Raw genomic sequence first — 115,343 nt, 5'->3', positions numbered from 1 at the left:
TAGTAACCTAAACTCACCAACATTAATGGTTGTTAAGAAAAATAAAACCGTACTAGAGTCGCTTCGAGACCAGTTAATTTATCATCGGAATATATATAATTTGGATATTCCCGTCTTAATTGTTGATGACGAAGCAGATCAGGCATCCGTTGACACTTCCAATCCCGATAAAAATGAAGATCCGAAAACGATCAATCGCTTGATCAGGCAAATTCTTGAAATTTTTAATCGGAAAGCTTTTGTCGGATATACTGCAACACCTTTTGCAAATCTTCTAATCAGCAATGAAGGAAGTACAAATGAAGAAGGCGATGACTTGTATCCAAAAGATTTTCTTGTCGGCCTACCAAAGCCGAAGGAATATTGCGGACCTGAGGAATATTTTAATGTGGAAGAGGACGCTGAAGATACTCGCCCAAGTCTGATCCGCCATTTGCGTCAAGAAGACCTCGATGTATTTACAAAAATTAAAAAGAAATCTGACGCAAATAAATTCGAAGAAGTTCCTCCTCAAATGCGTGAAGCAATACTTGAATTCCTGCTTGTGATTGCTATTCGCAATCTGAGAGGACAAAGAAATAAACATAATTCAATGCTCATACATACTTCTCGTTTTAAAGATGTCCAGTCAAGTGTAAAAGACGCAGTGGAACGGGCGTTTGATGCTATATCAAAGCAACTACAGTATAATCCAGAAAGCACTGTGATTGCAGAGCTGCAAGACCTTTATGAAAATGATATTCTCCCAACAAGTAAAGATTGGCCGAATGAAAAGCATCCAGAATTTAGCTGGAATGAAGTATATAAAGAATTGATGAATTGCTGTGAAAGTATCCAAGTTTTCGAGATAAATGGTAACAGCCGGGATGCATTAGATTACCATCAATATAAAGAACAAGGATTAAATGTCATTGCTGTAGGTGGAGACAAATTGTCCAGAGGATTAACACTAGAAGGCTTAAGTATCACCTATTATTTCCGTAATACGCTTATGTACGACACTCTCATGCAGATGGGGCGCTGGTTTGGCTATAGAAAGGGTTATATGGATATCTGCCGCATTTATACTTCTAATGAGATTGCTTCAAATTTTGAACATCTGTCTATTGCGATGATTCAACTTCGGCAGGAATTCGACCGTCTGGCTGCATTGAAGAAGACACCTTCTGAATATGCAATCAAAATGCTCAGCCATCCAACAATGATGCTTACAAGTCCTTTGAAAATGAGAAATGCAGTTTCTTCAAATGTCATTTATGCTGGTACCCTACAACAGACAAGACTATTTGATCCAAGTGAAGATGTAATGAAAGGAAACATGGATGCGGCTGTTAAGCTCGTTAATATACTTCCTTTAACAAGGACAACATACAAAAAGACCAACTTCTACTCGGCATCTGGTGTGAATGCAGAACACATCAAGGGATTTCTGTCAGAATATCGAACGGCTGACAGTAATATTGTAAATTCTGCACTAATTGCTGACTATATTGATAGAGTGAACAAAGAGGGCGAATTATTAAATTGGACAGTTTCAATTGTAGAAGGTCAGCCTAAATCTGCTATTGGCCTATCAGAATACCCGGTTGAATTAGGGAAAATCAGTTTGAAATCTGCTTCTGCACTTGGAAATAAGGTCAAAGCGCCTGATAGCATGTATCAAATTAGAGACATTGGGGCTATTGTGTCTCCAAACCATGAGGACATGGATTTGGACTTCGATAAAATTAAAGAACTTAAAGAGCGTAAAGATAAACGAGGAGTGCGTTCAAAGGAAAATGGCCTAATGTTAATATATCCTTTGCATCCAGAAATTCCCATCTTTAAGAGTTTAGATGTGAAATTCTCCTCGAAACTAGTGCCAATTGGAATTGCGTTTTCTTTCCCGGGGACGGAAATCGAAGAGAAAGGCGTCTACCAGACAAATAAAACGATATAATTTTTAAGGAGAGTATTTGTGTTGAACCTAAAACTAGAATTTGAGGAATTGATACAAGAACTTAGGGACCAGGATGATAGCGAAGTTTACAAATTGAATGTCTTGACTTATGAGAAACCAATTATGTTTGCAGGAATTGATCCTGCTAATCATCATAGGCAACTGTACATTGATTTGGGGTCAGGAGGATGGGACGAAGATCAGGAAAAAGCATTGCCTAAATGGAGGGGAATGTCTGTTAAGGTGGAATACTATGAAAAACTATCCCTCTTAAAGGAACATTATTTTCTTGTTATCCGACAAGAGGATGAACAAAGCCCAGAAATCTTTGAACTTGTTCTGCAGAATCTCGCTGATCATCTGGCAGTAGCTGAAGAAGAAGGATCCTTCTTTTCAACAGTCTATAAAGTACTTGATCGATGGAGGACTTTTTTTCAGCGCGGAGGATTTAAACGGCTTTCAGAAGAGCAGCAGCGTGGATTGTTTGGGGAATTATGGTTTATTAATGAATGGTTGGAAAAGCATCCTGGTCAGCCCCCTCTTATAATCGATTATTGGGAAGGACCGACTAAAGGTCGTATTGATTTTAAAGGCACCAAATGCGGAATTGAAATCAAAACAATTATTGAAAAATTATCAAAAACGATTAAAATATCAAATGAAAACCAGCTAAAGCTGAATGAAGTCGTATCTTCAATTTATCTCTATGTATGTTTTCTAGAGCAAAGCCGTACACATGGGCTTTCTCTACAAGAGCTGGCAGGACAGGTTCGTGTCAAACTTGCAGAAAGATCTGAAAGAATTGCACTCATTTATAGCGATTTATTGACTGATCTGGGATTTAGAGAAGATGAATATGAAGATGTTCTATATTTTATGGAAAAGACAGAAGTATATGAGGCTGGTGAAAATTTTCCCCGCTTAATAAAGGAACATTTGCCAAAAGGAATTTCACATGTAAGCTATAATATTGATCTGACTCATTGTTCAGAATATGAGAAGCAACTGGAAACCATATATCAAATGTTTAGAGTGGAAGGATAAAAGATGATAGAAACAAGACAAAGAAAAGAATTCCTGCTCGATTTTATAGAAGAGTTAGAGGAAAAAGCGATAAAATCTGGTAGTTACCAGGTTCCTTTCCTGGAAAAAATGATTTCCTTTATGGATAGACCAGATGAACCTGAAATTCTGTTGCCTCCTTTTAAGGATTCTGGAAAAAACATTGCCATAAATGCCTATTCTTATGATGATGAGAATCAAGTATTAGATGTTTACGTTGTTGATTATAACTTTGAACAGAATGAAGAAAATATGCTTTCCATCAACATGACTGCTGTTACTGAAATAGCCAATAGGGCAAAACGCTTTATTACAAACTCAAAGAATCTCCTTCAGACGATTGATCATTCATTGGAAGCCTATGATCTTGCTAAAATCATTGATGAAGTAATGAATAGTTTAAATGAGATTAATATTTTTGTTATCACGAACATGTATTATACTTCCAATAAGCCTGTAGAAATAACCATCCCTGGAATTGAAACGGTTAATGTCCAAGTATGGGATATCGATAGAGTTCAACAACTCATCACTTCTGAGCAAGCTATTGAGACAGATTACATCGATTTTGAACAGGACTACGGTGAAACATTTGAAATGATGTTTGTCCCTGACCCTTCAAGTGGTATGAAGGATTTTGAATGTTATATAGGTTATATTTCTGCTGAGTTACTAGCTAAAGCTTATGATGAATGGGGGCAAAAGCTTGTTGAGCGAAATGTCCGTTCATTTCTTCAAGCAAGGGGTGGAACCAACAAAGGCATTCGCGATACATTAAAGGACCCTTTTCAGCGTAAAATGTTTGTTGCTTATAACAATGGTATATCAACAGTAGCTCGTACTGGTGACTTTGAACCAGTAAAAGACGGGGTAAACCAATTTAAGATTAAAGGATTAAGTGGCTGGCAGATTGTCAATGGAGGTCAAACGACAGCTTCCATTCATAAAGCTTACAAGGATGGGATTAGCCTGAAGGATGTCTATGTTCAGGCAAAACTTACAATCCTACAGGTTAATGAATTTGTTGAAAAAGATCAGCACCAGATTGAAGATGAGATGATTTCACGCATTTCACAGTATGCCAATACACAAAACAAGATTAATAAATCAGATTTATTAGCCAATACACGTTTCATGTCTGACCTTGAAAAATTTTCAAGGAATATCTGGATTCCTGAAAAAGATGGCAGAAGATCCGAAAGCAAATGGTACTTTGAACGTGCCAGAGGGCAGTATATGGTTGATATAAACAGGCGCAATAGAGGCAAAGAACAGACCGACTTTAAGAAGCAATATCCGAAGAATAAAGTCCTCACAAAAGTTGATATGGCTAAATATTTCATGTCATGGGAAGGCTATCCTCACGTTTCTAGTAAAGGCGGGGAGGAAGCTTTTAAAAAATTCATGGAGCTGAATAAGAGCTTCTGGAGCGGAAATACCCTAGATAAGATAACATTATCTGTCTATCAAAAACTAATTGCCCGAGCTATAATTAATCTTAGGGTAAAGGAAATTGTTGATGAAATGAAGCTAAGAGGTTACAAAGCAAATGTCCTTTATTATACAACTGCAATGATCCATCAAATATACAATGAACAGATAGAGTTAGTTGAAGTATGGGAAGAACAATCCCTTTCCGAAAAATGGGATGCTATCATTCGAATAATCGCAGAAAAGACATTGTCCTATCTTAGGGAATCTGCGGGAGAGCGAAACGTTACACAATGGGCGAAGCAAGAAGCATGTTGGATTCAGTACAAAGAAACCTGCTCACAAGAATTAAAAAACTTAATTTAGTCTTATCACCCTAATCCTTTGACAGAGATTCAGGGTGTTTTTTCATTTAAGGATAGTGTTTTATAAATATGTGAATATGATTAACTGAGTGTCAAAAGCCATGCATAAATTCATGTTCCTAAATGAAAATTAACTTCATTACATACTAGTCTTTTATATTCACTCGCTGATCTTTGCAGACATTTTAGAGAGGCTTAGTGAGACAGTATTAGACATGGATTGGAACACTGTGGGTTTGTTATTCTTTATGGCATAAACAAATTATCTTTTGCAAACTCTGAAATCTCCCTTGAGAACGCAACATTAAACCATTTGTTATAAATATAATTATGATATAATTGAAAAGTTAATTAAAAAACAAATATTCGAACTTATGTTCTCGTATTAAAATATAATATGAAAGATTACTTCTTAATGAAGTGAGGTTTTATAATGAAAAAATTTAAAGTAATGGATCTTTTTGCAGGGGCAGGAGGTCTCAGCAACGGATTTGAGCAGACAGGTAGGTTCGAAGTGAAAGTTGCTGTCGAAATTAATGATAATGCACGTAAAACCTTTAAAATAAACCACCAAAATGACGTCATTTTACATGAGGATATTACAAAGCTTCAATATACAGACGAAAATGGAGAAAAGATTGGTGAATTCTGTGATATAGATGTTGTAATCGGGGGACCGCCATGTCAAGGATTTTCCAATGCGAATCGGCAGCAGAATACCTTGATTTCTTCGAATAATAATCTTGTTAAGGAGTATTTGCGGGCGATTGAAGAAATTCGTCCTTTAGCTTTTGTGATGGAAAACGTGAAAAGCATGGAGTCAGAAAAGCATAAGTTTTTTTTGAGTGAAGGGGACGAAGTTGAACTTGTTAAGCTGGAAATCGAGCCTGTAGAAGAACATATTAAGATCGGCAGAAGTACACTTTATTCTGTTAACTTAAGAAATTTTCTTATGGATGCCTACAAACAGCGGAAAGATCTAACACCTTTTATGATAAGTAACGAACTCTTTTCTAAATTAAATACACTTTTAAAACATGCTAAAAAGAAATCGCCTATGGATTTATTGAATTTTATAGAAAAAGAGGCAAACTATAAATTTTTTATGAAGGTAATAAACAAGCAATGGCATAGTCAGCATTGTGAATATTGGAATAGCCTATACCAATTAGATTGGACTGACTTGGGAGAAAAGCTGAAGAACCTTTTAGACAAAACAACTGGAGATCTAACTTCATATACAGATAGCCTTGAAAATATCCTTGAGGCGCAGAAGGTAATACGCAAGATTTCAGAAGTAATTAAAAATAAAGTTTTGTTATTCGATATAGAAGAAAATCATGATGATATTGAGATTATCATTAAATCATTTAATGTGTTTAATTATATTAAAAGAAAGTTTATAAAGTTAGGCTATGCATTAAATGAGGATAAGTATATTTTTAATGCTGCTCATTATGGAGTGGCGCAGGAAAGAAGCAGATTAGTTTTAATGGGTATCAAAGGAACTTCTTTAAAAACGGAAGCAGTTAAAACGCCTGAGCCATTATTTCATAAGAGGAAAGAGTATAATAAAATACATGATGCAATAGGTGATTTAGAAAACATATCACCTGGTGTAAATGTAAAAGATGATGAACTTGATAAGACTTCCCATCAACCGCTACTCAATAGTCCTCTTAATGATTATCTTAATAATATAGATAAGGTATATAACCATGTTAGAACTGAATCTGGTGAAGTAGCTCTAAAAAGATTTAAGGCTCTAAAAGAAGGCCAGAACTTTCATAATTTGGATGAATCTTTGAAAACAACCTACACAGATCATAGCAGAACACAAAATACGATTTATAGAAGACTTGCATATAATGAGCCTTCAGATACTGTGCTTAATGCTAGAAAATCAATGTGGGTTCATCCAGTTATAGACAGAGCTATCAGTATTAGAGAAGCAGCTAGGCTACAATCATTCCAGGATTCATATAAATTCTGTGGGTCAAAAGACTCGCAGTATCAACAAATTGGGAATGCGGTTCCCCCATTGCTTGCTAGGGCTGTTGCAGAGGGAATTTTGCAATCTTTAGGTGAAGAGGTTAAGGAGAATATTAGAGCAATACTTTTGCCTAAACATGTTGTTGAAAATAGTGTATCTTCTGAAATGAAAGCTCGCGGGTAAAGGTCTGATATAGACTTTTGCCTTTAAACTTTTTATATACTCCCATTACATAACTTGTAAAATTTAAGGTAAAAGCATAATTAGAATTAAAAATAACTCTCTTGATTTAAGTTCAGATAAAAATCCCAAAGAGAAATCATAAGGTAGGAGGCGTCACCATGCACACAATCAAAAAAATAGGCGACACCTTCTCCTACATCACACCAGTACCACGAACCGACCGCCCTATCCTAGGCATGGTCGTAGGCAAAAGCAAAACATTAATGATCGATGCCGGCAATTCAGAAGATCATGCGAACTATTTCATCCAAAAAACTTTAAAGCACGAGAACGCCTCGCCCGATATGGTCGTCCTCACGCATTGGCATTGGGATCATATTTTTGGTCTGCCAGCGCTGCCTGATACGGTTTCAATTGCTTCTGCAAAGACCAGAAAGGAAATGGAGAAGCTTCTTCCGTTTTCTTGGTCAGATGAAGCGATTGATGAGCGGGTGAGGGAAGGAACGGAGATTGAGTTCTGTGCGAAGGCCATTAAGGAAGAATATCAGGGTCATCGAGATATTCAGGTGGTTTTACCGGATGTCACGTTTGACCGTCGGATGGAGATTGATCTTGGCGGGGTCACTTGTGTCGTGCAGCATGTTGGAGGCGATCACGCTGCTGATTCAGTGATCGTGTATGTGAAAGAAGAGAAAATCCTTTTTCTTGGTGATTGTATTTATCCGAAAATGTATGCTGAAAAAGTACATTATACAGTGAAAGAAATATTACGTCTTTTAGATGAGTTAGATGCTATTGAAGCTGATACGTATATTCCTTCACACCAAAGACCGTGGACAAAAGAGGAGTTTCGTCAGGAAAGAGACAAGCTTCGGATGATTGCGAAATACACTGATCTTTATGGTGGAGATTGGCAGAGAATCGTGAGTGAATATCAAGCACATTTGAACAGAGAACTGAAAGAAGATGAAGTAGAAACCATTGCTTACTTTGTAAATGGTTATTAAATACTAACTAAATAAAAAAGTCTCATTTGAGTGATTTCCCTCAAACGAGACTTTTTTTAATTTCTACGGCAAACCTACAACATCTTCTGCATCACAAACTGTGACAGACATGTTTTTTGCATTAATAATAATGACACAATCCCAAGTCGGCTTCATTTGCAGTTCATTATTCTCATCAATACGGATAATTCCTTTAAATTCAACGGTCTGTTCTAGAAAAACCATTTTCTTTTCTGTATCATCTTTGACTGCTGTTAAATGTTCAGGATAGTGAACCGTCCAATCATAAAAAGTGGTTTTCTTCATAGTTCCTCCTGTTGTTTTCATTCGTACACTTCTCCGAATACTTCTTCTGTTTGCCGGATTGTCAGTGATTTGTTGGTTGGATCAATTGCAATGACACAATCCCAAGTAGGTTTGATTTGAAGCTCGTTGTTTTCATCTATCCAGATCACAGCGTTTAATTCAATGGATGGTTCTAAAATGACCATCTTTTTTTCATGATGATCTGTTATTGCCGTTAAGTTTGCTTGTAATTGAATGGTCCAATCAAAAAACGTGATTTTTTTCATGAGTTCCCCTCACAATTTTGTTTATATTTCCATTATAACTTGCATGAGTTCTGACATGTTATTTGATCATTCTATTTTTTGGTATAATTAGATGTAAATAAAGAATGGATAAATGACTGATAAAAGTTTGAATTTAATCGGAGGTACGTATGAAGCAACTATACATGAAGCAGAAAGTATTTAGTCTGAGCGGCAGGTTTACGGTAAAGGATCAGCAGGAGAACGATGTGTATGTAGTCGAGGGCAGCTTTATGAAGGTGCCGAAGACGTTCACCATTCTGAATACAGAACGAGATGAAATCGCTGTGATTACGAAGAAAATGTTTACCTTTTTACCGAAGTTTTTAGTAGAAGTTAATGGTCAAGAAGTATTGACGATCAAAAAAGAGTTTACGTTCTTTAAAGCAAAATATTCAATTGAGGCTGCGGGCGTAGAAGTGCAAGGTAACTGGTGGGATATGAATTTCCAAGTGCTGCAAAGTGGCGAAGTGATCGGCAAGGTGAAGAAGGAATGGTTTACTTGGGGAGATAGCTATAAGGTCGATATTTTGAAAGAAGAGATGGAGCCTGTGATGATTGCACTCGTTGTTGCGATTGATTGTGTGAAGGCTGATGAAGCAGCGTCTAGGTCTTCCTCATCGACAACGACAAATTAGATAAATATGTTCTTAAAGCATAATGAAATGAAGAAGAGTGGTAGGACATTACTCTTCTTCATTAATCAGTAGAACAAATCATGTTTCTTTACTTTTCAATGGGGTACTTCTCTGCATTTTTTATTAATTTTTCTTCAATTATTTCTTTCACATTTAGATGAAGATCTGAACAAAGCATAAGAGAATATATTAAGATATCTGCTATTTCCTCTTTGATATTTTCTTCGTTCGCCTCAAGAGCTTCTTCATTACTTTTCCATTGGAAGTCTTCGAGCAGTTCAGCTGCTTCTATCGAAATTGAGATGGCCAAGTCTTTTGGATTATGATATTGTCTCCAGTTTCGATCATCTCTAAATTGGTTAATCGAATGTATTAAATCTTTGATTTCAGTCATATTTGCCTCCCTCATTTATTTCTTGTAATTTCCTTCTCAATTTTTCCTCTGTTGCATAAATATAAAGACCGTGGATGCCTCTTTTCATCAGAACGTTAATTGAGTTTAGTATAATCTTTTCTTTTGCCTGTTTGATTTCCTCTGCTGACATGTCACTTCTAGATGTGAATGCACCTGTATCTTTATAATTTGACGTGTCAATGAGAAGTTCATCCTTTTCTTCATCATAGCTGATAGAAGGGCCAAGTATGACGCCGACATAATTTAAATCAAATCCTTGAACCGTATAGATTGAGCCCACCTCTCTAACTGAATCTGCATGTTCAGCCCATGTCCATTTATCATTTGTAAAATTCCAGGGCATATTGATACCGTCTTCATCTACGATATAGGCAGCTCCATCTTTTTTATGTAAAAAGTCAAAGGTAGATACAATGCGGGATAGGCCTACTTCATTATCTTTTTCTTGAATGGCAGTTTTAAATTGATGAGGATTCTCAAAAATTTTGAGTTCGAAAGATTCCTGTTTTTTAGGCAGAGTTAATAATCGTTTTGAGACAAACTGGTCAATCCATTTCAACGTATCAGTATCAGCATGCATACGCATCTGTTCTGTAAGTTTCACAGTCGTGGCATGGTATCTGTTTGTTATTTCCTCGAGTAATTTTTCATTCCAGTAGCTTTTAATTTTGAGTACCTGCTTTGGATCAAAAATGACAATGGTGATTTTACTTCGTTTAATAATCTCCTCTAGTTGGTTTTGGTAATGGAAGTTATTGTACTTATCATCTTTTGTTAATAAAAGGTGGGCTTCATCAATTAACACGATATCAGCCATATCACCTGACTTTGTCATCTGATTGATAAACGAGGTTGGTCTCATGATTTGTTTCTTCTTCAGATTTGGCAGACTCTTGGCGATGTTTTGATATGTTTTAAGCATCTCTGCATGATTTACAAGTAAATAATTGTTCTTTTTGTTTAAGACAGATTCCATATCATTTGATAAATCTTGAATTGTATTAAAGAGGGAACTCAGTAAAACACTTTTCCCAGTTCCTGCATCACCCTCTATCGAAATAACATGATGCCCTGACTGTTTGATATGCTCTTTACAAAAAGACAAAATTTCATTCTTAATTTCTACTTGTTGGGATGACAATTCCTTATAAGGAGAAAGCTTATAAATGTCTCTATTTCTTAATGTTTCAATTGAGTTAGTGACGATTTTTTCTTGTTGAAGCTGCTTCCACACCTCTTCAAAGACATCTTCATTGTAAAAGTCTTTCTGATAATAATGGTGCATCTCCCTCGATCGTGTTTGGCTAACATTTTTTAATTGAAAACGATTTTCTGCAATAAAGTAGTTTATGAGATTTGTCTCAATATTATAAGAGGCAGATTGATGAAAGCGTTCATGTCCGATCAGAATGGTTTTGGTTAGTTTATTCTTGTTCTGGTCTTTCAAATGATCTTTCAAACGTCTGCTAGCTTGAACTGACTGACCAATATAAGCAGATGGTTTCTTCTTTTCATCATAAAGAATATAGACAATAGGTTGATTATGAAATACGGTTGTTCGTAAAGAAAGAATTTGATCTGTCATAAAATCGCGTTTTTCAATAATAAGTTCACTCATTTAGCAAGCCCCTGTAGTCTTTTTGCCTATTATCGTATCATAAATTTAGCAAAATATCTCAGTGGTTATAGGTAAATATTGAATCTTGAGATAAATTAGACATGTTGAGTTATTTTTCGATTTACAATATGAAGATACGAGGTGACCAAACTGATCACATTCCAATACAAAGTATTTCTAACAGTCGTTGAATGCGGTAGTTTTACAAAAGCCGGGGATAAACTTGGGCTGACGCAGTCTGGAGTCAGTCATAATATTGCGAAGCTTGAGTCAGAGTTAGGGGTTGTGCTGCTTCGGCGGAATCGAAACGGGCTGGCGTTAACGGACGCAGGTGAGCGGGTGATGCCGCATATTCGGCAAATCATTCATCATGCGTCATTGCTTGAACAGGAGGCGGCGTTGATTCAAGGGATGGAAGTGGGGAATATCAAGATCGGAACGTTCTCTAGTTTTTCTTCAAAAATGCTTCCGCAGCTGATTCACCGTTTTACCAAAGGGTATCCCAATATCCAGGTAGAGTTATATGAAGGTGGTTATGAGGAGATTGAGGATTGGATTGCGTCTGGCACGATTGATGTTGGTTTTTTAACGCAGGCATCAAGAGAATTTGAAACTGTTCCACTTTTCCAAGATGAATTGGTGGTGCTCATGCAAGAGGATCATCGCTTCCATACGAAGAAAGTGATAGAAGTTGACTCGTTACATGATGAATCATTCATTATGCCAAAAGCGGGCTGTGATCTGCTCATTAAGAAATTATTAAAAGAAAGAGGCGTGAAGCCTCAAGTTTTGTTTGAAATTGGAGACAACAATACGCTCATTTCTATGGTTCAAGAAGGGCTCGGAGTGACCATCATTCCGACATTAATTTTGCCGCCGCAAATGTCTCATACGAAAGTCATTCCACTTGAGACAAGCGTCTATCGTGAGATCAACTTGGCGTTCAAATCATTCAAAGCAGCATCCCCATCGGCTAAAAGATGGATCGAAGTGGTCAAAGATCATTTCAAGTAAAATCAGCTTGAACGAGATGCCTCCCATTCAAGCTGATGGTTTATAAGGTCAACACACCGCGAATAGTGATAACCGCCGCGCCTGCCACTTTGATCTCAGGCTTTGATTCATTCGGAATGACCGTGATACGAAGGATGCCAGGTCTGCCGATGGCATCCCCTTGGGCAATGTGCAGGAGAGTGGTTTCTTGCTGAGAAATGATACCTTCCAAATAAAGATAGCCAGCCAATGCTCCGTTTGCTGCCCCCGTCACCGGATCTTCGGGTATACCGATCCCAGGTGCAAAATCCCTCGTGTAAAGATCAACCTCTTTTGTGGTGTGAAATGAATAAAGGTGAGTCGTCGTGATATTTTGTTCTTTATTCATTTTCCCTAAAGCGGCTAAGTTCGGTGCCGTTTGGTCAATGTCCTGTTGGTGCTTCATCGGAACGAGAAGATGCCAGTTTCCGGTGTTTGCTAATTTGATAGGATAAGATGGATCAATGCGGTCACTGCTGACACCAAGCATGTCACTCAGCTCTTCTAAATCGATGACAAAATCTCGCGTCTTCGGTGTCACCTGCGTCATTTCTACATCAACGACCTTGTCATTTTCTTCGTGCCATACAACAGGAACATTGCCAATCTTCGTTTCTAACACGACCCCTGTTTTCTCTTTTGCCAGCCCAAGCTCCGTCGCCAAAAGCCAAGTCAATCCAACAGTCGCATGCCCGCAGAAATTAACCTCTTCCGTCGGTGTGAAGTATTTGACCCGATAATCAGCTTCTTTATCATGTGCAGGCAGCAAGAAGACAGATTCCGGTAAATTCAACTCCTTGGCGATATTCTGCATCTCATCCTCCGTTAAAAGATCACCATCCAACACGACCCCAGCAGCATTTCCTCCAAATTTCTCAGTTGTAAACGCATCGACATGGTACACCCTAATATCTCTCATATAATGAATCCTCCTGTACATTCTTGTTACGTTTATCATAAGTTTGTTCAATGCATTCGTAAAATGAATCTTTTTGATACTTTAAATCGGAAGTTTTCATGTAAGAGTTTGAAATTCACAGTATCTATTAAAACAGTAATTAGATAAGTCTTTAGTCACGATATTAACTCTTGTGCCTACTTTGGATAAAATGTATAATATTTGTATATTAAAACATTAATAGGAAAAGAGGATAACTTTATGAAAATAGTCCTGAAAATAGTAGCTTCTATTCTCTGTATGATGATGTTAACTTTCAATATACAGGAAAATGTGAGTGCCGCAGAGGGTGGAACGAAAACAACGATTGATCGTTATCAATATGGTGATAATTATCTAACAGGTAAAACAGCGCCAAACGCAATCGTTGCATTCGTAGATTGGGGTGTTCCGAGTAACTGGAAATCTAAATATATGCACTACGCAAAAGCAGATAGTAACGGAAACTTTAAGTTGTTTTCTTGGAACATTAGTTCAGGCCAAACGGTGGAGTTAGATACGTATGACCAAAATGGGACAAAGCTTTCTTCAAACAAAGTGTATGTTTTCAAGGAATCTTTTACCTCATTAGATCCGATATATGATACTTCTCACGAGCTAACTGGAAAAACAGTGAAGAACACAAAAATAGAGGTCATGAAAGATGACAAAGTGATTGCATCAGGCACATTCAATGATGACATTCATTTAAAGCTGCCTGCCCTAAATGCAGGCACATTTCTAACAGTGAAAATGACGACTGGCAGCAATATCGACGTTTACAAAAAAATTGTTAATCCTAAGAAAATCTCGCTTATTCCTACGACGAAATGGTCTAAATCAGTGAAAGGCCAAACGGGAATTCCTTATGCAAAGATCGTCTTTAAAAATCAAAAATCAAGTGACATCATTCAATCGATAACTGCAGATGGTGATGGCAACTTTGAATTGAGTGTGGACAAAAACACAATAAAAGCATTGGATCAAAGTAAATTTCAAGTGATGGAACCCTCTTTTGATAATGCTTTATATGAGACCACTTTCCGACTCAGATCAACAGCTCCGACTATTGATCCATTTACTCAGCTTTCCACTTCAGTAGCTGGGACCGCAACTCCTAAAAGTATGATCAATATTTTAGATGGAGAGGGAAGAGTCATTGGGGAAGGCCAGACAGACCCTAATGGATACTATGATGTTCCTGTTTCAAAGTTAATCGGTGGTGACTTAATCACAGTCAAGTCGTTCATGGCAGATAACCCAGATGAAACGAATCAATCTCAGGAAGATGTACAGAAAGTTTTTGTGGAAGAAATTGATGATTCAAGTGATACGATTAATGGCATCAGTACGTTTGGTGATCAAGCTGTTGTAGAGGTGCAAACTGATTCAGTAAATAACACAATAAGAGCTATGTCGAAACTCAGCTCAAGCATAACGAAAAAGAAATATGGACCGTTTGCCATTACACCGGGGAAAAACTTCAAATTAAAAACAGGGAAATTAACAAAAGGATCTAAAGTGACCATCACGTTGCAAAGCGGGAAGAGAAAGGTTGCCCTGCCAGCTGTTACCGTTAAAAAAGTCATCACATCGCCACTTCTATCATCTCAAGTGAAGGTAACAAACAACAAAGGAAAAAACGATACGGTGACGATAAAAGGAATCAAAAAACAATCCGTCATTAAAATCTTTAAACAAGCTTCTGGTGGAAAAGCAATTGCTCAACAAACTGCATCTAGCTCGAACATGACGATTTCCTTGAAACAATTAGGACAAACAAATGGAACACTTTATATCAGTATGAAAGAGCCTGGTTTAAAAGAGAGCAATCGAGTATCCATTCGTTATCAGGGTGAAAAATCGAATGTTTTAAAAGCCAATCAAGTCAAAATCAATAATCTTAAAAATAAAAAAGATGTCATTACAGTGAGTAAGATCAAGAAAAAAGATGTCATCAAAGTTTACTCAACAAATGGAAAACTACTTGCCACATCAAAACCAGCGAACAGTTCATCTATCAAATTGTACGTTAAACAAGTAGGGACCAAGAGCGGCAAAGTGTTTGTGACGCGTAGTGAAGATAAGATGCTGGAAAGCGGAAAGCAAGCCATTTCTTTTAAAGGCGAACCATCTACTTCGTTAAAAAGCAATCAAATCACAATCGTGAACAACAAGAAGAAAAAAGACGTTGTCACGATCAGTCAATTAGCGAAACAAGATGTTGTCAAAATCTATCATTCATCAGGGAAGCTGATTGGAAAATCAACGGCTTCTAAAGGCAAGGTTGTGAAAGTCACTTTTAAACAACTAGGTGCCAAGGGTGGAAAGCTTTACTTCACCGTCACTGGGAAAGGCATGTCGGAAAGTAATAAGACAATAAAGAAGTTTCAGGCTGAAAAGTAGAGTGTTCAATCGCCATTCATTTAGGGTGGCGATTTTTTAAATAGCTAAATGATACAAATTTCATTGATAGGAGCGTGATTTTTTGAAAAAAATAAAGATTATCATTTCAATGGCTGTCATCTTTTTGTGCAGTATGTGGTCTACTACTGTTCAGGCTCAATCAGGATACTTCAACACGTATACAACGTATTCTGCAATGTCTGGTTCTGGATTTTACACTTCTATGCAAGGGATGGCTGTAGATCGTAATAATAATACGATTTATTCTGCAAAAATAAATACGTCAAACCATCTGACGCAATTGTACGCGATAAAAATGAACACCTCGTCTAGCAAAAGAACTGTTAAGCTCCTTAAAAACTCTGACACCAATAGTACTAGCAATGATTTAGGACATGCGAATGACCTAGCTGTGAAAGCTCAAAAAGGTGATGAACAAGTTAGCTTGTATGTAGCGCCGATGACCGATGGTGTAAAGTATGTAAAAAAGATAGTGAAGTTAAGTGTGAACACGAAGAAAAATACGTACAAAGTGGCTAAATCCTATGTTCTGCAGTACCAAGGGACGAATTTATCAATTAGCGGCATCACATATTCTGTTGGAACCGATAAGTTTATTGTAAGGTCTGGCAATCGCTTTTTTATTGGGAATTTCAATGACAAGAAAGGGCAGTTTGAATATGAGGCAACATTTGCATTAAATTATACAAAAGCTGTCGTAAACCAATCAGTGGTCGATGTGTCCAAATACATTCTTCAAGGAATCTCATTCTACCAAGGAACATTATATGTACCTTTATCTAAACCGGCTACTAATGGAGGAGCTTCTAATGTGAGTGTTATTCTCACATATCCGCTAAATATTAATCAAATGATCAAAGAGCAAAAGGAGACACCTACAAAGGATTTTTCAAAAGAATTGTTTACGAGAAAAGACCTTTCATTCCGAATTACGAGCAGTGCATTTACTCTTTTTGAAATAGAAGCTGTTGATTTTGATGACGGAACGTTATATTTTAATACGAATCGTGGGAAAAAAGGAACGCAAGAAGATATGATAGCAACGTTTAATGACTATAACTATTACAAATAATATGTCCACTTTAAAAGACCCCTCAGCTATGAGGGGTCTTTTCCATCACCCATAATAATTATTCGCCTGAATAAAAAATTGGGATTGCATGTAGTTATATGTGATTTTCGAGAAATCGAAAGGCTGGCCGTTTGTGAGATGAAAGACGGTTTCGACGCGGAGAGCGGGATCGTCTTGTTTGAGGCCGAGGTGTTTTGCTTCGGTTTCATTCAGTTTGCCCACTTGTAAGTACATATCGGAAAAGCCGACTTTGAGCCCAAGGCCTTCACTGATGAATTTAAAAACAGAATCGGCGGCAATTTCTGTGTTGAGATAGGGAATGATGGTTTTTCTGTAATAGGATTCTTCTAGACATAAGGTTTGTCCATTGATGTAACGGATGCGTTTGAGGTAAAAAACATCCTCATCTTGTTCAATATTCAAATTAAGCGCTGCTTCTTCAGGCGGTTTGATGGTGTCTAGCATTAAAACCTCTGAAGTCAGTTGAAATTCCTCTAAATCTTTTTTAAACCCTTGATTGGATAAAAGGCTGATGTAGCCCTTGCGTCTGTGTCTTCGAACAAAGATGCCGCTGCCCCTCACTTGATAGATAATTCCTTTTCTTTCGAGTAGGTCTAATGATTTGATAATGGTGCTTTTGCTCACAGCAAATTGGCTCATGAGGGTTTCAAGTACAGGAAGCTTGTCCCCTTGCTGCAGCTCATGGGTGACAATATATTTTTCAATATCGCTCGCAATTTGTTGATACTTTAACATAGCCATTCCTCTTTGTTTTCACGATTTATTGTCTTTGATTATAGCACATACCGATTTTTCTTTGATATGTTAATTGAAATGATATATGTATTGATAAATTGTACCGGTATAATTATAATGTACATATACTAGTGGTGATACAGCCAACGGACGACATGATCACAATTGTGAAATAGGAGGAATATATAATGACATTACCAAAAGACTTTCTATGGGGCGGAGCATTAGCTGCACATCAATTCGAAGGTGGATGGAATGAAGCAGGAAAAGGCCCAAGTGTTGTGGATGTAATGACAGCTGGTGCTCACGGAGTACCGAGACAAATTACGGAGACGATAGAAGACAGCAAATTTTATCCGAATCATGAAGCAATCGATTTCTACCATCGTTACAAGGAAGATATCGCGATGTTTGCCGAAATGGGGTTAAAATGCTTGCGTACATCGATCGGCTGGAGCCGAATTTTCCCAAAGGGAGATGAAGCGGAACCGAATGAAGCAGGTTTACAATTCTATGATGATGTATTTGATGAACTGCTCAAGCATGGCATCGAGCCTGTGATTACACTGTCTCACTTTGAGATGCCGCTTCATTTGGCAAGAGAATACGGCGGATTCAGAAGCCGAAAAGTCGCTGAATACTTCGCGAAATTCGCTGAAGTGTGCTTCAATCGTTACAAGGACAAAGTCACATACTGGATGACATTTAATGAAATCAATAACAAAATGGATGTCAACAACCCACTGTTCCTATGGACAAACTCAGGGGTATCAGTCAAAGAAGGCGAAAATGCCAAAGAAATCATGTATCAAGCAGGACATCATGAATTACTAGCAAGTGCATGGGCAGTAGCAAAAGGCAAAGAAATCAATCCTGCTTTTCAAATTGGTGCAATGGTATCTCACGTACCAATCTATCCGTATTCCTCAAATCCAGAGGATGTCATGCTTGCTGAAGAATATATGAGACAACGCTATTTCTTCCCAGATGTACAAGTTCGGGGCTACTATCCGAGCTATGCACTTAAAGAATTCGAACGCGAAGGCTATCATATTCCGTTTGAAGAAGGCGATGAAGAAAGCTTAAGAAAAGGCAAAGTAGATTATCTTGGCTTTAGCTACTACATGTCGACAACAGTTAAAAGTGATGCAGTGTCTGATAACGACGGAGACATTGTCAACGGAGCCCTTCCGCATGGTGTAGACAATCCGTATATCAAATCAAGTGACTGGGGCTGGTCCATTGACCCGACTGGCTTAAGATATACGTTGAATCGTTTTTACGATCGTTATCAAATCCCGCTCTTCATCGTTGAAAATGGGTTTGGTGCCATTGATCAGGTGGAGGAAGACGGTTCCATTCATGACCCAGAACGAATTCAATATCTCGCTTCTCATATCGAAGCACTGAAAAAAGCCATCGAATACGACGGTGTTGACCTGATTGGCTACACACCGTGGGGTATCATTGACATCGTGTCATTCACAACAGGTGAAATGAAAAAACGCTACGGCATGATCTACGTTGACCGCGACAACGAAGGCAACGGCTCAATGAAGCGCCTTAAAAAAGATTCGTTTACTTGGTACCAAAACGTCATTGCCACGAATGGTGAAGAAGTGTAATAAAGGAAAAAATAGAAGCCCGGATGAGCGTGGTATATGCTTGTTCGGGTTTTTCATCGTTTAAGTTTTATTAGTGCCTGAATACAAAGAAAAAAGAGAGTAATGGCCACAAAATAGTTCGTTGGATTGTGAAAGACCTTGATGTTCAAGGATATTTGAAGAAGGATCCAAAGGCCGAATATCACCATAATAGCAGGAATGATTCTTTTATACACATTGTTTCGAGAGTGGTTTGTTTTTAGGTATCGCAGCAGAGGTTGAAAAGAGATAAAGATATGAATAGGTTTCATTACATGATTTGGTATAATTGATCTATAAAAACGTTAAATGGTAGATGAAGAATAGGAGTTGTTGTAATGAATCATACTTTGCAAATGGGAGCCAATACCGTACTAAACTCTCCAAAGGGACAGGTATCCATCAGCTATGAAGTGTCATCTGAAATTGATATTTCTTTAACGGCGTTTCTTTTAACAGATTCGGATCAGGTTGAAGGAGATCATGGCATTATTTTCTACAATCAACCAGAGAGTGCTTCGGGTGCAGCGGCACTTTTACCAGCAGAGGTATCAGGTCAATTGAAAAGGCATCAATTGAATTTTGATATGAGCAAAGTGCCTGCTGGAATCACAAAGATGGCTATTACATTAACAGAAGATCAAGGAACGGGCTTTTCTCAAGTGAAGCATTTGCAAGCAGAAATTCGAACAGGTGACGAGGTGTTTTATCTAACACCAGTAAACTTTACAAATGAAAAGGGCATTGTCGTGGTAGAGCTGTATATAAGAAATGGTGATACGAAAGCACGATCAATCTGGCGAGGTTTCGATTCTGGACTGGAAGGGCTATGCAAGCTTTATGGTGTGGAGGTTGAACCTGATGAACAGGATATTTCTACACCTCAATTGGCTCCTGAAAAACAATCAATTGATGGCCCTGCTCAAACGAAGACAATGACTAAAGAGAAAGTTGTTGCACCTATCAGTTTAGAAAAAGTTCAAGGTAAAATTAGTCTAGACAAAGGTCATAAACCGATCATAATAGAGAAAACGCCTGAGATCACAGCGACAGTATCTTGGGAGTCCGGCACCGATTATGATATTTATGCATTGGTCTACACAAAGTCAGGAAAGCAAGTAGATGTGGCTATGTTTGGTGCGAAAGGAATTTCTGCTCTCAAAAGTTACGGCAACGGAGCTGTTGAGCATATGGGAGATGTCGGTAGAGACCATGAATCAATGAAAACAGAAGTTATTAAACTACGGTTAAATGATGATATCCTTGCTGTCGTTCCGGTTGTTTATTCTGCTCAATCAAACGGGACAGGTTCCTTTTATAGATATAGAGTATCTATGAGTATCGATAATCATCAAGGAACGTCTGTGACGATTCATTCCAAACATGCCAATGACAATGATCGTATTTATTCTTGTGTGCCAGGTATGCTTCAAAATACAAATGATGGTGTGATCATCCGCCCACTTGAGCTTTATAGCAAACCAAACTCTGAGCGGAGACCTAAATTAAAAATGAAGTCTTCTAATGAAATTGAGGTATTGATGGATAAAGGACCTGTCAATGATTATAAATAAAACGGATGTATGGCTAGACAGAGCAAAGTGCTTTGTTTAGCTTATTTTATTTAGCCCGTTAAATAGAGAGTCTATTCCGTTTTTTATGTCAATTAACCTATTTTTCCGTTTTGGTGGACACGGTAAAATAGACTTTATGATCAATAATGGAGGGAGTGACTTCTTCTGGGCAAGATACTTGATGCAAAAGCACTAACAAGTGCCATGGATGCAAGGGCAAAACACTACCAGGAACTCCGTGAACAAATGGTAGATTTAAAAAAGGCACTTCAAGGCGTGGCTAACCTCGGTGATGATTTCACTGGAAAAGGTGCCGATAACATTAAAAGCTTTTATAAAGAACTGGCTGGAAATGTAGATATGTTTATCAGCTTCATTGATAAGCAAAAAGCCTTTCATGAAGGTGTTTCTGGGACACTTGATGATACGAGTTTTGGCGGCGAAACCTTCGTAGAAGAACACTTTTTAGACAACGCTGTACATATGGGCATCAAAAATGCCAAAAGCATTGTGAAGGATCAAAAAAAGGCGCTTAAAACGATTTTTCAAGACATCGACGACCTCATTTCTCTAGAAGTATTTGATAGTCAAACCTTTGATGAAAAAATTGCAGATGCGGAAGACGAGCGAAAAAAGACGATCAAAGACCTAAGAGAGCTTGATCAAAATTTAAAAGATGAATATGCTTTGTCAGAAACGGAGCAGCAAGCTACAATGGCATTGTATACGGAAATGATGAATGCCACAAATGACGGAAAAGCCATTTCGCCTATGAATTTTGACAAGAAAGCGTATCAAAATAGTGAAATCTACAAGGCAAAAAGCGATATTGAGAAGCAAACTTCTGAATATCTGAAAATCAAAAAAGAACAAGAAGAGGCCCGTGAGAATGCAAAGGAACAGGAAGCACTCGCCAACCGTCCTTGGTATGAAAAAGCACTTGATTATGGCGGAAATATCGTCAATGAATTGACAGGTGTGAACGATGCAAAACGTGCCGCAACAGGTGTTGACCCGATCACAGGTGAAGAGCTCACCGCAGGACAGCGCGTCGCCGCAGGCGGCATGGCAGCAGCAGGTTATATCCCAATCGTCGGATGGGCAGGTCGTATTTTCAAAGGTGGAAAAGCCGTCTATAAAACAACTCAAGCCACATCAGCCGCAGTCAGAGCAGTCGACATTTACAAGACATCGCAAAAATCCTTTGACGCCTTAAAAACATCTCAAAAAGGCTTATTTGGTCTTACCGCCACAAATGGCTTCAGCGAAGCGATTACAGGGCGTGATATGTTTGGGAATAAGATCTCGAAAGAACAGCAGGAAGCAAGTATGAACGCGGCTCTTGGAATCCTTTTGCCGTTTAGTAAAAAGAGCATCAATGGTAGTCTGAGGATCGGAGAACAAAAAGTTGCTGAGAAAATAATAGCAGAAAGAACCAAAGGATTAGATTTAAGGAAGCACCCTATACAAAGAAAGCAGTTAAGCACTAAGAAGATGAAAGAGCTGAAAGACAAATTTGAGAATAGGACGATTACGAAATTAGAATATGAAAATTATAAATGGAATAAAAAGTTTGCCAAACATAGAAACACTGGTGTGAATGAGTTTTGGTATCAGGAACGTCAAAGAATTTTGAATAAAGAGGATCCAACCAGAAACTGGGATAAGCAGCAATTAAATGATATTCTAAATGGTAAGAAGCCTAAAGTAGATGGAAAAACTGTGCAAGGTCACCATTCTTACAGTGCATCACAATATCCACATTTAGCGAACAAAGGCGAAATTATATATCCAGCTACACCAAATGAACATTTTAATGGTTGGCATGGAGGTAATTGGAAGAATAGTCTACCTGGAGAAAGAATTAAACCTATTGACGATTTCTAATCTATGGAGGAGAAACTAAATGCCTAAAATGAAAATGCGAATAGAGAAAGATGATGATCAAATCAAATATATCTCGATTCTAAGAAAACATACAGATAAAAGTATTTCTGAAATAAAAGAAGCAATAAATAAAAATGATTTTATTTTATCTTATAATTTATTAGATATTGATGAATTGAAAGAGATGAAAAACATTATAAGTTTACTAGAAAAAGCTGGAGCTAAAATGCATATTTATGAAGATAGTCGAGAGGTTAGTGTTGAATTTTTAGATAATCTTATTGAATCTTATTTAGATACAGAAAGGTATCTAGAAGAAGTGGATGAGCAAATAAATGAAGATTAATTTTTGTGGCTTTGAAACAGATGACAAGTTGGACTGTATAAATTAGTCACTATAAACCCTTCATATGAATTTAAGGAAGATCAATTTGGTGACTGACTTAGCAATAATACTCCCAGAAGAAATAAGTATTTTCTCAGATTTTATCCAAGATATTTCAACAGAAGAAGTGGATGAGTATATAGAATATATTCAAAATGTTATAGATGGAGTTTATGAAAACTTTGAAATTACATTGAATGCTACCAGTGCAAGTATCAAAAGAGAAGAGACAATCGTTGAACATCATTATAGAATTGAAGAACCTCATGAAAATAAAATTGAAACAAAAGAATTCATAAGGCTGTTGTTAATTTGGAAAGAGAAAATACCAGAAATATCCTAAGATTAAATATCATATTGCCGATTAGAATAATGATTCAGGCACTTGATTAGTCCTTTAGGCTACAAGTGCTTTTGTTTAATTCGAGATCTTAAGATATTTGAATACAAAAAGTAAGGTAACCCTAAAATGGTGATATCTATGAATAACAACAGAAACTCAAAAATCGAAACCTTAAAAAGAAAAAGCAGAAGAAAGCACTTAATGAACGAATTAAGCTATATGACACTTCCAGAAAACGCATTTTTAGATATCGAAGAAAATCAATTGTTTTGTCAAAAGGTTTTTACTTTCCTTCAATCAAGAGAAGAGAAAGTTCAAATACATGGAAACCACTACCGAGAGCATATTGAGAATTCTGAACAAATGTTAAAGGAAATGGTTAAAAAGGTAAAAATAACACCTACACAAGGCAGAATACTATTTTTTCGAGATCATGAAATTGAAGCCCTTTTAGTGAATGTGGGTGAAGTGTTTAGTCATTTAAACCAGCTTCTTGAGCAGACCAAATTTTCAACTGGATATGGTGATTTTCTTTTAGTCGCAGAGGATTTTCGTTTTGGTTTATGCATAGAGCGAACGGAATATTATTATGAGCTAAGTATTTGGGGGTTATAATAATTAACGATGAATAGAGTTGACACATCTTTTAGGGAGTGAAATGAACCACTCTTTTTTTCTAACGATGGAGTCATACGCTTGATCGATGATTTTCTCTCAAATTTAAGCAATTCACTATCATTACCTTTCACATTCATATAAAATAAGAGCAGTGAAAAATTGAAGAAATGCTTGATACATGAAGGGCATGTAAGCGGTGAGCTGCATGACATGATGAGATGTATGAACGTGAAGGCTGCAAAGCTGTTCTTCCTCACATATGAGTTCTTATAAGCGTAACCATTATTTATCACTTCATTGCGATGGTGTTGAGGGGTGTGTCAGGATGAGGAATCCGTATGTGAGAACGGCTTCTAGTCTTTATATCAATTATTTTTTATTAGGGATGGTCAATATTATATTGGCTTCCAATATGCCATTTTTAATCAAACAGTTAAATACCAATAGTGCAGGAATTAGTTATATGATTTCGGCGCTTGGCATTGGCAGGGTACTCACGTATGGTTTATCGGGCGTGCTGTCAGATCGTTTTGGGCGAAAGCCGGTCATTTTGGTTTCGGGTGTGCTGATGGCGGTGTTCCTCATCGGAATTCCGTTGTCTCCAAATTACCAAATCGCGTTTGCGTTTGCGATTTTGGCAGGGGTCGCGAATTCAGCGATGGATGCAGGGACGTATCCTGCATTAATGGAGGCTTTTCCGCAAAACTCGGGATCTGCGAATGTGATGGTGAAGGCCTTTATATCAATTGGGGCAACCATCTTGCCATTGGCGATTTTCTTTTTAGCAGAGCATGATTTGTTTTATGGAATAGCATTTTTTGTTCCTGCTCTGATCTATCTTGTGAATGTCTTGATGCTGTGGACCTTGCCATTTCCGAATCATCGCAAGGTGGAGCAAGTCCAGGTAACGGAGCATGACGGACTTCCGCGCTTCTCGACAGAGCCTACATTTTGGAGAGAAGGGATCGCACTCATTGTGATCAGCTTTACGTCAAATGGGCTATATGCGTTGCCGCAAATTTGGCTTCCTACTTACGGTGAGGCCATATTGGGGATGACATCGGGCAGTGCTGTGAAACTGCTTAGTTACTATAGCATGGGCGGGCTGCTGTCTGTCGTGATGCTCGCATTTCTGTTGCGCCGTTTTGTCCGTCCGGTTACTGTGCTGCTGATCTATCCAATCATTACACTTGTTTCTATTTGTGTGCTCTTGGTCGTGAAATCCCCAGTCATCGGAACCGTCAATGCTTTTGTATTGGGATTTTCAACAGCAGGAGTTTTTCAGCTGACGTTAACTGTGATGGCTGAATTCTTCTGGAAAAACAAAGGGACGATGACAGGAATTATCTCCACAGCGGGCGGTGTGTCGGCTATCGTCATTCCGGTCGTAACAGGTTTAATTCAGAGTCACTTGTCCATTTTACAAATCTTTATGTTCGATGCAGTGGTGGCTGTTGCGGCCATTATCGGCGCACTGTATATCCTGTATCGATACCGTCAAATCATGGTACATGATTAAAAAAAAGACGACCTCCGCCGGAAGTCGTCTCAGCGTGTAGACAAACCCTCGCATTCTTTGTCAGGGCTGTGCTCCGGTGCTCACGAATGTCAAATTCGCTCCGCTCCTGTGCTCGCCCTTCCTAGACTGCAAAGGTTTTCTATCACGCTGAAAAGAAGACAAAGGGCTAAAATGAAGATCATTTTAGCCCTTTGTCAATAATTTAAGACGACCTCCGCTTAGGAAGTCGTCTTTCTTTTGTATTAGAAACGGTCGTTTTCAAAAAGAATCTGTTTCACTTGATCAACTGGCATATCTTCACCAGTAAAGAGTTTGTAAGCAAGTGCACCTTGCCATAGCATCATGCCAAGACCGTTAATGGTTTTGGCGCCAGCTTCCTGTGCTTGAGCAAGGAGCTTTGTTTTTTGCGGATTGTATACGACATCTGTCACGATTAAATCTTCACGCAGAACATCAAGCGTATCATCGATGATGCTGAGCTGATCTAGTGGTTTCATGCCAAGGCTTGTCCCATTTGCTAGGATCGCACTTTCTGCTACTTCACGGCGGAACGCGTCTTTGTCTTCAAGTGGGAAAATGTTCGCTTTGACACCAAATGATTTCATTTCTTCGTTGATGTACGTCACATTTTCTTCAGCTTGAACAAAATATTGATCATTACGAGCAAAAATACTAATTTCACGAATACCAGATTGTGCAAGCTGAATCGCAATCGGAGTAGCGGCACCGCCTGAGCCAACGAGTGTGACCTTTTGTCCAGCTAATTCAACGCCATGCTCAATCAAGTTTCTCACGTAGCCAAGACCATCTGTGTTGTAGCCAATCAGCTTGCCATCCTTGTTTACAACGGTGTTGCTTGCACGTGTGTATCTTGCAGAATCGTCTAGTTCATCTAAGTAATCCAATACTTTCATTTTGTTCGGCATAGAAACGTTAAATCCAGCAGCACCCATTGCTTTCATACCGTATACGGCTGCTTCTAGTTCATCATTCCCTACTTCAAATGCGAGGTAAGCATAGTTGATCCCTGTTAGTGTATAGCCAAGGTTATGCATCCGTGGTGAAAGGCTGTGCCCGATTGGTGTAGCAAGAAGACCGACTAATTTTGTTTTCCCATCAATATTTCGTTCATGTATGTTTGTCATGATTGACATCTCCTTTAATTATCTAAATAATTTTTTCATGCGTCCAAGAACAAAGACCGCTAGCAATACGCTCATAACCGCAATGATCATATCGAAAAATAACGTCATTTTAATATCGTACGTGCTGACCAACCCACTTGTAATGAGCGGCACGAGAATAAACGCGGAGCTTGCCGCAATGTTGACGTAGGATGAAGCCGTTGCTTTGTTTGTCGGGAATAGTTTCATCATGATACTCATCGCCAGCTGGAAGATTCCCGCTGTAAATAGCCCTAAGAAAAAGGTGCTGACAATCACAATGCTGTATGTTTCAATTTGGAATAATGAAAGCATCGCAAGGAATGCTCCAATTGGATAAATAATTGCCACCATAATAGGTGAAATGAATTTATCTAAGACGATCGACAGCAAGAGAACAGACACCAGTGCACCGATACTAAAATAAGATAGAAGCTGTGTGGCTTGTTCTGTGCCAAGTCCGATTAATTTTAACCCGAGCTGCGGAAGCCATGTCTGCCATACGACAAACAATGCAGTCGACGTGAACCCCATGAGCACAACAGCTAAGCCTTCACCAAGCATTTTAGGTTCTTCCTTCATTTGTTCCTGTACTGGAAGGTCATCCTGTGAAGAGACTTGCTTATGGTTCGGGAACGGCATAAAGATTAAGTAAATCCCAACAAGTAAATAAAGAAGCCCTAGTCCAAAGAACGCCCAGCCCCAGAAGATGTCATGTGCAATAAGGAATGCCAGGATAAATGGAAGAACAGTCGCTCCAATTGAAACGGACGCCTTCACTAAAACAGAAGCTGAACTTGCCTTTTTAGGAAACGATTCTGTCAAAGCAGGATATGTTCCCGAATCAAGTAACGAGTTTGCAATCCCAGCAGAAATCGCAAAGATAAATGCTAGTGTATAACTCGTTGTCGTTGGAATACCGATTAAGAATAATAAGTAAAGAAAGTTTCCTGTAATAATGACAGGCTTACGTCCCCAGCGGTCGGCTAACCGGCCTGAGAAAAAGAGAGCAACCAGTTTACCAATTCCGATCGCCGATACAAGCAAGCTGATTTTCGGAATATCCACATGGTAGCGTTCAGATAAGCTGTCCATGTTGGAAGCTACAATAATATTGATCATGCCGAGCATGAAGTAGTTTAAATACATGCCAACAGACGATTTAATATAAGGATTTTTCATGTTCCCACTCCTATATTTGAAACCCTTTAGGGTCAAATTCTTTGTACACCCTTTGTTATTTCCTTAAAAGTAAATAATATGATGCCCATCACAACACCCCTTGTGTAATTGATGAAAAAAATAATGAATATTCATCTGTTTTTCAATTAAGTACATCGTTCTACTAAAAACTAAAAATAGAATTGATAAGAAAGTGAATCTTCATAATTTGATCAGAATCAGAAAATTCCACTTTTAACTGATGTTGATTAAAAAAACGATACTCTGAAATAGGTATAACGATATACTAAAAGAAGCAACGAGATAAATATACTCCTGTGTTTTAAATGTGTCAAGTTTATGACTTTGTGATTTAAAAAAATAAAAATGAAATAAAGAAATGGTTGACTTGATCAATAAAAAAGAGAATTGCTGCATGCAATTCTCTTTTTCATCAAGAGGGAGCGGTTTCTCTAATATGAAGTTGAGGCTTTAAGATCAATCTCTGCAGCTCTTCATCCTGCTCGTTCATTTTATGATATAAAAGGTTCGCTGCTTTTACCCCGATGGATCGGGGGAAAGAGGAAACAGTGGTGAGCGGCGGGTGGTACATCTCCGCTTCAGGAACATTATCGAATCCAACCACATCGATATCTTCACCAGGCTTGATGTCCCGTGCTGACAGTTCTTGAATGACTCCAAATGCGACTAGATCACTAAAACAAAAAATAGCAGTAGGAGGCTCAGGCTGATCAATCACTTGGGCAAGCGCTTCTTTCCCGCCTTCACGAGTAGGTTCTATGTCAATAATAAGAGAATCATCAATCGTCAGATTTTTTTCGTCATGAGCTTTTTTGAAACCTTTCATCCGCTCAATCCAAGTCGATGAGGTCTTAATGCCGCCTAAGAAGGCGATACGCCGATGCCCCTTTTGAAGAAGATGATGAAGCGCCATCCAAGCACCTTGTTCATAATCAACGCCGACATAGTCACATTGCACATCTGATAATTCACGATTTGCCAGTACTTTTGGGGTGCGAATTTGATTTAATTGTTTGACCGTTCGTGCAGAGCTTTTTGAAGCTGGGTTTAAAATAATCCCGCCCACTCGGTGCTCTACCATTGTGGAAATGAGCCGCTCCTGTTTATCGACACTGTCAAAGGTCGTACCAAGTAAAACAGTATAGCCCAGTGATTCAAGCGTGGTTTGCACGCCAATTAAAAACTCAGAAATAAAGGTGTTAGAAATATCCGTGACAATCACACCAACGATATTTGAGCTTTTTGACCGCATGTTGGCAGCAACGCGGTCGTATACGTATCCTAAGTCCTCCATGGATTGCAGTACTTTTTTTCGAGTGGCTTCAGAGATTCTAGGATTATTTCGAACAACAAGTGATGCCGTTGAAGTCGAAACACCGGCATGCTTGGCGACTTCCTGTAATGTGACACGCTGTTTGTTCATTTTTTTCATTTGTTTTCACCAACTTCCATGGATTTCCTAACTTTGTTCTTGATCAAGAGGGATTTCTCCAGCAAACGAGCCGAACATCTTTTGATTTATTATACATGAATCAAGAGGGATTGATGAAGTGAAGTTATATGGCTACCACCGTCAATCATAAAAGATTTCCATTGACAGCTTTCTTTTAGAGGCGTAAAATATGAAATTATTCAGAAATAGCAACATTTTAATTAAATAACGAAGGCTATGAATGCTGTGGGTCACACTATGGCAGGAGCAGCTTCTGGAGAGACCGCATGAATGTGCGGCGCCGAAGGGTTCACAATCTCAGGCAAAAGGACAGAAGAGTACGAAATATTGTATTTGTAATGCATGGATGACGCCGTGTATTGCTTTTCGCTATTTTGCTATTCTTTTATGACCGAGAGATTGGAGCGCATCCAATCTCTTTTTTTATGGACTTTTTGAGAGTTCATTATTTCAGTATAAGATCGTGTCGTAGGAGGGCGTTAGCATTGGAACAACAAGAATTGAAACGAGATTTATCAAACCGCCATGTTCAGTTGATTGCAATTGGCGGAACCATTGGAACTGGGCTATTTTTAGGCTCTGGAAAGGCCATTCAATTGGCAGGTCCATCGATCATTTTTGCTTATTTAATTGTGGGGATGGCGATCTTTTTTGTCATGAGGGCACTTGGTGAACTGCTCTTATCGAAGACAGGCTATCAGTCATTAACCGATATTGCAGAGGACTACCTTGGTCCGTGGGCATCCTTTGTGACAGGATGGACGTATTGGTTTTGCTGGATTATGACCGCGATGGCGGATGTTATTGCTGTCGGAGTGTATGTGCAGTATTGGTTTGATATCCCGCAATGGATTCCTGCCATCATTTGTTTGTTGATTTTACTAGGATTTAATTTATTAACGGTGAAGCTTTTCGGAGAAATGGAATTTTGGTTCGCACTCATTAAAGTGATTACGATTCTATTATTGATCGGCGTTGGAATTGTCCTTTTAATCATTGGTTTTCAAACAGATACAGGGCCTGTGACGGTAACAAATCTTTGGTCACACGGCGGATTATTCCCTCATGGTGTCACAGGCTTCTTACTGTCATTCCAAATGGTCATCTTTGCGTATGTGGGAGTGGAACTGGTCGGTGTGTCCGCAGCAGAAACAGCCAATCCGCAAAAAAACATCCCGTCTGCGATTAATAAAATTCCATTAAGAATTCTATTTTTCTATGTGGGCGCCATTTTTGTCTTACTATGTATCAACCCATGGACTGAGCTCAGTGCATCAGAAAGTCCTTTTGTAAAAACCTTTGGGCTGATTGGAATTCCAGTAGCAGCGGGACTCATTAATTTTGTTGTCTTGACGTCTGCGGCTTCGGCTTGTAATAGCGGTATGTTCTCGACGAGCCGAATTTTGTATAATCTCAGTCATCAAAAACAGGGCCCATCTTCCTTTGGACGTCTGAATAAGCACGCTGTTCCAAGTAATGCACTATTCGTTTCAACAATTGTGGTATCGGTCGGTGCTCTCTTAAGCAAGTTAATTCCGGAACAAGCCTTTGGTATTGTCACAACCATCAGTGCCATTTGTTTCATTTGGGTATGGAGTATTATTTTAATTTGCCATTTGAAATATAAAAAAACAAAGCCTGAACTGCATGCAGCATCTACTTTTAAAGCACCGTTCACACCTTTTGTAAACATTTGTGTTCTTGTCCTTTTTGCTGCCATTCTTGTGATCATGCTGTTTGCGGATGCAACACGCCCGGCGCTCTTGTTAACACCGGTTTGGTTTGGTTTCTTATTATTGATTTATGCACGAAAGAAACGCCGTGCTGTTTAATGAAAAAAGCCGTAATAGGCTTTTTTTTTGAATCTTTTTTTCTTATGGATCGTAATAAATTTAGATAAATTTATGAATAAGGAGGATAATTATGGGTATTATACTTGCCATTGTTATTATAATTCTCTTAGTGCCGGTAATAGTGACGATTATATTTTATATTGAAAGATATTATAAAAAAATTTTGAAGTATTTCAATCAAATAAAAAAAGTAAATAATCAATCTGCACCCCCTTTAAAGTGGAGAGAATTAAAAAGACTATTAAAGAGTGCCATGTTGAAGTGTCTCTTTATAAGCAGTCCGAAAAGTTGGGTTGTTTGGCTGGGGGTTTTCTTATTTTTTGCTGTTTTATTTGTAGATCATTTTGCTTTAAAAGATTTTTATTTTTATATGGGAATAGTGTTCCTTCTATATTTAGCTATATTGCTTACATATAAACACAATAACTCAGATGTTAATGTTTTATTTTATCTGACTAAATTGCTTATTGTTCTGATTTATCCACTTAGTCTTACACTAGTGTTTTTAGAGAATATATCTAATATTATGTTAATACCATTAATAACTTGTTTCACTATTTTATACTTATTTTTATTTCTAAAAAGTACAATGGATATCTTTAGATCTGCATTTTTCAATTTAGCAAATCTCATTAGTGTTTATTTGCTTTTTCATATTATAATAGGTATTGTTTTTGGTTCCTTCTATTATTATAATAATGATATTTTTGGGTATTTTAATAATATTGAGTCTACTAAAGATGAACTTCTTTTAATAATATATAAAGGGTTAGAACCACTATATAATTATCCTACTGTTAATATTGAAAAAGGAATAATGGGTTATATTCCTATTTTTGAATATATCACAGGTGATATATTTACTGTGATTTTTGTAGGTATATTTATCTCATACTTTTCAAATAAATATTCAGCCAATTATTAAAGTAAAAAACACAGTTCAATTGACTGTGCTTTTGTTCATTTAACGATTTCTAATCCTGAACATATAATTTGCATTCAAAATGATTAAAACAAGTCCAATCATCATGATTGAGAACAGCTGAGAGTGATTGGAGCCAAGGGAATACACAATCAAAATAAACATGGCACCGACCAATAAGATATTCATCAATTGATACGTATGAAACAGTCCGCCAAGCATCACATGCTTTTCACCTTCGTCAGAAATAGCGAGCAGCTTTTTACTATAATCTTTGTCAGAAGGGCTTGGTAGGTTGCGATTAGGGTAGACAAGCTTTAGAACGGATATCGCTACGTAAGAACTGATAATGGTGACGATAAATAAACCAGCATTGACCAGAATCAGCCAAATAGGCTGCTCAGTGACGATGGCTATACCGATGGCAATAATGGACAAAATGGTACTTACCGTATTGGATAAAGACAAATCATTAAAGGTACGAGACTGTTTTGCTTCGAGTTCATCCTCTTCATCTCCAGATACCGAAAGAGATACTCTTTTCTTTATACGTGAAATCCCTGAAAAACAATAAACAATCAATACAATCGTCAATCCACTGATGACAAGTGTCGCTTCGAATGCAATATCAAGAAGTGTCATTTCAAATTCGGCAGCCAGCAGACAGTAAGCGCCGAGAAAGCCAAGGAGAGCACCTGAGAGCAGTTTGTATACAGTTTTCATGATAGTTCATCCTCCTCGAATAGAAAAATACGTTCAATGGGTTCCTGAAAAATTCGTGAAAGCTTAACAGCGAGCAAGAGAGACGGCATTAATTCATCGCGTTCCATTAAGCTGATGGTCTGACGAGAAACCTTTGCACACTTGGCAAGCTCAGTTTGGTTCAAACCATCACGTGCACGAAGCTCTTTTAGCCGATTTTTCATTCTGTCACCTCAATTTTGATCTGAATCTTTCTTTGATTGTAAAACATGTTATTCAAATTGACAAGTAAAGTTGTCAATTTGATAAAAATAATTGTCAGATAAGATCATCTTTCTTCAAAAGGTGAACCATGATACGCTAAAAGAAAGAGAAACAGAAAATAGGTGATGCCCGTGTTCATTGACCAATTAAAAAATGACTTACATCAATCTCAACCGTTATTTATTGGAGAAGAAACAGCGTTCAAAGCTGCAGTCCTTGTCCCTTTGGTGCAAGTAAACGGAGAATGGCATATTTTATTTGAGGTGCGATCGCTCATCATGAGAAAACAGCCGGGAGATATTAGCTTCCCTGGTGGCAAACTCGACGGCAGCGAAACAGCACAGGAAGCTGCATTGCGAGAAACACATGAAGAGCTGGGCATTCCGCCAGAATCGGTGGAGATTCTTGGACAGCTTAGTCCTTACATTGCGTCTCCATCCTTCGTGGTCTACCCATATGTCGGGATCATTGATGAACAAAAAGTGAAACACTCCTTCAATCAAGAAGAAGTAGAAGAGACCTTTACCGTGCCTCTATCATGGCTAATTCAATATGAGCCGTACCTACATCATGTATCCGTTCAGCCAACACCTGCTGAGGATTTCCCTTATGAAAAAATCATGAATGGTGAGAAGTACCGCTGGGGAAGCCGTTCGATAGAGGAATGGTTTTATGATTATGAAAACTACACCATTTGGGGATTAACAGCCCGCATATTAAAGCATTTTGTGACCGTTGCAAAAAGAAATTCCTAGAGATTCGCTCTCTAGGAATTTGTTGTTTTCAGCCGTTCTTTCGCTGTTTGTTTTCCTTTACCAATTGGAATAGGCGCTCTCGCTTGGCTCAGTCCATAAGAAGGCATATTCACATAGACAGATTCATACGAGCCGGCTTGAATTTGATAGGTTTCATGATAAATACCCACTGCGTCATTGTTCTGAGCCCTCTGATGGAAGTTCTTCCAAGCCGCCAAATGTTTTTCCATCTTCGCATAAGCCAGAAGGTCATCTGTTGATTTCCAATATTGGATCATCGCTGTCGTACGTAAGCCAAAGTAATTCTCTGTTCCGAGGAAACCAAGCTCATCTTGATGGGTATACAGCTCTTTGATCATGCCAGGCATCGCCATGAACACAGGCATCCATTGATGGACCGCCCAGCGTTTGTTGATCCGCATGCCGATAATAAACACAACAATCGAGTCAGAATTCTCTGTTGTAAATCTGCCAGCACGTATGTCTTTTTTCATTCATTTACCCTTCCTTCTTCATCAAGTGGGATGTTTCCACGCACCAATCAATTCCTGCTTGAGCCACTCTTTTTCCGTAATCTAAAGTAAACAGCCAATACTTCGCATCTGCTTCATCTGGATAAAGCTCTTGAATGTTTTCTTCAATCGAAACATAGGTCTCATAACGGATACGAAGCTGCCTTTCATAATCCTGTAGCAGTACCAGCTTTTTCTCAATCGAAAGATATTGACCGAAGAATAACTTTAATAACACTTCATTTCGTTCCGTTGGTAACTGATCGAGAGGCTTTGCCAGCCACTCTCTTAACGTCTCCAGCCCTTTTTCAGTCAAATGATATTCCCGCTTGTCGGAGCGACCTGACGTAGAAGCAGGTGAAACCTCAGCAAGACCTTCCTCGACTATTAACTTTAAAGCTGGATAAATTTGTCCATAACTAATTTTCCAAAAATGATGCAAGCTCTTATCAATTAATTGCTTCACTTCGTAACCAGACTTACAATCTGTCGTTAAAATACCTAAAATCGCATACGTCGTATCATTGTATTTTTTCATATCAGCACACCTATCTAAAAGATATATCATTTAGATATATAATAATTGATATTCAGTGGAAAATACAAGCAGGTTTTAAAATTTTATAAAGGAGGTGATGAGATAACAGATTTTGTTCATTGTGTTTTGACATGATAATGGAGAAAAAATACACATGTTAACAGAGGAGGTACGTATGAGCAAATTGAAAATGTGGATCGTGTCTATCCTAACAGTGCTAGTCATTGGTGGAGGTAGCTGGACAGCATATCAAGCAATTGCACAAAAAAATTCATTGAACCATTCCTATGCATTTGCGTATAAAACGAAAGATAGAATGAGCTGGTTTAAGGTATCTGAGAGTAAAGGGAAAGTAACGGGGCATTTGAATGAAAAGTATGTAGAAGAAGTGAGATGGGACCCGCATATCTATAAAAAACAATTTGTCTTATCCGGCAGTTCAAAAGAAAACGGGTATGAATTCAAAGTCACACAAGGTAAAGAAACGATCGTATACGAAGTTCATTTTTCAGGAAAAGACCTTTCAGTGAAAAAACAAGGCGAAAAGAAAAGCACGATTTATAAGGCAATCAATCAAAAAAAGCTAGATAAATATCATAAAGATATTCAAAAACGATATGATTATCTATTCGATACCGCGGAAAATAGGTTTTATGATAGTATGAGAAACTTCAAGGAGAAAGTGGCGAAGATCTATGGTTTTCTCTATACGGCAAAGGACAAACAACTATTTTTACAGGTGAAAACGATGCATATTGAGCTTGGATGGACCGGCTCCCTTCTAATAACAACTGTTCCTGAAAAAGAGTGTAAGCCTTATAAAGAAATGAGATTAGAAGTTTCGGGTGAAACGGATGGAAGAAATTTTTTTATGGGCTATGAGCCCTCAATTGAAGATGGAATCATTCAAGGTTCCACTGATCGAGATGTAAAATCAATCAAACTTCCATTTAAAATGACAGGCGGTACCGTAGAGTTAAAAGCGGTCACGAAAAAGGAATATCAAAAACAAGCGAATGCTTTCAAAAAGCAGGCGGAAGAAAGAAAAAAATAGATGGTGGAAACCAGATGAGTAAACTTATCTGGTTTTTTATCATGGAGATAGTTCTTATTGATGATAAAAGGATATCGATGTATAAACAAGCGAGAAAGGTTGTTTCAATTAAATTAAAGAAAATCAATTTAGGTATATAGACCTTAATAAATTTCAAAAAAATAAATGTTGACGCTTTCATATAATCGATATATACTAAAAACAAATCCAATATAAATAAATTAGACATGTGACTGGTCATGCAGGCAGGATCTAAAAACGATGAGTTTCTTTAATTTGTCGTTTTAGGTCCTTTTTTTATTGCCGAAATATAGGTCTCATGTATGAGAAAAGGGGGAGAAACAATGGATTACACACAGGTTGCCAAAGACGTTTTAAAGCATGTTGGTGGTAAAGAAAACATTGCGCATCTTGAGCACTGTTCCACAAGACTTCGCTTCACACTAATTGATCAGAAAAAAGCAGATGTACCAGCACTAGAAAAAACACCAGGTGTCATAGCTGTCAGAATGTCAGGACAATGCCAAGTGGTGATTGGGAATGACGTGATTGAAGTGTATCAAGAGGTAACAAGACTAATGGGCAGCAGCTCATCGGGGCAAGTCGTGCCATCTAATCAGCCAAAAGAAAAAAGAAAAATAGGCACAGTTCTGTTAGATTTCATTGTCGGTGTCTTCCAGCCGCTTGTTCCAGCTATCGCAGGCGGAGGGATTTTAAAATCATTTCTTCTCCTTTTCTCTCTATTAGGCTGGATGGATGCAAAGGGTCAAACCTATCAAATATTGAACATGGTAGGGGACGCACCGCTTTACTTCCTGCCTTTACTAGTCGCTGTAACGACGGCGAATAAACTAAAGGTAAACCCATTGGTCGCATTATCAGCAGTCGGTGCGCTTCTTCTTCCGAACATGACGGCTATGCTTACTGAAGGTGCGCAATTGCTGTCATTCGACGTGAAAAATATAGCTTATGCGTATCAAGTGTTCCCAGCAATCCTTTCTGTATTGCTGTACGCTCAAATGGAAAAATTCTTTACACGATTTTCACCAAAACCAATTCGGATTTTCTTTGTTCCAATGATGTCATTAGTCATTACTGTACCAGTTACATTACTTCTATTAGGACCGATTGGTTTTACAGCAGGACAAGGTTTTTCATCCATCATTCTTGCAATGTTTAATACAGTAGGATGGGTAGCTGTCGCGATTTTAGCAGCAGTCCTTCCATTCATGGTCGCATCAGGTATGCACAAAGCGATGGTCCCTTATGCAGTCACAACGATGGGTACCCTTGGGAAAGAAGCACTTTATTTGCCAGCATCACTTGCACATAATATTGCGGAAAGTGGAGCGTGTTTCGCAGTAGCACTACGCACAAAAGACAAGGTACTCAGATCAACAGCCATTTCGGCAGGGATTTCAGCATTTTTTGGTATCACAGAGCCTGCTTTGTATGGTGTGACACTTCAAAATAAGCGAGTCCTTGGAAGTGTCATGATTGGTTCGTTTGTTGGCGGGATCTTCATTGGATTAGTTGGTATACAAGCCTTTGTACTTGTTGGCCCTGGATTAGCAAGTATGTCGATGTTTATATCAGATGAGCTCCCACGAAATCTAATGTTTGCTGTCATTGGAGCAGTCATTTCCTTTATTGTCGCCTTTATCGCTGCTTTTGTATTAGGTAAGGATAAAACAGTAGAAGAAAAGACAAATGATCAAGCGGCATTTGCTGAACAAATTGGAGCAGGTGAAACATTCAAAAGTCCTGTGATTGGTCAAATGATCTCTCTATCTGAAGTAAAAGATGATATTTTCTCTTCAAAGGTCATGGGAGACGGAATTGCCATTGTCCCTTCAGAAGGAGCGCTTTACGCACCAGTAGATGGTGAGGTGACCATGCTGTTCGAAACAAATCATGCACTTGGTATGAAAACGGACCAAGGGGTTGAAGTACTATTCCACATTGGCATTGATACCGTTCAACTGCAAGGACAGTATTTTCATCCAAAAGTGCAGGCAGGAGAACGTGTTCAAGCAGGAGATTTACTGATTGAATTTGATGTAGAAAAAATCATAGCTGCAGGTTATGATCCAGTTACACTTGCTGTCATCACAAATACAGATCAATATGATATAAAGGTACAGCCATTACAAGAGGTCAATCGTCAAGATACATTGATGGTTGTCACACAATTAGGAGGCTAAACATATGACAACAATTAAAGGTTTTCCAAAAGGGTTTTTATGGGGCGGCGCAATTGCCGCCAACCAGGCAGAAGGCGCTTGGAATATAGATGGAAAGGGACCATCAGTTGCAGATATTGCAATGTATCGTTCCAATTTAAGTGTAGAAGATTATGAAGGACATCTTGCTGTGACTTCTGAAAATATAGAACGTGCAATAAAAGACCCAGATGATAAAAAGTACCCTAAACGCAGAGGTGTTGATTTCTATCACCACTATAAAGAAGATTTGGCTCTATTTGCTGAAATGGGCTTTAAAACACTTCGCATTTCTATTGCGTGGAGTCGTATCTTCCCTACTGGAGAAGAAGCTGAACCAAATGAAAAAGGGCTGCAATTCTATGATCGTGTATTTGCCGAAATGAAAAAACTCAATATAGAACCGATTGTGACACTCTCTCATTATGAAATGCCTTTAGCCCTTAGTGTGAAATATAACGGCTGGGTGGAAAGAAAAGTGGTCGATCTCTTTGTGAAGTTCGCCAATGTTTGTTTCGAACGTTATCAACATGATGTGAAATATTGGCTCACCTTTAATGAAATTGATAGTATTCACCGCCACTCATTTATTACAGCAGGAATTATTCCTGATCGTTGCCCAGAAGGTAAAGTAGAAGAGACCGTGTATCAAGCGCTCCATCATCAATTTGTTGCATCTGCTCTTGTAACAGCTGATTGCCATCGTATTATCCCAGGCAGCCAGGTTGGATGTATGCTGACAAAATTGACAACGTATCCGCATACGTGTCACCCGAATGATGTGGAACAAGCCTTAAAACAAAACTTAGAAAACTATTTCTATGCAGATGTTCAGGTGTTTGGCGAATATCCGGCACTGATTACACGGATGCTTGAGAGAAAAAATATTCATATTCAAATGGAAGCAGATGATCTCAACATTCTAAAAGAAAACACAGTCGATTTCATCTCATTTAGCTACTATATGTCTTTAACTGAATCAGCTCAAGAAGGGTTAGAACAGACAGAAGGAAATACGATTCGAGGAGTCAAAAACCCTTATCTGCCTTCAACTGACTGGGGCTGGCAAATTGATCCGGTTGGTCTGAAAATTTCTTTAATCGAACTGTATGATCGCTATCAAAAACCTCTTATCATTGTCGAAAATGGAATGGGTGCAAAGGATAAAGTTGAAAGTGATGGCTCTATCCATGACGACTATCGGATTAACTATTTTAAAGAGCATTTCCGTCAGATGAGAGAAGCGATTGAAGAGGGCGTCGATCTCTTTGGATATACGAGTTGGGGCTCCATTGATATTATTAGTGCAGGTACATCACAAATGTCAAAACGCTATGGCTTTATTCACGTAGATCAAGATGATGATGGGAACGGAACATTAAAACGATCTCGAAAAGACTCATTTTATTGGTACCAAAAAGTCATTGAGACAAATGGTGAAGCGCTTGATTGAACACCACAATCATGAAAACAGGTGATGACGATGTTTAAAATCAAAAAAGTTTTAAACTCGAGTGTGGTCCTGGCTGAAGATCAGAACCAACAGGAGATGGTTTTGTTTGGCCGTGGGATTGGCTATGGACAGAAACCGGGTCAAATGATAGAAGAGAAAAAAGCGGACCAAGTCTTTATGTCAGTCGATAACATGAGAGCAAAAGAATTTCTTCAATTGCTAGATTCTATGCCTCAAGAGTTTATCGATTTAACTCAGCGCATCGTCCAATATGCAGAAAAACGGTTAAATTCAAATCTAAATTCAGGCGTTTATTTTACCTTAATGGATCATTTGAATTTTGCTGTTGAACGACATAAAAAGAATATTAATATTACGAATCGCGTGTACTGGGAAATCAAAAATTACTATACTGAAGAATTTGAAGTAGGGAAGTACGCTCTTGAGTTAGTCAATGATACATTGGGCATGCAATTACCAAAAGAAGAAGCTGCCAATATCGCCTTTCACCTAATCAATGCATTAGGTGAAGAATCCGATTCAAAAGATAGCATGAAATATGCCAAAATGATCGGGAGCATTGTCAATCTTGTGCGCTATACATTGAATATGAAAATGGACCAAGAGAATATTCATTATAGTCGGTTCATTACACATGTGAAGTTCTTTGTAGAGAGGTTGTATGCAAATAAATTACTGTCGGATCAAGAAAATGAGTTGTTTGAACAAATTGCACACTTGTATCCTCAGGCGATGGATGTTGCTTTTAAAATCAAAGATTATATTAAACAGGTGCATAGTATCGTCATTCCTAATGATGAGCTTACTTATCTTGCGGTACATATACACCGCCTCATATCTTATCAGCAATTAAAATAATGGTGGAACCACTTGCCTTGTGATCAGGCAAGTGGTTCTTTGCTGTGATCCATTTTTATATTAAGTTCCGATAGGTCGTTCTGTTGTGCCAGGATTCGTCTCATTTAACGAATTGAAAGACACTGTTTGTCCGAAAACAACGATGGTTAAAGCAAGGATCAATAAACTCATTTTTTTCATTAGAATTCCTCCATTCAAATATAGGATGGTTCATGTGATAGGCTTCCTTCAAAAAGAGATAGGCTTGATGAATGGCACCTAAATCTTCAAAGTGTTTTGCAGCTAGTGCACTTAATTCACAGGCACCTTCAGCATCCTTTAACTCTTTTAGAATGCTGATTTCCTCGAAACAGGCTTGAGCTTTTTGAGACATATCCTCAGTAAAATATAGATGGTAAAGCAAATTCATTTTTGCTGTATAGATGGGGCATTTCTCTGATTCGTGTTTTTGGTTGACCAATTCGAAGTAATAGAGAGCTTGTGTTCTTTCATCAATAGAGAGCAGCTCTTTGACTAACATAAACATGGTGTGATGGAAATAGCACGATGAGAGGTAGTTTTCATCACTTAGAGCCTTTTCTAGGGCATCGATACATTTTTTCGATTCTCCAGCTTCGGCATACAGAATACTGATATTATGAAAAAGCTGTGAAGTTAGAAAATGATCATTTAGATTGTCAGCGATGTGTAATGCTTTTTTGTAGTAGTTTTCTGCTCTTGTGAAGTCGCCAATATCCATATAATTAGCAGCGGCGATGACAATGGCTGTCGCTAATCTTCTTTCATATCCTTCATGACTTTTGAAAATATCTATAGCATTCTGAATATAGTGAAGAGAAATTAGGCTTTGACGAAGTAGCATATATAAGTTTGCGATTTTCGTATGGAATTCAGCTACTTCTATTTCATCCGGAATGTTTTGCAGTTTTTTCTCGGCAATTTTAAACAGTCCAATGGCTGATGCATAGTCTCTGTTATATGAAGCGTAAAGGGCTTTGTATAGGTAAAAATAGTATTCAATTAAGTCGTTTGTTTTAGAGGGACAATCTAGCTCTGTCTGTTCATTCAGTTTTTTACCTCTTCGTTCATATATCATGAGTTTATACTTGCCTTCTAGCAATGAATAATAAGTCAATACCTCCTGATTCTCTTCCATTTCTTGAAGCAATTGCTTTAATTCTGTGTACATTGCGTTAGCACTTTGTACATCATGTTTGCGAATCGCAATTCGCCAATCATTTAAACGGTTCCCCACCTGTTCAGCAGAAATGATAGCCATGAAATTTCACCTCTTTAAGATCCTTTCACCTGTTTCACTAAAAAACGATATCACAATTTTTGGAAGAATATAATCATTTCTGTGAGGTGATTGCCAAGAGGTAATAAAAAGGACCTATGGTCATGTGATGTACGAAATTGTAATGGTGATTGAATGTTTATACAAATGATTAAAATCTTTTTTTAATCGTCTAAAAAAGAAATATATACAATGGATTTTATGATTATGATCAAAAATATAACTGGTATATTACAAATAAAGAGATTTTAGTTAATCGGTGGGTAAGTTGGAAGGTCGATCTATTAAAGAAAATCAGTTATGATGATGCTAGATCAAATTTGGAATAGAAACGGATAGAAGCAGACAAAAATTAGTCTGTTGGAAAGGATGTTGATATGAAAAAAAGATTTAAAAACTTAAATTGGCAAATCACAGTGATTATGGCGACGCTGTTACTTGTTTTAGTGACTCTGTATATGTCAAAGAGATACTTTTATAGCAAAGAAATCGAATTGCTGACAGAATCTTGTCAACAAGTAGGCGGCAAAATCATACTAGAGACTAATAGTTTGTCTATGGATTATTCATTTGAGTGCCAGGAAAAGTAAAACAGGCAGAAAGGCTGCCTGTTTTATTCCAACTTAAAACCCTAAATCTTGAAGCCATTGATTTAATCTGGTCTCCCGTTTCTCGGCAGTTGACTCATCATCATATCTCCCTAAATGTAAGCTAGCCGTTATTTCTCCGTCATTCATAAACATGATTCTTTCAGAACGAAGAGCAACCTTTGGGTCATGTGTGACAAGCAGTAGTGTCGCTCCTTCAGAATGGATTTTCGAAAATATATTCATCACTTCCTTCGTTGCATGGGAGTTAAGAGCACCTGTTGGTTCATCAGCGAAAAGAATGTCTGGTTCATTCATAAGTGCTCGACAGATAGAGGCTCTTTGAAGCTGACCTCCTGATACTTCTGACAAATATCTATCTGCTAAATGATCAATATCAAGTTTCTCCATTAAATATCTAGCTCGCTCATTCACTTCTTTTCTTGGCTTTTTCTTTGTTAAGTAAGCTGCAGCAATGATGTTATCAAATAGATTTAGATTTTTTAGTAAGTGGCTGTGTTGAAAGACAAATCCCATATCTGTTAAACGCAGAGCAGTTAACTGTTTATCTGTCATTTCTGATAATAAACTGCCTTTATATTTGATCTCTCCTGTTGAGGCTGATTCTATCCCGCTAAGCTGATAAAGCAAGGAGGTTTTCCCGCATCCGGAAGGTCCCATAATGGTCACAAATTCCCCAGGATTTATCGATAAATAGATATCTTTAAGAATGATTTGTTTCTGTCCTTTTAAAGAATCAATTTGCAAAGACAATCGCTTTGTTTCAATCAAGTGTTCCATGTGAAACATCTCCTTATGAAAGTGTATGACGTGTAGTTTGACTAGTAAAAAACGTCTTCAATAACGAAGCAGTTAAAGCTAAGCTGACAATCAATAGTGTGATTGGGTACACAACTGACACCCATTGTGGTGCTAGCCACTGTAGGCTTGATGCCCCTAAGGATGCGCCACCTACACTCATTAAAGCTGGTCCAATCGTGTGGACAGCGATCGTGCCAATAAATGTGCCCAAAAAGATAACGACGATAAAACTTGTGATATATTGTACTGTTACATCTTTTTTAGAAAATCCAATCGTTCGTAATAAATGGTTTCGGCTTGAATCTTTTGCTTTTAACATGTGCAGAAACATGAATAACATCAAACTGGCGGTTCCAAAAGCAGCTAATGTAGAAAAAAATGCAACGACTTTTACTAAAGATGCTGTGCTGCCGATTGTTTGATGAACGTATTCTTTCATATCTGTCACTTTTGCAGGAGATATCTCTTTTTCAAATACTGTCTTTTTCTTCGCAATTTCTACTCCTTGGTTTAGTTGGATTTGAATAGTTTTCCAAAGAGTTGTTTGAGGAAATGGTTGTGATATTGCTTTTGCTGTTTTCCCGCCGTTGGTGACATCCTGATAAATGCCAGTCACAGTTTTTTGAATTTCCTGCCCGTTTGTTACGAGAGTAATTTTTTCTCCAACCTTTTTCTGAAGTGAATCTGAGCTGAGCACTGATAAGGCAATTTCTTTATTCTTTAAAGGCTGTCGCCCTTGTAAATAGGTGAGAGGAAATGCTGAGAGATTACCTGTTTCTAAATAGAGTGTTTCTAATGAATTCTCCTTTGATTTTGCCTGAAGAGAAGTTGTTTCATATATGGCTAATGCATGAATATCTCGATCTTCACGGATCATTGATTCTATTTTATTAGTATTTTCCTCTAGATGATTTCCTTGTCGTATATCAATTCGAAGGTCACTTTGACCAGAGCCAAGATATGTGATGAAATCCGGCGATTGTAAGGTGTACCATAGCTGAATAGGCAGCAGCATCAAAAATGTACAAAGGGCCATAATACAAGTAATCGTTGTGTACAACTTCTTTCGTGATAACAGATCTTTTAAACCAAGCCAAATATTGACTGATATGAACCTGTTTTTCTTGAGATGCAAGGGTATTTGTTTTTTATCATTCGTTGAAATGACGCTACCTTGAAGTGCTTGAGCGGCTGATACTCGACCAAACTTTCTTAGGACAGTATAGCTGCAAGAAATGATGATCATTGCCATCACAATAGAAACACAAAGCGGGATGAACCAATAAGTAAAAGAAGGCTGATTCCCCATGTATCGCTGAATATTGGCTGTAAACATATCACCAAATATAAGAGTTAACCCATATCCTGCTATACACCCTATACCAGCAAGGAAGGCATACTTTCCAACGTATAATTGCTTGATTTTTGTTAAAGGAATCCCAAGCACCTTCAATATTCCAATTTCACGTTCGTCCTCTTCTATAGAAGCCGTCATAGCAAGATGAAGAGAGAGAAGAGCTATACCGATGAGCAGCATGCAAACAAGTAGGAGAATGGCAATCACCATTCCATCTGTCAATGCGTTCAGCATACGCAGCAAAGGTAATGTGACAGCTGGACCTTGTTGTGGAAGCTGTGATGACTGGTAGATTGCTTGAAAGGCATCTGCCTGCGCGGCATCATGCAGTAAAAATTCAATTAAATATTCCTTTTTATGAAACACTTGATTCATTGCGTCCCAATCCTTGTGATGAAGAAGGAATCTTTTCGAACTAACAAGACTGGGGTTCATTTGTGCATCTCGCAAGAATGCTTTAATACGGAAAGAGAATTGATTAGACCCTTTCCCAATCAGTAACGTTTCTCCTATTTTGAGATGATATCTTTGCTGAAAATAGATAGGGACAGCCACTTCACCTTTACTGACAGTGAGCTTTTCATTTTGTTCATTTAAAAGAAAATCAAAATAACGATTTTGTTTCACAAATAAATGATCCATCACACCTGCTTTGGCGGGTTCGTTTCCGAATTTGATATTTGCATGTTCAATTGGAATCATTGGGACGATTTGATGTGCTTTTACCATGGACTGCTTGCTTGAAAATGCCTCAATATCTTTTTCCTTTAGGCTGCCGTCATGCATTTGGACAAAGTCTGGTGCCTTGGCTGAATGGAGCAGATTAGAAATGGAACCATTCAGTTGTACTGTCATTTGAGCGGCACTTGTTGCTAGAAATGATGTCATCATAATGCATATGGTTAAACCGATGGAAATGAGACGGTGGCGGGTTAAGTCCTTCTTTATAAACGTCAGTCTCATGAGGCTGATTCTCCTTCATGTTGCAGCATATTTTTTGTTAAATAGGCAAGGGCAAACATGAAAGTACTGACTATTAGTACTGTCACATACATGTTTGCTGAAAACGTATTGAACAAGAATCCATACATCAATTGACCAAGCGGGGCAGCACATTGAGAAACCATTGTCAGATTGGCCATCACTTTTCCTAATTGACTATTTGGCGTTTTCTTTTGAACATGTGAAATCACAACGATTGAAATCATTGTAAGCAGCATAGCAATCGGAAGACATCCTGCTAGAAAGAGAAAATAAGCTGGATAAGTGCCAAATTGAAGAGCTGTGTTGGATGTAGAGAATGCCACAGGTAGCAAGATGATCGCGATGACGATCAGCCAGCGATATAAAGTAGGGATGCGCCAATGCTTTGCTACAAGTCCAACTAGCAGAGCTCCTGCGATGACAGCGAACTCAATCAAGCCCATGCCTACACCATACATGATGTCACTGCTTTTCATTGTGACCCTTAAAATGATTGGACCACCTACGATAAAAAAGGGCGTGAGGATGAAATTTAACATTGCAGCAAGCAACATGGCTCTTTTTAAAAATGGCTGACTGCCAATATAGGAAAATCCCTGTTTCATATCTTTTACAAGCACTTTGCCCATAGTTTCCGTTAGGGGGCTAGGTGAGAAGGATATGTTTAACCGTAAAAGCATGCATGCTGATAGAAAAAACACGATGGCACTGGCACCTATAATGGATTGACTTCCAATCAGTCCGTACAGAACCCCGCCGATAATAGGAGCGAGAACACCTGAAAGTGCCTGCACGCCATTGACGATCCCGTTTGCTTGTTCTAATTGTTCCTGTTTTACTAACTGTGGAATGCTCGACATCACAGCGGGAGCATAGAACGTACTCATCACACCAAGAAGCACCATGACCGCTCCGATCATAAAGAGTGAATCATTGCCTGAGAATAACCAAAAATAAAAAGCCAGAATCATGATGCCGGTGAGAACATCAAATAAAATCATCAAGTTCCTTCTGTTAAACCGGTCAGCGATTGCGCCTGCTAAGGGGGAAAGAAGGAGCGGGACATTGGATAAAGCGAACAGTAAGGCATATAAGTCAACACGCTGAGTCATATCCAGCACGTGTAATGATAGAACAAACCGAATTAAGGAAGACCCAAAAACGGAAATAATCTGTCCAAGCACGAGGTAAATAAAGTGGGATGAACCTCTTTTAGATAATAAAGCCATGGGTATCACTCTCCTTCTAGACCGACCGTCAGTCTATAGTGTATGCAGGATTGGTATTGAAGTGACCAATCACTGATTATGTTCATCAAGTTCTCCAGATAAACGTTTCAGAAGAAAGGAGAAGCTCCCCTTTTCTGCATGTAATGAGGATTCGAGGATATCGATAAAAGCTAGCGCGCGCTGCATACTCTCTTCGGCTGTCCATTGAAAAAGGCCCTCATCAAATATGACCTGTGCAGAAGCAAGAAGGAATTCCACCGTTTCTTGCGGGTACTTTGTTTTGAATGTCCCTTCTTCCACCCCTTGCTGAATGACATCAGCTAAAACGGGTGATAGTTCTTTAATCGCTTTGATTAAGCTTTTTTGGTGCATCTCTGCATTAGAAGGCTGATGGAATTGTTCAATCATGCCCTGTTTATTGCTTCCTTGCTGAGGCGATTGCGCCATGATAATGCGAAATAGTTTGTCGACGACTGGAAGGTCTGGCTCAGCCGCAATACGCTTCGCCACGATGATATCTGCTTTGATAATCCTGTCAATAATGGCATCCATCACTTCTTCTTTGGATGAAAAGTAATAATAAAAAGTGCCTTTTGCAATGCCAACAGCTTTCAGAATGTCGATAATCGTTGTTTGCTGATAGCCTTTGGTAGAAAAAAGCTCTTCGGCTGCGTTTAAGATGTCATTTTTACGTTCTTCAGGATGTTTAACTGTTCTCATAAAGCCATCCTTTCTTTTGACTAGACTGTCGGTCGGTCTCTTGATTTGATTAAACCCTTTTCAATGTATCTTTGTCAATGCCTCATTTTTAAACACTTTGCATTTATTGTGCAATGACACTATGATACATTGAATGAAAATACCTTCAGGAGAGATGCCTCATGCAATTTTTAACCACTGAATTGGCACAAGAAATGGTTGAACGTACGATGCGTATTTTAGATAAAAATATCAATGTGATGAATGCGGATGGTGTCATCATTGGTTCTGGTGAACGAAACAGGATTGGTCAGAAACATGATGGTGCACGACTTGTTCTGACAAGCGGGGACAGTGTGGAAATTGACCACGAGGCGTCCTTACACTTAGAAGGAGTGAGACCAGGAATCAATTTGCCTATTTGCTTTCGTGAACAAGTAGTTGGTGTGATTGGCATTACTGGTGAGCCAGAGGACATTCGGCATCATGCCGAGCTGGTGAAAATGGCGGCTGAGCTGGTGTTAGAGCAGTCTTTTCTGCTTGAACGAGTTCAGTGGCGGCAGCGAATAGAGAGTGAAATTGTCAATCAGTTAATTTCTGATTCGGACGTTGGTGATCATCAGCTAAAGAACCGAGCTGCATGGCTGGGAATGGATTTAGATAAACGCCGAATGGCCATCATATTTCAGCCAGTTCCATCCTCAGAAGACGCTGTGCATAAAATGATTCATGCGATTCAATACAATAAGAATGTGGATGATTTGCTTGGCATGACCTTTCGTCATGAATTGGTTCTTTTAAGGCAGCCGATTTCTGATCATTTTTTAAAGCATGTGGTTGGGCAGCTGCAAAGAACAATGGAAAAAGCAGTAGGAGGCCAGGTGCTGGTGGGGATAGGGACTGTCGCCGCCGACATAAGCCAGCTGTCATTGTCCTTTGGGCACGCAAGAGATTCCTTGAGGTTGGGGAAGGCTCTTGATCCGAAGGAAAGTATTTATTTTTTTGAATCTTATCAGCTGGAAAGGCTATTGATTACTGCAGGAGCTGTTGAAGAAAACAGTAGTTGGATTGACTTTTACAAGCCAATAATACAAGAAGTGGAGCTTGCCCACACATTAAGAATTTACATTAAAGAAGGCGGTGATTTACAAAGAATTGTTGATCGTTTATTTATTCACAGGAATACATTGCGATATCGTTTAGATAAAATACAAGCTTTGACTGGAAAAGATCCCCGTCATGTGAAACAGTTGATGGAGCTTTATATGGCGCAGTTGATGAGTCAACTATCTTAATTGTGCATATGCACAATTGAATAAAGGAATAAATGAAAAAAGTTCATCTAGATTCACAACCCGATCCCAGTTAGTAAACGCTTACAATTAAAGAAAGACATTTTGGGGGGGATCGAAAATGAGTGGAGATGTGACAGTAAGTACACTAGGAGCCATGACGGCACTTGTGGTTGCGATTGTTCTTATTCTAAAAAAAGTATCACCTGCATATGGCATGCTGGCAGGTGCTTTCATAGGCGGCTTGGTAGGCGGTGTAGATATTGTTCAGACCGTCAACGTCATGATGGAAGGCGCTAAGGATATGATTCCAGCTGTCCTCAGAATTATGGCGGCAGGTGTACTGGCTGGCGTTTTAATTGAGTCGGGTGCAGCTTTATCTATCGCCGAGGCGATCGTGAAGAAGCTTGGAGAGGCGAGGGCGTTATTAGCACTTGCACTGGCAACCATGATTTTAACAACAGTGGGTGTTTTTGTAGATGTAGCTGTTATCACGGTAGCGCCTATCGCACTTGCCATTGCGAAACGGGCAAAGCTGTCAAAAACGGGGATTTTACTCGCCATGATTGGAGGCGGGAAGGCAGGGAATATCATGTCACCGAATCCAAATGCCATTGCCGCTTCTGATGCTTTTGGTGTACCGCTTACTTCAATGATGGCTGCGGGTGTCATTCCGGCTGTGTTTGGATTGGCTGTTACATATGTGTTAGCTAAAAAGCTTGCAAAAAAAGGGACACCTGTTCTTGAAGAGGAAACCGCGTTAAGCAAAGTTGAAGTGCCAGCTTTTTTTCAAGCACTTGCGGGTCCGCTTGTCACCATTTTATTGTTGGCTTTAAGACCGCTTTTTCAAATCAATATAGACCCAATGATCGCCTTACCGATCGGAGGCATTATAGGCGCTCTTTTCATGAAAAAAGGGAAGTTTCTCAATGATTATGCGATGTCGGGGCTTCATAAAATGTCGGGTGTAGCGATTATGTTATTAGGGACAGGCACACTAGCAGGAATTGTATCAAATTCTTCCTTAAAAGATGTGTTTATTCAAGCACTCGATGCTTCGGGATTACCACCGTATTTACTTGCACCAGCTTCAGGGATATTTATGTCAGCCGCCACTGCTTCGACAACAGCAGGAACGGCGGTAGCGAGTGGCGTATTTAGCGGTACACTCATTGGGCTTGGTGTATCGGCTCTTTCAGGAGCAGCCATGATTCATGCTGGTGCAACTGTGCTTGATCATATGCCGCACGGGAGCTTTTTCCATGCAACAGCAGGAAGTGTTCAAATGGACATCAAAGAGCGGTTGAAACTCATGCCTTTTGAATCGTTAATTGGTTTGACATTAACTGTCGTATCGACCATTATTTTCGGCGTTTTTCAGTTGTTTGGCTGATGACATTTGATAAGAAACGAGGGGCTTTAGGATGAAAATTGTGATTGCACCAGATTCATTTAAAGAAAGTTTATCTGCATATGAGGTAGCATGTGCCATCGAACGAGGATTTCATGCGATTTTGCCAGACGCTGAATATATTAAACTTCCCATGGCAGATGGAGGAGAGGGAACTGTTCAATCACTAGTTGATGCGACCGGCGGGTACATGATCAATCAAGTAGTCACAGGCCCGCTTGGTGACCCTGTCGATGCCTTTTTTGGCATGTTAGGAGACGGTGAGACGGCCGTTATAGAGATGGCCGCAGCCTCTGGGTTACACCTTGTTCCGCAAGAAAAACGCAATCCGTTACTTACGACATCGAAAGGAACTGGGGAATTAATGCTTGCGGCACTAGATCAAGGAGCAAAGCATGTCATCATTGGGCTTGGCGGGAGTGCAACAAATGATGGCGGCGTTGGAATGATGCAAGGATTAGGTGCGGCTTTTCTTGATCAAGCAGGACAGGAGCTATCGCCAGGCGGTGGAGCCCTTCATCAACTAGCTTCTATTGATCTATCTGGACTTGACCCAAGACTGCAATCCGTTCGGCTGGAGGCAGCCTGTGATGTGGATAATCCTTTAACAGGTAAGAGAGGAGCGTCTGTCGTATTTGGTCCTCAAAAAGGTGCAGATGAAGAAATGGTTCAAGTGTTAGACAAGAATTTAGCTCATTTTGCTCACATAGCAGAAAAGCAGTTTACTGTATCCTTTGAAGATGCAGCAGGGGCAGGAGCGGCAGGAGGACTTGGTGCGAGTTTATTAGGCTTTTTACACGCCGATTTGCAAAGAGGAATTGACATTGTGCTGAAGGCTGTTCGGTTTGATGATGTCATCAAGGAGGCAGACCTAGTCATTACTGGGGAAGGCCGAATTGACCAGCAGACCATTTATGGAAAAACCCCAATCGGTGTAGCCAAAGCAGCAAAGCAGTATCACCTGCCTGTGATTGGTATCGCGGGCTCCCTCTCAAAAGACAGTGCTGTCGTACATGAGCATGGCATTGATGCACTTTTTAGTATCGTTCCAGGTGTAACTTCTCTTTCTGAGGCAATGAGAGATGGGGCTATTCATGTAGAAAGAACCGCTCGAAATATTGCGGCTGCTATATCAATTGGAAGAAATAAGTAAACGATGAAAAATGTTTCCTTTTCTATCACATTCTTTCTATAGAAATGTGGTAAAATTGTATGAAATGCTATAGAAAGTTGGAGGAAACACAAATGTCTAATCTACCAAATTGTCCTTCATGCAGTTCAACGTATACTTATGAGGATGGCAGTCTGCTGGTTTGTCCTGAATGTGCGCATGAATGGTCACTTGAACAAGAACAAGCGGCAGAGGAGCAGCTTGTGGTCAAAGATGCGAATGGGAATCTATTAAGTGATGGGGATACGGTCACTGTCATTAAAGATTTAAAAGTAAAAGGCTCTTCTTCCGTTTTAAAAATAGGAACGAAGGTCAAAGGCATTCGTTTAGTGGAAGGCGATCATAACATTGATTGTAAAATTCCTAGCTTTGGCGCAATGAAGTTAAAATCAGAGTTTGTGAAAAAGGTATAATAACGAAAGGAGGCTGTCAGTAGAGGCCTCTTTTTCATTTCTTTATTTATAGGTGAAAGGAATAATCTTAAAAAAAATTCCATACATATATACCTGTTGAAAAAGGTTCATTTTTAAAAAATCAAGCCTCTTTTCACATAAAAAATTGTTGTTTTCTTAACCCTACCTTAAAAAAGGCAGAGGATTCTCTAAATTTTCCCTAATCCCCTTCACAACTTTTGGGCATTGCTGTACCATATGGAAGTGTTCTTCTATTTTTAACGGATCATGGTGTTTATCAGGGAATAAGATGATAGATGATACTTAGACAAAGAAGGAGAGGTAACGTGACGAACGTTTTAGAACTGCATAATGTATCTAGGCATATTCACGGGAAAAAGATCGTTCAAGACTTGAGCTTTTCTGTCCAAGCAGGCGAAGTCTTTGGCTTCTTAGGACCAAACGGCGCAGGGAAAACAACAACCATTCGTATGATGGTCGGTCTTTCTCCAATTACATCTGGTGACATTCTGATTAATGGCCATAGTATTCAATCCTCATATCAGCATGCCATCCAAGATGTTGGTGCCATTATTGAAAACCCAGAAATGTATAATCATTTAACGGCAAGACAAAATCTTGTTCACTTTGCTAGAATGAATGGGAAAGTGGATGAAGGACGAATTGATGAGCTGCTAGAGCTGGTCAGCTTACAGCACGTGAAACATAAGCGTGTCCGAACGTTTTCATTAGGCATGAAGCAGCGTTTAGGCATTGCGCAAGCACTTATACATAGACCAAAACTACTGATATTAGATGAGCCGACCAATGGACTTGATCCAGAGGGAATTCGCATGATACGAGATTACTTGAGAAGGCTTGCAAAGGAAGAAGGGCTAGCTGTCATTGTTTCAAGTCACCTCATGTCAGAAATGGAACTGATGTGTGATCGTTTTGCGATTATCCAAAAAGGAAAGCTGATTGCGATTGAGGATCAGCGTGCAGAGACGAATCAAGACGATTTGGTCAATTACCGAATGAAGGTCGCATCTGGTGAGCTGGCAGAAGCCCAGAAACTCATTGGTATATTTGAGGAAGGCACGACTGTAAGAGAAGAGGAGCAGTATTTATTCTTCTCCTTGTCAGAAGAGAAAATGCCGGAATTGATTCGTCATTTGAGCGGCGCGTCCATTCATTTGTACGAAATCAAAATAGAAAAGCAAACCTTAGAAGATAAGTTCTTAAGCTTAACAGGTAAAAAGGAGGCAGACGTATGATACGCCTCATTCAAAACGAGTGGATGAAGATCAGTTATCGTGTTGGAACTTGGATTATGGTTGGACTTCTTGTTTTAGGTATGATTGCTACACTGATCTTTGTAGTGAAAACAAATGACAAAGATCAAGCTTCAGGTGAATGGAAAACTCAGCTAGAAATGATGAATACGGAGAACAAGAAAGAGCTCAAAGAGACAGAGAATGGTTTCTTTAAAAGAAGCCTTGAAAAAGAGATCGCTATTAATGATTATCGAATCAAGCATAACTTGCCGCCAGCTGATCAGTTTAGCCACAGTGTATGGGATTATGTGAAAACAAACGCCAATTTACTTCAGCTAGTAGGTGTGTTTGTGATCATTATTGCTTCCACTATTGTGTCGGCTGAATACAAGCATGGTACAATCAAATTATTATTGATTCGTCCACCATCAAGGCTAAAGATCCTAATATCTAAATATATTACAGTACAGCTGTATGCTCTTTTACTTGTTGTGGTGCTATTTATCTTGTCCTTCATATTGGGTGCTATTTTCTTTGGACTTAGCACTGATTATGTGAATTTGGTGTATCACAATGGTGAAGTGATTGAACGTTCGCAGTTTGCAAATATGATCTATTATTATCTTGCTCATTGTGCAATGTTTGTCGTTTTGGGAACCCTTTCGTTCGCCATTTCTACAGTATTTAGAAGTGAAGCCATCTCCATTGCCATTAGTGTGTTAGCTTATATTGTGGGTGGATCAGTTACAGGTATTTTAATGCTCTTCTTTGATTGGTCAAAATATTTGTTATTTGCAAACGATCCATCCCAATACTTTATGGAACAGGTTACTCTTATCGAAGGTATGTCTCTAGGATTCTCATTAATCGTCCTAGTCATCTATTGGGCTATTTTCTTGGCCATTGCCTTAATTGTCTTCCAAAAACGAGAAGTGAAAACAGGCAGTTAAATTTTAAAAATTTTTAGGAGGTTTACACATGATTAGTCGTAAAGGTGAAAAAATTATGGGGATTATTAGTATTGTCCTCAATGCCATTGGTGTTGGATTTGGAGCATTAATCCTCTCGGTAGGTCCATCATTTTATAATGAAATTAATGAAGTGCTACAAGAGGAAGGCGAAACATTACCGATTGAAACGCTTCAAGCTTCAGTTAATGCATTTGGTACGCAGTTTATGGTCGTTTCTGGAATTGCAGCAGTGCTATCGATTGTCGGTGTTATTCTCTTGAAAACAGACCGCCGTGCCGTGATTTCAGGTGTTCTTTTCTTGGTGTCTGCTGTGACTCTTTTAATTGGAACAATCGGTCTTGCATTCGCTCCAATGGTTCTATTGTTTATCATTGGATTAATGTCTCTTATTAGAAAGCCGAATACAGACATTCACACAAGTGAATATCCTTCATAATACAAAGAAAAAGACATGCGTCGTTGTACGCATGTCTTTCTTTTTTTAAATGATACCGATTAGCATCGCCACGAACAGAAGGATAATACTGAATCCCCACATCCAAAAGAAGGAGTAGCGGATATGTTTCCCCATATCCACCCCTGCCAGGCCTACAGCGAGCCAAACAGCAGGTGCAAGCGGACTGACAAAGGTTCCGATAATATTCCCAATCATCATGGCATATGCCGCTGAAGTACCAGATACGCCAACCTCAGATGTAATGGATTCAACAATTGGCAGAAGGGCGTAATAATAGGCGTCTGTACTAGTCAGCATATCGAGCGGCACTCCAAGCATCCCGACAATAATATGTAAAAATGGCAGTAAGAAAGCTGGTAAAATATGAATACTGTCGACCGCAATGGCTTTCAGCATCCCTGTACCTTCAAGAATTCCTAAAAATGAACCTGCGGAGAAAATAACAGCCGCCATCATCAGTGCACTAGGTGCGTGCGCCTTGATTCTTTCCATCTGTAAATTTACATTCGGAAAGTTAATCAACAGTGCTAGTGACAGGCCAATCATAAACATATAACTAGCAGGAATTACGTTTAACACGAGAAGTACCACAACACAGACAAATAGAATAAGGTTCACCCAGATGAGATGATAACGCTTTAAAGAAGCGTCACCTGTTTCGCTAATAGACTGAATGGCACGATCCCAATCGGCGCCTTCTAGTTGAACAGCAGCTACTTCGTTTGCAGCAATTTTCACCCGAATTCGTTTTTCTTCCCTCTTTCCTAAAAAGAACGCCATTCCTAACACGAGCACCACCCCAATGAGCTGGATCGGAATAAGCGGCACCCAGAGTTCAGATGGATCCATATTCAAGACGCTTGCTGCCCGTCCAGTCGGACCAGCCCAAGGAATCATATTGGTTAATCCAGCACTCGTCCCAATTAATAACAGCAGCAAGTAAGGACTCATATGTAATTTTTTATAAAGTGGCAGCAGTGCAGGTACAGTTAATAAAAAGGTTGTAGCCCCTGCTCCATCTAAGTGAGCAATGATCCCAATTAAAGCAGTTCCCATTGCAACTGTGACAACATTTCCTTTTGTCAGCTTAATTAATGCTTTAATTACAGGTTCAAAGAACCCTGTATCTTGTAAAATGCCGAAAAATAAAATGGCGAAGATAAACATGGTCGCCACCGGCAATACTTTGATAATTCCTTCTTCAAAAAAGGTTTGAATGTCATTTATCCCAAATCCCGCAATCAGTGCTCCTATTAAAGGCACCATGACCATGGCGACAATTGGACTTGCTTTCCCCCAAATCAGCAATACAACAATCGTTAAAATAATCAACAATCCAACAAGCGTTAACATAAGACCCTCCCCCTACAATAAACCGTTTACATTTGTTTGCTCTTTTTATCACAATGCAGTCCCACAGCTGCATTGAAAAAAAGGGTATCAAAAATATGAGCATTAGGCAACCGCTTTCATACCTATACAATGGTAAAAAAGGATGGTGAATCCATTCGTGGTGCGGTATCAAACATGTCAAAAAATTTAGATAAAATATAAAGGTTCATATACATTTCTACTAATAAATATATTTATATAGGTATTTAGATTTATCTAAATAAAAAGAAGCGTCCAATGAATGAACACTTCTTTTAAATTATTTTTTCAAGATGATGTACTCGTAAGGATCAAGCTGAAGCTTCTCTGGCACCTGCTCATCAGTCAGGATATTTTCATAGCTTTCCGCTGAATCTAGTGATATGTTCTGCTGCTCTTCTGTAAAATTCATCATAAACACATATTCCTGAGTGCCATCTGTTCGTTTTTGTACACTGACTCCCTCTGGAATCACCGCTGATAGGACGGGCTGTATCTCCATTTCTGCGATGAGTTCCTCGTAAAACTCATCATAAAAAATCTGCTCATTTTCGGAAGCCATATAGTATGCTTTTCCATCTCCAAAAGGATGGACAGTCAGGGCTGGCTGTCCTTCGTAGCAGCCGTTCTCAAAATGTCCTAACACAGAGGCCGTTTCAGGATGAATGGATTCGCAATATTGCCCGACATGGTAGGTGCGTCCATTTCCTGTGGTCATTAATACATGTTCATCTGGCATCAATGTGTTGATTTCCTCAGCCCAAATGCCAAGTACATGGCGGAGAGGACCGGGGAAACCGCCGAGGAAACAGAGGTCGTTTTCATCGACCATGCCGCTCCAGTACGTTGCCACAAAAATGCCGCCCTCTTTGACAAATGCTTCGATCTTTTCTGCCACGCCTGGTTTGATCATGTAGAGCATTGGACCAACGAGCACACGATAGGATGAGAAATCCTTTTCCATGCCGACAATGTCAACAGGAATGCCTTTTTTCCAAAAGCTTCGATAGTGAGTTTGACAAGCCTCTACATAGCGTTTGTTTGTATTATTTAAGCCTTGTGCATCATCAATGGCCCAGTGGTTTTCCCAATCGTATATGATGGCGACTTCTGGTTGAACGGATGTCCCCGCGATGGGTTGCAGCTGCTCCAGCTGTTTCCCTAGATCAGCGACCTCTTGAAACACTCGCGTATGTTCATGTCCGGAATGATCGACTACCGCGCCATGGAATTTCTCAGAGGCACCTCGACCCTGTCTCCACTGGAAATAAAGCACTGAGTCTGATCCGTGGGCAATCGCCTGCATAGCAGACAGATGAGCCATTCCTTGATGTTTGACTTTATTCACATCATGCCAATTCACGAGGCTAGGCGTGCTTTCCATCACGAGAAATGGCTGACCGTCCTTTAATGAACGATATAAGTCGTGAACGAAGGCAACGTTTGACGCTAATTCAGCGGTTGTTTCCCTGCCGCTATGCCATGCTGGATAGCTATCCCATGAAATTACGTCGACCTCTTTTGCAAATTGATGATAATCCAGTCCAAGAAATGGGCGCATATGCGGGTAGTCGCCCATAAAGTTGGTGGTCACTGGAATATGGGGCGTCAATTCCCGAAGCGGTTCAATTTCATTTTGATAAAAATTGATCGTTTGCGCTGTGACAAAGCGTTTCCAATCTAGGTTCATCCCGTGAATCATGTGCTCCCCGTGCGGTGCAGGTGACTCGATTTGTGACCAATCACTATACGTGTGGCTCCAAAATCCTGTCCACCATGCTTGATTCAAAGCTTCAAGGTCATGATTGTACTTGTCTTTCAAAAAGTCTCGAAATGCTTCCTGGCAGAGATCACAATGACATTCGCCGCCGTACTCATTCGAAATGTGCCACATGATCAGTGCTGGGTGATCCTTGTAGCGTTCAGCGAGCAAACGATTGAGTGTATTCGTTTTTTCTCGATAAACCGGTGAGGTGAAGCAATGATTATGGCGAAGTCCATGTAAGTTACGCTGACGGTTCGCTTCGACGCGCAATACCTCTGGATATGCTTGTGACAGCCAAGCAGGTCGTGCCCCGCTTGGCGTTGCAAGAATGGCGTGTGCCCCCTGAGCTGCCAAGCGGTCCATAATGTCATCCAGCCATGCAAAATCATACTGACCTTCTTTTGGCTCTAGCTTACTCCATGCGAAAATGTTGATGGAGAATGTTTGACAATGTGCAAGCTTCATTAATCGAAAATCTTCGTCAATGATTTCTGGCATATGAAGCCATTGATCTGGATTATAATCGCCACCATGCAAAAAGCCTTTCACATTTGGGTGAACGAGTGGGTAACGCTTTCCCATTTTGTCACGTCCTATCCTTTTAATTACGGTGTCATTTGTTTAAATACGTCTAGAGAAGGCAGTGCTTTTCCGTTGAAATCAAACATCGCTTGATTTTCCCAAGCATTTCCGGCCGTACCGGTTGTTTGGATATAAGCCAGCCCATATTGACTTGACCACGGGGCGCCTTTCGCTGGGATCCAAAGCGGCTCCCAATAAAAGAAACCTTTCCCGCGATTGTTTTTCACTTGTGAAATTTTTTCTGATAGATCTCGTATAAAAGATGCCTGGCCTTGAGGTGAAGCTGGGTAGCCGGCAGTATTGACTGAATCTTGGTTAAATGAGTTTTCTAGGTTGTCGCCATTTGCTGTTGTAAAACCGTAGGCGGTTTCTACCACGATGACGTCTTTGTTATAGCGGACGCTAATATCATTCATATTGTTAGTAAGACCGCTAAATCCGCCGTCCCAATACGGGTAATAAGATAGACCGATCGTATCGAATGAGACGCCTCGTTTGTTGATTTCATCAAACCACCAGCGGGAGGCGCCATTGTCCCCACCATGGGCAAGGTGAAGCATAATTTTGATATTTGAATCGACAGAGCGGACTGCATTTGTGCCAGCCTTTAGCAAAGCGGCGAGCCGGTCAAATTCACCGCCGCCTTCACCCCAGCTTTTGCCGTTCGGCCACAGCATGCCTGAGTTCAATTCGTTTCCGACCTGTACCATGTTCGGCAGTGCATTTTGGGCTCTCATCGCTTTGAGTACATCCCCTGTGTAAGTGCCAACCGCTTTTACTAAATCGTTTTGTGAAAGAGATGCCCATGCTTTCGGTTTGAACTGTTTACCAGGATCAGTCCAGAAATCACTGTAGTGAAAATCAAGCAGCACTTTCATATTTTGTGCTTTTGCGCGTTTCGATAAAGCGATGGCTGTATTGAGATCATTTGTCCCGCCATTATAGGCACGGCCTTGATTGTCGTATGGGTGGTTCCACAGTCTAATACGCACATAGTTGACGCCTTTTTCCTTTAATAGCTTGAGCGGGTCCACCTGTTTTCCATTTTGGTCGAAGTATCTGCCGCCGCTTCTCTCCACTTCCGCAAGCATGGAGATATCGGCTCCTTTAATGAAATCACCTTGCAGTCCATTGATCGGCTGAACGGAAATTGCATCCGCTTTTGCTTCAGGTAAAATCCCTAATCCCATCAAAAAGAAAACGACAACCGTGACGAGCATCCATTTCTTCATCAAATCTCCCCTTATCCTTTTGTCCCGCCTTGTGTGAGGCCGGACACAAATTGTTTTTGTAACACAAGAAACAATAAAGCGACTGGAATCGCAATGAGTAAAGCCCCGGCTGCAAAGGTCGTGTAGCTGGCCCCCATTTTGTCTGACACAAGATTGTACAGACCGATCGGGAGTGTATACATTTCGGGTGAGCGGACAATGACACTGGAGATGATGAAATCACCCAGTGGTCCTGTAAATGAGTTGATGGCGACAACCGCCAAAATAGGTTTAGCAAGCGGCATAATAATTTGGATGAAAATTCGGAAATGCCCTGCGCCGTCCATTCTGGCTGATTCATCAAGATCCTTCGGAATCGCATCAAGATAGCCTTTCATTAAATACGTATTCATCGGAATTTGTCCGCCTGCATAAATCAAAATCAATGCAAGATGGCTGTTAATCAGCCCAAGCATTTGAGCCAAAACGAAAATCGCAATCAGCGCTGAAAATTGAGGAATCATTTGCAGCAGTAAAAAGAGCATCAGCCCATTTTTCCGTCCTTTGAAACGGAATCTAGAGAAGGCATAGCCTGTAAAGCTAACAAGAATCAGCGTTAACAGCATTGTGGCAATACTGATCTTCATGGAGTTCCAATACCATTTTGCATAAAGTGCTCCCGGGCCAAAGAAGAGCTCGGTAAAGTGACTGAACGTTGGATTCTTCGGAAACATACTTGTGCTCATAAGGCTGTTTCCAGGATTAAAGGAAGCACCGATCGTCCAAAGCAGTGGATATAGAATACAAATGGAGGCAATGAAAAGGATAAAATAAGTAATGCTCAGGCGAATGAGCTTGTTTTGTTTTGATCCCATATCACATCATGTCCTCCTCTTTGAATGAATTCGTTCTCTTAAACTGCCAGAGTGCAATGGCGATGACAAAGATTGAAAGTAAAATCGTGACAGCCGCAGCGAGTGCATATTGAGAGGACTGCATCGTGAGTTTATAAATCCAAGACACCAAGATGTCCGTTCCCCCAGCGGTTGACCCCGCAACAGGCGGTCCCCCGCCATTAAATAAGTAGATGATATTAAAGTTGTTAAAATTAAACGTATATTGTGTGATGAGGATGGGTGCAATGGAATAGAGAACAAGCGGTAACGTGATGGACCGGAATTTCTGAAAAAAATTGGCTCCATCAATGGTCGCAGCCTCATATAAATCCTCGGGAATCGCCTGCAAAACGCCTGTTGTCATAATGAAAACGAAAGGAAATCCAAGCCAAGTCTGCATCGCAATGAGGGCAATTTTGCTCCAAAATGGATCTGTTAGCCATGGTTTTGGATCAATCCCTATCGATGCAAAAAGTGTATTGTTAATGGCCCCAAATGTATCATTGAACAGTCCAGCAAACACCAAAATGGTCACAAAGCCCGGAACAGCCCAAGGGAGAATCAAAATGGTTCTAAAAAACCGTTTTCCCTTTAAATCCTTCTGATTGAGCAGAACCGCTAAAAATATGCCGAGGGCACATTGAAGGGTCGACGCGGCCAAAGTCCATACGACGGTCCAGCCAAGTACATCAATGAAGGTGTCTCTCCAAATATCAATGGAAAAGATATTTTGAAAGTTCTTGATTCCTACCCAGTCGATCAGATTGGCAGGAGGCGAGTGATATAAATCATAGTTCGTAAAGGCAAGCGCAAAGCTGAACATAATAGGAAAGACAACAGAAAATAGAAGTAAAAAGAAAGCAGGAGTGCTCATTAAGTAAGGGAAGCCTTGATCGATGAGCTGATGATATTGAGCACGGATGGAATGAAGTGGTACCCCTTGATCCCGTTTCTTTCCATTCATAAAAGCATCACGCATCATGAGTACATAAAAGCCGATACCAAAACCAGCTGTTAACAGCGCAATAATCCCCTTTGCTAAAAGAAAAACAGAGTTGTCACGAGGTAGCATTGTCCCAAGTGTGAACAGTCCCCAGAAGCCAATATTGAATAAATCATAAAATACAATCAAAAAAGCGGCGCCGAACAGGAAAAAGAGTGCCCCTTTGCCGTACTGTTTGTTGTATATCTGCCCCATCCCGGGTATAAAGGAGAACATTAGCGCCCGTCTCCGGTGTGTCTTTGATTCCACTATGTGTGTGCGGTCTAGTTCAAGGTTACCCGTCACGTCTAACACCTACTTCATATAAAATTAGATCAACTACGGGCAGTTTGATAGACTACCCGCATTTGATGGTTATTTGGAGTGATTTGCTTTAATTTGAGAGTCGATTTGATTGACCGCATCATCAAGTGCCTTTTTCACATCTGTACGACCAGTTGCAATGAGACCTAATGCACTATCAATCGGCTTCCACACCTCTTCCATTTCAGGATTGTTCGGTGTCAGTGTGGCGTATTTCGTTTGTTTAGAAACAGCATCCGCATTTGCGTTTTCCGTAATGATTGGATCTTTCATCAGTTTTTTCACTGGTGGAATTTCCTCTGTTAATTCAAAGCGCTTCTTTGAATTTTTTTCGTTCGTGATAAATTCAACAAATTTCTCAGCAAGTTCTTTATTTTTAGAATAAGAGGAGACGTTGTAGCTTTTTACACCTAAAAATGAGCTCATATGTTTTCCGTTAGGGAGTGTTGGCAGCTCGGCCACACCATAGTCAATACCCGCCTCTTTATATGGACCAAATGACCAAGGACCAGAAATGACGGCTGCTGCTTTTTTCTCTGTAAATAAGGAGTTGAGGACATTGATTCCTTGTTCACCAATGATGCCTTTCGGGAAAAGTCCTTCGCTAAAGAATTTTTGAATGTATTCTCCGCCTTGGATGGCGCCATCATTGTTCAGACCAATGTCATTGACATCATAAGAGCCATCATTTTTCTGCTTGAAAATATAGCCTCCAGATCCGCCTAAAACACTTTGTGCGTAGTAAATTTCATCCCATTTCGCAACAAAACCGTACTTTCCGTCTTTTGTCAGCTTTTTCGAAAGATCATACCAGCCATCAAGTGTCGTTGGTGCCTTTTTGACAAGATCTTTGTTATAAAAAAGGACAGTGGTTTCAACGGATTTTGGCAGACCATACAGTTTTCCATCTACCGTTTGTGATTGAATCGATTCGTCTGTGAAGGAGTTGATCACTTTTTGATCTGGCTTGATTTCCTGTAATAGCCCCTCAGTGACAGCTGATCCAATTTGATTGTGAGGCATCGTGATGACGTCTGGACCTGTCCCAGCTGCTCCATCTAGACGGAGAGCTTCGATTTGGTCGGCATAAGCTTTTTCGACCACTTTGATTTTCACATCATGTTGTTTTTCGAATTCTTTTACAGCGTCTTGAATCCCCTCAGTTTTTTTGACATCCTCCCACACTAGTAAGGTCTTTGTACCTGTAGATGCTGGCTGTGTTCCGCTTGAATTGTCATCTCCCGGTCCGCAAGCTGAAAGCAGAAGCACAGCAGTCCCAACGACTGCTGATAATGTCGCCCATTTTCCCTTTTTCATTAGTAATCCCCTCTCGTTCTTTTTTCACAGATGATAAGAAAACGCTTTCTTAATGTGAGAATATCAACTTGAGTAAAAAAAGTAAACATATTTTATTAAATTTATTAAGTAAAATTTTTTACTGATGTAGAGAGAAAAGAAGCCCTCCACATTGGATGGGGCTTCCAGTTGTTTAGATTGTACTTTTTCGAAAGACAGGTTCTGAGGCAATCAGCACAGTTTTCGGTAATGTTCTGCCGTCTACAAGTCTTTCTAACAGTAAATCAACTGCTGTTTCACAAAGTAAAGACGTGTGGATATGATACGTGGTGAGCGGTGGTGACACATATTGAGACACATGAATATCGTTGATACTAAAGACGCTCACGCGGTTCGGCAGAGAAAATCCTCGCTCATTTAATGCTTGTAAGCAGCCGATGGCAAGAGGATCACTAGCGACACAAAAAGCGGAAGGCAGGTCATCACCAAGCTCATCAATCGCCTTCATCATCAGCGCATAACCTTCATCTACTGAGAAATGGTGACCGACATAGACAAATCGTTCATCAAGGACATTGTGAGCCATCATATATTCACGGAAAGTCGTTTCTCGAATATCTGGAATATGTACATTCGTATTCAGATCTAGGTCTGTGCCGCCAATGAATCCAATGGATGTGTGCTCTTTTTCAATAAAAGAATCGATGATCTTTTCAACAATTCGTTTCAGGTTTGGCTTTACAGAATCAATACGGTCTTCATCTGGTGACGTATCAATAAAAACGATATGCTGGGTGATCTCATATAATTGGTCAAGCTCTGACGTTTTAAATCGGCCGATGGCAATGATCCCTTCTGTAGAAGGATCAATGGAGTGAAGCCCATCAGATGGATTGTAAGCGGTGACATTTAAACTCCGAGTATTGGTAAGTTCCTCAATGCCTAGACGAATGGATTTAAAATAAATATCTTCAAGCTCTTCCTTTTCGGTCATCCAATAGAGAAAGGCGATTTTTTTTAATGAATGTTTGAATGTTTTCTTTTGATAGGACAAAGCTTCAGCGGCGGCGTATACTTTCTCACGTGTTTGATCCGTGACAGATAGGTTGGGATCTTGGTTCAGTACGCGAGATACAGTCGCAATGGATAATCCAGCTTTTTCAGCAATGTCCTTTATTTTAGCTGCCAAATCAGCACCTCCTATAGAAAATATCTCCTTCTAGTATAGAGTCTTTAAAAAAATTAGTAAATATTTTTATTAAATTGTTTTCAGTTAAGCGCATCTTTACGCACTGGGAAGGAATTAGTAAGATATATATATGAAAGGTTTTGGATTAAGATTTCTGATAGGAGAGGGACCGATGTATTACGATGCACTGAAGACATTTGTGACAGTTGTGGAAGAGAAAAACTTTACAAAGGCAGCCCAAAAGCTGCGGATTTCTCAGCCAAGTGTCAGTCTTCATATTAAGAACTTGGAGCAGGAATTCCAGACCGTTCTGCTGAATCGTTCGCCAAAGCAATTAACTGTTACACCAACTGGGGATATGCTGTACCATCGATCAAAACAAATCATTCGTTTATATGAACAGGCGAAGCAGGATATTTATGAGCATCATCACCTGGCAAGAGGGAAGCTGACAATCGGGGCGAGTTTTACCATTGGAGAGTACGTGCTGCCACAAATATTGGCAGAGTTTCATCAGCTCTATCCGCATGTGGACATTGAGGTAGTCATTGATAACACAGAGGCGATCGCCAGTCATGTCCGCTTATTCCATGTCGACATCGGTTTGATCGAAGGACAGACGAATGACAAAGAACTGACAGTAGAAACTTTTCTAGAAGACGAGCTCTATATCGTCGCGCCATTAGATCACCCCTTTGCTAAGAAAAAGGATGTCACGATTGATCAATTGCAAAACGAAACATGGATCACGAGAGAAGAGGGATCAGGTACCGGAGAATACTTACAGCACGTCCTGAAATCAAATGGACTGAAAGCACGGACATTTGTGACGTTTAGCAGCAATCAAGCGATTAAAGAGGCTGTGATTCATGGAATGGGGCTTTCTGTTTTATCTAAATATGTCCTCCAACGAGGCAGCATTGGCGGTGAATTGGCTGTCATTTCTGTGAGGGGAATGGATTTCAAACGTAAATTCTCCTATGTCGAGTCACCCATGACAGGGGGAAATAAAAATAAGGAATTGCTTGTTGAATTGTTAAGGAAAGAGAGAAAAGACGCTTCTCCTCAATAGGAGAAGCATCTCAGCGTGTAGACAAACCCTCGCATTCGGTGTCAGGTCTTCGCTCCGGTGCTCACGAATGTCCAATTCGCTCCGCTCCGGTACTCGCCCTTCCTAGACTGCAAAGGTTTTCTATCACGCTGAAAAGAAGACAAAGGGCTAAAATCAAGATCATTTTAGCCCTTTGTCAATAATCTGAAAAGATGCTTCTCCTACTGAGGAGAAGCATCTTTTTTATAACCCTTTAATGTTGATCTCATCAACTGGAAGGAAGATTTCACCCGTATCTGTGTATTTCATGGTGACCTGATCGCCTTCTTTTAAATAAATGACGAGAGGTTCTTTTTCAGATGACATGGTGTAGCTTTTCCCATCGTCTAGCAGGAAGGTGACGGTTGTATAATCACCGGTCTTTTCTTTGTAGACTCGTTTGACTTTCCCTGTAGTTTCTTTCTTTTCCTGCTTAGAGGAACTGTTAACGGTACCGCCGCCTTTTTGCAGAGCTGTCTTATAGGCTCTCAGTGCTTCGTTTGGTGTTGAAGCGTACGCAGCGATTTCAGGATTGGCTGCCGAAACGATAAAGTAGTTTTGCAGGAAGCCATTTGAATCGAGAACTGGTGTGAGCCAGCTGGCTTCTCCATAGAAATTATAGAGAATCGGCATGCGGCCTTTCCATTTCTTCTCGATGAAACGTTTCTCGATAATTTGCAGAGCGCCTTGAGAATCCATGTAGGACGCTTCAAGATTTCCGGTATAATAAGTCGCTTTTCCTGTTCGGGCATTTGTCAGGGCATATCCAAGCATCGAATCAACGCCCTCTTTCGGACTTGTGAAATCTGTGAAGTAGTACATATCTCCTTTTGCATCAAACACTGGACTCACATTGGCTTCTGTTCCTTCATCTGAAGGCAGCTTCACATCTGATTTTCCAAACATACTGTTCCAGAACCCGTGAATATAGTTTCCGAAATAACTGTTTTGCAGACTGACCGCTTCTGGTGAAACAGCACCATCAATAAAAGCAGGTACTTGATCTAGAGCATATTTCTTCGTTGCACCTGTTTTGGCATCAACAACGACCACACCGGAAGCTTTAAAGCCGTTACGGGCAGAGATAAAATCGCCATACGTGCGAATGTAATAAGGCTTTCCGTCATCATTGATTTCCAGCTGTGTGTCGCCGTAGAAAATCAAATCAGGGTATTGAAGGCGAATATGACGTTCAATTTCTTTGTTGAAATAAGAGGAAGGTGTGTAAACCATCTCTGTTTTCACAAACTTTGGATTGGCAGATGAGTCGGTCGCACTTAATGTAAAGTAACCCGGCGTACTCCCTGAACGAATCCATTTAAAGAAATCCGAGAATTCCACTGGGGCGATGTACACATACTCACCGTTGACCTTCTGGATTTGCAGGCTGCCAAGCTCATAGTAGCTTGTGTTCGGAACCTGTCCGAACGATTTCTTCATTTTGTTCCGAGCAAATTGAGGCGGGACACTTGCAGGTGTTTCCGTCTCATCAAACGCTTTGATTTCGACTTTTTGATCCATTTTGGAGACATCAAATTTCTCATTCGCATTGAATAGAAAAGCTGTCGCCATATAAACACCGAGCAGTAATAAAATAAGAAACAGCACGCCTTTGATCTTACGCTCCAATCCAACTGACAAAAAGGCGCCTGCTGCTGTCACAACAAGTCCAATCAACCAGAGGGATGAAGGGTTACGATCCAAATTGGTCATATAATAGAAAACAAAAATACCGACCATGAACAGCAAAGCAAGGCCTGCAATCCACATTAGCGGAACCTGCTGTTCTGTCCCTTTCTTTCTAACGATCAACTTGAGTGGTGTGAGCAAGAGGGTCAAGACAAGACCGATCACAACCGAAAACAACAAAATATATCCCACAAACAGATCTCCTTTCAAATCAATCACTCTTTTAGTATATACGAGTGAGACGAGGAAAAGATTCATCGGACGGAAGGTTCATCTAAATGCCAATCGAGTCGATGGCGGATTGAACATCTTCTTTCAGTTCGTAAAACTTGAGTCTTTGCTCGATTTTCTCTGTTAAGGCGTCAATGGCTTGTCCTGACATATGCGTATGGATGCGCTTTTGATGTTTATACACTTTGTTCTGAAGTTCAACAATTAGATCTAAAATTTTTCCCGCTTCTTGGCGGTCTTCTGCAAATTCATGTTGAAGCTGATGCCGGATGGCTCTGATTAGCGCTGTTTTCTGCTCTTCTTTGATCTTTGCTTTCAAAGCAGCCAGCTCTGCTGGTGTCATGTCTTCAGTGTGAAAGTTTGTTTGAGAAAAGACGGAGCTTGATGTATGCGTATCTGTCATTCGTTGCAAAAAACGGTCTGCATCTGTTGGTTGTTTCTTTGAAAATTCCATTCCTCGTTCTCCTTAAGAAATGCCCATATTCTTTGCCAGGGCTGTATCTGCATCATGGTATTCTTTTCCTAGCTGGCTCATATCATCTGATATTGAGTCCAGCCACCTTTTTATATTCATCGCGCTATCAATCGCTGTATCATACTCTTTGACGGAATAGAACTCATTCTCAAGTCCCTCTGTTTTTAAGTGGCGAATTACAGCATCCACATCTGATGCCGTCAGCTGGTCATACGAACCAAAACCGACAATTTGTTTGTATCTCGAACGAACTCGTTCTACCGATTGATCCACTTTGTCATCGAGTTTCTCGATTTTGCGAATGATTTGCTGTATATGGTGCTCGGCATATGTCGAGAATTTACGACCTGTGTTCATGAGAACATGCGACTTGATTAAAATCGCCACCACACTTTGCGGGTGAACATTCGACTGACTCAATTGATGTAACATGGCGGCAGTGAGAGAAGGGTTTTTTTTCAACATATCATCAATGGTTTCAACGGAGCCATCTGATGAAAAGGCATACCGATCTAAGCCATGGCTGCCGGCGAGGGCTTCAAGGAATAAATTCGCATCCAGTGAAGGATTCACACTCATTGCCCGATTGAGGAGATCTTTCATGAATTGGACGGCTTTGGAGGAATCCTCGGAGTAATCGACGCCTTCAGGTAAAGCGGCATCATACATCACTTTCACACGACCGATTTCTGTCGTATGTCGATTTAAAAGAGAAAGCCCGTCATTGAGATTGATATATTCTGTTAATCTACTGCGGTAATCACCTTTTAATGCTTTGGCTTGGAGGCCATCCGATAGATTGGGGTAAATATTCGGATTCTCAAAGGTGACCCCGCCTTTAATAAAATCATTTTTAACAAGAACATAGGACGCATTCGACCCGCCAAGTGAATGCCCTGTCACATACATCTTGGCATTTGGCATTTTCTTATGTATTTCTTTCGCATAACGATCCGCTTGAACCATTTGATTCTCTGCACCATGTTCAAAGGGAATATTCTTAATCAAATACTTTGTATCTGATATCAGCCAATCTTGCACAATCTCATTTGTATAGGTCGTTGTCCCTGTCGCCACCTTCGTCGTGACTTCCTTTGACGTCTGTGACTGACGAAAAGGAGGCAGCTTCGTCAAAATGGTAGAAAGAAGATCATCTGACTCTTTTTTTCCATGTTTTTTAATGGTATCTTTATATTGGCCAGCGCCAATCGGTTCTGACCCGCGGTAGGCGATGACTGCGTTTTTGATTTTGGTGAGGTCTTTGCCTTTACCGGATCGAATAAAGTCATCTTTTGATACCAGAGTTAGTGAGTTAAGCCCTTTTCCTGTTTCTTTATAGTCAACGACATACATTTTTCTACCATTGCTAATTTCTATCTCTTTATAGTTCTTATAATTTTTAATAGCATAAGATTTTGATGATATTTCTTTATAGTCTTCGTCAGTAAGCTTAAATCCAGTTGACTTTGTGGTCAATATTAACACTACTGTAATATTTATCTTTGGTAATTATATTATAGAGTGGTATAAATAGCTATTATAAATCCATAGCTTATTATACAAAAAACAGCTGTATTATATCAATAAAAGGTGGATATTGTATAAATGAAAAATGTAATTAGAATTATATGTATTCTAGTTCTCATCATAGTTATCTCTGTGATTTTAATTATTCTACAATTTGATAAAAGAAAAGGATCAAACGAAGTGGGGGGTGAAAATAGCGTGGAAGAAAGAGTAAAGAGTGATCAAGAATTAGCAGAAGAGTTTGCAGAGAAGATGAAACCCAAGATTGAAGAACACTTACAGAAAAGAGATATTCATCATTTTATCAAAACCATAACATTTGAAAAAGATGTGACCATCAACCCTATGGGAGATATTACGATTGATGGATATGTAAATGATGAACCGGAGAAGTACGGATTCTCAGCTTCTTTACAATATAGAGCTAAAAAAATAGGCTCAATGAGTTTTGACTCTGATTTATCCGACCGCTTCATAGATTGGGAAGAATATAAAGATGAGCCGGAAATAAAAGAAAATTACCTTAAAAGTTTCACCAAGAAGGAACGTGAACAGTATCTGAAAGACATTGGAGAAAAAGAGTAAAACAGGTATTTACGTGCCTTTTTTATGTTTCATTCATAAAAAGGTGGAAGTGCTAGATATGAAAAATACAATAAAACTTGTATCTGTATTGATTGTGATCATCTTTTTCTCAGTAACTTCATTAATCGTTGAGCATAATAAGCTAAGTCAATCGAATGATGCGGTGCAAGAGAAAAGCGATCAAGAAAAAGCAGAAGAGTATGCAGAGAAGATGAAATCCAAAATAGAAGAACGATTACAAAATAAAGATATCCATCATTTTATAGAGAAAATAACATTCAAAAAAAAGGTAGTCATAAGTCCAATGGGATATGTAACAGTTGATGGTTATATAAATGATGAGCCTGAAAAATTTTATTTCTCAGCATCATTAATGCATAAATCTAAGGAAATTGGTTCAATGAGCTATTCTCCAGAGTTGTCTTATCGATTTAAAGACTGGGATAAATATAAAGATGAGCCTGAAATAAAGGAAAACTATCTTAAGAGACTCTCTGAAAAAGAACGCGAACAGTATCTCAAAGACATCGGAGAAAAGGAGTAATTACAAGTGTTCAACTTCTGATTATCTCCAAATCGTTAAAAAGGTATATGCTATCATTCCCCTAACAACACTTTCAAATAAGGGAGAGATTTCAATCATGGCAAATAAAAAGAAATTGATCTTGGACGTAGATACTGGAATTGATGATGCGATTGGGATTTTGCTGGCAGTGAAAAGTCAGCAGTTTGATATCTTGGGGATTACGACGGTGTGTGGGAATGTGTCTGTCGATGCGGCTACATTGAATACGTGTAAAGTGCTTGAGCTGGTTGAGGCAGATGATATTCCTGTCATCAAAGGTGCAGCAACCCCTCTTTTAAGAGCGCCCCATTATGAACATCGGGTTCACGGAGAGGATGGGATTGGCGGTGCTTTAAAGGATGCTCAGCCTAAGAAGAAAGCAGATGCTGGTTTTGCGCCTGATTTTATCATCGACCGGGTGATGCAGTATTCGAAGCAGGTTACGCTTGTGTTGACAGGACCTTTAACGAATTTAGCTCTTGCAGTGAAAAAGTGCCCTGAGCTGATTCATCACGTGAAAGAAGTCATTTTTATGGGTGGTGTCGTGCAGGGACAGGGGAACGTCACGCCGGTAGCGGAATTTAATACATATGCAGACCCAGAAGCGGCAAAGTTAGTGCTGGATGCAGGGTTCCCTTCATTGACTCAAGTGGGATTAGATGTCACGAGACAGGTCTTGCTTACGGATGAAAGAATCGAAGCGATTCAGAATGAAACGTTGGCCCATTATATTAGAGAGAGTACAAGCATTTACCGTCAGCGCTATTTTGAGCGCAATGGTGTGTGGGCGTGTGCCATGCATGATCCGCTTGCTGTCAGTCTTGCCATTGACAAGCAGCTCGTGAGCACACAGGCTTTTCATGTGGACGTCGAGACGAAGAGTGAGTTTTGTGATGGACAGATGATCTGTGATTTTCAGCATCAATGGGAGAAAGAGCGCAACGTTCAAGTGTGTACGGATGTAAATGCTGACGCTTTCTTTGATTTATTGATCAAAACAATGAACGCTTAAAAAAGAAGTCTGTGCAAACAGGCTTCTTTTTTATAAGATGGGAACATGAGGAAATGTATGCGTTCACATGAATAAGGGTGAGGAGTGAAGTCAATTGGCTTCTGTTAGTTTAAGTAGTATTGAAAAAATACGAGCAGCAAGCAGGGGATTGCCGCCAAAGCTGAAAGCAATTGCAGAGCATATTACGAGTGAGCCCCGCGACATCATCCATTTATCTATTGTCGAGCTTGCGAAAAAAACTGCAAGCTCAGAGGCAACGATTTTTCGTCTTTGTAAAAGGCTTGGATTTGAGGGCTTTCAAGATTTGAAGATTGCTATTGCCCAGGAAATAGACCAAACAAAGCCTAATTATGTAGATGAAGAAATGAGTCTTGATGATGATATGGCTATTTTTATGCAAAAGGTTTTTCAGACGAATATATCCGCTTTAAAGGATAGCTTTCAATTGTTGAATCCAGAGGATGTAGAAAAAGCCATACAAATCATTCATGAAGCAAAACGCTTAGAGTTTTATGGAAGTGGTGGATCTGGGCTCATTGCGACAGACGCTTTTCATAAATTTATGAGGACAGGCATCAACTGTATTGTTCACACAGATTCTCACTTTCAAGCGATGTCTGCTGGTCTTCTTGATCAGCACAGTACAGTGATCGGTATATCTCATTCTGGACGAAATAAAGATTTGCTCGATGCGATGAAAACAGCAAAGAGTAAAGGAGCTAAAACCATCGGTATTACAAGCTATCAGCGCTCACCATTGAGTCAGCTTGCAGATGTCACGTTGTATACTGCAACACAAGAAACGGCTTTTCGAACAGAAGCGATGTCCGCAAGACTTGCGCAGCTGACGGTCATTGACGTTCTATATTTTGCACTTGCTCACTTAAGGCAGCAGGAAACAATAACAAATTTAAAGCAAATGCGAGAAACCATTTCACAAAAAAGAGTGTAATGATTCCAAAAATAAATTTTTCTGATAATGAAAAATGCTGATGTGGTAACGATTGTGAGCTTTTTAGTGAAAATAATTTTCTTTTCGGTCGTTGAATGTCGAAAAAATTATTTTTATAATGGGATCTAACAGGCAATTCAAAAACTACATATGTGACTTCAAATCAATGATTGGGCGTGATACAGATGAAGGGGAACCAGGCGGTAATTGGTTTGGATATTGGAACAACAAGTACAAAGGCGGTTCTGTTTGGACCTCAGGGGAAGGTATTAGCGAAGCATTCAGTTCCTTATGAGCTCATTCAGCCCCAGCCAGCATGGGTTGAGCAGGACCCTGAGAAGATATTAGAAGCCGTCATTGCGAGTGTAAGAGGTGCATTGACGGAAGCAGCATTTGATGAAGAAAATCTTATAGGCATCGGGATCAGTACAGCGATGCATTCCTTAATTGTGATGGATCAGGATGGAAAGACGCTAACGAACAGTATCATTTGGGCAGATAACAGAAGTGCAGAACAAGCGAAACGAATTAAATCAGATATGGATGGATTCCACATTTATAAAAGGACAGGTACTCCGATCCATCCAATGTCACCGCTTTCAAAAATACGTTGGATCAAGGAAATGGCACCTGAAGTCTTCAAGAAGGCAGCAAAATTTATTTCGATCAAAGAATATATTCTTTATCATTTTTTCGGTCAGTATGTCGTCGATTATTCAATCGCTTCAGCAACGGGACTGTTCCAATTGGAAACGCTTCGATGGGATGAGAAGGCGCTTCGTATTGCTGGAATTGAAGCCTGTCAACTATCTGAACTTGTCCCAACGACATATCAACTGAAAGGACTTCAGCCAGAGATTGCACTGCGCATGGGCATTAAAGAAGATACACCATTTGTCATTGGTGCGAATGATGGCGTTCTAGCGAATTTAGGTGTGGGTGCGATTGGCAAAGGAGAGGTGGCTGTTACGATTGGGACAAGCGGTGCTGTCCGTACGGTTGTAGACAAACCAATTACAGATGAGCAATCAAGAACGTTCTGCTATGCCCTGACAGATAAGCATTGGGTTGTAGGAGGACCGACCAATAATGGCGGGATCATGCTGAGATGGCTGAAGGATGAATTCGGGTCATCAGAGGTGGAGGTAGCAAAGCGTCTAGGTGTGGACCCTTACGATCTGATGATGGATATCGCGGAAAAGGTTCCAGCTGGTTCTGAGGGTCTGCTGTTTCTGCCATTTTTATCAGGTGAGCGGGCACCTTATTGGAATCCAAATGCGAGAGGCACCTTCTTTGGAATCGGTCTTCAGCATAAGCGGGAGCATTTTATTAGAGCTGTGTTAGAAGGCGTCATTATGAGTGTTTTCTCGATCGGTGTTGCCTTAAGAGATTTAACCGGTTCAGCAAAGGATGTCAGAGCTTCGGGCGGATTTGCACGATCTCCGCTGTGGCGGCAAATTTTAGCGGATACGATGGGTAGAGAAGTGCTTGTTCCAGAAAGCTACGAGGCGTCAGCACTGGGGGCGGCTGTCCTTGCACTTTATAGTTTAGGTCATATGGAAGAGATAGAAGAGGTTCAAGAGTGGATTCGAATCTCTGCTCGTCATGAACCTAATATGAAGAACAATGAAACTTACATAGAGCTGTTTTATTTATATGAGCGCCTCTACGACAAACTGAAGGATGAATTTGATGTCATTAGTGCGCTGCAATTAAAACAAAATCGTTAAACATCAGGGAAAAGGTGGGAGAACATGCTTTTATTCATCGTGATTGCGGCGATTGTCCTTTTACTCATTCTCATTACAGTCGTTAAGTTGAATCCATTTGTGAGCTTAATTATTACTTCGATGCTAGTGGGCTTTGCGACGGGGATGGATTTGCAGGAAATCATTCAATCGATTAAAACGGGATTAGGCAATACGTTATCATTGCTGGCCATTGTTCTAGCGCTTGGTACCATGCTTGGGAAAATGATGGCTGAATCAGGGGGAGCAGAGCGAATAGCTCAAACTTTAATCGGCCGGTTTGGGACGAAGAATGTGCATTGGGCAATGATGTTTGTTGCTTTTATCGTGGGGATACCTGTCTTTTTCCAGGTCGGTTTCGTTCTTCTCATTCCTTTACTTTTTACAATTGCCATTGAAACAGGCATCTCGCTCGTGACCATTGGGATCTCGTTAATCGCTGGCTTGTCTGTTGTGCATGGGCTAGTCCCGCCTCATCCAGCGGCAATGGCAGCCGTTGGCATCTATCATGCCAACGTGGGGAAAACCATTTTCTTCTCTATTATTGTGGGATTGCCGACAGCGATTATTGCTGGCCCGCTGTACGGTAAGTGGATTGGAAAACGGATACATAAACCCGTTCCGGAGATGCTGAGAAAGCAATTCACTGAACGAAATGAAGATCGAAGGCTCCCCGGCTTTGCGAATACGATGTTTACCATATTGGTGCCAGTGATTCTGATGCTTCTTGCCACATTGGCGGACATTATCTTACCAGAGGACAATATGTGGTTCCAGATATTCAAGTACATCGGAGATCCAATAACAGCACTGCTGATTGCAACAGTTTATTCATTTTTCAGTCTTGGCTTTATGCAAGGAATGAGCCGTGACCGGGTGCTTTCCTTTAGTAATGAGTGCTTAGGTCCGATCGCTTCCATCTTGCTTGTCATTGGAGCAGGAGGAGCTTTCAATAATGTGCTCATTGATTCAGGTGTCGGTGATTATATTGCAGATGTAGCCAAACACTCGCCGATTTCACCGATTTTGCTTAGCTGGCTGATTGCTGCAGTGATTCGTGTGGCAACAGGATCTGCGACGGTATCCATGATGACGGCAGCAGGTATTGTAGCACCAATTGCTGCAACTATGCCTGATGTGAGCAGGGAGCTGCTTGTGTTAGCAACAGGAGCAGGTTCATTAATTTTATCTCACGTCAATGACTCTGGTTTTTGGCTGATCAAGGAGTATTTTGGTATGACCATTAAAGAGACGTTTTTGACATGGACGGCTATGGAGACGATCATTTCCGTTAGTGCCATTGCATTTATTATGATCATTAATATGTTTATATAGCGAACAACAGCCTAGTTCTTTGGAATTGGGCTCTTTTTAATACCACTTTCTTCAGATTGGGGTAAAATAATGATATTGAAATGTGGGAGGTGGACACGATCGAACCATTAAAACATGTGTACAATGAATTATTTATACAAGAATTAGCGGAGAAACTTACGCAGGCTTCAACTGTATTTGATGCTGAGCCATTCCAGCGGCTCGTATTTCAAGAGGATTGGCAGCAGCTTGAGTTAAAAGGACGGATGAGACGAGTCACTGAATCGATGCATGCCTGTCTACCAGAGGATTATGAGCAGGCAATTGAGGTACTGCGTCAGGCAGCCCCGCATTTTTCAGGACTTAGTGCGCTTGTATTTCCAGACTACGTCGAGACGTACGGCCTTGCACACTGGGACCTCTCGATCAAGGCGCTCGAATTCTTCACACCCTTTTCCACTTCTGAATTTGCCGTTCGGCCATTTCTGATTCAAGATCAGGACAAAATGCTGGCGCAAATGCTCGTATGGTCTCAGGATCAAGATGAGCATTTGCGGAGGCTGGCTAGTGAAGGCTGCAGACCGCGTCTGCCATGGGGCTTATCTGTCCCTTCGCTTAAAAAGAATCCTTCGGTCACGCTGCCCATTTTGGAAAACTTGAAGGCAGACCCGTCGCGGTATGTGCAAAAAAGTGTAGCGAATCATTTAAATGATATTTCTGCAATTCAGCCAGATATGATGAAACAGACGGTTCAAAGCTGGTATGGAACCAACAAACATACGAACTGGATTGTCAAACATGCATCTCGTACCTTACTCAAAAAAGGAGATCCAGATATTATGGCGTTATTTGGCTATGGGGACGATCCATCCGTTCAGGTAACTGATTTGAAGATCATACAAAACCCTATTCGGATCGGTGAGAAAATGACATTTCATTTTACCCTACAAGCCGATAAGCCGCTAAAGCTGCGTGTAGAGTATGCCATAGACTACGTCAAAGCTCGGGGGACCCGCAATCAAAAGGTATTTAAAATCACAGAGTTTGAAACAGACGCAACGTTACATAGAGAATTCGTCAGGTCACAGTCTTTTCAAAATATGACGACGAGAAAACATTATGAGGGGACTCATACTTTATCGATTATCATTAACGGTATCCCAAAAGCGTCGGTTGATTTTGAAGTGAAAGAAGACAGTAGTTCATGAAAAAACCCGCCTCAATGGCGGGTTTTAGCGTTTAAGCCTTCTTTTTCATTAAGAATGAAGCGATGATGGCTGCGACTAAGAAACCGATGCTGATAATCGAGCTAGGCAAGTTTTCTTGTCTGAATAGAAACATCACAAAACTCACACTTAGTACAAGACCTGCAAATAAAGTCAAATACGGAAACAGCCACACCTTAAAATAAGGCTCCTGTGGATATTTCGGGCGAAGTTTCAGATGTGCCATGCAAATGCTAATCCAAATGAGTGAAACAGCAAAACCAGGAATAGCCAGCATATAACTGAAAATTTGCTCTGGGTATAAGTAAGCAAAGAATGTTCCGATGAGAAGAAACAGAACGGTCACCCATAAACTCAAAATGGGTACGCCTCTTTTGTTGACCTGTGCCAGTTTTTTCGGACCGCCATCTGATTTAGAGAGAGAATGCATCATTCTCGTCGTGCCATAAATGCCAGAATTGGCCGCCGATAGAACGGCTGTAATCAATACGAAATTAATGAAGTGAGAGGCGCCTTGCATACCGGCTGCTGAAAAGACTTGAACAAATGGGCTGTTATTTGGATCAATTTGATTCCAAGGAATGAGTCCACAGATGATCAAAATCGGCAAAGTGTAAAATAAGATAATACGCCACATCATACTTTTAACAACACCAGGTAAGACCTTTTCGGCATCCTTTGTTTCTGTAATGGTCAGCCCGATCAATTCAGAGCCCCCATAAGAGAAAATAACAACTAATAAAGAGGCAAAGATCGCACCCCATCCGTTCGGGACGAAGTTTTGATAGTTGGTGAGTGCAGATGTGCTTTGTTCGTTCGGAATGATCCCAAATAATAGAGCTGCACCAAGAATAATAAACACAATAATAACGAAAATCTTCATTCCAGCGAACCAAAACTCAATTTCACCAAAGTATTTTACATTATTTAAGTTAATTCCAATGACTAAGAGAGAGCAGAGTAAACATAGTGACCATAGCGGCACGTTCGGTAACCAGTATTGAAGCAGGCTGCCTGCCGCAATAATCTCGATGACACACACAGTGAGCCACATGAAACAGTAAACCCAGCCGACAACAAATGAAAAACGTTGACCAAGCGCAATCTGTATCAGGTCGCGAAGGTTATTTCCAGGATAGACAATCGCCATTTCAGCTAAGGCTGCCATTACGATGAGCAATAATAATCCAGCAAATACATAGGAAAAGATGACCCCAGGACCTGCTAAACCGATTGTATCGGCACTTCCTTTAAAGATTCCTGTACCAATGACCCCGCCCAATGCAATCATGCGAATGTGACGCGGTGATAAAAGCTTTTTTAATTCTTGTTGTTCCTGATTCGCGCTCATGACGTTCTCCTTTTTTAAAAATGCTTATGTTCCATTTTCTTTTTTCGGGACGTCAGTGTCAATATAAAAAAAGAGATTTTTCAGACAAAAAAGTCGGTTGATTCTATCAAATGAGCCGTTTTCTTCCATAAGTCCTTTCTATGACCCATCCCCAAAATCTGAAACTTCGTGAAAAAATGAACATTTGCCTTCATTCTGACATAAACAATTTTCAGTTTTTGTCGATATATCAACTGTATTACTAAAGTCCTAATAAAGAATTGTTTATAACTGTAAAATATTTCAAAAAAGCATGAAGAAATGAAAGGAGTTATGAAAGATGTTTATGAGAAAAGCAAATGATTCATCGTCGGGAACCCTTTTAAATGAGAGCAGTCGATTAGTAGAACGAATTGAGAAGGGAGACCTTTCAGCAAGAATAGATACTGCTGCATTCTCTTCAAGTCAAACGATTGAAGCAGTAGCCCAAATAAATGAAGCTTTGCAAAAGATGCAGGAAGTTAATGAAGATATTCAAATGCGTATGAATTTAGTGACAAAAGCCATTCAAGTTGGTTTATGGGATATGGTCGTGATCGCTGGAGATCCGGTCAATCCAAAAAATGAGTTCACATGGACGGATGATTTCCGCAAAATGCTCGGCTTTCAAAATGAGCACGATTTTCCAAATGTTTTAGACAGCTGGGCATCTCGAATCCATCCGGATGAACAAGAATATACCTTAAATGCATTCTCTTCGCATTTATTGGATCATTCGGGACGTACACCATATGATATCGAATATCGCTTGAAGTTGAAAAACGGAGATTATCGCTGGTTCAAAGCAACTGGCACGACTATTCGTGATCGAAATGGTGTCCCTCTTCGTGTGGCGGGAGCTCTTTTTGATATTCATGATCAGAAATTAAAAGAAGAAGAACTGCAAGCATTCGTGACGAGATATGATTTGATCAACCGTGCGCTTGTGGAAGCTCCTTGGGACATGGTCGTAGAGGCCGGCGATCCAGTCAATCCATACAATGAGTTCTGGTGGTCCCCGCAGTTCAGAAAAACGCTTGGTTTTACAGACGAAAAGGATTTCCCGAACGTATTAAGCAGCTGGAGCGACCGCCTGCATCCTGAGGATCAAGAAAAAGCTCTCCAAGCCTTTGCAGATCATTTAAATGATCACTCTGGACGCACACCATTTGATATTGATTACAGATTGCAGAGTAAAAATGGCGAGTATCGCTGGTATCATGCCGGTGGTGAAACCATTCGTGATGAAAAAGGTGTTCCTCTTCGTGTGGCTGGAACTATTCGTGACATCACGTTAGAAAAAAACAAAGAGAAAACAGCCGATGAAATGGCTTCACAAGTAGAACAGCTTTCAAGTTCAATCAGCGAAATGGTATCAGGCATTAGCTCTGTGACAAATCAAGCGCAGGAGCTGGCTGTCGCTCAAGAGCAGTCAACGTCTGCCGCACACTTAGCAAAAAATAGTGCAGATGAGACGAAAAATATTTCTGACTTGATTAAAGAAGTAGCGAACCAAACGAACCTGCTTGGTCTAAATGCTGCGATTGAAGCGGCCAGAGCTGGTGAGCAGGGACGAGGATTCTCGGTCGTTGCAGATGAAGTGCGTAAGCTGGCGCTTCATAGTGCCAATGCAACGGAGAATATCGAATCTAGCTTGACGGAAATGAAAACGCAAATTGATGAAATTCTTGAAAATATCTCGAATATGACAGCTCTTACGCAAACACAGGCTGCTTTAACAGAGCAAGTAAATGCTGCAGTCGATGAAGTGAATCACATGTCTCAGCGTCTTGTGGCGTATTCAAAGAGTATTTAATTGTCAGAAACCGCCCTCTCGTGTAGAAGGCGGTTTTTATCATTAAAATTGATCTGCTGGGAAAACAATACCTGCATCATTTCTTGCAGCATCAAGGACTTTCATCACAGAAAGACTCTCATCAAGCCATGCATAGCACTGTTCATGATTATTTGTTTCAATGATGTGCTGAAAAGCCTCTGCTTCATAAAACAGGCGGTTTGAATTTGTTTGTGCATTAAGTGAGATCACCTGGTCATTCACATGGAGCAGCACTTCCTCACAGCCATTCGCCCCATTTTTCACATGAATGAAGCCCTTTTCTCCTTGAATCAATGCAAAATTCATGCTGCTTGTATCCTTACTGCCGACACTTGTCGCAATGAAATCATTGTAGGTGAAAGTCAAAACACCAGATGTATCGATGCCATTGGGATGACGGTTTGCCTGGTAGCGGATCTGTTCCGGTGATCCGAAGAGATTCATGATGAAATGTACATTATAGATATTAATATCCATCAACGCTCCTCCTGAGAATTCAGGGTTAAAGACATTTGGCGTTTCGCCGGCTAGCAGCTGATTGTATTTGCTTGAATATTGACTATAGTTGCATTGAACCAGTTTGATTTTACCTAATTGATGAAGGTGTTTTTTGATTAAATGATAGTTTGGCATATGAACGGTCGTAATGGCTTCAAAGAGGAGAAGCTGCTTTTCCTTTGCGAGTGCGATTAAGGCTTCCAGCTCTTTGACATTAGAGGTGAAAGGCTTTTCGCAAATCACATGTTTTCCGTTTCTTAATGCAGCCGTGGCATGCTCGCTATGTAATCGATTCGGTGATGCAATATAAACAGCGTCAATGTTTGGATCTTCTAGCATAGCCGTTAAATCCGTATAAGTCGTTTTTACACCAAATTGGTCTGCGAGCTTCTTTGCCGTTGCTTCCTTTCTTGAATAGACGGCATGACAAGAAGCGCCATCAAGCTGTTCAATCGCTTGCAAGAAGCTTTCCACAATCACACCTGTTCCAATGGTTGCAATGTTCATTCTATTCAAAACCCCTTCCACTCGTTTGATATCAAGTAAAGCTGTCTCTAGTATAACTGATGTTTGAATCGTACGCGCACTTGAGACCTGGGCGTAGAGGGGCGCCAGTGGCAAACACTGGCACATCTTTGGCAACCCTTACAATTAGCTGATGTTCGCTAATGTTTGTTTTGTTAATAATTGAATGGCAGCTTTCCTCTTCTTTAACTCTTGAATGGAGTGTTGAATATCCTCAACTTTTTGTTCGAGCAGCTGTTCAGCTTCTGTCTTTGATTGTTTTTCAAATAGCGATTTAATAATTTCACGAATTTCTTTGAGTGAGAAATCTAGCTTTCTTGCTTCTGTGATAAAGGATAGCATGAGTACATATTTTTTATCATATAAACGATAGCCGTTATGTGCTCTCTTTGGTTCGGGGAGCACACCCTCATTTTCATAAAAACGAATGGTTTCAATATGCACACCAGACATTTTTGACAATTTACCTCTAGTAAACGTAAGCATTCCCTGCACCTCCTTTCTTTGCTATCCATCATACAATTAGATTTGCTAGTTTCAAAATATTCAGTGGTGAACATTTGTCTTCATTTCCCTGTTGGAAAAGGGTAGAAACTCTATTTAAAGCAGGATGAATAGAATACGATATAATAGAGAAGGCATATGACAATTTTGTTACAGTGAGAACAAGTAGACAGCGTGATGAAAAAACGATAGGCTAAAATAGGTAAATAGTAATGATATAACCTGTCATCATATAGATGATGGCTCAAAATAGTGCAGCACGTTTTTTGCTGAGAAAAGGGGACCAGTGAATGTATAAATTAGTTGCAATTGATATGGATGGTACGTTATTAAATGATCAACATATGGTGCCGGATGAGGTGTTTGAAGCCATTCAACAGGCGAAAGCAGAGGGCGTTAAAATTGTGTTATGTACAGGACGGCCTATTGGCGGAGTGAATCGCTATTTAGATGATCTCCAGCTCAATCAAGAGGGAGATTATGTGATTGCCTATAATGGGGCGCTCGTCCAAAACAGTCACACAAATGAAGTGGTGTCAGAACTGACGTTATCCTATGAGGATTTAACTTCTTTATATAAGCTGAGCCGTGAGCTCGATACACCGATGCATTATTTCGATTCCGCTCATTTGTACACACCGAATCGTGATATTAGTGAGTACACAGTACTTGAATCTTATTTAACAAAGCTGCCGCTTAAATATTTACCTGTTGAAGAGGCAGACCCTTCAATGAGACTGCCGAAGATGATGTATATTGATCAGCCAGAACGGTTGGAAAAGACGATACAAGCCATTCCATCTGAAGTAAAAGACAAGTACATGATGGTGAAAAGTACAGATTTCTTCCTTGAAATCCTGCATCCTGAAGTCAGCAAAGGGAATGCCGTGAAGCTTCTAGCGAAAGAGCTGGGGATTGCTCGTGAAGAGGTCATGGCCGTTGGTGACAATGGGAACGACGTATCGATGCTGGAATTTGCGGGCTGTGGTGTTGCCATGGGAAATGCCATTGATGATGTCAAAGCAGTAGCGGATGTTGTGACAAAGTCCAATAATGAAGCCGGCGTTGCACATGTCCTGCATGAGTTAGTTTTAGGGAAATAAACGAAAAAGCGGTCTACCAGTGAGGTAGCCGCTTTTTTATATGTGAGAGAAAAAGTAAACAAGCATCCGTCTGCTGCTCAAATTTGTCTTTTGTAGCATCGCCTTCACATGATCATGGACGGTATGGGTTGAAATAAATAAAGTGCTGGCAATTTCCTTTGTAGACTGTCCTTTTAATAAGCAGTCAAGGACGTTCATCTCTCTTTCTGTCAGCTTGTACGTTTTTGCCGCATAAGGAAGAATATCATTGGTTTGGGCTCTCTTGATGTGAATCATGACAGCCTCTTCCTGACCGGCTGCCTGCGCTAATCGAAATGCTTGAAGCGAGAGGAACAGCCCCGTAGGCAATCTCGTCATGCTTGCCGCTGTTTGGTCGATGCCGCCGTATAAAAGTTTTGCCCCTAATGCTCTAAACGGGCGCGGCATAACCGCCCTGTCATGGATTTGTTCAAAGGCTTGAAACGTCTGAAGCCAATGAAGACCCGTCTCATTTCCATAAAGAAGGTTGTAATCGTGCGAGAGAATGAGGAAGCCTTGCTGCTCCGCCGCCGCGTCCTCTTCGGTATCTCTTTTCCTGAAAAGTTCATCTCTCAGCTTGGCTGCGAGTCTAGGCGTTTGTTCGATGACCGCTCGAATATCTTGTTCTTGAAAAGGTTCCTTGTTCTTTAGACGATAGAGGCTGGCAATGCCCCAGCATTCTCCTTGAATCACAAGAGCTGCCCGCAATTCATCAGACCATCCTTTAGGTAACAAAATGTCTTGGTAGCGCTCACTGCTAAGGTATTCTCCGCTTTGGACTAGGCTCGCAGCATGAACGGGGCCTTTGGCTAGAGACTCATGCTGATGTACGTCCTTTTTTAAGAACTCATTTTGAAACAGTTGGTCATGAATGTCTTCAATCGGTTCATCTGTGAAGGACCCTGTCGAGAGGAGAGTGGCTGGATCAATGGTCGTGATACAGGCGGCATCAAAATCAAGGACGGCAGCAAGCTCGTCCCGAATGTGTTGTCTCAGTTGCTGAAAATGAGTGGCTGGATTGGTCACATGATCTCCTCCTCAAAAATCCCCACTTTTAGGGATCGTGTTTTCTGGTGTCTCTTTTTACAATAAAGAGGTCATACCGTTAGTGTACAGGAAACGATGTAAAGCGGAAAGGAACTGGAGGAGAAAGACATGAAAGGAAACCAGCATTGGCACGATCCCGTTGCTGAGTCATATGCAGCGACGATTGCCTATAAAGTACCCGGTTATCAGCTATTGCATGAGTTGACAATAGACGTATTAGAAACTGAATTAAAGGGAGCGGCTCCCCGCATCCTGACTGTTGGAGCGGGCGGGGGCGAAGAGATCATCAATATGCTTCAAAGAAAAGAAGGCTGGCTCATCACAGGGGTCGATCCGTCACCTTCTATGCTGGACATGGCGAAACAGCGAGTTGCACAGCTTGAGATGGAGGCGCGTGTCACATGGCATGAGGCCTCATTAGATAAGGTTTCAGCTGAACCTGTTTACGATGCAGCGGTGAGCTTGCTTGTCATTCATTTTATAGAAAAGCGCCAGCTCTTTTTAGAAGAGATTTCCCGCAGGCTTCAACCAGATGCGCCGTTTATGTTGGCATTTATACAGGGAGAGATGAAGTCCCAAGCATTTCAACAGGAGCTTCACATGCTTTCTCTTTTCATGCAGCGGCAAGGTCTAGAAAAAGAAGTGTTTACGTCCTTTAAAGACAGGCTGGGAAGCGCGACACACCCTGTTCCCGAGGAAGAGATAAAAGATCATTTAATCAAAGCAGGATTTGAAGACATCAGACCTTATTTTCAGGCAGGAATGATTAAGGGGCTTGTTTGCAAGCGAGGTCGTAGAGAGGCGGATGAGAAATGAGATCACAGGTGATGGTGATAGGCGGCTATGGACATGTTGGACAGCAAATATGTCTTCAGTTAAGCGAAGTGTATCCCGGACAAATTGTAGCGGCAGGCAGAAGCTATGAGAAAGCTGAGAAATTTTCACGCCAGACAAAAGGGAAAGTTCTTCCCTATCAATTAGATGTCAGTGAGCCGTTATTTTCGGACTGGGTGGATCAAACAAAACTGGTGATCATGTGCCTTGATCAAGAAGATCCGTCATTTGCTGAAACAGTTCTGCGGTCAGGCATTGATTATATAGATATTTCTGCGAAAGGGGCGTACATGGAACAGATGGCAAAGCTGGATCACCAGCACACCAGTGCAACGGCTTTACTCAGCGTCGGGCTTGCGCCTGGCCTTACGAATTTATTGGCAGCGAAAGCAGCATCTATGCTCTCATCAGTGAATCAAATAGATATAGGGATTATGCTTGGATTGGGTGATCAGCATGGAAAAGCCGCCATTGAATGGACGCTTGACAATGTCCATACTGACTATGTGGTTACTGAGCATCATCAGCGTAAAAGAGTCAAAAGCTTTACTGGAGGCAAGCGTATAGATTTTGGTGTGAAACTTGGAAAGCGGCAAGCCTATCAGTTCCCCTTCTCTGATCAGCAGACATTGCCTTTGACGCTCAGCGTGCCTTCTGTGACAACAAGGATTTGTTTTGATTCTCGCGCGGCAACGCGGGCATTTGCTGTCACAAGGAGCCTTGGAATGACGTCCCTTCTCACTGTGCCGAAAATCAAGGAACGAGCCATTTCTATGATTCAATCTGCTCAAATGGGAACAGATCAATATGCAGTGAAAGTGGAGGCGACAGGAATGGAGAGGAACAAGATTCATCAAGCAGCACTTGGAATAAAAGGGCATGATGAGTCTCAAGCAACAGCTCAAGTCGCCTCTGCTGCGGCACTGCATTTATTGGGCAGGCGGTTTCAGACAGGTGTGTTTCATATCGAACAATTATTTTCATTAGCGTATGAGAATGGTGATTTTGCGTTGGTGGATCAAAAAACGAAGGAAAAGCGTGTGTTAGCGCTGAAAGCCAGCCTTTTAACGTCATAAAAAGAAGACTAGCAGGATGCTAGTCTTTTTTATGACGATGACACATCTCCTTTTTTCTTGATGCTAGCTGTAATGAGCTGTGTCAATGTATCAGAGCCTTTTGTTGAAAGGTGAACACCATCAGGCTGAAAATAAGAAGGCTGTCCGGTAGCGGCTGAATGCCAATCGACCAGGGTCACATTGGAATGTTGATCGGCCACTCGCTGAATGACTGCATTCACATCGCTTTCCCAAGACCTTGGGACTCTCGTGTTCACAAGGAAAATGTGCGCCTTTGAAAATTGCTGAATGAATGCTGTCAATGTGCCCTCAGTAAAATAGCCATTCGTGCCAAGCTCAATAATAACAGCGGCATCAGATTGATTAAATGAAGCATACTGAGGAGCGATGCTGACGGCTTCGTTCATTTGTCTGCCAACCTTTGCATCGATGGTGATTTGTGCATATGTCTTTTCAAGATTCGGCGCTATGTCCAGCATGACGGAATCACCAATAGCAAGAATTTGGTGAAACTGCTTCTGATCTGCTGCTTTCTTCTCGTGTTTTTCTTTCTTTTTTTTCGTTTTCGATTCCGTAGAGTCTCCTGCTTTTTTCGGTGCCGTCTTAATTTGTGTCACTTCCTTGGCATGTGGAGACGTATGGGACGAACTGGACATGCCAATGGTAAATAAGATTAAAAGAGCTGCAGTGATTCCAAGGAACACTTTATGAGACGTAGACCATTGTTTGAATCCCTTTTTCCAAATAGACCAAGAGGCAAAATATTGTGTGAAGCCAAGCCGGCGAATCGGCTGTTCGATGAAGCGGTAAGAGGCCTCTGCGATAAGTAAGATGGCAATGATCTGCAATGCGACACGCCCCATAGAAGGCTGTCCAATTTCAATGACAGGGGTGGTCAGCACGATGATGGGATAATGCCACAGGTAAATACCATAAGAACGCTTTCCAATCCAGACGAGCGGCTGATAGGAGAGCCATTTTCCTAGTAGGCTTGCAGGGTGGCAGATGCACGCAATTAAAATCGCTGCATTAAGACAGAATAAAAGCATGCCGCCTTGATAGAGAAAGCCGTCAAATTCGTCCACTGCATAAACACATAGAAGAAAAACCGCAAACGAACCAAAACCAGCGATATGTAAAATACGTCTGCCAACAGGAAGGAGCTTTTTGCTGGACAGTCTTTGCATGGGCCATACAAATGCTAGGCTGCACCCAATCAGAAGCGCAAATGCACGAGTATCTGTTCCATAATAAACCCTGCTTGGGTCCGTATCGGGTGAATAAAGGATTGCCATCCATAAGGCGGAGACAAGTGCAAGGCCAAAGGTGATCATTGGCAGATGGGATCTATTTTTCACCCATTTTAGCCCAGTAATCAATAGTACCGGCCAAATGATATAAAATTGCTCTTCTATCGCCAAAGACCACAAATTTTTCAGTGGAGATACAGCGTTGAAGCTATCAAAATAAGACAGCTGATGGAAAATGTACCACCAGTTACTGACATAAAAAAAGGACGATAAGGCATCGCCACGAATGGACAATAGTGCATTCGAACCCGCAATTGCACACCAGCTGACGGTTAAGAAAATCATCACGTAAGCAGCTGGAAGGAGCCTTCTGATTCGGCCCATCCAAAATGGTAAAAGCTCTTGATAACCCAAATCCTGCTTATGTAACAAGATCGTTGTAATCAAGTAACCAGAAATCACAAAAAACAAATCAACGCCAAGAAACCCGCCGCTTGCAGGTCCAATATGTAAGTGATAAGCAATGACCGCCAATACAGCAACGGCTCTTAGCCCATCTAGTCCTAATATATAACGTAAACGATTCTCCTTGCTGCTCATGAAAATGAATCCCCCATTTATGTCAAAAAGCTTCTTTTTTGTTGTCACTCCAAAAGAGCAACGATTCTTTTATTTTATATAAGATTAGACGAATCAGCATCACATTTTGTTGGCGAATTTCTGTCTTTTTTTAAAATTTTTATATAAAGAAAGAATTGATGGTCAGGAAGGCTGCCTTATTTTTATACTCAAAACCAAAATCCCTGTCATAATAAAAGAAGATGGAAAGGGGATGTGTGAAATGAGAACAATTGAAAATGATCAGTTATTGATTCAGATCAATGAGAGGGGTGCCGAGGTCAGAGAGGTGCTTCATAAGGAAAGTGGACGTCAATATATGTGGTCTGGCGATCCTGCATACTGGGGCAGGGTGTCGCCTGTCTTATTCCCGATTGTTGGACGATTAAAGAATGACCAATACAAGATAGATGATCAAACCTATGAGCTCACGCAGCATGGATTCTTGCGTGATGTTGATTTTGATTTACATGAAGAAACGAAACATACAGTGACCTTTCAATATGAATCAAAAGGCCGCCACATCGAGCAGTATCCCTATGAATTTACCGCCCGTATTCGATACGAGCTGTCGGAAAATGGTCTGATGATTTCCTGGGAAATTGATAATGTCGGAGATGACACGATGTATTTCTCCATCGGAGGTCACCCCGCATTTCAAGTTCCGCTAATTGAAGGAGAGCGCACAGCAGATTATTCCCTGACATTGACGCCTTCTACTGAGCATCTTCCTGTCCAATATGAACTAAAAAATTCACTTGTCAGGGAGAAAGAAAAAAGCATTCAGCTTAAACCAATTCAGCTTCGACCAGAGCTTTTTCAGCATGATGCGATGATCTTTAGTCATATCAATCGAGTGTCATTGGTGTCTCAGGCAGGTCACGGGGTTGAGGTTGATCTCACTGGTTTTCCGTTCGTTGGTATTTGGTCACCTTATCATCAAGAAACGAGCACAATGGCTCCTTTTGTTTGTATTGAGCCTTGGTACGGTATTGCCGATGTTGAAGGGACGAATGGGCAGTACAAGGAAAAGTTCGGTATTCAAACTTTAGAGAAGAATGAGACCTTCCAAGCCGCCTATACGATTTTTTTCAAATGAACATTTGTGCATGATAAGTTGAACAATTTGTTATGATAGAAGAAAAAAGGAGGCGTACGAATGGATCGGGAGAAACAACAACTGAGTATTGAAGCGGCAAGGCTGTATTATTTATCGGATTACAGCCAGCAGGAAATTGCCAAACAGCTCGACCTGTCGAGACCAACTGTATCTCGGCTGCTTCAATATGCGAAGGAGAAGGGGTACGTCCAGATAACGGTAATGGACCCGTTTGAAGACTTGAATGAGCTGTCTTCATTGCTCAAGGAAAAATATGACCTGCTCGAAGCTCATGTGGTGTTTTCGCCCAAAGATGATTATCCAACGATCACTGAATACTTGAGCCAATTTGGTGCTGAGTACTTGCAAAACACAGTAAAAGACGGTGATATCGTTGGTGTGAGCTGGGGAACCACCATGTATCAAATTGCTCAAAAGATGCAACCTAAACAGGTCAAAGGTGTAGAGGTTGTCCAGCTGAAGGGTGGGATTAGCCACTCCCATGTGAATACATATTCTGCGGAAACCATCCAGCTGTTTGCCGAGGCCTTTCAAACAGCACCGCGCTATTTACCGCTTCCTGTTGTATTTGATAGTGCTGCCGTCAAGGAGATGGTTGAACAGGACAGACATATTCAGCGCATCATTGAAATGGGCAAACAGGCGAATATTGCTGTGTTCACTGTTGGAACGGTAAGAGATGAAGCCCTTTTGTTTAGACTTGGTTACTTCCGCGAAGAAGAAAAAGCACTGCTCAAAGCATCCAGTGTTGGGGACATCTGTTCGCGCTTTTATGATCAAGAAGGACGCATTTGCAGTGAAGCGATTAACAACCGTACGATTGGCGTGGAGCTTGATGATTTAAGAACAAAAGAACGCTCTATTCTTGTTGCTGGTGGACATCGCAAGGTTGCTTCTATCCACGGTGCACTAAGAGGAAAATATGCGAACGTATTGATGATTGATCAGCATACAGCAAAGGCTCTTTTAAATGTCACAAAATAGATGAACAAAATTTCATAACTATGTTTACAAATGTTCATCGGTCATATATGATGAAAGTATCATAATTAAAAGGAAGTGTAAGCATGACGATAGCAAATCTTATTGATCATACAGCACTAAAACCAGATACATCGAAAGCTGCAATCATGCAGTTACTTGAAGAAGCAAAGACTCATCAGTTCGCATCTGTTTGTGTGAATCCAACATGGGTGTCTCTTGCGGCGAAAGAACTAGCAGGAACAGGCGTTGATGTTTGTACAGTCATCGGTTTCCCGCTAGGTGCAAACACAACAGCAGTGAAAGCATTTGAAACAAAGGATGCCATTGAGAACGGTGCAACCGAAGTGGACATGGTCATCAATATTGCGGCATTGAAAGACGGCGAATATGATGCAGTTGAGCAAGATATTCGTGCAGTTGTAGACGCAGCAAAAGGGAAGGCACTTGTGAAAGTCATTATTGAAGCGTGCTTACTCACAGATGAAGAGAAAGTCAAAGCTTGTGAGCTTTCAGTGAAAGCTGGCGCTGATTTTGTGAAAACATCGACTGGATTTAGTACAGGCGGTGCAACTGCTGAGGACATCGCATTAATGCGTAAAACAGTAGGACCTGACATCGGTGTGAAAGCATCAGGCGGCGTGAGAACAAAAGAAGATGTTGAGGCAATGCTAGCTGCAGGCGCTACCCGAATTGGTGCGAGTGCAGGCGTTTCTATTATCAAAGGGGATCAATCAGCTCCTTCGAAAGACTATTAATTCATACGATCCTATGGTAGGATAACATTCGTGACTCATAAATGATGAAAAAGTCATATGCGGAAGGATCTCACTTCTGGGAATTTCTTCCGCACTTTGTTTACGAAATAGGGTTTGTTCCATACAAGCGCATTAATGTAAACGAATTCATTCGAGGAGGAAAAACATGAAATACGTGATTGGTATCATCGGTTTGCTGGTGATTCTCGCCATTGCATGGCTGGCTAGTAACGGCAAAAAACGAGTAAAATTCCGTCCAGTAATTGTCATGATTGTACTGCAATTTATTTTAGGTTATATTCTGCTCAATACAGGTGTTGGGAACTTCCTAGTCGGGGGCTTTGCAAGGGGATTCCAAATGCTTCTAGGCTATGCCGGTGAAGGAATCAACTTCGTATTTGGCGGATTAATGAATGATAATGCATCAACTTTCTTCATCAATGTCTTACTGCCGATCGTCTTTATTTCGGCATTGATCGGTATTTTGCAGCATTGGCGTATCCTCCCGCTTATCGTACGCGGAATCGGGTATTTGCTTAGTAAAGTAAATGGAATGGGGAAACTAGAATCCTACAACGCAGTAGCGTCTGCGATTTTAGGTCAATCAGAAGTCTTTATTTCCATTAAGAAACAGCTCGGATTATTACCTAAGCAACGTCTTTATACATTGTGTGCATCTGCGATGTCAACTGTATCGATGTCCATTGTTGGTGCATACATGCAAATGATTAAACCAGAGTATGTTGTAACAGCACTCGTGTTAAACCTATTTGGTGGATTTATTATTGCGTCTATCATCAATCCTTATGAAGTGGCTAAGGACGAAGACATGATTGAAATTGTAGAAGAAGAAAAGCAATCCTTCTTTGAAATGCTTGGCGAATATATTATGGATGGTTTCAAAGTAGCGATTGTTGTCGCTGCGATGTTGATTGGATTCGTTGCATTAATTGCGATGATTAATGGAATCTTTACAGCTGTTATCGGTGTTTCTTTCCAAGATGTACTTGGTTATGTATTTGCCCCATTTGCTTTCCTTGTTGGTGTACCTTGGAGCGAAGCGGTACAAGCAGGAAGCATTATGGCAACGAAAATGGTTTCCAACGAATTTGTGGCGATGCTGGCTTTATCTGGAGATGGCTTGCATTTCACTGCTCGTACAGAAGCGATCATTTCTGTATTCCTTGTATCATTTGCGAACTTCTCTTCTATCGGTATCATTGCTGGAGCAGTCAAAGGCTTAAACGAAAAACAAGGGAACGTTGTCGCACGCTTTGGATTAAAGCTTCTATTTGGTGCAACACTTGTCAGCTTCTTAACAGCAGGCGTTGTCGGTTTGATTTACTAATTTAAGAAAAGGAATGGTGAAAACAATGAGAATGGTAGATATCATTGCGAAAAAACGTGACGGAAAAGAATTATCTTCAGAGGAAATTTCTTTCTTTGTCAAAGAGTATACGGACGGAACAATTCCTGACTACCAAGCAAGTGCCTTGGCTATGGCGATTTTCTTCCAAGATATGACGGATCAAGAACGTGCTGACTTAACGCTCGCTATGGCGAACTCAGGAGACACGATTGACCTCTCTGCCATTGAAGGTATTAAAGTAGACAAGCACTCAACAGGCGGTGTAGGCGATACAACAACGCTTGTACTCGCTCCTCTTGTGGCTGCACTTGATGTACCTGTTGCGAAAATGTCTGGTCGCGGCCTTGGACATACAGGCGGTACAGTGGACAAGCTTGAAGCGGTAAAAGGCTTCCACGTAGAAATTACAAAAGACGAATTCATCGAGCTTGTGAACCGTCATAAAGTAGCGGTCATTGGTCAATCAGGCAACCTGACACCAGCGGATAAAAAGCTTTATGCCCTTCGTGATGTGACAGGAACCGTTAACTCCATCCCGCTCATTGCAAGCTCTATTATGAGTAAGAAAATTGCTGCTGGCGCAGATGCGATCGTACTAGATGTGAAAACAGGTGCAGGTGCTTTCATGAAAACACCTGAAGACTCTGAGAAGCTTGCAAAAGCCATGGTCCGCATCGGAAACAACGTTGGCAGACAAACGATGGCTGTCATCTCTGATATGTCTCAGCCGCTAGGATTAGCGATTGGAAATTCCCTTGAAGTGAAAGAAGCGATTGATACACTTAAAGGCGAAGGCCCTGAAGACTTAAACGAGCTTGTGCTCACTTTAGGAAGTCAAATGGTCGTTCTTGCGAAAAAAGCAGAAACGCTTGATGAAGCAAGAGAAAAGCTAATTGAAGTCATGAAAAACGGTAAAGCACTTGAGAAATTCAAGGAATTCTTAGAAAATCAAGGTGGGGACGGCTCGATTGTAGATCAGCCGGAAAAACTGCCGCAAGCCCCTTACCAAATCGACGTTCCTGCAAAGGAATCAGGTGTGGTTGCTGAAATCGTCGCAGACGAGATCGGTGTTGCAGCGATGATTCTTGGAGCAGGACGTGCGACAAAAGAGGACGAGATCGACCTATCTGTCGGCATCATGCTGAACAAAAAAGTCGGCGATCGTGTTGAAAAAGGAGATTCACTCGTGACACTTCATGCAAATCGTGAAGATGTTGCGAATGTCGTGGAGAAAATTTATGACAACATCCGCATCGCAGATCATGCTGATGCACCAACTCTCATTCACACTGTGATCACAGAATAAAGAAAAAAGGACAAAAGTGCTTCGCCGCTTTTGTCCTTTTTTTGTTCATTTCTTTTTCTATTGAGATAAAAAATTTCACTTTATGAAACAAACCTCTTGCATTCATTAAATAATGGGTGTATATTAGTTGACGAGTCAATGATTGATATATCAACTAATTGATCTGAATAGAAAAGAGGGGATGGCATTGACTGCATTTTGCTCTGAAGAAGCAGAGGTATTATACCGTTTGCAGTGTGTGAACCGTATGATGGGCGTGAAGTTCGAAGCATGCACGGGCATCAGCCAATCAAGACTAGAGTTGCTATCACTGTTATTCCAAGCAGACGAAATCAGCCAGTCAGATTTGCAGAAAAAAGTAAATATTGATAGTGCGGCTGTGACGCGTCACTTAAAACAGTTAGAAGCAAAAGGAATGGTCACGCGCAGAAGAAAGCCAGAAGATAATCGAGTCACACTTGTTCGTCTGACAGAAGAAGGCAGAACAAGAATCGAAGCTTCTAAAAAAGAAAAAGAACGATTTATCTCAGAAATGCTTGAAAACGTAAGTGACGAAGAACGAAAGCTTCTCACTGATGTGCTCAGCCGAATACAACAAAACATCGAAAAGATTCAAACAACCTAAAGGAGTGTTTCAACATGGCTACAACATTAAAAACTAACGATTTTATGGAAATTTTGAAAGGACGCCGTTCTATTCGTAACTATGACCCAGCTGTGAAAATCAGCAAAGAAGAAATGGCAGAGATTCTAGAAGAAGCAACAACTGCACCATCATCAGTGAATGCACAGCCTTGGCGCTTCATGGTCATTGACAGCCCAGAAGGAAAAGAAAAGCTTGCACCACTTGCAAAATTCAACCAAACTCAAGTGTCAACATCAGCAGCTGTCATTGCAGTATTTGCAGATATGAAAAGCAATGAATACTTAGATGAAATTTATTCAAAAGCAGTAGAGCATGGCTACATGCCGCAAGAAGTGAAAGAAAGACAAATTGCTGCACTAACTGCACACTTTGAGGTACTTCCAGAGCAAGTGAATCGCGAAACAATCTTAATTGACGGTGGAATTGTGTCTATGCAGCTTATGCTTGCAGCACGTGCACACGGCTATGATACAAATCCAATTGGCGGATTTGATAAAGAAGTCATCGCTGAAACATTTGGCTGGGATAAAGAACGTTATGTACCAGTGATGCTGTTATCAATTGGGAAAGCTGCTGACGAAGGTTATGCTTCTTACCGCTTACCGATTGAACGCATTACAGAGTGGAAATAATATCTTTTAAAAAGGAGACGATTAGATGATTATTATTCATGCAGGGATGACCATTCATCCAGAAAAAGAAAACGTATTTCTAGAAGAAATCAATGCATTAATGAAAGCTTCACAAGCCGAAGAAGGCAATGTATCCTACAAGCTGTTCAAGGATACAGATAAGGAACATACCTTCTTAATGGTAGAAGTGTGGAAAGATGACGCTGCGGTTCAGAGCCATAATGCGAGTGCACATTTCCAAGCTTTCGTAGCGAAGGCAAAAGAATTCTTAGCCGCTCCACTTGACGTTGTTGCCTTTCAAGGCCAGCAACTTTCATAGTAAAACAACAAACACCCTAGGCGTTCAGGACTGGACCCTATAAAGGGAGACAAATAAAAACACCTTTAAGTTGAAAATCGGGTATAGAATACCTGAAATCAATTTGGAGGTGTTTTTCTATGGGTTCAAGAGTTAGTTATTCACTTGAAGTGAAGATGAAATCAATTAAGGAGGTAAAATAATCAAGTCAAAATATTTCATCTAATCATTCAGGTGCTCCCATCTAAAATGAGAACACACTGAATGGTCAATCATATTTATGACATCACGGCCACTGTTGTTCGCCTTTCATGACTTTAGCACTCAATTCTAAGTCTCCAGTGTTCGTAAAGTTCGGATACTCTTTCTTCATTTCAGCAATCAATTGAGCTGAATTGTCTGCCCTCTTAGCTGCTGCTTCAAATTTTGTAATATAGTCACGGGTAAACACAACTGCTGATGTATCTTCAGCACTCTTACCTAGATAATGACCTGGAATCACACGTTCCGGCTTCAGATCAAGAATATGATTTAGAATTTCACGCCATTGATCACGACTTTTTTGAGATTGATTGTCTGCTGTCCAAACATATTCATTCTCATAAACAGGTACTCCACCTAGAACTGTTTTTTTCGATGGAACCCAAAGAAAAGTGTGAGATGGGTCTGGTCCGTCAAGTCCAATGATGTTGATGTTTTTTCCATCAACGGTCAGTTTATCTCCCTTTAAAACATCTGGAATAATCTGTGCTGTTGGTGCATTTTTCTTTAATATTGGATTCCAGTAATCATTTTTGGCCTGAATCGTTTTTTTAATTCCCTTAACAGTTTCAGGCGTTGCCACAATTTTCACATCAGGGAATGCTTCACGAATGGCAGAGAGACCAAAGTAATAATCTGGGTCTTTATGACTGACATAAACAGTTGTCAGTTTCTTTCCTGTATCGCGAATCATTTTTACTAACTTCTCTGCATTATCCTTTTCAAACTGGGCATCGACAAGAATGACTTCTTTCGGTCCTTCAATCAAGCTAGAAGTGACAGCAAAAACTCCTTTATCACCAGGGTTGAATGTTGTGATTTTAAGATTTACAGCTTGTTTGTCCGCTGTGTTTTTGTTATCGGTTGCTGTATTTTTTGTATCTTCATTGCTAGCACATGCGCTTAGCAATAACACGAAACAAAGACCTAAAGTAACTCCTAGGACTGATTTTAATTTAAACATTAGATGATTCTCCTTTTTCATTTTTTACGAAGACCCTATATGTTATTAATGACTAAAAACACAGGTCTTATGTATGAGTGTAGCCAATACATAAATAAATATTTCTTTAGCGAATTAATTGGATATTGTTCAATCATTAACCTCCCCGAAACAAAGTGAATATTTGATTCATGCTGGATAGCCTTAGAAAAAAGATGTAACGAAATCAGTTACACCTAGATGAGATGTAACCATTATAGTTACACCTCTTGGTTGATGTCAATAGAAATAAACTTGAGAGTTTCAACAAAATTCACCCTAATTTACCTTTTTAACGATCTGTTTTACATGTAGAAAATCAATTGAAACGGGATTCTTCTACGACAAATCCATAAAAAAGAGTGACCGATATTACGTATTTGCCATTTGGTCAAAAAATGTTTTATCTACCCATCATAAAAGATTTAGTCACTTATACGATTGGTTAATCAAGGAGCAGTCTCAATTCATATGCTGATCAAAACGAGATTAAGGAAAAAGGCATTATCATGAGCATGTCCCATAAGTGTATGCCCGCTGATAATGCCCGATCGAATTCTTCCACTCCAGTTTGAAATTAGAAAGTCACCGAAAAAGTTTCGGCAACTGGCTGTTTCATTAAGGTGTTTTGATCCATGTATCAAAAACGGGTGTCAGTCCCCCGTTCATCACCCGGGGTTCTTTTATTTTCGACACCTTGTTCCACCCATTTCATTCCCGTATTGTGCATTTTCCACAAAATTTCTGAAAATAAAATGTTTTTCGACTTAAGTATATTGGAATATGCTAGAATGAGATATTATTTATTACCAAATTAGGGAGGAACCAAAATGAAAAAAGGGAAATGGACGAGCATTGCACTAACGGCTGTCCTCGGTTTAGGCACATTGACAGCTTTCAGCACCCCACTATCTGCCCACACTACAGAAAAGTCAACATCCTCAGACGGCGGTCATTATTCAGGTATTCCATTCGATGCAAGTGTTGTGAATGAAGACCGTCTCATCAAAGCCTTGAAAAAACAAGGAAAGATCAAAAAGAATGCCAATGAAGCAGAAACCCAAAAAGCATTAAAGAAATATCTAAAGAAAAAAGAAGAATCTGCTATGAAACAAGGTGCAAGCACCTTAACAGAAGAGCCTGAATTTCTGAAAGAATACAAACAAAAGGTACATAACAAATTAGCCAAAAAGAAAAAGTTAAAGAAGCATAATGGAAAAGAAAGCAATCATGTAAAACCGGTCAAAAAGGAAAAGTATAAAGGCGAAGTTCGCAATGATAAGGTATTGGTTTTATTAGTAGATTTTAAAGATTATAAGCATAATAGTATTAAAAAAGAAGAGACTGATATGTACTATGACAAGTACGATCAGCAGCACTATCAAGACATGCTTTTCGGAAAAAATGGCTACATCGGTCCAGATGGGAAACGAAAAGTATCCATGAAGCAATATTATGAGAAACAGTCTGGCGGCAGTTACACGATCAGTGGAACGGTGGCTGGCTGGTATACAGCGAAGCATGAAGCAGCCTATTATGGCGGGAACGTACCTGATGAATCAGGCAGTGACGGCAGACCGCGTGAATTGGTGAAAGAAGCACTCGAAGCAGCAGCAAAGGACCCGAACATTGATCTCGGTGAATATGATCAATGGGACCGCTATGATATGGATGGCGACGGCGTTTATAACGAACCAGACGGCATCATTGACCATCTGATGGTCGTTCATGCTGGCGTAGGTGAAGAAGCTGGCGGCGGACAGCTTGGCTCTGATGCGATTTGGTCGCACCGCTGGTCACTTGGTGATGTATTTGAAATTCCAAACACAGAATCTGAAGTCGGACAAGGCGGAAAGTTAGGCGCGTTAGATTACACCATTGAGCCTGAAGATGGCGCGGCAGGCGTATTCACACATGAATTCGGACATGATCTTGGTCTTCCTGATGAGTACGATACACAGTACACAGGAGGAGGCGAGCCCGTTTCCTACTGGTCGATCATGTCAAGCGGAAGCTGGGCAGGTAAAGTCCCTGGAACGGAACCAACAGGCTTTAGTCCATATGCGAAAGAAATGCTTCAAAACTTACATGGTGGTAACTGGCTTACTGGACAAACCATTGATGGTAAAACATTAAAGAAAAGCAAAACAGTGCTGATTGATGAAGCAGCAACAAAAGGAACGAACCATGATGCGGTTCGGGTAGATTTACCAGATAAAGAGATTGTTGTCACAAAACCTGCTCAAGGACAAAATTCGTACTTCAGCGGAACGGGTGACAATTTAAATGCGACCATGACGACAACAGGTATCGATTTGTCGAAAGGGAGCAAAGCAGAGCTGACATTTAAAGCATGGTACGATATCGAAGAAGATTATGATTATGCGTATGTAGAAGTTCGTGAAACAGGAACTGATCAGTGGAAGACCATTGCTGGTAACATCACGAACGATCGAAATGAAGCTGGAGCGAACGAAGGCAATGGAATTGACGGAAAATCAGACGGATGGGTAGATGCAGCATTTGATCTTTCTGCTTATGCAGGGAAGAAAATTGACCTGCAATTCCGCTATACAACCGATGCAGGCTATTCACTGCCAGGCTTATTTGTAGATGATTTAAACATCACTGCAGATGGGACGAAAGTGTGGTCAGATGATGCCGAGGGCACATCTACTTTCACCTTTAACGGATTCTCGAAATCGAATGGAAAACAATATGCAGCTCAATACTATTTACTAGAGTGGCGCTCATATGCTGACGTCGATAAAGGGTTAAAGCATATCAAACGAGGGGCAAGCCTCATGAGCTATAATAACGGTTTGGTCGTGTGGTATGTCGATCAATCCTACAGTGATAACTGGGTAGGAAAACACCCAGGGAACGGTTTCCTTGGGGTAGTAGATGCAGATCAGCAAGTATTGAAGTGGAGTGACGGCTCCATTGCAGCCACAGGTTTCCAAGTACATGATGCAGCATTTTCTTTGAATCCAAGTACGAAGCTCAATATTGATTATACAGCGACAACTGGCTTAACGTTGGTAGATCGCTATATTCGCCCGACTCGTACATTTAGTGATAAAAAGAATTATGTGAATCCAAATAATCCAGATGCAGGGCGTGATGTCCCAACATACGGTCTATCCTTTAAAGTTGTTGGACAAAGTAAGGATCGTTCTGTTGGAAAGGTATTAATTTCTAAAAGTAACTAAACAGAAAGCCGGATTCTACCATTGAATCCGGCTTTTTGCTATGGTAATAAACTGTTTTTGATGAAAAGGGCGGCTTTTTGGTCGAATGTCTGTTCTTTTTTATTTTGATATCCGAATGAAATCATTATATAATAGAGACTGGAAGGTTTTTCTTTCATACATGGTTCTTTTTAGCTGTTAAAACAAAGGAAAGGATGAGCGTTACCAATGAGTTGTGTCACTGCTAAGCAATTAAAGGTGATTAGAGGGACGATGCAGACTTTTTGCAGCCATTTGGAGTATGATGGTCACGGTAAGCTTCATATCAATACCATCATGGCTTTTATTAAAAAGGAGTTTGGTGTGAGGAAAATGAAAGACATTCCACAAAGCCGCTTTACTGAAGCGCTTGAATTAATACAAGACTTTGATTTATACACGGATAAAATAGAGATTCGTGATCGTCTATCAGAAAGGAATTAACTAAATTGAATATTTTGGCAATAATACTAGTAGGAATTGTCGCATTAGAACACCTTGTCATTATGTTATTAGAAATGTTTTTTATGGAATCAAAGATGGCAAAGAGATCCTTTAAGCTGCCAGAACACTTGCAAAAGGATCCAAATGTAAAAGTGATGTTTGCCAATCAGGGGCTTTATAACGGGTTTTTAGCTGCAGGACTGATTTGGGGGCTCATTCTCGGATCGAATACTGTTGGATATATGATTCAGCTATTTTTCATTATTTGCGTGATCATCGCTGCGGTATTTGGCGGTGTGACCTCTAATAAATCAATCATCGTCAAGCAAGGAGTACCAGCGCTTCTTGCATTAATTGCGCTTATCCTGGCAATTTAACCATAAATAAAGTCGCCCGAGTAAAGGGCGGCTTTTATCTTTTTCGAAGACCCATTAGACGAATAATGGATGTCAGACATAGCGCAACGGCAACAGCCAAAATAATTTTTCCATACATGACCCCTGTTAAGTTCATCAAAAAGACGGCCAATATGATACAGAGCGTGATGATGATCATCACAATCGAATAGGTTTTCATCTCTTTTCCACTCCTTTAAAAGTCCCCTCACATCCGTGAGGTCTATCCATCTTACCTCATATGATATCACTCAATGACAATTTTACATGAAATTCCCTACCAATAGAATGTGACATATTGATTAGATTAATGACATGCCATATTTTTCAGAAAATCGGGTATACCATAAAGAGTTGCACCGAAGTTCAATTGCTTGATATTTAATTGTGCAAAATGTAAAATGAAAACATGATAAATCGAAAGGATGATCAAGGTGAGTAAGAAAGTGTTATTAGTATCGACAAGCAGTTCAGAAATGAACGGACATCCAACAGGCTTATGGCTAGAAGAGTTGGCAGAGCCATTTCATATTTTTAAAGAAAATGAACTAGACGTTCAAATTGTCTCTATTCAAGGTGGAACTGTCCCTATTGATAAAAATTCAATTCCAGAAGGTGTTCCAGCGCAATATGAAGATGTATATGAATTACTTCAAGACACAAAGGCGCTTACAGATGTGAACCCAGCTGATTATGATGGCATCTTCTTTGCGGGAGGCCACGGCCCAATGATCGATTTTGCGTCTAATCAACTGGTAGCCGATGCAATCTTAGCTATTTCAAACAAAAACGGTGCAGTCGGAGCTGTTTGTCACGGCGTTTCAGCATTCATTGATGTGAAGGATCAAGATGGCAAATCATTTATCGAAGGTAAAAAAATCACAGGCTTCACAAACGAAGAAGAGGAAGCTGTTCAGCTGACATCAAAAGTTCCATTTTTATTGGAAACAAAACTTCGTGAGCAAGGGGCAGCGTTTGAAAAAGGAGATGCCTTTGCACCATACGCTGTAGTTGACGGACAAATCATTACTGGACAAAATCCAGGTTCTAGTGCAGAAACAGCACGCCTGTTTGTTAAAACCATTTCATAAAGTGATCAAAAAACCAGTCGTAGCAAATACGGCTGGTTTTTTTGTCATAAAGATTTCCTAAAAAAGACCATAACAATGAATGAAATAATGGTAAAATATTCACAGGGTAAAAAACCCAATTGAGGAAAAAGGGGATGTTCCTGTGAGAGCATTTTATGGAAAAATCACTGCAACTTTATTATCCATTCTACTCGTCACAACAGGTTTATTTTCACCAGTATTAAAAGCAGAAGAAGCACCGAAATCAGATGGGAAATTGTCACCACTGACGGAAAAAGCCATTCAGCAAGTGCAAGACTCGTTTTTGAAACAGGATGAAGGAACCGCTATCCAAAAGAAGCAGCTAAAAAAATCTTTTAAAGTAGATAAGAAAAATGGAATCAGTATCAAACGAAAAGCCGCTAAAGATGGTAAGATGCGTACATCTTCCGTTCGCTCCATTGATGGACTAGCCATCAACCAATCGGTTGTCTTATCAGAGGATGACCCAGTCGATTTATGGTTGTTAAGTACGACTTCACCTCAGGCACTCATCAGCCGAATTACCTCTTCAAATCCCGATTATTTCGTACAATTATTTGTTGTTGATTATGAAACTGGACAAGCTTATCCGACGGACTTGATTCAGCCAGCAGGCAGTCTCCTTGGTTTGACCAATTTACCAGCAGGTGACTACGCATTCGGTATCACAAGCGGTGGAAATTTCGGAGACTCTTACACGTTACAAGTGAATGCAAAAAACCCACCCAATTTCACAGGGGCTGTTTCCCTCTCTTCCACCCTGCAATACTTTGTAGCTGAGTATGCGAATGGGGATGTTTTCGCTAATGGTACAAAGGTGTATAACAAACAATCTAAGACCGCCGATTATAAATGGGAGCGTGTATTTTATTTTTCATATGACGGAAAATATGATCAGAGAACCCATTCTGTTGAAAGTGTGAAAGTGAAAAGTATTTCTGCACCAGTATCGTACTCTGCTCCTTATGCGAGTTCATCTGAGGCTATTCTCGTCTACTTAGATGTGGAGACGTTATTTATGTATCATGAATCATCGTTTGCTAGCGGGCAATACTACCATAGTAGCTTTGTTGATACACTTGGAAAGACAACGCCAAGGCGTTTAGATATTGATGATATGACAAATTACGGCGATCATATTTTAGCTGTTGATTTGAAAACGGGAAAACCAATTGATTTCTTCAGTGTCCTTAATTTTTACTATGCTGCAGGGATCGAAAAGCTGCCTACGATCAGAACGTTGAATTAAGAAAGGCGGTTGACAGCAAATCTCTACATGTGTAGAGTAAAGATAATTAAATGACAAAAGTCCACTAGGGGAGTCATGTATGACTGAGACAAGAGAAAATCTTGGACCCTTTGAACCTGATCTAGTTTGTACTAGCGGAGGGAAGTGGAGCTGGACCTCGTCTTATTCATGATTGAATCGATAAGAAGGCCGCTCCATTTGGGGTGGCTTTTTCATTTATTCAACTGAAGAAGAGGAGGCTTTTTTTATGACGTTTTCAGCGCAATTAAGAGAAGAAACAGAACCATTATTTGAAGCCATTTATCAGCATCCGTTTGTCAGAGGGCTGGCAGCAGGAAAGCTGGAAAAGGAACAGATCATTCATTACGTCAAACAAGATGCAGAATATTTACATGCTTTTATTAAAATTTATGCAGCGGCTCTTAGCAGATGTACAGACAAAGGAGATATTGCCTTTTTCCATCAGCAGATTGCGTTTGTACTAGATAGTGAGACACACCCTCATCAAAATCTTTGCCGAGTGGCAGGTGTATCATATGATGAGCTCCAAGGTGCCCCGCTTGCTCCGAGTGCTCATCACTATATTCATCATATGCTGCAAGTTGCCAAGGAAGGCACGCTTGGAGAAATCATCGCTGTCCTGCTTCCATGCCCTTGGACATATTGGGAAATCGGGAAACGAATGCTCGCAGATGTGCAGCCTGACCCATCACATCCTTTTTATGAGTGGATCACATTTTATGGAGGGTTAACCGACTCTATTACAGTAGAGCTTTGCAAGCGGCTCGATCAGCTGGCGGAAGCAGCAAGTGAGAAAGAAAAGGAAAAAATGAAACAGCACTTTATCTTAAGCTGTCAGCTTGAGTACAAGTTTTGGGATATGGCGTTTACGGTGGAAGATTGGCCAGTTCCATTGGAGGTGCATTCATCATGACATGGAAGATGAAAGAAGTTGTCCTTGCTGTCATTTTATCCGTTGCATGTGGTGTCATCTATTTAGGGTGGTCCACACTTTACTTACCCATTACAGCACTTGTTGGCCCAGCAGGAGGCAACATCATGTTTGGCATTTGGGTGATTGCCAGTCCAATCGTCGCGTATATCATCCAAAAGCCGGGAGCTGCCCTGATTGCAGAAACAGCCGCTGCCGCAGTGGAATTACTAACAGGCAGCCACTTCGGTCTTGCAGCCCTGCTGATTGGTGTATGCCAAGGGCTTGGGGCAGAAATCGCCTTTGCTCTTTTTGGTTATAAACGATATCGCATGTGGACACTGATGCTGTCAGGTGCCTTTGCAGCTGTTGGAGCAATGGCTTACAGCCTCGTTGCGAAAGGCTTTGGTTATTACACGCCTCAAGTTTTACTCATCACACTGATGACTCAAATCATCAGCGGAATGATACTGGGCGGATGTTTAGCAAAAGTAGTGGTGGACGCATTATCTAAAACTGGTGTATTGAATCAATATGCCATCATGAAAGAAAAACGAAACAAAGGTGAACAGCATGGATTCATTTCTCGCGTGCAATAATCTCACTGTCCGTTTTTATGAACAGCCTCAGCCCGTGTTGCATCAAATCTCTCTTTCCATTCAAAAAGGAGAAAAGGTGCTTATTTTAGGACCAAGCGGCAGCGGTAAATCCACGCTCATCTCCGTTCTGGCTGGCATCATTCCAGAACATTTAGAAGCGGACATGCAGGGCGAAGTGATATTGCAAAGACATACAGGCGTCATGTTTCAGGACCCTGATTCCCAGTTTTGTATGCATCGCGTCAATGAAGAAATTGCCTTTAGCTTAGAGAACCGTTCTGTCCCTCGTGACGAGATGGATGGCATCATTCAGCAGCTCATGCAAAAAGTCCAACTTGATGTCGATCCGAATACAGACATCCACACATTATCTGGCGGCATGAAGCAGCGATTGGCGCTTGCTTGTTTACTAGCGTTAGAGCCAGATGTGCTGTTCTTTGATGAACCGACCGCACAGCTTGATCCAGCAGGAAGAATGGAGATATTTCAGCTTCTACAGCAGCTTGCAGCTGATCAGCGACAAACCATGATTTTTGTAGAGCATGTGCTAGATGGTGTCATTGAATGGATGGACCGGGTGATTTTATTAGACGATCAAGGCAGCATCTTAGCAGATGGGTCTCCAAAAGATGTATTGACGACATATGAAAAAGAAATGAAAGAGGCAGGAATTTGGAGGCCGAAATTATTTCCCGAGAAATGGTCTACGATCCTTCAAGATCCATTTCATCCAATGAGTCACAAGCTTATGCAAACCTTTGAAGCAAGAAAGAAGCAGAATGAAAAAGTGCCGTCGACTAAGCGAGAGACCATCATTCGTTCAGAAGATCTTCAATTAAGCTACGGGAAAAAGAGGATTATGAGTGATCTTCAGCTTGATATCAAAGCAGGGGATTGGGTGGCGATCATTGGGGAAAATGGAAGCGGGAAAAGCACATGTCTTAAACATTTGGTTCGTTTAGAGCCAACGAAAAAAGGCCATATTTTTTTAAAAGAGACACTCCTTAAAAAGTGGTCAGACCGAGAACTATATGAAAAGGCAGGCTTTGTGTTTCAAAATCCGGAGCTTCAATTCATACAAGATACAGTGTTCGATGAAATTGCATTTGGTGGAAGGCAGCGTAATTGGCAAGAATCCGTTGTGCAAGAAAAAACAGTTCAGCTATTGAAAGAGTTCGGTTTAGAAAAGCATGCAAAAGCTCATCCTTTCACTTTAAGCCTAGGTCAAAAAAGAAGATTGAGTGTGGCTACAATGCTCCTTTTTGATCAGGATGTCCTATTGTTAGACGAGCCGACTTTCGGGCAGGATGAAAGAACAGCGAAGGAATTAATCAGGCGCTTGAAAGATCGTCAACGCCAAGGCACCACTATTTTAATGGTCACACATGATATGGACCTTGTCGATGAGTGTGCCAATCAAGTGCTTCTTTTTCATCAAGGAAAGCATGTGTATGATGGCACGCCTTATGATTTGTTTTCAAATCAGGACTTTGTCGATGCTTATCAGCTGAGAGCCCCGCTGCATTATCGCTATGTGGCTGAAAGAAAGGACGTGCTGACGATTGCAAAGTAATCATTCCTTTCTTTCCACTGTGAATCCAGTCATCAAATTACTCGCTCATCTACTTGCGATGTGTTGTCTCATGGCGATATCTGATCCTAAAACAACCTTCATCATCTGGCTGTTTGCACTTTGTGTTGGACTTGTCTTAGGCGGATGGAATTTGAAGTATCTTTTCACAAGACTTGTCCCTTATCTGCTCTTTTTTATTCTCGTGTTCTGGATGATGGCGGCCTTTGGCAAGGGGGATCATACTGTTTGGAAATGGGCATGGTTTCATATGACAGAGGAGAGTTTAAGAAATGGACTCACCATCGCTCTCAGAATGCTTGGCTTTGTGACATTTGGTCTTTTGTTTACGTCCACAACAGATTTGACAGCATTTATGATGAGCCTCATTCATCAGTGCAAAATGTCGCCAAAATGGGCGTATGGAATGCTTGCTGGCTTCCGGTTTATTCCGTTATTTCAAAGTGAATTAAAGCAAATGAAGGCGGCACATAAAATCAGAGGCTATAAGCAAAAAAACAGCTGGAAAGCCTTTATGCGTTATGCACTTCCACTTTTTACACAGGGCGTACGAAAATCAGAACGTTTGGCCATTGCGATGGAAGCAAGAGGCTTCACAGGTGAGAGGGAGCGGACGTATTATCATGTCATCAGCACTTCATGGATCGACTATATGTATCTTTTGCTCATCGTTATCAGTGTCTTGATATGCATGTCTTTTTCTTAAAAACCCCCCACATTCTCTTGATAGAATGTGGGCTTTTTATATGTCTTAGGTCATTTGATTGATATTAGTACACATTACAGGCTGTAATAGATCTTATAACGAACCGATAAAGAGAATGTACTGAGAAAAAGAGAGGATGAACGTGAGCGAATGTCACAGAAAATTGATAACATAATAGACGCTTTACCAATCATTGGACTAGCTATGAGAGAACAACTAACCTTTTCTGTTTTAGGGAAAGAGAAGGTTCTTTATTATCAGCAACACGGAAACATTGACCTAGGGTTTAAAGCTGGAGATATCGTAGCTCCAGGATTCGAAAACTTTTCTATGTTGAAAAATGGGAGAGAGCCATCGTTTATCCAAATTCCGAAAGAAGTATACGGGATTCCAATGGATATTGTAGCCGTTCCAATTAAAGATGAAGCGGGTCAAGTAGTCGCTGCTTTCTGCGTTGCCTATGATCAGACCAATCAACAACGATTAGATGACATCATGACAGAGAGCAACCAAGCTTCCGAAAAACTAGTCGCAATGGTACAGCAAGTTGCTGCACATTCAGAGGAACTACAAGCGACAAGTGAACAAATTCTACAAAACACGAAAACCACTGTAGAAAATTCCTCTAAAATCAATCAAGTGTCCAATCTTATCAAAGGTATCTCTGATCAAACGAACTTACTTGGACTCAACGCATCAATTGAGGCTGCAAGAGTAGGTGAAGCAGGAGCAGGATTCGGAGTGGTCGCAACGGAAGTGAGAAAGCTGTCAACTCACGCCAAACAAGCGACGACTGATATTGAAACAGCGCTAAAAGATGTACAGGGGTCGATTAAAGGAATGGAAGAAGAAATAGCACAAATTGTCGCTTCTTCTGAGCATCAAGCAGAGCTTGTAGGCACGTTCACAAAAATTATTGAAGGTCTTCATGAAACAAATGAAACGATGAAATCACTCGCAGAAGACTTAGTGAATTATCAAGTGAAATAAAAAATAGATCGACCACAACCTCCAGATCAATCGGAGGTTTTTTTCGTTTTAAGGTAAGGAACTTGTTAGGATATTGACCGATTGATCGCTGACAGGCAGTGTACACTTCTGTATGATAGAAAAAGAGATACTACCCTGGTCAGTAGACCTATTCATAAGGAGGAAGACCATCGTGACACAATCAGCGAAGCTACAAGAAATCATAGCACCTTACCGTAAAATGTTAGATCAAACGGAACAGCCAACGATTCAACTAAAGATGAAACAAGGAAAAACAGGACCATACGACAGCAAAATTGCAGGTGATCCTTACTTCCCTAAAAACGATGAATATCCAGTTGATGGTGAAGGACACCCTATGAAGCTTTTGGCACAAATTAATTTTGGCCAGCTGCCGAAGCTGAAGGATTATCCAGAAACAGGACTTCTGCAAATTTTCATTTCTGTGCATGATGATCTTTATGGGATGAATATTGACCAAAAAACAGAGCAAAAAGATTTTCGGATCAAATTTATTGAGGAACCTTTCTTGGCAGAAGAAGAGTTGTTGACTGATTTTTCTTTTGTGAAAATTCCTGATGATTTTTATTTTCCTGTAACGAAGGAAGGCGCCATTACAGGTGAACGATCAAGTGAAACGATTAGTGTAGAAGATTTCCGCTTTGAGAAAATCACAGGTAAGCGAAGCTGGGACCTATTCGAAGATATAGAAGGTATTGATGGAGATGAAGCAGATGCCTTGTTAGATGAATTTTATGAGACAGAGAGTGGCTTTGGTCACAAATTGGGTGGATATCCAGGCTTTACACAAGAGGACCCGCGTACCTACGAAGACCAGGAACATACCGTTCTGTTATTACAAATCGACTCAGATGATGAAGTGGACATGTTGTGGGGAGATTGCGGAATCGCCAACTTTTTTATCAAACCAGAAGACCTCAAACGAAAAAATTTCGAGAATGTCGTCTATAATTGGGATTGCTCCTAATTTTGTAAAAAACACTCTTTATAGAGTGTTTTTGTGTATGTTTTTAGACTTTTTTGCCCCTATTTCGTCATTTTTGAGAGGTAATATGTCATTCTTTCTAGTTGACCGTATCAAAAAAAAATGTAAAATCATCTTAAAGTCCTCTTTTTTGAAAATAATAATAACATGACATATCAATCAACAATGAGATGCTCGAAAAAGCGGAATGTACTGGGGGGTATCAATTGATCATTTCGAAAGTAATCAATAATAATGTGGTCAGTGCGTATGATGACGAGCAGCATGAGCTGGTCATTATGGGCAGAGGGATCGCTTTTCAAAAGAAAAGTGGAGACCCGATTGACGAAGAACGTATTGAGAAAGTATTTTCCATTCAAAATAAAGATATATCAGAAAAATTCAAAACCCTGCTTTATGATATTCCAATCGAGTATATGCAAGTGTGTGAGGCGATTATTGATCATGCGAGAACAACCCTTAATAAAAATTTGAATGACAGCATCTATGTGACACTGACAGATCATATCACCTTTGCTATTGAACGTCATCAAAAAGGAATGGACATCAAAAATGCCCTGCTCTGGGAAATTAAGCGGTTGTATAAAGATGAGTTTATGTGTGGTGTAGAAGCGATTCGGATTATTCAGGACAAGCTCAACATTCATCTTCCTGAGGATGAAGCCGGTTTTATTGCGATGCACATTGTCAATGCAGAGCTCAATGAAGAAATGCCGAACGTGATTCAAATTACCAAACTCATTCAAGATATTTTAAATATCGTCAAGTATCACTTTCAAATTGATTTAGACGAGGAATCATTAAACTATTTCCGTTTTGTCACGCATTTGAAGTTTTTTGGACAGCGTCTGTTTAACGAAACACAAATGGAAAATCAAAATGAATTCCTGTATGAGGTCGTAAAAGAGAAAAACACTGCAGCTTTCCAATGTGCTGAGAAAATTAACGATTATGTTCAAAAAGAACACAACCGAAGTCTCATAGAAGATGAGATGCTATATTTAACTTTGCATATCGACAGAGTGATAAAAAGAAAATAAATTTAAAAAGAAAGCGTTGACATCATAAAATTAACATGATACTTTATAACTATAAACAACATAACCCACAATCTTTTAGGATTGTTACTGGTCAAGCAGGCAAAACCTAAATCATTGTCCCTATCTTTGATAAGGCATGATTTAGGTTTTTTTATATCCAAAGACTTATAAAAATTAAATAACGATCAATCGCTATGAAGGATTGTTACTGGTTAAGCAGGCAAAACCTAAATATCGATTAATGTCTGAATCGCTATTTTTCGGACATTAATGGATGTTTAGGTTTTTTCTATATCATGATTTAATCAACGATTGGAGGGTAATACAATGAACCACAAACAAACAGCAAAAGAAGTTCTAGAGCTTGTCGGCGGTGAAAAGAATGTTAAGCAAGTCACGCATTGTATGACAAGACTTCGCTTCAACTTATACGATGAAGGCAAAGCGGATAAGGAGAAGCTGCAATCAACAGACGGCGTCATGGGTGTGAATCAAAGCGGAGGTCAATATCATGTTATTATTGGCAATGATGTTTCAAATGTCTATCAAGCGATGATTGCTGACTCAGGCCTGTCAACAGATGTAAAATCAGGCGGTACAGAAGAAGCGTCAAAACAAAATGTGATATCTAAGCTTTTCGATTTTATCTCTGGTGTCTTCACACCGATTCTTCCAGCCATTGCTGGTGCCGGTATGATCAAAGGGATCTTGGCACTCATGCTTACGTTCCAGTGGATATCGGATAAAAGCAGCACATATGCAATTTTAACAGCTATCGGCGACGGAGCCTTTTACTTCTTACCGATTCTGCTTGCTGTAAGCGTAGCCAAAAAAATTGGCACAAATCAGTATATCGCTGCTGCCATTGCAGCCGCCGCACTGCACCCGCAGTTAACGGCTTTACTAGGCGCAGGAAATACAGAATTTCTAGGGCTACCAGTGGTTGCCGTTGTGTACTCTTCATCGGTCATTCCGATTCTACTCACCATCTGGCTCGGCTCATATGTTGAAAGATTCGCGGAAAAATATAGCCCAAAATCATTGAAGATCATCCTTGTTCCAACGGTCACACTTCTTGTCGTAGTACCAATTATGCTTATCGCAGTAGGACCGCTTGGTGGGATTATCGGAAATGGCCTTTCAGGTGGAATTGATTTATTGTTCAAACATGCAGGTATTTTGGCCGGACTCTTGATCGGCGGCTTCATGTCACCATTGATCATTACGGGCATGCACTATGCACTACTTCCAATTATGATCAACAACATTACGTTAAACGGTTTTGACTTCATTCTTCCAATGATGTTTGTAGCAAATATGGCACAAGCAGGCGCAGCATTCGGTGTCTTCTTAAGATCAAAAAACAAAACATTCAAATCATTGGCGATGTCTACAAGTATCACTGCATTAATGGGTATTACTGAACCTGCTATGTATGGTGTGAACATGCGATTGAAAAAACCGTTCCTTGCAGCCCTCATTGGTGCAGCAGCAGGCGGCGTGTTCATGTCAATCTTTAAAGTAAAATCATATGTGATATCTGGATCAGCAGGTCTCCCGGGTCTCCCGACATTCATTGGCCCAACATTTGTCTACTCTATCATCGGCTTAGTAATCGCCTTTGTCGCAGCAACGATCATGACACTTGTTCTAGGATTCAAAGATGTACCAGTGAAAGATGATACAAAAGCAGACAAACCAGAAGAAAAGAAAGACACAGTAACACTTCAAAATGAAGTGGTACAAAGCCCGCTTGAAGGTCAATTAAAGCCGCTAAATCAAGTAAATGATGCAACCTTCTCTAATGAAATCATGGGTAAAGGTACAGCTATTGTTCCAGCAGTTGGACGTGTAGTAGCACCATTCAACGGCAAGGTTGAAACCATTTTTCAAACGAAACATGCCATTGGCTTAAAGAGTGACCAAGGCACTGAGCTCCTCATCCATGTTGGAATTGATACGGTGAAGCTCGGCGGAAAGCATTTTACAAGTCATGTAGAGTCAGGTGATCTTGTTCAAGCAGGAGATGTGCTCGTTGAATTTGATATCGAGGGCATTCAGCAAGAAGGCTATGATGTCACCACACCAATTATTGTGACCAACACAAACGATTTTGCACAAGTTGATGCGAAAACAGAAGGAACGATTTCAGAACAAGAGACACTGCTCACAGTCAGTGTAGAAGAAAACGAGGAGGGCATTCAACATGAACAAGTTAGAAAAAACATTTCCTAAAGGTTTCTTATGGGGCGGCGCTGTTGCGGGCAACCAAATTGAAGGTGCTTATAATAAAGATGGAAAAGGCTTATCGACAGCTGATGTATCACCGCACGGTATTATGCATCCATTCGATGAATCAATGAAAGACTTGAACTTATATCATGATGCGATTGACTTCTACCATCGCTATAAAGAAGATATTGCACTCTTTGCAGAAATGGGATTCAAATGCTTCAGACTATCCATTTCTTGGCCACGTATTTTCCCAAATGGCGACGATGCTGAACCAAATGAAGCAGGCCTTGCTTTTTATGACAGAGTATTTGATGAACTGCATAAGCATGGAATTGAACCAGTTGTCACGATTTCTCATTATGAAATGCCGCTTGCACTTGTGAAAAACTACGGCGGTTGGAGAAACCGTAAGCTTGTCGATCTTTATGAAACATACGCGAAAACGTTGTTTACTCGCTATAAAGACAAAGTGAAATATTGGATGACCTTTAATGAAATCAACGTCGTGTTACATGCGCCTTTCACTGGTGGCGGACTTGTATTTGAAGAGGGCGAAGACGAGAAAAGCATTCAATATCAAGCAGCGCATCACCAATTTGTTGCAAGTGCTTTAGCTGTCAAAGCAGGACACGAAATCATTCCTGATGCGAAAATCGGCTGTATGATCGCAGCGATGACAACTTATCCGTACAGCTCAAGACCAGAAGATATGTTTGCAGCGATTGATCAAGATCGTAAAACATTGTTCTTCTCAGATGTACAGGCAAGAGGCTACTACCCAGGTTACATGAAACGATACTTCCGCGAAAATGGAATTCATATTGAGATCCAAGATGGTGATGAAGACATCCTAAGAAACCATACAGTGGACTATATTGGCTTCAGCTATTACATGAGCTTTGTGACAAGTACAGATCCAGAGATTCTTGGACAAGTGACTGGTGGTAACCTATTTGAAGGCGTGAAAAACCCTTATCTAGAAGCAAGTGATTGGGGCTGGCAAATTGATCCAAAAGGACTTCGTACAACACTAAACCAACTATATGACCGCTACCAAAAACCATTGTTTATCGTAGAAAATGGATTGGGAGCTGTCGATCAAGTAGAAGAAGACGGTTCCATTCAAGACGATTACCGAATTGATTACCTCAGAAGCCATTTGCTAGAGGCGAGAGAAGCCATTGCAGACGGAGTAGACTTGATGGGTTATACAAGCTGGGGCCCAATTGACCTTGTCAGCGCATCAACAGCTGAAATGAAAAAACGCTACGGCTTCATTTATGTCGACCGTGATAACGAAGGAAAAGGTACATTAGATAGAAAGAAAAAGAAAAGCTTCGATTGGTATAAACAAGTGATTGCGACAAATGGTAATCATTTAGATGCATAAAAGAAAAAAGACAAACCGTTCATACTGCGGTTTGTCTTTTTTTCGTCAAGGGGACTATGAAGTCCACACTTGATCTGCAATCTCAATCACATGACGAAGCTTTTCCCATTGCTGCTCTTCTGTTAACAAATTGCCTTCCTCCGTTGAGGCGAACCCGCATTGCGGACTCAAGCAAATCTGGTTAATGTCAACGTATTGAGCTGCTTCCTTGATTCGTTTTTTAATCTGTTCAGCAGGCTCAAGCTCACCATATTTTGAAGTGACAAGCCCTAGTACGATTTGGAGGTTTGGGTTCTTCACATAGCGAAGGGGTTCAAAACCGCCAGAACGATCGTCGTCGAATTCTAAAAAGAGACCATCCAGATCTAAGCCGTCAAAAATCGTTTCTGCCGCTGCTTCATAACCGCCTTCAGCTGCCCACGTCGATTTAAAGTTACCACGGCAAATGTGCATAGTGATCACCAAATCCTCTGGACGATCGGCAACTGCTTCATTGATTGTTTTCGCAAATGACTCACGCAGTTCATCTTCTTCTCGGCCAAAGGCTTTGATTTGTTCATGCCCTTTTTCAGAAAAGAACACGGCCCATGCTGTATCATCCAGCTGCAAGTAGCGGCAGCCTGCATCATAAAAAGCACGGATGGCTTTCTTATACGCCTGTGCCACATCATGGTGGAATGCCTCTAGGCTGTCGTATACTCCTTCTTCAAGCTTTCCACGGAAAAAGAGCATATTCGGACTTGGAATCGTCATTTTAGCCGTATGATCCCCAGCGATGCTGTGAAGGAATCGATAATCCTCCAGCATTGGATGATCTGTAAAATCAATCTTGCCCGTTACCTTGATGCCCCGTGCTTTTGTCGTCGTATTGTGGAATTGAATACCTTGATCTGCTTCAAATCCTTCGACCCCATCGAGCCCCTCAAGAAAGTCAAAATGCCACCAAGCACGTCTGAATTCGCCATCTGTGACAACCTCTAATCCAATTTCCTTTTGCTTCTCAACAATACGAGTGATTTCTTCATTTTCAATTTGTCGGAGCTGCTCTGCTGTCAGTGTGCCGTCTGCTTTTTGCTTGCGTGCTTCCTTGATACGTTCTGAACGAAGTAAACTGCCTACTTGATCTGCGCGAAATGGCGGTTTCGTTGTTTTCTTTCCAATGGTTTGTACTTGTGTCATGCTGAATCCCTTCTTTCTACAGGTTAAAAATCAAATAAAAAAGCTCTTCCTTGGATAAGGAAGAGCATCATATACTGAGAGAACTCTGCCTTATCTTCAAACAAGCATCTGCTTGCTTAAGGAATTAGCACCATTCTGTTCCGAGGAACAGCGGTTGCCGGGTTTCACAGGGCCAGTCCCTCCACCACTCTTAATAAGGTTACCTTTTGATTCAATTTTCTTAATAAACATAATTATTCAACTTTTCCGAGAGAAAGTCAATGGTTTTTACAGTTAATTTTCTACATGAACAAATCAGCGACGAGAACACCCGCTAGTCCGACAAGTGAAAGAACGGTCACCATCAATGTCCACGTTTTAAAGGTTTGGGCCATGGACAGGTTAAAGTATTCTTTGTAAATCCAGAAACCCGCATCATTCACGTGAGAGAACGTAATACTGCCAGCACCTGTTGCGATCACCATTAATTCTGGGCTCACACCTGTCAATCCAATCAAAGGAGCAGAAATGCCAGCCGCTGTGAGACCGGCGACGGTGGCTGATCCTAAAGATATACGAAGGACCGCAGCAATCAACCAGGTGAGAAGCAGGGGAGAAAGCGTGCTTCCTTGCATGATTCCTGCAATGTATTGATCAACCCCGCTATCAATGAGCACCTGTTTAAAGGCGCCGCCACCTGCAATAATTAATAAAATCATGGCAATAGAACCGATAGAATCTGTGATCGACTTCATCACATCCTGCATGCTCTTGCCTCTGCCAAGTCCAAACGTGTAGATGGCAAGAAGCACGGAGATTAACAGTGCAATCGCCGGTTCACCTAAAAACTCAGCGGTTGGCAGTAATGGGGAGGACGGGAAGAAAATTTCTAAAACTGCTCTGAATGTCATGAGCAATACAGGCAAAACAGCGGTGAAAATACTAATGCCGAAGCTTGGCATTTCTTCTTCTGTAAATTCCTTTGGATTAAATAAGTTCTTTGGAATATGTGCGTGCAACTGATCTTTTTTAAATAGTTTCGTAAAGAGAAGTCCGCCTATTAAAACAGCAGGAATCGCTAAAATAATCCCAACTAATAAGGTTTGTCCCATGTTTGCTTGAAATACATTTGCAATGGCAGTCGGCCCTGGGTGAGGAGGGAGGAAGCCATGTGTGGTGATGAGTGCAGCGACGAGCGGCATACCCACATAAAGCACAGGTAGTCTTGCAGCTTGTGCGATCGTAAAGACTAGTGGAATTAAGATAATGAATCCGGTTTCATAAAATAGAGCAATTCCGATCACAAATCCCGTCAGCATCGTTGCCCATTGAATTTTTCCAATACCGAATCGGTCAATGAGTGTCATCGCAATACGCTGAGCTCCGCCAGAATCAGCCATCAATTTACCAAGCATCGCCCCAAAACCGAGAACGAGTGCGAGGTGACCGAGCGTACTGCCGAGTCCTTTTTCGACGGAAGCAATCGCTTCAAGTGGTGACATTCCTTCTAAAACAGCAACAATTAAAGAAACAATAATCAAAGATATGAAAGCGTTTAACTTAAAGACAACCATGAGTAAAAGCAATAATAAAACGCCAAGTCCGATAAACACTAACGACATGATCTTTCCTCCTTTGTGGTGCATAAGGGAGCGCGAAAACGCCCCCTATGCTTTATCCTTCAAGTATGTCTACAGCTTCTTTTAACGTATCCCTTGAACCAACATTTCCCGGGAAAATCACATAAGACATGAAAGGGAATTTACTATCTTCGCCTGTTTGCCAAACGGGAATGCCTGGTCTGATCTGCCCTGCCACAGTTGCGCGTTTCACGTGAAGTCCTCTAGTTCCA

Annotated in this window: 102 protein-coding genes, 1 pseudogene and 3 riboswitches (2 of these 106 cut by a window edge); of the genes and pseudogenes, 64 read left to right on the top strand and 39 right to left on the bottom strand. The window is 40.5% G+C overall.

Annotated features, from left to right (window positions below):
* The 5 genes from NSS78_RS19185 to NSS78_RS19165 form a co-directional block, all read left to right on the top strand.
* Window positions 1–1,939, top strand: the 3' portion of a protein-coding gene (locus NSS78_RS19185; protein ID WP_212046688.1) for a Z1 domain-containing protein. It extends 707 nt beyond the left edge of the window; the window shows 1,939 of its 2,646 coding nt (coding positions 708–2,646); the start codon falls outside the window, past its left edge; its stop codon occupies window positions 1,937–1,939.
* Between the two features lie 18 nt (window positions 1,940–1,957).
* Entirely contained in the window at window positions 1,958–2,983 is a 1,026-nt protein-coding gene (locus tag NSS78_RS19180; RefSeq protein ID WP_212046689.1) for a PD-(D/E)XK motif protein, read from the top strand.
* 3 nt (window positions 2,984–2,986) lie between these two features.
* Window positions 2,987–4,798, top strand: a complete 1,812-nt coding sequence (locus NSS78_RS19175; protein WP_212046690.1) for an AIPR family protein — start codon at window positions 2,987–2,989, stop codon at window positions 4,796–4,798.
* Window positions 4,799–5,230: 432 nt separating this feature from the next.
* Window positions 5,231–6,973, top strand: a complete 1,743-nt coding sequence (locus NSS78_RS19170; protein ID WP_212046691.1) for a DNA cytosine methyltransferase — start codon at window positions 5,231–5,233, stop codon at window positions 6,971–6,973.
* Between the two features lie 158 nt (window positions 6,974–7,131).
* Complete coding sequence (locus tag NSS78_RS19165; RefSeq protein ID WP_327840835.1) at window positions 7,132–7,980, top strand: MBL fold metallo-hydrolase; 849 nt, start codon at window positions 7,132–7,134, stop codon at window positions 7,978–7,980.
* A 63-nt stretch (window positions 7,981–8,043) separates the two neighbouring features.
* On the opposite strand, the gene NSS78_RS19160 is transcribed toward NSS78_RS19165, so the two are convergent.
* Together NSS78_RS19160 and NSS78_RS19155 are read right to left on the bottom strand one after the other, a co-directional pair.
* Window positions 8,044–8,286: a hypothetical protein gene (locus NSS78_RS19160; protein WP_106030164.1), complete on the bottom strand. Its 243-nt coding sequence runs from the start codon at window positions 8,284–8,286 to the stop codon at window positions 8,044–8,046.
* Between the two features lie 17 nt (window positions 8,287–8,303).
* Entirely contained in the window at window positions 8,304–8,552 is a 249-nt protein-coding gene (locus tag NSS78_RS19155) for a hypothetical protein (protein WP_212046693.1), read from the bottom strand.
* 149 nt (window positions 8,553–8,701) lie between these two features.
* Here NSS78_RS19155 and NSS78_RS19150 point away from each other — a divergent pair, with 149 nt between their 5' ends.
* Window positions 8,702–9,208 (top strand): LURP-one-related family protein, encoded by a 507-nt coding sequence (locus NSS78_RS19150; protein ID WP_212046694.1) that lies wholly within the window; start codon window positions 8,702–8,704, stop codon window positions 9,206–9,208.
* A gap of 88 nt (window positions 9,209–9,296) precedes the next feature.
* Here the strand turns inward: NSS78_RS19150 and NSS78_RS19145 are convergent, their stop codons facing one another.
* Both NSS78_RS19145 and NSS78_RS19140 read right to left on the bottom strand, forming a co-directional pair.
* Window positions 9,297–9,602 (bottom strand): nucleotide pyrophosphohydrolase, encoded by a 306-nt coding sequence (locus NSS78_RS19145; RefSeq protein WP_106030121.1) that lies wholly within the window; start codon window positions 9,600–9,602, stop codon window positions 9,297–9,299.
* Complete coding sequence (locus NSS78_RS19140; RefSeq protein ID WP_309217757.1) at window positions 9,595–11,241, bottom strand: DUF2075 domain-containing protein; 1,647 nt, start codon at window positions 11,239–11,241, stop codon at window positions 9,595–9,597. Before NSS78_RS19140 ends, NSS78_RS19145 begins: the two co-directional genes overlap by 8 nt.
* Before the next feature lie 141 nt (window positions 11,242–11,382).
* On the opposite strand from NSS78_RS19140, the gene NSS78_RS19135 reads away from it, so the two are divergent.
* On the top strand, window positions 11,383–12,255 hold the full coding sequence (locus NSS78_RS19135) for a LysR family transcriptional regulator (protein ID WP_309217755.1): 873 nt from the start codon (window positions 11,383–11,385) through the stop codon (window positions 12,253–12,255).
* A gap of 40 nt (window positions 12,256–12,295) precedes the next feature.
* Here the strand turns inward: NSS78_RS19135 and NSS78_RS19130 are convergent, their stop codons facing one another.
* A complete protein-coding gene (locus NSS78_RS19130; protein ID WP_050944629.1) occupies window positions 12,296–13,192 on the bottom strand; it encodes a PhzF family phenazine biosynthesis protein in 897 nt (298 codons plus the stop codon).
* Between the two features lie 240 nt (window positions 13,193–13,432).
* Between NSS78_RS19130 and NSS78_RS19125 the strand changes: the two genes are divergently transcribed.
* Window positions 13,433–15,616 (top strand): Ig-like domain-containing protein, encoded by a 2,184-nt coding sequence (locus NSS78_RS19125; RefSeq protein ID WP_342468252.1) that lies wholly within the window; start codon window positions 13,433–13,435, stop codon window positions 15,614–15,616.
* 82 nt (window positions 15,617–15,698) lie between these two features.
* The gene (locus tag NSS78_RS19120; RefSeq protein ID WP_212046697.1) at window positions 15,699–16,709 is read left to right on the top strand and encodes a hypothetical protein; all 1,011 of its coding nucleotides are present in this window, start codon (window positions 15,699–15,701) and stop codon (window positions 16,707–16,709) included.
* Window positions 16,710–16,754: 45 nt separating this feature from the next.
* On the opposite strand, the gene NSS78_RS19115 is transcribed toward NSS78_RS19120, so the two are convergent.
* Window positions 16,755–17,465, bottom strand: a complete 711-nt coding sequence (locus NSS78_RS19115; protein WP_050944627.1) for a GntR family transcriptional regulator — start codon at window positions 17,463–17,465, stop codon at window positions 16,755–16,757.
* A gap of 185 nt (window positions 17,466–17,650) precedes the next feature.
* Here NSS78_RS19115 and bglA point away from each other — a divergent pair, with 185 nt between their 5' ends.
* Complete coding sequence (gene bglA, locus NSS78_RS19110; RefSeq protein ID WP_111913644.1) at window positions 17,651–19,090, top strand: 6-phospho-beta-glucosidase BglA; 1,440 nt, start codon at window positions 17,651–17,653, stop codon at window positions 19,088–19,090.
* Between the two features lie 53 nt (window positions 19,091–19,143).
* Here bglA and NSS78_RS19105 read toward each other — a convergent pair whose 3' ends face one another.
* Complete coding sequence (locus tag NSS78_RS19105; RefSeq protein ID WP_240792625.1) at window positions 19,144–19,305, bottom strand: hypothetical protein; 162 nt, start codon at window positions 19,303–19,305, stop codon at window positions 19,144–19,146.
* A 141-nt stretch (window positions 19,306–19,446) separates the two neighbouring features.
* Between NSS78_RS19105 and NSS78_RS19100 the strand changes: the two genes are divergently transcribed.
* The 6 genes and pseudogenes from NSS78_RS19100 (at window position 19,447) to NSS78_RS19075 (ending at window position 25,434) form a co-directional block, all read left to right on the top strand.
* Complete coding sequence (locus NSS78_RS19100) at window positions 19,447–20,682, top strand: TerD family protein (protein WP_212046698.1); 1,236 nt, start codon at window positions 19,447–19,449, stop codon at window positions 20,680–20,682.
* Window positions 20,683–20,847: 165 nt separating this feature from the next.
* Entirely contained in the window at window positions 20,848–22,569 is a 1,722-nt protein-coding gene (locus NSS78_RS19095) for a T7SS effector LXG polymorphic toxin (RefSeq protein ID WP_342468382.1), read from the top strand.
* A 19-nt stretch (window positions 22,570–22,588) separates the two neighbouring features.
* On the top strand, window positions 22,589–22,915 hold the full coding sequence (locus NSS78_RS19090) for a hypothetical protein (protein WP_003215251.1): 327 nt from the start codon (window positions 22,589–22,591) through the stop codon (window positions 22,913–22,915).
* 51 nt (window positions 22,916–22,966) lie between these two features.
* Window positions 22,967–23,297 (top strand): annotated as a pseudogene (locus tag NSS78_RS19085) (tRNA-Val4).
* A gap of 138 nt (window positions 23,298–23,435) precedes the next feature.
* The gene (locus NSS78_RS19080; protein ID WP_212045776.1) at window positions 23,436–23,912 is read left to right on the top strand and encodes a hypothetical protein; all 477 of its coding nucleotides are present in this window, start codon (window positions 23,436–23,438) and stop codon (window positions 23,910–23,912) included.
* A gap of 328 nt (window positions 23,913–24,240) precedes the next feature.
* Window positions 24,241–25,434, top strand: a complete 1,194-nt coding sequence (locus NSS78_RS19075; protein WP_212045761.1) for an MFS transporter — start codon at window positions 24,241–24,243, stop codon at window positions 25,432–25,434.
* Between the two features lie 242 nt (window positions 25,435–25,676).
* On the opposite strand, the gene NSS78_RS19070 is transcribed toward NSS78_RS19075, so the two are convergent.
* The 3 genes from NSS78_RS19070 to NSS78_RS19060 all read right to left on the bottom strand — a co-directional run bounded on the left by NSS78_RS19070 (window position 25,677) and on the right by NSS78_RS19060 (window position 29,232).
* Window positions 25,677–26,579 carry a shikimate 5-dehydrogenase gene (locus NSS78_RS19070; protein ID WP_003215382.1) on the bottom strand — a complete coding sequence of 301 codons (903 nt, stop codon included), beginning with the start codon at window positions 26,577–26,579 and terminating at the stop codon, window positions 25,677–25,679.
* A gap of 18 nt (window positions 26,580–26,597) precedes the next feature.
* Window positions 26,598–27,779 carry an MFS transporter gene (locus tag NSS78_RS19065; protein ID WP_044139103.1) on the bottom strand — a complete coding sequence of 394 codons (1,182 nt, stop codon included), beginning with the start codon at window positions 27,777–27,779 and terminating at the stop codon, window positions 26,598–26,600.
* A gap of 433 nt (window positions 27,780–28,212) precedes the next feature.
* The gene (locus NSS78_RS19060; RefSeq protein ID WP_137054131.1) at window positions 28,213–29,232 is read right to left on the bottom strand and encodes a LacI family DNA-binding transcriptional regulator; all 1,020 of its coding nucleotides are present in this window, start codon (window positions 29,230–29,232) and stop codon (window positions 28,213–28,215) included.
* A 264-nt stretch (window positions 29,233–29,496) separates the two neighbouring features.
* Window positions 29,497–29,576: riboswitch (glycine riboswitch) on the top strand.
* A 162-nt stretch (window positions 29,577–29,738) separates the two neighbouring features.
* Here NSS78_RS19060 and NSS78_RS19055 point away from each other — a divergent pair.
* Complete coding sequence (locus NSS78_RS19055; RefSeq protein WP_310026413.1) at window positions 29,739–31,085, top strand: amino acid permease; 1,347 nt, start codon at window positions 29,739–29,741, stop codon at window positions 31,083–31,085.
* A 91-nt stretch (window positions 31,086–31,176) separates the two neighbouring features.
* A complete protein-coding gene (locus NSS78_RS19050) occupies window positions 31,177–32,031 on the top strand; it encodes a hypothetical protein (protein WP_212045758.1) in 855 nt (284 codons plus the stop codon).
* Window positions 32,032–32,070: 39 nt separating this feature from the next.
* On the opposite strand, the gene NSS78_RS19045 is transcribed toward NSS78_RS19050, so the two are convergent.
* A complete protein-coding gene (locus NSS78_RS19045) occupies window positions 32,071–32,751 on the bottom strand; it encodes a DUF3169 family protein (RefSeq protein WP_342468251.1) in 681 nt (226 codons plus the stop codon).
* Window positions 32,748–32,954, bottom strand: a complete 207-nt coding sequence (locus tag NSS78_RS19040; protein WP_309216110.1) for a helix-turn-helix transcriptional regulator — start codon at window positions 32,952–32,954, stop codon at window positions 32,748–32,750. The genes NSS78_RS19045 and NSS78_RS19040 overlap by 4 nt, the downstream gene beginning before the upstream one ends.
* A gap of 171 nt (window positions 32,955–33,125) precedes the next feature.
* Between NSS78_RS19040 and NSS78_RS19035 the strand changes: the two genes are divergently transcribed.
* On the top strand, window positions 33,126–33,749 hold the full coding sequence (locus NSS78_RS19035; protein ID WP_137054133.1) for a CoA pyrophosphatase: 624 nt from the start codon (window positions 33,126–33,128) through the stop codon (window positions 33,747–33,749).
* An 11-nt stretch (window positions 33,750–33,760) separates the two neighbouring features.
* Here the strand turns inward: NSS78_RS19035 and NSS78_RS19030 are convergent, their stop codons facing one another.
* On the bottom strand, window positions 33,761–34,243 hold the full coding sequence (locus NSS78_RS19030; protein WP_003215117.1) for a DUF4188 domain-containing protein: 483 nt from the start codon (window positions 34,241–34,243) through the stop codon (window positions 33,761–33,763).
* Between the two features lie 4 nt (window positions 34,244–34,247).
* A complete protein-coding gene (locus tag NSS78_RS19025; RefSeq protein WP_113387516.1) occupies window positions 34,248–34,799 on the bottom strand; it encodes a PadR family transcriptional regulator in 552 nt (183 codons plus the stop codon).
* Window positions 34,800–34,974: 175 nt separating this feature from the next.
* Here NSS78_RS19025 and NSS78_RS19020 point away from each other — a divergent pair, with 175 nt between their 5' ends.
* The 4 genes from NSS78_RS19020 to NSS78_RS19005 all read left to right on the top strand — a co-directional run bounded on the left by NSS78_RS19020 (window position 34,975) and on the right by NSS78_RS19005 (window position 40,407).
* Complete coding sequence (locus NSS78_RS19020; protein WP_050944616.1) at window positions 34,975–35,853, top strand: hypothetical protein; 879 nt, start codon at window positions 34,975–34,977, stop codon at window positions 35,851–35,853.
* A 344-nt stretch (window positions 35,854–36,197) separates the two neighbouring features.
* A complete protein-coding gene (locus NSS78_RS19015) occupies window positions 36,198–38,057 on the top strand; it encodes a beta-glucoside-specific PTS transporter subunit IIABC (protein WP_212045754.1) in 1,860 nt (619 codons plus the stop codon).
* A 4-nt stretch (window positions 38,058–38,061) separates the two neighbouring features.
* Complete coding sequence (locus NSS78_RS19010; RefSeq protein ID WP_309216109.1) at window positions 38,062–39,528, top strand: glycoside hydrolase family 1 protein; 1,467 nt, start codon at window positions 38,062–38,064, stop codon at window positions 39,526–39,528.
* 30 nt (window positions 39,529–39,558) lie between these two features.
* On the top strand, window positions 39,559–40,407 hold the full coding sequence (locus NSS78_RS19005) for a PRD domain-containing protein (protein ID WP_226804507.1): 849 nt from the start codon (window positions 39,559–39,561) through the stop codon (window positions 40,405–40,407).
* 100 nt (window positions 40,408–40,507) lie between these two features.
* Here the strand turns inward: NSS78_RS19005 and NSS78_RS19000 are convergent, their stop codons facing one another.
* From NSS78_RS19000 to NSS78_RS18980, 5 genes are all read right to left on the bottom strand, one after another.
* Window positions 40,508–41,686 (bottom strand): Rap family tetratricopeptide repeat protein, encoded by a 1,179-nt coding sequence (locus tag NSS78_RS19000; RefSeq protein WP_226804505.1) that lies wholly within the window; start codon window positions 41,684–41,686, stop codon window positions 40,508–40,510.
* A gap of 641 nt (window positions 41,687–42,327) precedes the next feature.
* On the bottom strand, window positions 42,328–43,092 hold the full coding sequence (locus NSS78_RS18995) for an ABC transporter ATP-binding protein (RefSeq protein WP_251190586.1): 765 nt from the start codon (window positions 43,090–43,092) through the stop codon (window positions 42,328–42,330).
* Between the two features lie 13 nt (window positions 43,093–43,105).
* A complete protein-coding gene (locus tag NSS78_RS18990; protein ID WP_309216108.1) occupies window positions 43,106–45,433 on the bottom strand; it encodes an ABC transporter permease in 2,328 nt (775 codons plus the stop codon).
* Window positions 45,430–46,683: an MFS transporter gene (locus NSS78_RS18985; RefSeq protein WP_309216107.1), complete on the bottom strand. Its 1,254-nt coding sequence runs from the start codon at window positions 46,681–46,683 to the stop codon at window positions 45,430–45,432. The genes NSS78_RS18990 and NSS78_RS18985 overlap by 4 nt, the downstream gene beginning before the upstream one ends.
* 69 nt (window positions 46,684–46,752) lie before the next feature.
* Window positions 46,753–47,403 carry a TetR/AcrR family transcriptional regulator gene (locus tag NSS78_RS18980; protein ID WP_050944607.1) on the bottom strand — a complete coding sequence of 217 codons (651 nt, stop codon included), beginning with the start codon at window positions 47,401–47,403 and terminating at the stop codon, window positions 46,753–46,755.
* A 161-nt stretch (window positions 47,404–47,564) separates the two neighbouring features.
* Here NSS78_RS18980 and NSS78_RS18975 point away from each other — a divergent pair, with 161 nt between their 5' ends.
* From NSS78_RS18975 to NSS78_RS18945, 7 genes are all read left to right on the top strand, one after another.
* On the top strand, window positions 47,565–48,677 hold the full coding sequence (locus NSS78_RS18975; RefSeq protein ID WP_327839449.1) for a sugar diacid recognition domain-containing protein: 1,113 nt from the start codon (window positions 47,565–47,567) through the stop codon (window positions 48,675–48,677).
* A 118-nt stretch (window positions 48,678–48,795) separates the two neighbouring features.
* Entirely contained in the window at window positions 48,796–50,067 is a 1,272-nt protein-coding gene (locus NSS78_RS18970) for a GntP family permease (RefSeq protein ID WP_106032022.1), read from the top strand.
* A gap of 31 nt (window positions 50,068–50,098) precedes the next feature.
* On the top strand, window positions 50,099–51,238 hold the full coding sequence (locus NSS78_RS18965; protein WP_310026391.1) for a glycerate kinase: 1,140 nt from the start codon (window positions 50,099–50,101) through the stop codon (window positions 51,236–51,238).
* Window positions 51,239–51,330: 92 nt separating this feature from the next.
* A complete protein-coding gene (locus NSS78_RS18960; RefSeq protein WP_003215145.1) occupies window positions 51,331–51,669 on the top strand; it encodes a zinc ribbon domain-containing protein YjdM in 339 nt (112 codons plus the stop codon).
* Between the two features lie 326 nt (window positions 51,670–51,995).
* Window positions 51,996–52,925 (top strand): ABC transporter ATP-binding protein, encoded by a 930-nt coding sequence (locus NSS78_RS18955; RefSeq protein ID WP_212045746.1) that lies wholly within the window; start codon window positions 51,996–51,998, stop codon window positions 52,923–52,925.
* A complete protein-coding gene (locus NSS78_RS18950) occupies window positions 52,922–53,875 on the top strand; it encodes an ABC transporter permease (RefSeq protein ID WP_003214722.1) in 954 nt (317 codons plus the stop codon). Before NSS78_RS18955 ends, NSS78_RS18950 begins: the two co-directional genes overlap by 4 nt.
* Before the next feature lie 28 nt (window positions 53,876–53,903).
* On the top strand, window positions 53,904–54,332 hold the full coding sequence (locus NSS78_RS18945) for a DUF4064 domain-containing protein (protein WP_003214965.1): 429 nt from the start codon (window positions 53,904–53,906) through the stop codon (window positions 54,330–54,332).
* Between the two features lie 45 nt (window positions 54,333–54,377).
* On the opposite strand, the gene NSS78_RS18940 is transcribed toward NSS78_RS18945, so the two are convergent.
* From NSS78_RS18940 to NSS78_RS18910, 7 genes are all read right to left on the bottom strand, one after another.
* A complete protein-coding gene (locus NSS78_RS18940; protein ID WP_003214912.1) occupies window positions 54,378–55,706 on the bottom strand; it encodes a citrate:proton symporter in 1,329 nt (442 codons plus the stop codon).
* Window positions 55,707–56,004: 298 nt separating this feature from the next.
* Window positions 56,005–58,071, bottom strand: a complete 2,067-nt coding sequence (locus NSS78_RS18935; protein WP_342468250.1) for a beta-galactosidase — start codon at window positions 58,069–58,071, stop codon at window positions 56,005–56,007.
* A 23-nt stretch (window positions 58,072–58,094) separates the two neighbouring features.
* A complete protein-coding gene (locus NSS78_RS18930) occupies window positions 58,095–59,303 on the bottom strand; it encodes a glycosyl hydrolase 53 family protein (protein WP_137054148.1) in 1,209 nt (402 codons plus the stop codon).
* Window positions 59,304–59,314: 11 nt separating this feature from the next.
* The gene (locus NSS78_RS18925) at window positions 59,315–60,157 is read right to left on the bottom strand and encodes an ABC transporter permease subunit (protein ID WP_003215217.1); all 843 of its coding nucleotides are present in this window, start codon (window positions 60,155–60,157) and stop codon (window positions 59,315–59,317) included.
* 1 nt (window position 60,158) lies between these two features.
* Complete coding sequence (locus NSS78_RS18920) at window positions 60,159–61,397, bottom strand: sugar ABC transporter permease (protein WP_080984766.1); 1,239 nt, start codon at window positions 61,395–61,397, stop codon at window positions 60,159–60,161.
* A gap of 138 nt (window positions 61,398–61,535) precedes the next feature.
* On the bottom strand, window positions 61,536–62,801 hold the full coding sequence (locus tag NSS78_RS18915) for an extracellular solute-binding protein (protein WP_327839451.1): 1,266 nt from the start codon (window positions 62,799–62,801) through the stop codon (window positions 61,536–61,538).
* Window positions 62,802–62,973: 172 nt separating this feature from the next.
* Entirely contained in the window at window positions 62,974–63,969 is a 996-nt protein-coding gene (locus NSS78_RS18910) for a LacI family DNA-binding transcriptional regulator (protein WP_322000033.1), read from the bottom strand.
* Window positions 63,970–64,141: 172 nt separating this feature from the next.
* Here NSS78_RS18910 and NSS78_RS18905 point away from each other — a divergent pair, with 172 nt between their 5' ends.
* On the top strand, window positions 64,142–65,041 hold the full coding sequence (locus NSS78_RS18905) for a LysR family transcriptional regulator (protein ID WP_003214942.1): 900 nt from the start codon (window positions 64,142–64,144) through the stop codon (window positions 65,039–65,041).
* A gap of 222 nt (window positions 65,042–65,263) precedes the next feature.
* Here NSS78_RS18905 and NSS78_RS18900 read toward each other — a convergent pair whose 3' ends face one another.
* The 3 genes from NSS78_RS18900 to NSS78_RS18890 all read right to left on the bottom strand — a co-directional run bounded on the left by NSS78_RS18900 (window position 65,264) and on the right by NSS78_RS18890 (window position 68,930).
* The gene (locus NSS78_RS18900) at window positions 65,264–66,940 is read right to left on the bottom strand and encodes a hypothetical protein (RefSeq protein ID WP_268459066.1); all 1,677 of its coding nucleotides are present in this window, start codon (window positions 66,938–66,940) and stop codon (window positions 65,264–65,266) included.
* Window positions 66,941–67,022: 82 nt separating this feature from the next.
* Window positions 67,023–67,433, bottom strand: a complete 411-nt coding sequence (locus NSS78_RS18895; protein ID WP_327839452.1) for a hypothetical protein — start codon at window positions 67,431–67,433, stop codon at window positions 67,023–67,025.
* Between the two features lie 12 nt (window positions 67,434–67,445).
* A complete protein-coding gene (locus tag NSS78_RS18890) occupies window positions 67,446–68,930 on the bottom strand; it encodes a lipase (RefSeq protein ID WP_309216100.1) in 1,485 nt (494 codons plus the stop codon).
* A gap of 129 nt (window positions 68,931–69,059) precedes the next feature.
* Between NSS78_RS18890 and NSS78_RS18885 the strand changes: the two genes are divergently transcribed.
* The 7 genes from NSS78_RS18885 to NSS78_RS18855 all read left to right on the top strand — a co-directional run bounded on the left by NSS78_RS18885 (window position 69,060) and on the right by NSS78_RS18855 (window position 76,365).
* On the top strand, window positions 69,060–69,566 hold the full coding sequence (locus tag NSS78_RS18885) for a DUF1433 domain-containing protein (RefSeq protein WP_050944594.1): 507 nt from the start codon (window positions 69,060–69,062) through the stop codon (window positions 69,564–69,566).
* Window positions 69,567–69,624: 58 nt separating this feature from the next.
* Entirely contained in the window at window positions 69,625–70,110 is a 486-nt protein-coding gene (locus NSS78_RS18880; protein ID WP_253621998.1) for a DUF1433 domain-containing protein, read from the top strand.
* A 97-nt stretch (window positions 70,111–70,207) separates the two neighbouring features.
* On the top strand, window positions 70,208–71,143 hold the full coding sequence (locus tag NSS78_RS18875; protein ID WP_268459071.1) for a nucleoside hydrolase: 936 nt from the start codon (window positions 70,208–70,210) through the stop codon (window positions 71,141–71,143).
* A 94-nt stretch (window positions 71,144–71,237) separates the two neighbouring features.
* Entirely contained in the window at window positions 71,238–72,095 is an 858-nt protein-coding gene (locus NSS78_RS18870) for a MurR/RpiR family transcriptional regulator (RefSeq protein WP_044140358.1), read from the top strand.
* Between the two features lie 185 nt (window positions 72,096–72,280).
* Window positions 72,281–73,825: a gluconokinase gene (gene gntK / locus NSS78_RS18865; RefSeq protein ID WP_309216099.1), complete on the top strand. Its 1,545-nt coding sequence runs from the start codon at window positions 72,281–72,283 to the stop codon at window positions 73,823–73,825.
* Window positions 73,826–73,849: 24 nt separating this feature from the next.
* Window positions 73,850–75,178 (top strand): GntP family permease, encoded by a 1,329-nt coding sequence (locus tag NSS78_RS18860; protein ID WP_309216098.1) that lies wholly within the window; start codon window positions 73,850–73,852, stop codon window positions 75,176–75,178.
* A gap of 80 nt (window positions 75,179–75,258) precedes the next feature.
* Window positions 75,259–76,365 carry a DNA alkylation repair protein gene (locus tag NSS78_RS18855; protein ID WP_309216097.1) on the top strand — a complete coding sequence of 369 codons (1,107 nt, stop codon included), beginning with the start codon at window positions 75,259–75,261 and terminating at the stop codon, window positions 76,363–76,365.
* 31 nt (window positions 76,366–76,396) lie between these two features.
* On the opposite strand, the gene NSS78_RS18850 is transcribed toward NSS78_RS18855, so the two are convergent.
* Entirely contained in the window at window positions 76,397–77,734 is a 1,338-nt protein-coding gene (locus NSS78_RS18850; protein ID WP_050944589.1) for an amino acid permease, read from the bottom strand.
* Window positions 77,735–78,053: 319 nt separating this feature from the next.
* Here NSS78_RS18850 and NSS78_RS18845 point away from each other — a divergent pair, with 319 nt between their 5' ends.
* Complete coding sequence (locus tag NSS78_RS18845; RefSeq protein WP_327839453.1) at window positions 78,054–79,568, top strand: PAS domain-containing protein; 1,515 nt, start codon at window positions 78,054–78,056, stop codon at window positions 79,566–79,568.
* Window positions 79,569–79,610: 42 nt separating this feature from the next.
* Here the strand turns inward: NSS78_RS18845 and NSS78_RS18840 are convergent, their stop codons facing one another.
* The gene (locus NSS78_RS18840) at window positions 79,611–80,594 is read right to left on the bottom strand and encodes a Gfo/Idh/MocA family oxidoreductase (RefSeq protein ID WP_212045775.1); all 984 of its coding nucleotides are present in this window, start codon (window positions 80,592–80,594) and stop codon (window positions 79,611–79,613) included.
* A gap of 144 nt (window positions 80,595–80,738) precedes the next feature.
* The gene (locus NSS78_RS18835) at window positions 80,739–81,098 is read right to left on the bottom strand and encodes a MerR family transcriptional regulator (RefSeq protein WP_003215283.1); all 360 of its coding nucleotides are present in this window, start codon (window positions 81,096–81,098) and stop codon (window positions 80,739–80,741) included.
* Between the two features lie 308 nt (window positions 81,099–81,406).
* Here NSS78_RS18835 and yidA point away from each other — a divergent pair, with 308 nt between their 5' ends.
* Window positions 81,407–82,219 carry a sugar-phosphatase gene (yidA, locus tag NSS78_RS18830; RefSeq protein WP_327839454.1) on the top strand — a complete coding sequence of 271 codons (813 nt, stop codon included), beginning with the start codon at window positions 81,407–81,409 and terminating at the stop codon, window positions 82,217–82,219.
* Between the two features lie 36 nt (window positions 82,220–82,255).
* Here yidA and NSS78_RS18825 read toward each other — a convergent pair whose 3' ends face one another.
* Window positions 82,256–83,263, bottom strand: a complete 1,008-nt coding sequence (locus NSS78_RS18825; protein ID WP_212045731.1) for a LuxR family transcriptional regulator — start codon at window positions 83,261–83,263, stop codon at window positions 82,256–82,258.
* A gap of 129 nt (window positions 83,264–83,392) precedes the next feature.
* Between NSS78_RS18825 and NSS78_RS18820 the strand changes: the two genes are divergently transcribed.
* Window positions 83,393–84,100, top strand: a complete 708-nt coding sequence (locus NSS78_RS18820; RefSeq protein ID WP_327839455.1) for a class I SAM-dependent methyltransferase — start codon at window positions 83,393–83,395, stop codon at window positions 84,098–84,100.
* Window positions 84,097–85,194 carry a saccharopine dehydrogenase NADP-binding domain-containing protein gene (locus tag NSS78_RS18815; RefSeq protein WP_327839456.1) on the top strand — a complete coding sequence of 366 codons (1,098 nt, stop codon included), beginning with the start codon at window positions 84,097–84,099 and terminating at the stop codon, window positions 85,192–85,194. Before NSS78_RS18820 ends, NSS78_RS18815 begins: the two co-directional genes overlap by 4 nt.
* A 29-nt stretch (window positions 85,195–85,223) precedes the next feature.
* Here NSS78_RS18815 and NSS78_RS18810 read toward each other — a convergent pair whose 3' ends face one another.
* Window positions 85,224–87,044 carry an acyltransferase family protein gene (locus NSS78_RS18810; RefSeq protein ID WP_212045728.1) on the bottom strand — a complete coding sequence of 607 codons (1,821 nt, stop codon included), beginning with the start codon at window positions 87,042–87,044 and terminating at the stop codon, window positions 85,224–85,226.
* A gap of 241 nt (window positions 87,045–87,285) precedes the next feature.
* On the opposite strand from NSS78_RS18810, the gene NSS78_RS18805 reads away from it, so the two are divergent.
* The 8 genes from NSS78_RS18805 to NSS78_RS18770 all read left to right on the top strand — a co-directional run bounded on the left by NSS78_RS18805 (window position 87,286) and on the right by NSS78_RS18770 (window position 94,193).
* Entirely contained in the window at window positions 87,286–88,161 is an 876-nt protein-coding gene (locus NSS78_RS18805; protein ID WP_137054166.1) for an aldose 1-epimerase family protein, read from the top strand.
* A gap of 60 nt (window positions 88,162–88,221) precedes the next feature.
* On the top strand, window positions 88,222–89,166 hold the full coding sequence (locus NSS78_RS18800; protein ID WP_003214694.1) for a sugar-binding transcriptional regulator: 945 nt from the start codon (window positions 88,222–88,224) through the stop codon (window positions 89,164–89,166).
* 83 nt (window positions 89,167–89,249) lie between these two features.
* A complete protein-coding gene (gene deoC, locus NSS78_RS18795; protein ID WP_137054167.1) occupies window positions 89,250–89,921 on the top strand; it encodes a deoxyribose-phosphate aldolase in 672 nt (223 codons plus the stop codon).
* 166 nt (window positions 89,922–90,087) lie between these two features.
* Complete coding sequence (locus tag NSS78_RS18790) at window positions 90,088–91,269, top strand: NupC/NupG family nucleoside CNT transporter (RefSeq protein WP_327839457.1); 1,182 nt, start codon at window positions 90,088–90,090, stop codon at window positions 91,267–91,269.
* A 25-nt stretch (window positions 91,270–91,294) separates the two neighbouring features.
* Window positions 91,295–92,596, top strand: a complete 1,302-nt coding sequence (locus NSS78_RS18785) for a pyrimidine-nucleoside phosphorylase (protein ID WP_106035751.1) — start codon at window positions 91,295–91,297, stop codon at window positions 92,594–92,596.
* A gap of 181 nt (window positions 92,597–92,777) precedes the next feature.
* Window positions 92,778–93,221 carry a MarR family transcriptional regulator gene (locus tag NSS78_RS18780; RefSeq protein WP_003215380.1) on the top strand — a complete coding sequence of 148 codons (444 nt, stop codon included), beginning with the start codon at window positions 92,778–92,780 and terminating at the stop codon, window positions 93,219–93,221.
* Window positions 93,222–93,235: 14 nt separating this feature from the next.
* The gene (locus tag NSS78_RS18775; protein ID WP_003214802.1) at window positions 93,236–93,874 is read left to right on the top strand and encodes a nitroreductase family protein; all 639 of its coding nucleotides are present in this window, start codon (window positions 93,236–93,238) and stop codon (window positions 93,872–93,874) included.
* A gap of 25 nt (window positions 93,875–93,899) precedes the next feature.
* A complete protein-coding gene (locus NSS78_RS18770; RefSeq protein ID WP_003214755.1) occupies window positions 93,900–94,193 on the top strand; it encodes a putative quinol monooxygenase in 294 nt (97 codons plus the stop codon).
* Between the two features lie 265 nt (window positions 94,194–94,458).
* On the opposite strand, the gene NSS78_RS18765 is transcribed toward NSS78_RS18770, so the two are convergent.
* Window positions 94,459–95,397 carry an MBL fold metallo-hydrolase gene (locus NSS78_RS18765; RefSeq protein WP_327839459.1) on the bottom strand — a complete coding sequence of 313 codons (939 nt, stop codon included), beginning with the start codon at window positions 95,395–95,397 and terminating at the stop codon, window positions 94,459–94,461.
* An 848-nt stretch (window positions 95,398–96,245) separates the two neighbouring features.
* Between NSS78_RS18765 and NSS78_RS18760 the strand changes: the two genes are divergently transcribed.
* From NSS78_RS18760 to NSS78_RS18750, 3 genes are all read left to right on the top strand, one after another.
* A complete protein-coding gene (locus tag NSS78_RS18760; RefSeq protein ID WP_268459088.1) occupies window positions 96,246–98,627 on the top strand; it encodes an immune inhibitor A domain-containing protein in 2,382 nt (793 codons plus the stop codon).
* A gap of 207 nt (window positions 98,628–98,834) precedes the next feature.
* Window positions 98,835–99,089, top strand: a complete 255-nt coding sequence (locus tag NSS78_RS18755) for an ORF6C domain-containing protein (RefSeq protein ID WP_012011773.1) — start codon at window positions 98,835–98,837, stop codon at window positions 99,087–99,089.
* A 5-nt stretch (window positions 99,090–99,094) separates the two neighbouring features.
* A complete protein-coding gene (locus NSS78_RS18750) occupies window positions 99,095–99,466 on the top strand; it encodes a DUF1304 domain-containing protein (RefSeq protein WP_050944576.1) in 372 nt (123 codons plus the stop codon).
* 34 nt (window positions 99,467–99,500) lie between these two features.
* Here NSS78_RS18750 and NSS78_RS18745 read toward each other — a convergent pair whose 3' ends face one another.
* Entirely contained in the window at window positions 99,501–99,665 is a 165-nt protein-coding gene (locus NSS78_RS18745; RefSeq protein WP_003214630.1) for a hypothetical protein, read from the bottom strand.
* Between the two features lie 253 nt (window positions 99,666–99,918).
* On the opposite strand from NSS78_RS18745, the gene NSS78_RS18740 reads away from it, so the two are divergent.
* The 11 genes from NSS78_RS18740 (at window position 99,919) to NSS78_RS18690 (ending at window position 112,333) form a co-directional block, all read left to right on the top strand.
* Entirely contained in the window at window positions 99,919–100,575 is a 657-nt protein-coding gene (locus NSS78_RS18740; RefSeq protein WP_003215149.1) for a type 1 glutamine amidotransferase domain-containing protein, read from the top strand.
* A gap of 142 nt (window positions 100,576–100,717) precedes the next feature.
* The gene (locus tag NSS78_RS18735) at window positions 100,718–101,845 is read left to right on the top strand and encodes a hypothetical protein (RefSeq protein ID WP_251190615.1); all 1,128 of its coding nucleotides are present in this window, start codon (window positions 100,718–100,720) and stop codon (window positions 101,843–101,845) included.
* Window positions 101,846–101,901: 56 nt separating this feature from the next.
* A riboswitch (TPP riboswitch) is annotated at window positions 101,902–102,005 on the top strand.
* Window positions 102,006–102,092: 87 nt separating this feature from the next.
* On the top strand, window positions 102,093–102,779 hold the full coding sequence (gene tenA / locus NSS78_RS18730) for a thiaminase II (protein WP_050944574.1): 687 nt from the start codon (window positions 102,093–102,095) through the stop codon (window positions 102,777–102,779).
* The gene (locus NSS78_RS18725; protein ID WP_327839460.1) at window positions 102,776–103,375 is read left to right on the top strand and encodes an ECF transporter S component; all 600 of its coding nucleotides are present in this window, start codon (window positions 102,776–102,778) and stop codon (window positions 103,373–103,375) included. The genes tenA and NSS78_RS18725 overlap by 4 nt, the downstream gene beginning before the upstream one ends.
* On the top strand, window positions 103,350–104,948 hold the full coding sequence (locus NSS78_RS18720) for an energy-coupling factor transporter ATPase (protein ID WP_327839461.1): 1,599 nt from the start codon (window positions 103,350–103,352) through the stop codon (window positions 104,946–104,948). Before NSS78_RS18725 ends, NSS78_RS18720 begins: the two co-directional genes overlap by 26 nt.
* Window positions 104,938–105,672 carry an energy-coupling factor transporter transmembrane component T gene (locus NSS78_RS18715; RefSeq protein WP_106035748.1) on the top strand — a complete coding sequence of 245 codons (735 nt, stop codon included), beginning with the start codon at window positions 104,938–104,940 and terminating at the stop codon, window positions 105,670–105,672. Before NSS78_RS18720 ends, NSS78_RS18715 begins: the two co-directional genes overlap by 11 nt.
* A gap of 150 nt (window positions 105,673–105,822) precedes the next feature.
* Entirely contained in the window at window positions 105,823–106,662 is an 840-nt protein-coding gene (locus NSS78_RS18710) for a methyl-accepting chemotaxis protein (RefSeq protein ID WP_106032041.1), read from the top strand.
* Between the two features lie 172 nt (window positions 106,663–106,834).
* Entirely contained in the window at window positions 106,835–107,650 is an 816-nt protein-coding gene (locus tag NSS78_RS18705; protein ID WP_003215325.1) for a YwqG family protein, read from the top strand.
* A gap of 224 nt (window positions 107,651–107,874) precedes the next feature.
* Window positions 107,875–108,708, top strand: a complete 834-nt coding sequence (locus tag NSS78_RS18700) for a PRD domain-containing protein (protein ID WP_058013317.1) — start codon at window positions 107,875–107,877, stop codon at window positions 108,706–108,708.
* Window positions 108,709–109,035: 327 nt separating this feature from the next.
* The gene (locus NSS78_RS18695) at window positions 109,036–110,943 is read left to right on the top strand and encodes a beta-glucoside-specific PTS transporter subunit IIABC (RefSeq protein ID WP_309216087.1); all 1,908 of its coding nucleotides are present in this window, start codon (window positions 109,036–109,038) and stop codon (window positions 110,941–110,943) included.
* Window positions 110,915–112,333, top strand: coding sequence for a glycoside hydrolase family 1 protein (locus NSS78_RS18690; RefSeq protein WP_106029440.1), 1,419 nt, complete (start codon window positions 110,915–110,917; stop codon window positions 112,331–112,333). The genes NSS78_RS18695 and NSS78_RS18690 overlap by 29 nt, the downstream gene beginning before the upstream one ends.
* Before the next feature lie 54 nt (window positions 112,334–112,387).
* Here the strand turns inward: NSS78_RS18690 and NSS78_RS18685 are convergent, their stop codons facing one another.
* The 3 genes from NSS78_RS18685 to NSS78_RS18675 all read right to left on the bottom strand — a co-directional run.
* Complete coding sequence (locus NSS78_RS18685; protein WP_003215409.1) at window positions 112,388–113,512, bottom strand: 5-methyltetrahydropteroyltriglutamate--homocysteine S-methyltransferase; 1,125 nt, start codon at window positions 113,510–113,512, stop codon at window positions 112,388–112,390.
* Between the two features lie 87 nt (window positions 113,513–113,599).
* Window positions 113,600–113,712, bottom strand: a riboswitch (SAM riboswitch).
* A gap of 81 nt (window positions 113,713–113,793) precedes the next feature.
* A complete protein-coding gene (locus NSS78_RS18680) occupies window positions 113,794–115,113 on the bottom strand; it encodes a gluconate:H+ symporter (RefSeq protein ID WP_327839462.1) in 1,320 nt (439 codons plus the stop codon).
* A 52-nt stretch (window positions 115,114–115,165) separates the two neighbouring features.
* On the bottom strand, window positions 115,166–115,343 hold the 3' end of the coding sequence (locus NSS78_RS18675; RefSeq protein WP_050944717.1) for a four-carbon acid sugar kinase family protein. Its footprint extends 1,244 nt past the window's final position; only the last 178 of its 1,422 coding nucleotides appear in the window; its start codon lies off the right edge, out of view — the gene reads right to left on this strand; the stop codon is at window positions 115,166–115,168.

The sequence above is a fragment of the Bacillus sp. FSL W8-0920 genome, from assembly GCF_038593215.1.
Lineage (GTDB): Bacteria > Bacillota > Bacilli > Bacillales > Bacillaceae > Bacillus > Bacillus pumilus.
This window is presented reverse-complemented; position numbering and strand designations above follow the sequence as displayed.

Excerpts from the sequence above, each read along its gene's own strand:
- NSS78_RS19175 (WP_212046690.1), top strand. The coding sequence starts at position 2,987 with ATGATAGAAACAAGACAAAGAAAAGAATTCCTGCTCGATTTTATAGAA.
- NSS78_RS19170 (WP_212046691.1), top strand. The coding sequence starts at position 5,231 with ATGAAAAAATTTAAAGTAATGGATCTTTTTGCAGGGGCAGGAGGTCTC.
- NSS78_RS19165 (WP_327840835.1), top strand. The coding sequence starts at position 7,132 with ATGCACACAATCAAAAAAATAGGCGACACCTTCTCCTACATCACACCA.
- NSS78_RS19160 (WP_106030164.1), bottom strand. The coding sequence starts at position 8,286 with ATGAAGAAAACCACTTTTTATGATTGGACGGTTCACTATCCTGAACAT.
- NSS78_RS19155 (WP_212046693.1), bottom strand. The coding sequence starts at position 8,552 with ATGAAAAAAATCACGTTTTTTGATTGGACCATTCAATTACAAGCAAAC.
- NSS78_RS19150 (WP_212046694.1), top strand. The coding sequence starts at position 8,702 with ATGAAGCAACTATACATGAAGCAGAAAGTATTTAGTCTGAGCGGCAGG.
- NSS78_RS19145 (WP_106030121.1), bottom strand. The coding sequence starts at position 9,602 with ATGACTGAAATCAAAGATTTAATACATTCGATTAACCAATTTAGAGAT.
- NSS78_RS19140 (WP_309217757.1), bottom strand. The coding sequence starts at position 11,241 with ATGAGTGAACTTATTATTGAAAAACGCGATTTTATGACAGATCAAATT.
- NSS78_RS19130 (WP_050944629.1), bottom strand. The coding sequence starts at position 13,192 with ATGAGAGATATTAGGGTGTACCATGTCGATGCGTTTACAACTGAGAAA.
- NSS78_RS19125 (WP_342468252.1), top strand. The coding sequence starts at position 13,433 with ATGAAAATAGTCCTGAAAATAGTAGCTTCTATTCTCTGTATGATGATG.
- NSS78_RS19115 (WP_050944627.1), bottom strand. The coding sequence starts at position 17,465 with ATGTTAAAGTATCAACAAATTGCGAGCGATATTGAAAAATATATTGTC.
- NSS78_RS19100 (WP_212046698.1), top strand. The coding sequence starts at position 19,447 with ATGAATCATACTTTGCAAATGGGAGCCAATACCGTACTAAACTCTCCA.
- NSS78_RS19090 (WP_003215251.1), top strand. The coding sequence starts at position 22,589 with ATGCCTAAAATGAAAATGCGAATAGAGAAAGATGATGATCAAATCAAA.
- NSS78_RS19080 (WP_212045776.1), top strand. The coding sequence starts at position 23,436 with ATGAATAACAACAGAAACTCAAAAATCGAAACCTTAAAAAGAAAAAGC.
- NSS78_RS19075 (WP_212045761.1), top strand. The coding sequence starts at position 24,241 with ATGAGGAATCCGTATGTGAGAACGGCTTCTAGTCTTTATATCAATTAT.
- NSS78_RS19070 (WP_003215382.1), bottom strand. The coding sequence starts at position 26,579 with ATGACAAACATACATGAACGAAATATTGATGGGAAAACAAAATTAGTC.
- NSS78_RS19065 (WP_044139103.1), bottom strand. The coding sequence starts at position 27,779 with ATGAAAAATCCTTATATTAAATCGTCTGTTGGCATGTATTTAAACTAC.
- NSS78_RS19060 (WP_137054131.1), bottom strand. The coding sequence starts at position 29,232 with ATGAAAAAAATGAACAAACAGCGTGTCACATTACAGGAAGTCGCCAAG.
- NSS78_RS19050 (WP_212045758.1), top strand. The coding sequence starts at position 31,177 with ATGGGTATTATACTTGCCATTGTTATTATAATTCTCTTAGTGCCGGTA.
- NSS78_RS19045 (WP_342468251.1), bottom strand. The coding sequence starts at position 32,751 with ATGAAAACTGTATACAAACTGCTCTCAGGTGCTCTCCTTGGCTTTCTC.
- NSS78_RS19040 (WP_309216110.1), bottom strand. The coding sequence starts at position 32,954 with ATGAAAAATCGGCTAAAAGAGCTTCGTGCACGTGATGGTTTGAACCAA.
- NSS78_RS19030 (WP_003215117.1), bottom strand. The coding sequence starts at position 34,243 with ATGAAAAAAGACATACGTGCTGGCAGATTTACAACAGAGAATTCTGAC.
- NSS78_RS19025 (WP_113387516.1), bottom strand. The coding sequence starts at position 34,799 with ATGAAAAAATACAATGATACGACGTATGCGATTTTAGGTATTTTAACG.
- NSS78_RS19020 (WP_050944616.1), top strand. The coding sequence starts at position 34,975 with ATGAGCAAATTGAAAATGTGGATCGTGTCTATCCTAACAGTGCTAGTC.
- NSS78_RS19015 (WP_212045754.1), top strand. The coding sequence starts at position 36,198 with ATGGATTACACACAGGTTGCCAAAGACGTTTTAAAGCATGTTGGTGGT.
- NSS78_RS19010 (WP_309216109.1), top strand. The coding sequence starts at position 38,062 with ATGACAACAATTAAAGGTTTTCCAAAAGGGTTTTTATGGGGCGGCGCA.
- NSS78_RS19005 (WP_226804507.1), top strand. The coding sequence starts at position 39,559 with ATGTTTAAAATCAAAAAAGTTTTAAACTCGAGTGTGGTCCTGGCTGAA.
- NSS78_RS19000 (WP_226804505.1), bottom strand. The coding sequence starts at position 41,686 with ATGGCTATCATTTCTGCTGAACAGGTGGGGAACCGTTTAAATGATTGG.
- NSS78_RS18995 (WP_251190586.1), bottom strand. The coding sequence starts at position 43,092 with ATGGAACACTTGATTGAAACAAAGCGATTGTCTTTGCAAATTGATTCT.
- NSS78_RS18990 (WP_309216108.1), bottom strand. The coding sequence starts at position 45,433 with ATGAGACTGACGTTTATAAAGAAGGACTTAACCCGCCACCGTCTCATT.
- NSS78_RS18985 (WP_309216107.1), bottom strand. The coding sequence starts at position 46,683 with ATGGCTTTATTATCTAAAAGAGGTTCATCCCACTTTATTTACCTCGTG.
- NSS78_RS18980 (WP_050944607.1), bottom strand. The coding sequence starts at position 47,403 with ATGAGAACAGTTAAACATCCTGAAGAACGTAAAAATGACATCTTAAAC.
- NSS78_RS18975 (WP_327839449.1), top strand. The coding sequence starts at position 47,565 with ATGCAATTTTTAACCACTGAATTGGCACAAGAAATGGTTGAACGTACG.
- NSS78_RS18970 (WP_106032022.1), top strand. The coding sequence starts at position 48,796 with ATGAGTGGAGATGTGACAGTAAGTACACTAGGAGCCATGACGGCACTT.
- NSS78_RS18965 (WP_310026391.1), top strand. The coding sequence starts at position 50,099 with ATGAAAATTGTGATTGCACCAGATTCATTTAAAGAAAGTTTATCTGCA.
- NSS78_RS18960 (WP_003215145.1), top strand. The coding sequence starts at position 51,331 with ATGTCTAATCTACCAAATTGTCCTTCATGCAGTTCAACGTATACTTAT.
- NSS78_RS18950 (WP_003214722.1), top strand. The coding sequence starts at position 52,922 with ATGATACGCCTCATTCAAAACGAGTGGATGAAGATCAGTTATCGTGTT.
- NSS78_RS18945 (WP_003214965.1), top strand. The coding sequence starts at position 53,904 with ATGATTAGTCGTAAAGGTGAAAAAATTATGGGGATTATTAGTATTGTC.
- NSS78_RS18940 (WP_003214912.1), bottom strand. The coding sequence starts at position 55,706 with ATGTTAACGCTTGTTGGATTGTTGATTATTTTAACGATTGTTGTATTG.
- NSS78_RS18935 (WP_342468250.1), bottom strand. The coding sequence starts at position 58,071 with ATGGGAAAGCGTTACCCACTCGTTCACCCAAATGTGAAAGGCTTTTTG.
- NSS78_RS18930 (WP_137054148.1), bottom strand. The coding sequence starts at position 59,303 with ATGAAGAAATGGATGCTCGTCACGGTTGTCGTTTTCTTTTTGATGGGA.
- NSS78_RS18925 (WP_003215217.1), bottom strand. The coding sequence starts at position 60,157 with ATGGGATCAAAACAAAACAAGCTCATTCGCCTGAGCATTACTTATTTT.
- NSS78_RS18920 (WP_080984766.1), bottom strand. The coding sequence starts at position 61,397 with ATGTTCTCCTTTATACCCGGGATGGGGCAGATATACAACAAACAGTAC.
- NSS78_RS18915 (WP_327839451.1), bottom strand. The coding sequence starts at position 62,801 with ATGAAAAAGGGAAAATGGGCGACATTATCAGCAGTCGTTGGGACTGCT.
- NSS78_RS18905 (WP_003214942.1), top strand. The coding sequence starts at position 64,142 with ATGTATTACGATGCACTGAAGACATTTGTGACAGTTGTGGAAGAGAAA.
- NSS78_RS18895 (WP_327839452.1), bottom strand. The coding sequence starts at position 67,433 with ATGGAATTTTCAAAGAAACAACCAACAGATGCAGACCGTTTTTTGCAA.
- NSS78_RS18885 (WP_050944594.1), top strand. The coding sequence starts at position 69,060 with ATGAAAAATGTAATTAGAATTATATGTATTCTAGTTCTCATCATAGTT.
- NSS78_RS18880 (WP_253621998.1), top strand. The coding sequence starts at position 69,625 with ATGAAAAATACAATAAAACTTGTATCTGTATTGATTGTGATCATCTTT.
- NSS78_RS18875 (WP_268459071.1), top strand. The coding sequence starts at position 70,208 with ATGGCAAATAAAAAGAAATTGATCTTGGACGTAGATACTGGAATTGAT.
- gntK (WP_309216099.1), top strand. The coding sequence starts at position 72,281 with ATGAAGGGGAACCAGGCGGTAATTGGTTTGGATATTGGAACAACAAGT.
- NSS78_RS18860 (WP_309216098.1), top strand. The coding sequence starts at position 73,850 with ATGCTTTTATTCATCGTGATTGCGGCGATTGTCCTTTTACTCATTCTC.
- NSS78_RS18855 (WP_309216097.1), top strand. The coding sequence starts at position 75,259 with ATGTGGGAGGTGGACACGATCGAACCATTAAAACATGTGTACAATGAA.
- NSS78_RS18850 (WP_050944589.1), bottom strand. The coding sequence starts at position 77,734 with ATGAGCGCGAATCAGGAACAACAAGAATTAAAAAAGCTTTTATCACCG.
- NSS78_RS18845 (WP_327839453.1), top strand. The coding sequence starts at position 78,054 with ATGTTTATGAGAAAAGCAAATGATTCATCGTCGGGAACCCTTTTAAAT.
- NSS78_RS18840 (WP_212045775.1), bottom strand. The coding sequence starts at position 80,594 with ATGAACATTGCAACCATTGGAACAGGTGTGATTGTGGAAAGCTTCTTG.
- NSS78_RS18835 (WP_003215283.1), bottom strand. The coding sequence starts at position 81,098 with ATGCTTACGTTTACTAGAGGTAAATTGTCAAAAATGTCTGGTGTGCAT.
- yidA (WP_327839454.1), top strand. The coding sequence starts at position 81,407 with ATGTATAAATTAGTTGCAATTGATATGGATGGTACGTTATTAAATGAT.
- NSS78_RS18820 (WP_327839455.1), top strand. The coding sequence starts at position 83,393 with ATGAAAGGAAACCAGCATTGGCACGATCCCGTTGCTGAGTCATATGCA.
- NSS78_RS18815 (WP_327839456.1), top strand. The coding sequence starts at position 84,097 with ATGAGATCACAGGTGATGGTGATAGGCGGCTATGGACATGTTGGACAG.
- NSS78_RS18810 (WP_212045728.1), bottom strand. The coding sequence starts at position 87,044 with ATGAGCAGCAAGGAGAATCGTTTACGTTATATATTAGGACTAGATGGG.
- NSS78_RS18805 (WP_137054166.1), top strand. The coding sequence starts at position 87,286 with ATGAGAACAATTGAAAATGATCAGTTATTGATTCAGATCAATGAGAGG.
- NSS78_RS18800 (WP_003214694.1), top strand. The coding sequence starts at position 88,222 with ATGGATCGGGAGAAACAACAACTGAGTATTGAAGCGGCAAGGCTGTAT.
- deoC (WP_137054167.1), top strand. The coding sequence starts at position 89,250 with ATGACGATAGCAAATCTTATTGATCATACAGCACTAAAACCAGATACA.
- NSS78_RS18790 (WP_327839457.1), top strand. The coding sequence starts at position 90,088 with ATGAAATACGTGATTGGTATCATCGGTTTGCTGGTGATTCTCGCCATT.
- NSS78_RS18785 (WP_106035751.1), top strand. The coding sequence starts at position 91,295 with ATGAGAATGGTAGATATCATTGCGAAAAAACGTGACGGAAAAGAATTA.
- NSS78_RS18780 (WP_003215380.1), top strand. The coding sequence starts at position 92,778 with ATGGCATTGACTGCATTTTGCTCTGAAGAAGCAGAGGTATTATACCGT.
- NSS78_RS18775 (WP_003214802.1), top strand. The coding sequence starts at position 93,236 with ATGGCTACAACATTAAAAACTAACGATTTTATGGAAATTTTGAAAGGA.
- NSS78_RS18770 (WP_003214755.1), top strand. The coding sequence starts at position 93,900 with ATGATTATTATTCATGCAGGGATGACCATTCATCCAGAAAAAGAAAAC.
- NSS78_RS18765 (WP_327839459.1), bottom strand. The coding sequence starts at position 95,397 with ATGTTTAAATTAAAATCAGTCCTAGGAGTTACTTTAGGTCTTTGTTTC.
- NSS78_RS18760 (WP_268459088.1), top strand. The coding sequence starts at position 96,246 with ATGAAAAAAGGGAAATGGACGAGCATTGCACTAACGGCTGTCCTCGGT.
- NSS78_RS18755 (WP_012011773.1), top strand. The coding sequence starts at position 98,835 with ATGAGTTGTGTCACTGCTAAGCAATTAAAGGTGATTAGAGGGACGATG.
- NSS78_RS18745 (WP_003214630.1), bottom strand. The coding sequence starts at position 99,665 with ATGAAAACCTATTCGATTGTGATGATCATCATCACGCTCTGTATCATA.
- tenA (WP_050944574.1), top strand. The coding sequence starts at position 102,093 with ATGACGTTTTCAGCGCAATTAAGAGAAGAAACAGAACCATTATTTGAA.
- NSS78_RS18725 (WP_327839460.1), top strand. The coding sequence starts at position 102,776 with ATGACATGGAAGATGAAAGAAGTTGTCCTTGCTGTCATTTTATCCGTT.
- NSS78_RS18720 (WP_327839461.1), top strand. The coding sequence starts at position 103,350 with ATGGATTCATTTCTCGCGTGCAATAATCTCACTGTCCGTTTTTATGAA.
- NSS78_RS18710 (WP_106032041.1), top strand. The coding sequence starts at position 105,823 with ATGTCACAGAAAATTGATAACATAATAGACGCTTTACCAATCATTGGA.
- NSS78_RS18695 (WP_309216087.1), top strand. The coding sequence starts at position 109,036 with ATGAACCACAAACAAACAGCAAAAGAAGTTCTAGAGCTTGTCGGCGGT.
- NSS78_RS18690 (WP_106029440.1), top strand. The coding sequence starts at position 110,915 with ATGAACAAGTTAGAAAAAACATTTCCTAAAGGTTTCTTATGGGGCGGC.
- NSS78_RS18685 (WP_003215409.1), bottom strand. The coding sequence starts at position 113,512 with ATGACACAAGTACAAACCATTGGAAAGAAAACAACGAAACCGCCATTT.
- NSS78_RS18680 (WP_327839462.1), bottom strand. The coding sequence starts at position 115,113 with ATGTCGTTAGTGTTTATCGGACTTGGCGTTTTATTATTGCTTTTACTC.